Annotated in this window: 112 protein-coding genes, 6 pseudogenes and 2 CRISPR repeat arrays (2 of these 120 only partly in view); of the genes and pseudogenes, 80 read left to right on the top strand and 38 right to left on the bottom strand. The window is 50.4% G+C overall.

The window, feature by feature from the left end; all coding sequences use genetic code 11:
* The 3 genes and pseudogenes from relA to ACLJQD_RS02220 all read left to right on the top strand — a co-directional run.
* On the top strand, positions 1-1,686 hold the 3' portion of the coding sequence (gene relA, locus ACLJQD_RS02210) for a GTP diphosphokinase (protein WP_000226841.1). 549 nt of this gene lie to the left of the window's left edge; the window shows 1,686 of its 2,235 coding nt (coding positions 550-2,235); its start codon lies beyond the left edge, outside the window; its stop codon occupies positions 1,684-1,686.
* Between the two features lie 84 nt (positions 1,687-1,770).
* The gene (locus tag ACLJQD_RS02215; RefSeq protein WP_072103489.1) at positions 1,771-2,127 is read left to right on the top strand and encodes a type II toxin-antitoxin system ParD family antitoxin; all 357 of its coding nucleotides are present in this window, start codon (positions 1,771-1,773) and stop codon (positions 2,125-2,127) included.
* Positions 2,093-2,212, top strand: a pseudogene (locus ACLJQD_RS02220) (type II toxin-antitoxin system RelE/ParE family toxin); the annotation flags it as partial. The gene ACLJQD_RS02215 and the pseudogene ACLJQD_RS02220, both read left to right, overlap by 35 nt.
* A gap of 119 nt (positions 2,213-2,331) precedes the next feature.
* Here the strand turns inward: ACLJQD_RS02220 and ACLJQD_RS02225 are convergent.
* From ACLJQD_RS02225 to ACLJQD_RS02260, 8 genes are all read right to left on the bottom strand, one after another.
* Complete coding sequence (locus ACLJQD_RS02225) at positions 2,332-3,381, bottom strand: hypothetical protein (RefSeq protein WP_001804980.1); 1,050 nt, start codon at positions 3,379-3,381, stop codon at positions 2,332-2,334.
* A gap of 11 nt (positions 3,382-3,392) precedes the next feature.
* Positions 3,393-4,478, bottom strand: a complete 1,086-nt coding sequence (locus ACLJQD_RS02230; protein WP_001188943.1) for a hypothetical protein — start codon at positions 4,476-4,478, stop codon at positions 3,393-3,395.
* Positions 4,479-4,506: 28 nt separating this feature from the next.
* On the bottom strand, positions 4,507-5,043 hold the full coding sequence (locus tag ACLJQD_RS02235; RefSeq protein WP_017441119.1) for a fimbrial protein: 537 nt from the start codon (positions 5,041-5,043) through the stop codon (positions 4,507-4,509).
* Positions 5,040-5,510 carry a fimbrial protein gene (locus tag ACLJQD_RS02240; protein WP_000832396.1) on the bottom strand — a complete coding sequence of 157 codons (471 nt, stop codon included), beginning with the start codon at positions 5,508-5,510 and terminating at the stop codon, positions 5,040-5,042. Before ACLJQD_RS02240 ends, ACLJQD_RS02235 begins: the two co-directional genes overlap by 4 nt.
* Before the next feature lie 14 nt (positions 5,511-5,524).
* Positions 5,525-6,031 (bottom strand): fimbrial protein, encoded by a 507-nt coding sequence (locus ACLJQD_RS02245; RefSeq protein WP_017441120.1) that lies wholly within the window; start codon positions 6,029-6,031, stop codon positions 5,525-5,527.
* A gap of 19 nt (positions 6,032-6,050) precedes the next feature.
* The gene (locus tag ACLJQD_RS02250; protein WP_017441121.1) at positions 6,051-6,824 is read right to left on the bottom strand and encodes a fimbria/pilus periplasmic chaperone; all 774 of its coding nucleotides are present in this window, start codon (positions 6,822-6,824) and stop codon (positions 6,051-6,053) included.
* A gap of 12 nt (positions 6,825-6,836) precedes the next feature.
* Positions 6,837-9,533, bottom strand: a complete 2,697-nt coding sequence (locus ACLJQD_RS02255) for a fimbrial biogenesis outer membrane usher protein (protein ID WP_071527466.1) — start codon at positions 9,531-9,533, stop codon at positions 6,837-6,839.
* Positions 9,534-9,615: 82 nt separating this feature from the next.
* On the bottom strand, positions 9,616-10,203 hold the full coding sequence (locus tag ACLJQD_RS02260; protein WP_000842512.1) for a fimbrial protein: 588 nt from the start codon (positions 10,201-10,203) through the stop codon (positions 9,616-9,618).
* 606 nt (positions 10,204-10,809) lie between these two features.
* On the opposite strand from ACLJQD_RS02260, the gene mazG reads away from it, so the two are divergent.
* From mazG to ACLJQD_RS02285, 5 genes are all read left to right on the top strand, one after another.
* The gene (gene mazG / locus ACLJQD_RS02265; protein ID WP_000210451.1) at positions 10,810-11,610 is read left to right on the top strand and encodes a nucleoside triphosphate pyrophosphohydrolase; all 801 of its coding nucleotides are present in this window, start codon (positions 10,810-10,812) and stop codon (positions 11,608-11,610) included.
* Between the two features lie 227 nt (positions 11,611-11,837).
* Entirely contained in the window at positions 11,838-13,475 is a 1,638-nt protein-coding gene (pyrG, locus tag ACLJQD_RS02270; protein ID WP_000210863.1) for a glutamine hydrolyzing CTP synthase, read from the top strand.
* 82 nt (positions 13,476-13,557) lie between these two features.
* On the top strand, positions 13,558-14,856 hold the full coding sequence (eno, locus tag ACLJQD_RS02275; protein WP_000036734.1) for a phosphopyruvate hydratase: 1,299 nt from the start codon (positions 13,558-13,560) through the stop codon (positions 14,854-14,856).
* A 135-nt stretch (positions 14,857-14,991) separates the two neighbouring features.
* On the top strand, positions 14,992-15,663 hold the full coding sequence (gene queE / locus ACLJQD_RS02280; protein ID WP_001199961.1) for a 7-carboxy-7-deazaguanine synthase QueE: 672 nt from the start codon (positions 14,992-14,994) through the stop codon (positions 15,661-15,663).
* A gap of 296 nt (positions 15,664-15,959) precedes the next feature.
* Positions 15,960-17,209: a CRISPR direct-repeat array (repeat unit 29 nt; unit sequence GTGTTCCCCGCGCCAGCGGGGATAAACCG).
* 158 nt (positions 17,210-17,367) lie between these two features.
* On the top strand, positions 17,368-18,165 hold the full coding sequence (locus ACLJQD_RS02285; protein ID WP_001208007.1) for an MBL fold metallo-hydrolase: 798 nt from the start codon (positions 17,368-17,370) through the stop codon (positions 18,163-18,165).
* Positions 18,166-18,254: 89 nt separating this feature from the next.
* On the opposite strand, the gene queD is transcribed toward ACLJQD_RS02285, so the two are convergent.
* On the bottom strand, positions 18,255-18,617 hold the full coding sequence (gene queD, locus ACLJQD_RS02290; RefSeq protein WP_000108313.1) for a 6-carboxytetrahydropterin synthase QueD: 363 nt from the start codon (positions 18,615-18,617) through the stop codon (positions 18,255-18,257).
* A 435-nt stretch (positions 18,618-19,052) separates the two neighbouring features.
* Between queD and cysJ the strand changes: the two genes are divergently transcribed.
* The 3 genes from cysJ to cysH all read left to right on the top strand — a co-directional run bounded on the left by cysJ (position 19,053) and on the right by cysH (position 23,374).
* Positions 19,053-20,852 (top strand): NADPH-dependent assimilatory sulfite reductase flavoprotein subunit, encoded by a 1,800-nt coding sequence (gene cysJ, locus ACLJQD_RS02295; RefSeq protein WP_017441123.1) that lies wholly within the window; start codon positions 19,053-19,055, stop codon positions 20,850-20,852.
* Positions 20,852-22,564 (top strand): assimilatory sulfite reductase (NADPH) hemoprotein subunit, encoded by a 1,713-nt coding sequence (gene cysI / locus ACLJQD_RS02300; RefSeq protein WP_017441124.1) that lies wholly within the window; start codon positions 20,852-20,854, stop codon positions 22,562-22,564. Before cysJ ends, cysI begins: the two co-directional genes overlap by 1 nt.
* A 75-nt stretch (positions 22,565-22,639) precedes the next feature.
* Entirely contained in the window at positions 22,640-23,374 is a 735-nt protein-coding gene (gene cysH / locus ACLJQD_RS02305; protein WP_017441125.1) for a phosphoadenosine phosphosulfate reductase, read from the top strand.
* 212 nt (positions 23,375-23,586) lie between these two features.
* Here the strand turns inward: cysH and sopD are convergent, their stop codons facing one another.
* Positions 23,587-24,540, bottom strand: coding sequence for an SPI-1 type III secretion system effector SopD (gene sopD / locus ACLJQD_RS02310; RefSeq protein WP_017441126.1), 954 nt, complete (start codon positions 24,538-24,540; stop codon positions 23,587-23,589).
* Between the two features lie 444 nt (positions 24,541-24,984).
* Here sopD and cas3 point away from each other — a divergent pair.
* A pseudogene (gene cas3 / locus ACLJQD_RS02315) lies at positions 24,985-26,910 on the top strand (CRISPR-associated helicase Cas3'); the annotation flags it as partial.
* A gap of 122 nt (positions 26,911-27,032) precedes the next feature.
* Positions 27,033-27,732: a CRISPR direct-repeat array (repeat unit 29 nt; unit sequence GTGTTCCCCGCGCCAGCGGGGATAAACCG).
* A 14-nt stretch (positions 27,733-27,746) separates the two neighbouring features.
* Here the strand turns inward: cas3 and ACLJQD_RS02320 are convergent.
* Entirely contained in the window at positions 27,747-28,793 is a 1,047-nt protein-coding gene (locus tag ACLJQD_RS02320) for an aminopeptidase (RefSeq protein WP_017441127.1), read from the bottom strand.
* 250 nt (positions 28,794-29,043) lie between these two features.
* Here ACLJQD_RS02320 and cysD point away from each other — a divergent pair, with 250 nt between their 5' ends.
* The 10 genes from cysD (at position 29,044) to ACLJQD_RS02370 (ending at position 36,485) form a co-directional block, all read left to right on the top strand.
* Positions 29,044-29,952 carry a sulfate adenylyltransferase subunit CysD gene (gene cysD / locus ACLJQD_RS02325; RefSeq protein ID WP_000372384.1) on the top strand — a complete coding sequence of 303 codons (909 nt, stop codon included), beginning with the start codon at positions 29,044-29,046 and terminating at the stop codon, positions 29,950-29,952.
* Positions 29,953-29,961: 9 nt separating this feature from the next.
* Entirely contained in the window at positions 29,962-31,401 is a 1,440-nt protein-coding gene (cysN, locus tag ACLJQD_RS02330; RefSeq protein WP_017441128.1) for a sulfate adenylyltransferase subunit CysN, read from the top strand.
* Positions 31,388-31,993, top strand: a complete 606-nt coding sequence (gene cysC, locus ACLJQD_RS02335) for an adenylyl-sulfate kinase (protein WP_001173663.1) — start codon at positions 31,388-31,390, stop codon at positions 31,991-31,993. The genes cysN and cysC overlap by 14 nt, the downstream gene beginning before the upstream one ends.
* A 50-nt stretch (positions 31,994-32,043) precedes the next feature.
* Positions 32,044-32,367, top strand: a complete 324-nt coding sequence (locus ACLJQD_RS02340; RefSeq protein WP_001537530.1) for a DUF3561 family protein — start codon at positions 32,044-32,046, stop codon at positions 32,365-32,367.
* Positions 32,368-32,557: 190 nt separating this feature from the next.
* Positions 32,558-32,869: a cell division protein FtsB gene (gene ftsB, locus ACLJQD_RS02345; protein ID WP_000517480.1), complete on the top strand. Its 312-nt coding sequence runs from the start codon at positions 32,558-32,560 to the stop codon at positions 32,867-32,869.
* A gap of 18 nt (positions 32,870-32,887) precedes the next feature.
* On the top strand, positions 32,888-33,598 hold the full coding sequence (gene ispD / locus ACLJQD_RS02350) for a 2-C-methyl-D-erythritol 4-phosphate cytidylyltransferase (RefSeq protein WP_000741649.1): 711 nt from the start codon (positions 32,888-32,890) through the stop codon (positions 33,596-33,598).
* The gene (gene ispF / locus ACLJQD_RS02355; protein ID WP_001219244.1) at positions 33,598-34,077 is read left to right on the top strand and encodes a 2-C-methyl-D-erythritol 2,4-cyclodiphosphate synthase; all 480 of its coding nucleotides are present in this window, start codon (positions 33,598-33,600) and stop codon (positions 34,075-34,077) included. Before ispD ends, ispF begins: the two co-directional genes overlap by 1 nt.
* Complete coding sequence (truD, locus tag ACLJQD_RS02360; RefSeq protein WP_000134246.1) at positions 34,074-35,123, top strand: tRNA pseudouridine(13) synthase TruD; 1,050 nt, start codon at positions 34,074-34,076, stop codon at positions 35,121-35,123. Before ispF ends, truD begins: the two co-directional genes overlap by 4 nt.
* A complete protein-coding gene (gene surE, locus ACLJQD_RS02365) occupies positions 35,104-35,865 on the top strand; it encodes a 5'/3'-nucleotidase SurE (RefSeq protein ID WP_410967610.1) in 762 nt (253 codons plus the stop codon). Before truD ends, surE begins: the two co-directional genes overlap by 20 nt.
* Positions 35,859-36,485 (top strand): protein-L-isoaspartate(D-aspartate) O-methyltransferase, encoded by a 627-nt coding sequence (locus tag ACLJQD_RS02370; RefSeq protein WP_000253545.1) that lies wholly within the window; start codon positions 35,859-35,861, stop codon positions 36,483-36,485. Before surE ends, ACLJQD_RS02370 begins: the two co-directional genes overlap by 7 nt.
* A 138-nt stretch (positions 36,486-36,623) precedes the next feature.
* Here ACLJQD_RS02370 and ACLJQD_RS02375 read toward each other — a convergent pair whose 3' ends face one another.
* Positions 36,624-36,782: a peptidase gene (locus ACLJQD_RS02375; RefSeq protein WP_223148970.1), complete on the bottom strand. Its 159-nt coding sequence runs from the start codon at positions 36,780-36,782 to the stop codon at positions 36,624-36,626.
* On the opposite strand from ACLJQD_RS02375, the gene nlpD reads away from it, so the two are divergent.
* Positions 36,712-37,794 carry a murein hydrolase activator NlpD gene (gene nlpD, locus ACLJQD_RS02380; RefSeq protein ID WP_223149274.1) on the top strand — a complete coding sequence of 361 codons (1,083 nt, stop codon included), beginning with the start codon at positions 36,712-36,714 and terminating at the stop codon, positions 37,792-37,794. The genes ACLJQD_RS02375 and nlpD overlap by 71 nt on opposite strands.
* A gap of 62 nt (positions 37,795-37,856) precedes the next feature.
* Positions 37,857-38,849: an RNA polymerase sigma factor RpoS gene (gene rpoS / locus ACLJQD_RS02385; RefSeq protein WP_000081498.1), complete on the top strand. Its 993-nt coding sequence runs from the start codon at positions 37,857-37,859 to the stop codon at positions 38,847-38,849.
* A 44-nt stretch (positions 38,850-38,893) separates the two neighbouring features.
* Here rpoS and ACLJQD_RS02390 read toward each other — a convergent pair whose 3' ends face one another.
* The 3 genes from ACLJQD_RS02390 to ACLJQD_RS02400 are packed head-to-tail and all read right to left on the bottom strand — an operon-like array spanning position 38,894 to position 41,161.
* Positions 38,894-39,130: a non-oxidative hydroxyarylic acid decarboxylases subunit D gene (locus ACLJQD_RS02390; RefSeq protein WP_000562964.1), complete on the bottom strand. Its 237-nt coding sequence runs from the start codon at positions 39,128-39,130 to the stop codon at positions 38,894-38,896.
* A 10-nt stretch (positions 39,131-39,140) separates the two neighbouring features.
* Entirely contained in the window at positions 39,141-40,568 is a 1,428-nt protein-coding gene (locus ACLJQD_RS02395; RefSeq protein WP_017441129.1) for a non-oxidative hydroxyarylic acid decarboxylases subunit C, read from the bottom strand.
* Positions 40,568-41,161 (bottom strand): non-oxidative hydroxyarylic acid decarboxylases subunit B, encoded by a 594-nt coding sequence (locus ACLJQD_RS02400; protein ID WP_001237180.1) that lies wholly within the window; start codon positions 41,159-41,161, stop codon positions 40,568-40,570. Before ACLJQD_RS02400 ends, ACLJQD_RS02395 begins: the two co-directional genes overlap by 1 nt.
* Before the next feature lie 170 nt (positions 41,162-41,331).
* On the opposite strand from ACLJQD_RS02400, the gene ACLJQD_RS02405 reads away from it, so the two are divergent.
* Positions 41,332-41,736: a MarR family winged helix-turn-helix transcriptional regulator gene (locus ACLJQD_RS02405; protein ID WP_000423338.1), complete on the top strand. Its 405-nt coding sequence runs from the start codon at positions 41,332-41,334 to the stop codon at positions 41,734-41,736.
* Between the two features lie 18 nt (positions 41,737-41,754).
* Here the strand turns inward: ACLJQD_RS02405 and ygbI are convergent, their stop codons facing one another.
* Positions 41,755-42,519: a DNA-binding transcriptional repressor YgbI gene (ygbI, locus tag ACLJQD_RS02410; RefSeq protein WP_000613180.1), complete on the bottom strand. Its 765-nt coding sequence runs from the start codon at positions 42,517-42,519 to the stop codon at positions 41,755-41,757.
* Between the two features lie 196 nt (positions 42,520-42,715).
* Here ygbI and ltnD point away from each other — a divergent pair, with 196 nt between their 5' ends.
* Genes ltnD through ACLJQD_RS02440 form a run of 6 tightly spaced genes read left to right on the top strand, consistent with a single transcriptional unit; the run spans position 42,716 to position 48,794 of the window.
* Positions 42,716-43,639: an L-threonate dehydrogenase gene (gene ltnD / locus ACLJQD_RS02415; RefSeq protein WP_017441130.1), complete on the top strand. Its 924-nt coding sequence runs from the start codon at positions 42,716-42,718 to the stop codon at positions 43,637-43,639.
* Positions 43,633-44,895 (top strand): 3-oxo-tetronate kinase, encoded by a 1,263-nt coding sequence (gene otnK, locus ACLJQD_RS02420; RefSeq protein WP_000912488.1) that lies wholly within the window; start codon positions 43,633-43,635, stop codon positions 44,893-44,895. The genes ltnD and otnK overlap by 7 nt, the downstream gene beginning before the upstream one ends.
* The gene (locus tag ACLJQD_RS02425) at positions 44,892-45,530 is read left to right on the top strand and encodes an aldolase (protein WP_000209068.1); all 639 of its coding nucleotides are present in this window, start codon (positions 44,892-44,894) and stop codon (positions 45,528-45,530) included. The genes otnK and ACLJQD_RS02425 overlap by 4 nt, the downstream gene beginning before the upstream one ends.
* Positions 45,531-45,534: 4 nt before the next feature.
* On the top strand, positions 45,535-46,311 hold the full coding sequence (locus ACLJQD_RS02430) for an HPr family phosphocarrier protein (protein WP_001136901.1): 777 nt from the start codon (positions 45,535-45,537) through the stop codon (positions 46,309-46,311).
* A 39-nt stretch (positions 46,312-46,350) separates the two neighbouring features.
* Positions 46,351-47,301 (top strand): D-erythronate dehydrogenase, encoded by a 951-nt coding sequence (gene denD / locus ACLJQD_RS02435; protein WP_001165738.1) that lies wholly within the window; start codon positions 46,351-46,353, stop codon positions 47,299-47,301.
* Entirely contained in the window at positions 47,298-48,794 is a 1,497-nt protein-coding gene (locus ACLJQD_RS02440) for a GntP family permease (protein WP_000202725.1), read from the top strand. The genes denD and ACLJQD_RS02440 overlap by 4 nt, the downstream gene beginning before the upstream one ends.
* 41 nt (positions 48,795-48,835) lie before the next feature.
* Here the strand turns inward: ACLJQD_RS02440 and ACLJQD_RS02445 are convergent, their stop codons facing one another.
* Positions 48,836-49,768 (bottom strand): LysR family transcriptional regulator, encoded by a 933-nt coding sequence (locus ACLJQD_RS02445; protein WP_072103492.1) that lies wholly within the window; start codon positions 49,766-49,768, stop codon positions 48,836-48,838.
* 87 nt (positions 49,769-49,855) lie between these two features.
* Here ACLJQD_RS02445 and ACLJQD_RS02450 point away from each other — a divergent pair, with 87 nt between their 5' ends.
* Both ACLJQD_RS02450 and ACLJQD_RS02455 read left to right on the top strand, forming a co-directional pair.
* Positions 49,856-51,064 carry an MFS transporter gene (locus ACLJQD_RS02450; protein WP_017441132.1) on the top strand — a complete coding sequence of 403 codons (1,209 nt, stop codon included), beginning with the start codon at positions 49,856-49,858 and terminating at the stop codon, positions 51,062-51,064.
* Positions 51,061-51,441: a DUF4440 domain-containing protein gene (locus ACLJQD_RS02455; protein WP_017441133.1), complete on the top strand. Its 381-nt coding sequence runs from the start codon at positions 51,061-51,063 to the stop codon at positions 51,439-51,441. The genes ACLJQD_RS02450 and ACLJQD_RS02455 overlap by 4 nt, the downstream gene beginning before the upstream one ends.
* Before the next feature lie 55 nt (positions 51,442-51,496).
* Here the strand turns inward: ACLJQD_RS02455 and mutS are convergent, their stop codons facing one another.
* Positions 51,497-54,064, bottom strand: coding sequence for a DNA mismatch repair protein MutS (mutS, locus tag ACLJQD_RS02460; RefSeq protein ID WP_001005807.1), 2,568 nt, complete (start codon positions 54,062-54,064; stop codon positions 51,497-51,499).
* 158 nt (positions 54,065-54,222) lie between these two features.
* On the opposite strand from mutS, the pseudogene ACLJQD_RS02465 reads away from it, so the two are divergent.
* The 4 genes and pseudogenes from ACLJQD_RS02465 to ACLJQD_RS02480 form a co-directional block, all read left to right on the top strand.
* Positions 54,223-54,621 (top strand): annotated as a pseudogene (locus tag ACLJQD_RS02465) (cytoplasmic protein); the annotation flags it as partial.
* Positions 54,622-54,820: 199 nt separating this feature from the next.
* Positions 54,821-55,051: pseudogene (locus tag ACLJQD_RS02470) on the top strand (hypothetical protein); the annotation flags it as partial.
* 156 nt (positions 55,052-55,207) lie between these two features.
* Positions 55,208-55,876 carry a hypothetical protein gene (locus ACLJQD_RS02475; protein WP_000445914.1) on the top strand — a complete coding sequence of 223 codons (669 nt, stop codon included), beginning with the start codon at positions 55,208-55,210 and terminating at the stop codon, positions 55,874-55,876.
* Positions 55,877-55,902: 26 nt separating this feature from the next.
* Positions 55,903-56,397, top strand: coding sequence for a hypothetical protein (locus tag ACLJQD_RS02480; protein ID WP_000424947.1), 495 nt, complete (start codon positions 55,903-55,905; stop codon positions 56,395-56,397).
* A 170-nt stretch (positions 56,398-56,567) separates the two neighbouring features.
* On the opposite strand, the gene pphB is transcribed toward ACLJQD_RS02480, so the two are convergent.
* On the bottom strand, positions 56,568-57,224 hold the full coding sequence (gene pphB / locus ACLJQD_RS02485) for a protein-serine/threonine phosphatase (RefSeq protein ID WP_017441135.1): 657 nt from the start codon (positions 57,222-57,224) through the stop codon (positions 56,568-56,570).
* Between the two features lie 337 nt (positions 57,225-57,561).
* Here pphB and ACLJQD_RS02490 point away from each other — a divergent pair.
* Positions 57,562-57,777: pseudogene (locus ACLJQD_RS02490) on the top strand (IS5/IS1182 family transposase); the annotation flags it as partial.
* A 72-nt stretch (positions 57,778-57,849) separates the two neighbouring features.
* Here ACLJQD_RS02490 and ACLJQD_RS02495 read toward each other — a convergent pair.
* The 3 genes and pseudogenes from ACLJQD_RS02495 to ACLJQD_RS02505 form a co-directional block, all read right to left on the bottom strand.
* On the bottom strand, positions 57,850-58,377 hold the full coding sequence (locus ACLJQD_RS02495; RefSeq protein ID WP_017441137.1) for a GNAT family N-acetyltransferase: 528 nt from the start codon (positions 58,375-58,377) through the stop codon (positions 57,850-57,852).
* On the bottom strand, positions 58,374-58,664 hold the full coding sequence (locus ACLJQD_RS02500) for a DUF1778 domain-containing protein (protein WP_017441138.1): 291 nt from the start codon (positions 58,662-58,664) through the stop codon (positions 58,374-58,376). The genes ACLJQD_RS02495 and ACLJQD_RS02500 overlap by 4 nt, the downstream gene beginning before the upstream one ends.
* Positions 58,665-58,933: 269 nt before the next feature.
* A pseudogene (locus ACLJQD_RS02505) lies at positions 58,934-59,134 on the bottom strand (transposase); the annotation flags it as partial.
* A 240-nt stretch (positions 59,135-59,374) separates the two neighbouring features.
* Between ACLJQD_RS02505 and ACLJQD_RS02510 the strand changes: the two are divergent.
* Complete coding sequence (locus ACLJQD_RS02510) at positions 59,375-59,701, top strand: hypothetical protein (RefSeq protein ID WP_000393295.1); 327 nt, start codon at positions 59,375-59,377, stop codon at positions 59,699-59,701.
* Positions 59,702-59,973: 272 nt separating this feature from the next.
* Here ACLJQD_RS02510 and ACLJQD_RS02515 read toward each other — a convergent pair whose 3' ends face one another.
* From ACLJQD_RS02515 to invH, 3 genes are all read right to left on the bottom strand, one after another.
* Positions 59,974-60,321: a DUF1493 family protein gene (locus ACLJQD_RS02515; RefSeq protein ID WP_001555786.1), complete on the bottom strand. Its 348-nt coding sequence runs from the start codon at positions 60,319-60,321 to the stop codon at positions 59,974-59,976.
* Positions 60,306-60,755 carry an STM2901 family protein gene (locus tag ACLJQD_RS02520; protein ID WP_017441139.1) on the bottom strand — a complete coding sequence of 150 codons (450 nt, stop codon included), beginning with the start codon at positions 60,753-60,755 and terminating at the stop codon, positions 60,306-60,308. Before ACLJQD_RS02520 ends, ACLJQD_RS02515 begins: the two co-directional genes overlap by 16 nt.
* A gap of 431 nt (positions 60,756-61,186) precedes the next feature.
* On the bottom strand, positions 61,187-61,630 hold the full coding sequence (gene invH / locus ACLJQD_RS02525) for an SPI-1 type III secretion system invasion lipoprotein InvH (protein ID WP_017441140.1): 444 nt from the start codon (positions 61,628-61,630) through the stop codon (positions 61,187-61,189).
* Between the two features lie 455 nt (positions 61,631-62,085).
* On the opposite strand from invH, the gene invF reads away from it, so the two are divergent.
* From invF to sptP, 22 genes are all read left to right on the top strand, one after another.
* Positions 62,086-62,736: a type III secretion system transcriptional activator InvF gene (invF, locus tag ACLJQD_RS02530; RefSeq protein WP_001728903.1), complete on the top strand. Its 651-nt coding sequence runs from the start codon at positions 62,086-62,088 to the stop codon at positions 62,734-62,736.
* Positions 62,733-64,421, top strand: a complete 1,689-nt coding sequence (invG, locus tag ACLJQD_RS02535; protein ID WP_000848102.1) for a type III secretion system outer membrane ring protein InvG — start codon at positions 62,733-62,735, stop codon at positions 64,419-64,421. Before invF ends, invG begins: the two co-directional genes overlap by 4 nt.
* A complete protein-coding gene (gene invE, locus ACLJQD_RS02540) occupies positions 64,418-65,536 on the top strand; it encodes a type III secretion system gatekeeper InvE (protein ID WP_000612171.1) in 1,119 nt (372 codons plus the stop codon). Before invG ends, invE begins: the two co-directional genes overlap by 4 nt.
* A gap of 24 nt (positions 65,537-65,560) precedes the next feature.
* Complete coding sequence (invA, locus tag ACLJQD_RS02545) at positions 65,561-67,618, top strand: type III secretion system export apparatus protein InvA (protein ID WP_017441141.1); 2,058 nt, start codon at positions 65,561-65,563, stop codon at positions 67,616-67,618.
* A gap of 23 nt (positions 67,619-67,641) precedes the next feature.
* Positions 67,642-68,049 carry an SPI-1 type III secretion system chaperone SpaK gene (spaK, locus tag ACLJQD_RS02550; protein ID WP_001164066.1) on the top strand — a complete coding sequence of 136 codons (408 nt, stop codon included), beginning with the start codon at positions 67,642-67,644 and terminating at the stop codon, positions 68,047-68,049.
* Positions 68,046-69,341 (top strand): SctN family type III secretion system ATPase InvC, encoded by a 1,296-nt coding sequence (gene invC, locus ACLJQD_RS02555; RefSeq protein ID WP_000856766.1) that lies wholly within the window; start codon positions 68,046-68,048, stop codon positions 69,339-69,341. The genes spaK and invC overlap by 4 nt, the downstream gene beginning before the upstream one ends.
* Entirely contained in the window at positions 69,319-69,762 is a 444-nt protein-coding gene (gene spaM, locus ACLJQD_RS02560) for an SPI-1 type III secretion system protein SpaM (RefSeq protein WP_000555884.1), read from the top strand. The genes invC and spaM overlap by 23 nt, the downstream gene beginning before the upstream one ends.
* Positions 69,762-70,772, top strand: a complete 1,011-nt coding sequence (gene spaN / locus ACLJQD_RS02565; RefSeq protein ID WP_000503107.1) for an SPI-1 type III secretion system protein SpaN — start codon at positions 69,762-69,764, stop codon at positions 70,770-70,772. Before spaM ends, spaN begins: the two co-directional genes overlap by 1 nt.
* Positions 70,772-71,683 carry an SPI-1 type III secretion system protein SpaO gene (gene spaO, locus ACLJQD_RS02570; protein ID WP_000058726.1) on the top strand — a complete coding sequence of 304 codons (912 nt, stop codon included), beginning with the start codon at positions 70,772-70,774 and terminating at the stop codon, positions 71,681-71,683. Before spaN ends, spaO begins: the two co-directional genes overlap by 1 nt.
* Complete coding sequence (spaP, locus tag ACLJQD_RS02575) at positions 71,673-72,347, top strand: SPI-1 type III secretion system export apparatus protein SpaP (protein ID WP_000526016.1); 675 nt, start codon at positions 71,673-71,675, stop codon at positions 72,345-72,347. The genes spaO and spaP overlap by 11 nt, the downstream gene beginning before the upstream one ends.
* Positions 72,348-72,372: 25 nt before the next feature.
* Positions 72,373-72,633: an SPI-1 type III secretion system export apparatus protein SpaQ gene (spaQ, locus tag ACLJQD_RS02580; RefSeq protein WP_000342503.1), complete on the top strand. Its 261-nt coding sequence runs from the start codon at positions 72,373-72,375 to the stop codon at positions 72,631-72,633.
* Positions 72,634-72,636: 3 nt separating this feature from the next.
* Positions 72,637-73,428 carry an SPI-1 type III secretion system export apparatus protein SpaR gene (gene spaR / locus ACLJQD_RS02585; RefSeq protein ID WP_000498965.1) on the top strand — a complete coding sequence of 264 codons (792 nt, stop codon included), beginning with the start codon at positions 72,637-72,639 and terminating at the stop codon, positions 73,426-73,428.
* On the top strand, positions 73,415-74,485 hold the full coding sequence (gene spaS, locus ACLJQD_RS02590) for an SPI-1 type III secretion system export apparatus protein SpaS (protein ID WP_000097719.1): 1,071 nt from the start codon (positions 73,415-73,417) through the stop codon (positions 74,483-74,485). Before spaR ends, spaS begins: the two co-directional genes overlap by 14 nt.
* Before the next feature lie 137 nt (positions 74,486-74,622).
* Positions 74,623-75,120 carry a SycD/LcrH family type III secretion system chaperone SicA gene (gene sicA / locus ACLJQD_RS02595; protein WP_000386309.1) on the top strand — a complete coding sequence of 166 codons (498 nt, stop codon included), beginning with the start codon at positions 74,623-74,625 and terminating at the stop codon, positions 75,118-75,120.
* Positions 75,121-75,122: 2 nt separating this feature from the next.
* The gene (sipB, locus tag ACLJQD_RS02600) at positions 75,123-76,904 is read left to right on the top strand and encodes an SPI-1 type III secretion system needle tip complex protein SipB (RefSeq protein WP_000245782.1); all 1,782 of its coding nucleotides are present in this window, start codon (positions 75,123-75,125) and stop codon (positions 76,902-76,904) included.
* Between the two features lie 27 nt (positions 76,905-76,931).
* Positions 76,932-78,161, top strand: a complete 1,230-nt coding sequence (sipC, locus tag ACLJQD_RS02605) for an SPI-1 type III secretion system needle tip complex protein SipC (protein WP_001650492.1) — start codon at positions 76,932-76,934, stop codon at positions 78,159-78,161.
* Between the two features lie 70 nt (positions 78,162-78,231).
* Positions 78,232-79,263 carry an SPI-1 type III secretion system needle tip complex protein SipD gene (sipD, locus tag ACLJQD_RS02610; RefSeq protein ID WP_017441142.1) on the top strand — a complete coding sequence of 344 codons (1,032 nt, stop codon included), beginning with the start codon at positions 78,232-78,234 and terminating at the stop codon, positions 79,261-79,263.
* 18 nt (positions 79,264-79,281) lie between these two features.
* Positions 79,282-81,339, top strand: a complete 2,058-nt coding sequence (gene sipA, locus ACLJQD_RS02615; protein ID WP_017441143.1) for an SPI-1 type III secretion system effector SipA — start codon at positions 79,282-79,284, stop codon at positions 81,337-81,339.
* Between the two features lie 18 nt (positions 81,340-81,357).
* On the top strand, positions 81,358-81,606 hold the full coding sequence (locus ACLJQD_RS02620; RefSeq protein ID WP_017441144.1) for an acyl carrier protein: 249 nt from the start codon (positions 81,358-81,360) through the stop codon (positions 81,604-81,606).
* Between the two features lie 43 nt (positions 81,607-81,649).
* Positions 81,650-81,910 (top strand): hypothetical protein, encoded by a 261-nt coding sequence (locus tag ACLJQD_RS02625; RefSeq protein ID WP_072103491.1) that lies wholly within the window; start codon positions 81,650-81,652, stop codon positions 81,908-81,910.
* Positions 81,911-81,936: 26 nt separating this feature from the next.
* Positions 81,937-82,329: a chaperone SicP gene (gene sicP / locus ACLJQD_RS02630; RefSeq protein ID WP_001147851.1), complete on the top strand. Its 393-nt coding sequence runs from the start codon at positions 81,937-81,939 to the stop codon at positions 82,327-82,329.
* Positions 82,316-83,947, top strand: a complete 1,632-nt coding sequence (gene sptP / locus ACLJQD_RS02635; protein WP_017441146.1) for an SPI-1 type III secretion system effector GTPase-activating protein SptP — start codon at positions 82,316-82,318, stop codon at positions 83,945-83,947. Before sicP ends, sptP begins: the two co-directional genes overlap by 14 nt.
* Positions 83,948-84,000: 53 nt before the next feature.
* Here sptP and iagB read toward each other — a convergent pair whose 3' ends face one another.
* The 3 genes from iagB to hilD form a co-directional block, all read right to left on the bottom strand.
* Positions 84,001-84,483 carry an SPI-1 type III secretion system invasion protein IagB gene (gene iagB, locus ACLJQD_RS02640; protein WP_000558930.1) on the bottom strand — a complete coding sequence of 161 codons (483 nt, stop codon included), beginning with the start codon at positions 84,481-84,483 and terminating at the stop codon, positions 84,001-84,003.
* 17 nt (positions 84,484-84,500) lie between these two features.
* Positions 84,501-86,162 carry a transcriptional regulator HilA gene (gene hilA, locus ACLJQD_RS02645; protein ID WP_001120085.1) on the bottom strand — a complete coding sequence of 554 codons (1,662 nt, stop codon included), beginning with the start codon at positions 86,160-86,162 and terminating at the stop codon, positions 84,501-84,503.
* Positions 86,163-87,251: 1,089 nt separating this feature from the next.
* Entirely contained in the window at positions 87,252-88,181 is a 930-nt protein-coding gene (gene hilD / locus ACLJQD_RS02650) for a transcriptional regulator HilD (protein ID WP_000432699.1), read from the bottom strand.
* 315 nt (positions 88,182-88,496) lie between these two features.
* Between hilD and prgH the strand changes: the two genes are divergently transcribed.
* From prgH to avrA, 10 genes are all read left to right on the top strand, one after another.
* Positions 88,497-89,675, top strand: coding sequence for a type III secretion system inner membrane ring protein PrgH (prgH, locus tag ACLJQD_RS02655; protein WP_000450196.1), 1,179 nt, complete (start codon positions 88,497-88,499; stop codon positions 89,673-89,675).
* A gap of 24 nt (positions 89,676-89,699) precedes the next feature.
* Positions 89,700-89,942 (top strand): type III secretion system needle filament protein PrgI, encoded by a 243-nt coding sequence (gene prgI, locus ACLJQD_RS02660; protein WP_000235229.1) that lies wholly within the window; start codon positions 89,700-89,702, stop codon positions 89,940-89,942.
* Positions 89,943-89,960: 18 nt separating this feature from the next.
* A complete protein-coding gene (prgJ, locus tag ACLJQD_RS02665; RefSeq protein WP_000020431.1) occupies positions 89,961-90,266 on the top strand; it encodes a type III secretion system inner rod protein PrgJ in 306 nt (101 codons plus the stop codon).
* Positions 90,263-91,021, top strand: coding sequence for a type III secretion system inner membrane ring lipoprotein PrgK (gene prgK, locus ACLJQD_RS02670; protein ID WP_000621238.1), 759 nt, complete (start codon positions 90,263-90,265; stop codon positions 91,019-91,021). The genes prgJ and prgK overlap by 4 nt, the downstream gene beginning before the upstream one ends.
* Positions 90,993-91,592, top strand: a complete 600-nt coding sequence (gene orgA / locus ACLJQD_RS02675) for an oxygen-regulated invasion protein OrgA (protein WP_077907222.1) — start codon at positions 90,993-90,995, stop codon at positions 91,590-91,592. The genes prgK and orgA overlap by 29 nt, the downstream gene beginning before the upstream one ends.
* A complete protein-coding gene (gene orgB / locus ACLJQD_RS02680; RefSeq protein ID WP_000916655.1) occupies positions 91,549-92,220 on the top strand; it encodes a type III secretion system linker protein OrgB in 672 nt (223 codons plus the stop codon). Before orgA ends, orgB begins: the two co-directional genes overlap by 44 nt.
* Positions 92,221-92,235: 15 nt before the next feature.
* Complete coding sequence (locus tag ACLJQD_RS02685; RefSeq protein ID WP_000612177.1) at positions 92,236-92,688, top strand: type III secretion system effector protein OrgC; 453 nt, start codon at positions 92,236-92,238, stop codon at positions 92,686-92,688.
* Positions 92,689-93,033: 345 nt separating this feature from the next.
* On the top strand, positions 93,034-93,921 hold the full coding sequence (hilC, locus tag ACLJQD_RS02690; protein ID WP_000243998.1) for an invasion transcriptional regulator HilC: 888 nt from the start codon (positions 93,034-93,036) through the stop codon (positions 93,919-93,921).
* A gap of 384 nt (positions 93,922-94,305) precedes the next feature.
* Complete coding sequence (gene sprB / locus ACLJQD_RS02695) at positions 94,306-95,061, top strand: transcriptional regulator SprB (protein WP_017441148.1); 756 nt, start codon at positions 94,306-94,308, stop codon at positions 95,059-95,061.
* A 160-nt stretch (positions 95,062-95,221) separates the two neighbouring features.
* Positions 95,222-96,130: a type III secretion system YopJ family effector AvrA gene (gene avrA, locus ACLJQD_RS02700; protein ID WP_077907223.1), complete on the top strand. Its 909-nt coding sequence runs from the start codon at positions 95,222-95,224 to the stop codon at positions 96,128-96,130.
* A gap of 98 nt (positions 96,131-96,228) precedes the next feature.
* On the opposite strand, the gene sitD is transcribed toward avrA, so the two are convergent.
* Genes sitD through sitA form a run of 4 tightly spaced genes read right to left on the bottom strand, consistent with a single transcriptional unit; the run spans position 96,229 to position 99,660 of the window.
* Positions 96,229-97,077, bottom strand: a complete 849-nt coding sequence (gene sitD, locus ACLJQD_RS02705) for an iron/manganese ABC transporter permease subunit SitD (RefSeq protein ID WP_000480209.1) — start codon at positions 97,075-97,077, stop codon at positions 96,229-96,231.
* Positions 97,068-97,928 (bottom strand): iron/manganese ABC transporter permease subunit SitC, encoded by an 861-nt coding sequence (gene sitC, locus ACLJQD_RS02710; protein ID WP_001104336.1) that lies wholly within the window; start codon positions 97,926-97,928, stop codon positions 97,068-97,070. The genes sitD and sitC overlap by 10 nt, the downstream gene beginning before the upstream one ends.
* The gene (gene sitB / locus ACLJQD_RS02715) at positions 97,925-98,746 is read right to left on the bottom strand and encodes an iron/manganese ABC transporter ATP-binding protein SitB (RefSeq protein WP_000083153.1); all 822 of its coding nucleotides are present in this window, start codon (positions 98,744-98,746) and stop codon (positions 97,925-97,927) included. Before sitB ends, sitC begins: the two co-directional genes overlap by 4 nt.
* The gene (gene sitA, locus ACLJQD_RS02720; protein ID WP_000182930.1) at positions 98,743-99,660 is read right to left on the bottom strand and encodes an iron/manganese ABC transporter substrate-binding protein SitA; all 918 of its coding nucleotides are present in this window, start codon (positions 99,658-99,660) and stop codon (positions 98,743-98,745) included. The genes sitB and sitA overlap by 4 nt, the downstream gene beginning before the upstream one ends.
* 181 nt (positions 99,661-99,841) lie before the next feature.
* Between sitA and ACLJQD_RS02725 the strand changes: the two genes are divergently transcribed.
* Complete coding sequence (locus ACLJQD_RS02725) at positions 99,842-100,186, top strand: nitrous oxide-stimulated promoter family protein (RefSeq protein WP_001117944.1); 345 nt, start codon at positions 99,842-99,844, stop codon at positions 100,184-100,186.
* A 61-nt stretch (positions 100,187-100,247) separates the two neighbouring features.
* On the opposite strand, the gene flhA is transcribed toward ACLJQD_RS02725, so the two are convergent.
* From flhA to hypA, 6 genes are all read right to left on the bottom strand, one after another.
* Positions 100,248-102,326 (bottom strand): formate hydrogenlyase transcriptional activator FlhA, encoded by a 2,079-nt coding sequence (gene flhA, locus ACLJQD_RS02730; protein WP_001728891.1) that lies wholly within the window; start codon positions 102,324-102,326, stop codon positions 100,248-100,250.
* Positions 102,327-102,544: 218 nt separating this feature from the next.
* Positions 102,545-103,555, bottom strand: coding sequence for a hydrogenase expression/formation protein HypE (gene hypE / locus ACLJQD_RS02735; protein ID WP_017441150.1), 1,011 nt, complete (start codon positions 103,553-103,555; stop codon positions 102,545-102,547).
* Positions 103,552-104,673, bottom strand: a complete 1,122-nt coding sequence (gene hypD, locus ACLJQD_RS02740; RefSeq protein ID WP_001212962.1) for a hydrogenase formation protein HypD — start codon at positions 104,671-104,673, stop codon at positions 103,552-103,554. The genes hypE and hypD overlap by 4 nt, the downstream gene beginning before the upstream one ends.
* Positions 104,673-104,945, bottom strand: a complete 273-nt coding sequence (gene hypC, locus ACLJQD_RS02745) for a hydrogenase 3 maturation protein HypC (protein WP_000334871.1) — start codon at positions 104,943-104,945, stop codon at positions 104,673-104,675. The genes hypD and hypC overlap by 1 nt, the downstream gene beginning before the upstream one ends.
* A complete protein-coding gene (hypB, locus tag ACLJQD_RS02750; protein ID WP_000337640.1) occupies positions 104,936-105,808 on the bottom strand; it encodes a hydrogenase nickel incorporation protein HypB in 873 nt (290 codons plus the stop codon). Before hypB ends, hypC begins: the two co-directional genes overlap by 10 nt.
* A 68-nt stretch (positions 105,809-105,876) precedes the next feature.
* Positions 105,877-106,233, bottom strand: coding sequence for a hydrogenase maturation nickel metallochaperone HypA (gene hypA, locus ACLJQD_RS02755; RefSeq protein WP_000544461.1), 357 nt, complete (start codon positions 106,231-106,233; stop codon positions 105,877-105,879).
* A 209-nt stretch (positions 106,234-106,442) separates the two neighbouring features.
* Here hypA and hycA point away from each other — a divergent pair, with 209 nt between their 5' ends.
* The 8 genes from hycA to ACLJQD_RS02795 all read left to right on the top strand — a co-directional run.
* On the top strand, positions 106,443-106,904 hold the full coding sequence (hycA, locus tag ACLJQD_RS02760) for a formate hydrogenlyase regulator HycA (RefSeq protein ID WP_000158075.1): 462 nt from the start codon (positions 106,443-106,445) through the stop codon (positions 106,902-106,904).
* A 145-nt stretch (positions 106,905-107,049) separates the two neighbouring features.
* Complete coding sequence (hycB, locus tag ACLJQD_RS02765; protein WP_001079164.1) at positions 107,050-107,658, top strand: formate hydrogenlyase subunit HycB; 609 nt, start codon at positions 107,050-107,052, stop codon at positions 107,656-107,658.
* A complete protein-coding gene (gene hycC, locus ACLJQD_RS02770) occupies positions 107,658-109,484 on the top strand; it encodes a formate hydrogenlyase subunit 3 (RefSeq protein ID WP_000097041.1) in 1,827 nt (608 codons plus the stop codon). Before hycB ends, hycC begins: the two co-directional genes overlap by 1 nt.
* Before the next feature lie 2 nt (positions 109,485-109,486).
* Positions 109,487-110,410 (top strand): respiratory chain complex I subunit 1 family protein, encoded by a 924-nt coding sequence (locus ACLJQD_RS02775; protein ID WP_000110563.1) that lies wholly within the window; start codon positions 109,487-109,489, stop codon positions 110,408-110,410.
* 17 nt (positions 110,411-110,427) lie between these two features.
* Positions 110,428-112,137: a formate hydrogenlyase subunit HycE gene (hycE, locus tag ACLJQD_RS02780; protein WP_001288155.1), complete on the top strand. Its 1,710-nt coding sequence runs from the start codon at positions 110,428-110,430 to the stop codon at positions 112,135-112,137.
* Positions 112,138-112,146: 9 nt separating this feature from the next.
* Entirely contained in the window at positions 112,147-112,689 is a 543-nt protein-coding gene (hycF, locus tag ACLJQD_RS02785) for a formate hydrogenlyase subunit HycF (protein ID WP_000493773.1), read from the top strand.
* Entirely contained in the window at positions 112,689-113,456 is a 768-nt protein-coding gene (gene hycG, locus ACLJQD_RS02790; RefSeq protein WP_000067419.1) for a formate hydrogenlyase subunit HycG, read from the top strand. Before hycF ends, hycG begins: the two co-directional genes overlap by 1 nt.
* On the top strand, positions 113,453-113,632 hold the beginning of the coding sequence (locus tag ACLJQD_RS02795; RefSeq protein WP_000003725.1) for a formate hydrogenlyase maturation HycH family protein. The gene runs 231 nt beyond the window's last position; only the first 180 of its 411 coding nucleotides appear in the window; its start codon is at positions 113,453-113,455; the stop codon falls past the right edge of the window. Before hycG ends, ACLJQD_RS02795 begins: the two co-directional genes overlap by 4 nt.

The following is a 113,632-nucleotide window of genomic DNA, read 5'->3' on the forward strand; positions in this document are numbered from 1 at the left end:
CCGCTCGCTAATCGTCTGGGCATCGGGCAACTGAAGTGGGAACTGGAAGACTACTGTTTCCGCTACCTGCATCCGGCGGAATACAAACGCATCGCCAAACTGCTGCATGAGCGCCGTCTCGATCGCGAACATTACATCGAAGAGTTTGTTGGACATCTGCGCGCCGAAATGAAAAACGAAGGCGTGCAGGCGGAAGTCTACGGACGACCAAAACATATTTATAGCATCTGGCGCAAAATGCAGAAAAAGCATCTGGCGTTTGATGAACTCTTTGACGTGCGCGCCGTGCGTATTGTCGCTGAACGTCTGCAGGACTGCTACGCCGCGTTGGGGATAGTGCATACGCACTATCGCCACCTGCCGGATGAATTCGATGATTATGTCGCTAACCCGAAACCGAACGGTTACCAGTCTATCCACACCGTGGTTCTGGGGCCGGGCGGTAAAACCGTTGAGATCCAGATCCGTACCAAACAGATGCATGAAGACGCCGAACTGGGCGTGGCGGCACACTGGAAGTATAAAGAAGGCGCCGCGTCTGGCGGCGTGCGTTCCGGCCATGAAGACAGAATTGCGTGGCTGCGTAAGCTGATCGCCTGGCAGGAAGAGATGGCCGATTCCGGCGAAATGCTGGATGAAGTGCGCAGCCAGGTGTTTGACGATCGGGTCTACGTTTTTACGCCAAAAGGCGACGTGGTTGACTTGCCTGCCGGATCTACGCCGCTCGATTTTGCTTACCACATCCACAGCGATGTCGGGCACCGCTGCATCGGCGCGAAAATTGGTGGGCGTATTGTGCCATTCACCTATCAGTTGCAGATGGGCGATCAGGTTGAAATTATCACTCAGAAGCAGCCGAATCCCAGCCGCGACTGGCTGAATCCAAACCTGGGCTATGTGACGACCAGCCGCGGACGCTCGAAAATTCACGCCTGGTTCCGTAAACAGGACCGTGACAAAAATATCCTGGCTGGACGGCAGATCCTCGACGATGAGCTGGCGCATTTGGGGATTAGCCTGAAAGAGGCCGAGAAACATCTGCTGCCGCGCTACAACTTTAATGAGCTGGAAGAGTTGCTGGCGGCGATAGGCGGCGGCGATATCCGTCTTAATCAGATGGTGAATTTCCTGCAATCGCAGTTCAATAAGCCGAGTGCGGAGGAGCAGGATGCAGCGGCGCTGAAACAGCTTCAGCAAAAAACATACGCGCCGCAAAATCGTCGTAAAGACGACGGGCGCGTGGTGGTAGAAGGCGTGGGTAATTTGATGCACCACATTGCCCGCTGCTGCCAGCCGATTCCGGGGGATGAAATTGTCGGCTTCATTACTCAGGGGCGGGGGATTTCCGTGCACCGGGCCGACTGCGAACAGCTGGCGGAGCTGCGCTCACATGCGCCGGAGCGGATCGTAGAGGCGGTATGGGGCGAAAGCTACTCGGCGGGATATTCGCTGGTGGTGCGCGTCCAGGCCAACGATCGCAGCGGCTTGCTGCGCGATATCACCACCATTCTGGCTAACGAAAAAGTCAACGTGCTGGGCGTCGCCAGCCGCAGCGACATTAAACAGCAGATCGCCACCATTGATATGACCATCGAGATCTACAACCTGCAGGTGCTGGGCCGCGTGCTCGGTAAGCTGAACCAGGTGCCGGATGTGATTGATGCACGGCGACTGCACGGGGGGTAAACCCCAGACAGTAATAATGTAGCGGCTTTGCTACTCGTTCAGCAAAGCCGCATTAGCCAACCCCATAAGCATGAGATATGGGGTATGTTTTCGACGTACATTTCATTTCCGGTGTACTCTTATGTAAGATTTATACTTACAGTGGAGGCTGTTATGGCCAGAACAATGACCGTTGATCCTGGCGATGAACTGCGTGAGTTTATTGAATCGCTCATAGAATCAGGTGATTACAGAACACAAAGTGAAGTGATCAGAGAGTCTCTTCGTCTGCTGAAGGAAAAACAGGCCGAGTCACTACTTCAGGCGTTACGTGAACTTCTGGCTGAAGGTCTGAACAGCGGAGAGCCGCAGGCCTGGGAAAAGGATGCCTTTTTACGGAAGGTCAAAACAGGGATGATCAAACCCGATGAGAACGGTAAAATTAACGCCAAAGGCCAGTGAAGATCTGGAAAATATCTGGCATTACTGCTGGCAGCATTTTGGCGAAATACAGGCCGATCGATATATTAATCATCTATCAGATATTATTCGGGATGTAGGGAGATACTCGAGGGCTACGGCTTGATGTTTTATAAAGATATCTGGTAGCTATCTGCTTACCAGATATCTGGTATGGTTCCATGAAAATCGGTTTTGTTCAAATTTCTATTCGTATGGCAGTAATACGGTTACCGCACAATCGGTGTCAATGTTGACTCGTCCCCAGGTACCACGAAGTTCTACCATCTGTGAACGGGCACATTCAGTATTGTTTTGATCACAGGGAATAGCCTCAATCTGCATGTTTTTATCATCACATGCTATTGATACTGTTGCATTATCTATTATTTGTGCACAAATTGAATCTGATTCATAGACATCACAGGGCATATTTCCATGTCTTAAAAAAATATTTGCAATGAGCTCATTGGTTTTTGGTCCACTAAATTCTTTATTTATTGAGGTTACTTCTGAGTATTTATCAAAAGAAGCAGCTAAATTTTCAGGATCGATTGACGCGATAATTTGTACGCTGTCACTATCAAATGACATTTTATCATTAATGGTGGTAATGCTGGTCCCAAAATTGGCGTCAATAATCGAAATTTCCGTTTTTATATTATGGTCTGTAAAGCCGTAAGTAGTTATACTATAAGCGTCATAGGATACTTGATGTTTTTTGGTGTTGTAAGTTATTTCCCCATCAATATATTGCGATTGTGCGTAATCATATGAAGATGGTTCGATATGTAATTTTAAATCTTGTTTGATTATTTGTGCATCGTATAGTGGTGATATATTTAATTGTGCATCGATATTGCTGGTCCAGACACAATCAAGTGTGGAGTTATCATGTGATGTACAGCGGGCCCGGCGGGTTTCAGTCATATTGGGAAGTGTGAAAAAAGTGCTGCCAATGATCATTCTTATACTGGAATCCATTGTTATCGTTGATTCAATATCGACCCATAGTCCAGGACCGCACGTTACCTGACTTCCACGTAGCTTTCCACCGGTACATAACATCTCAATATTCTCTGGTAATAATGATGTTCTAACCCGTAGGTCACTATTTAAATTAGTTGTACCTGCCCCAGTGCCTGTCATATCATTCAATTCGGCCTTGATCTTAACGTATCCAGATCCAAATGTATTGTTGGCGAAGAACATAAATAGAATGAATGAAATTATGATTTTTTTGCTTATGGTCATCATTTTTCCTGTGTTTATTCGTAGGGTATCAAAACGGTAATTGCACAAGTTGTATCAATGCTGACTTTCCCCCAGGTACCATTTATCGTACCTACTTTGCCGTTCAGGCAATGTGTTGTGTCTGAAGCATTACAAGTGCTGCTAAAGGCAAGCTGCGCGTTCAGATCGTGACATACAAGAGCAACTGACGTCTTATTAAGACTGTAGTTACACAAGGATGTATCGTCGCATGGCGTATTGCCATGGTAGAGATATACAGCGGCTAGCTCGACATTATTTTTTGCGCCAGTCATGGCGACTTCTGTACTGTGCACTATCGTATTTTCAGAAAATGAAGCATCTACTATTTCTGGAGGAAAATAACGATGTAGGGTGGACGCTGGAGAGCCATTAAGTACAAGTGAACCGTTCCATATACCGAAATCACCCTCGGTATCTTCTGTCACTGTTACAGTCCATTTGAATTTCAGATTCTCAATGCCCGATGTTTCCGGTTCATAACTAGCGTAACTGCTTACCGATTCATCAATAATAATATGGCCGGAAAGGGATGAATATTGATTAGTGTCATTATTTCCTCCTCCGGGTATTACCGAAACTGTAAGATTTTGCTGGTTAATTGTTATTCCATTCTGTTTGGTAAGTAAGGTGAGGGGAAGTGAAAATGATTTATCCCATACACAAATTGCGCTGTTAGTTGCCTGATTACCCGTACAGTCAGCATGTGCCGTCGCTTTTACCGCTTCACCAGTAAAACTATAAGTGATACCGTTATCGACAGCGGTTGTATTGATGAAAGAAGTTGATGGATCAAATTCAAGGGTGGATTCAAGTCCATAGGGAATTGTACCTTGAGGAATACAACCACCCCCATCGCCTCCACCTGACTTAGTGCACGATGAAAGGATATGAATGTTTGTTGGTAATGGGGTATGGATGGTATCGAGTGTAGGATCGCCAGTCAGTGCACCAAGGCTATCAAACTGTGAAATAATTTGAGAATTATATTCTATATCCGTTCTTACTTCAGCGCATTGTAGCGCAATACACCAAAAACCAGATATTATTACCAGTATTAGCTGTAATAAAATTCGCTGCATTTCATATCCTTATAATTTTACCTATAGCTTACTGATATTCAAAGCTCACGGTAGCAGTACCCGAAAATTCCCCCGGCATAACATCTTCACCAGCGTATTTTTGCAGCCTGGCCTGCAAGTTGATGGTGGTAATCCCTTCCTTCAGCACAAAAGCTGTACCCTCTGTTGCATTGATACTCACTGGTTGCTGTGCAGCCGTTTCCACGCCAATCGCAAAACCACTGGCTTCCGACGAGGGCTCCAGCGCCAGCAGTCCGGGCAGGGTACTGTCTTCAACACCCTGAAAGGTCACCACCACGCCGTTGGCTAGCGCTGTTTTGCAATCCTGGAGGCTAAGTGTGAATGGAACAGGAGTCGTTTGCCCGCTGGCGTCGAAATTGTCACTGCCAATAGTATGAAAATCCACCGTCGCCATCGTGTCATTATCCACTACCAGGTTACAGGCGCCGGCAACCAGCTTACCGCTGTAGTGCACATTAGGCGTGGCGGCAGGTAACGTATTGCAAACCGCCCATAACATTACGCCTCCGATCAAATGCCCGGCAGTTTGAAAAATACGGTTCATTGGTAATCCACCTGTAACGTGGCAAAAGCCTCAAAATCGCCTTCGGCAGGCTCTTTACCGGGCTGTTTTACCGGCACGGCTTTTAGTGTGGGAAGCGATGACTCATCGATGGTTAGCGACGTGCCGGGAGGAAACACCGTGCCGTTCTGCTGAAGTTCAATGCCCAGCTCAGGGACATTGGTGGTTAAGGCATTTGCGGAGTAAGGCGTCGCCGTGCCCAGATAGCTCAACGTAAAAGTTAATGCGTCATCGCGAAAGCTGCTGTCGCAGGTAAGGGTCCACGGGATCTCGGTCAGGTAATTGACGCCGTCAATATTATCAATAATCACGCTACCAAAACTGACCTCCAGCGTTTCACCATTATTGATAGTACAGGCGGGCGGGTTTATCAGTTTGCCGTGAAAGGTCAAATTGTCGGCGCAGGCAAACTGGGTGATTAAAAGCGTCAGGATAAGCACCCTTTTCACTATGAATCTCTCCATCACTGGTAATCCACGACTAACGTCGCACTGGCGTTAAAATCGCCACCCGCTAACTGCGTGGTGGGCTCTTTAACCGGTACGGCTTCCAGCTCTGGCCCATTGTTGCCGCTCAGGGTGAAGTTCAGCCAATCCGTTATGCCAACCGGAACCAGTTGCTTATTGCCCGCCTGCTGAATACGGATGCCTAACCCCTGCACCGAAGTTTGCAGAACCTGCTCCCCGCTGATGGTGGTAGTGGTCCCCTGAATTTGTAGCTTTAGATAGTCGCTCGCTCTGCCATCGCAGTTCAGGCTGTAGCCCACAGGTTTCGTTTGAGAAGCATCGCCAACTTTGGTGGTCAGGACATCGCCAAACTCTACGGAAGCGCCGCCTACCGTACAGGGCGGTGGTTGAGTGACGACCAGATGTAGCTCCAGTTGCACGGTTTTTGTGCCGGCAGCCTCGGTGCCGGCAACGAATCCACCGCACAGCAGCACCAGCATTTTCCAGCGAGTCAACATCGTCATGGATCTCTTTCGCACAGGATTACTTATTCGCTTTCTTCTCAGCGTCACGGGTTTTTTCCTCATTGACCTTGCAGGTATTCCCTGAGCAGGTAAAAACCAGCAGGCGATGGCCGCCGTAATCATCGACGTAGCCCACCACCGGCGAGCTGCCGAGCGAGGCACCTTTGATGGGAGAGGTCATTTTTTCACGCGGGGCAATCAGCAGGTTTTTAAAGCCGGAGGCGGTTTCGTTCTCTTTGCTACCGGCATTGCTGATGACGAGGTAAAACGGTGTGGGGTTGTCGAAGATCACACCATCGCCCTGGTAGGTCAGCGTGAGCTTCGTCTGCCACGGGTGCGTCTTATCCACCTGCCGGGCGACGGCTACCGGGCGGTAGAAAAACTTAATACGCGTTTGCAGCGCCAGCTGGAGCGTATTAGGCTTATCGCTTTTCGGCGGAATTTCCCGCACGTTGAAATAAAACAGACTTTCCCGGTCCTGCGGTAGGCTAGCCGCGGCTGGTAACGGCTGGACTTTAACCTGCCCGTCGGATTTTGGCTCAATACGCTGCAGCGGCGGCAGGGCGGTAAAATAGCGGGTATCTTTGGCGAACTTATCGTCTTCCAGCCACGCCTGTGCGAGGTAGGGCAGAGTGGCGTTGCCGTTTTTCAGCGTGACGGTGATTGAATTTTCATTGCCGTTAAAAATAACGCGGGTACGATCCGGCACAATCGCGCTGTGCGATACCAGCGGCGCAGCCAGTAATACCGAAGCGATAAGCGCCTGGCGCTTAAAATGGTTGGTCTTGTTCATTACAGGTTCCCTTTATTCCATATCCTTGCGATTCACCGCATGGTTGTCAGCCAGCGGTATGGGCGGGGTTTGAGTGGTTGTCGCCACCGGCGCGGCCGGTTGGCCATCGGTTTGCGTATGTTCCTGGATTAGCGGTTGCGCAGGCAGCGGAGAACTTTTCTGCGGTGCGGTGGGGGGCTGACCTTCCAGCATTTTGCACGGCAGCAATAGCGCGTTGGCCAATAGCTCCGGTGTAAACGTGGGCGGGAGTGATGCTTCACACTGCGCCGCGCCATCCCAGAAGACTTTCAATGTTTCCCCGGCTTTTACGCCCGCCAGCCAGGCGTTGCCGTCATCGGCCACCAGGCCCAACTGCTGCTGGCGCTCGTTTTTCACTTCGGCGCCGAAAGGTGGGAAGTCGCCGTCTGCCAGCCGGAAAACCGCCATCATTTTCTCGCCGCTGACCACGTCAAAGTGACGGTAGCCGATGGCGCCTTCGGTGAGCGTGATCTGCACAACCGACTTAGTAGCTTCCGCCTTCTCCGGCAATTTGTTCAGATCGATACGCGCCAGGCTGCGCGAATAGCTTCCGACATCCGCAATCACGGCCTTGCCGAAAATGTTGGTTGAGGTTGGCGAGCCGCTACCGCTAACGGGGACGTCCGCAATACCGTCGGTATCAACCAGCAAACGTGTGCTGCCCGCTAAACTTCCCCGGTGTAGCGCGCCGCCCTGGGTGGTCAGCGTCATGCCGCCGCGCAGCGACATACCCAGCGAACGGTACGATCCTTCTTCATAATCCGCGCTCAGATCGATGTCCGTCAGCGCGCCCTGATGGCTGTAATAACCGTCTGCCTGTGCGCCTTGTTCATCCTGCCCGACGTGAAGCTGCCAGTTATCGCCGTTCTGGCTGTGGCCGGAATAGCCGAGCTGATTACGGTGTTGACTACCGTTAAACGTACCGTTGTAGCTGATGGAATCATTGCCCCAGGGAACAGACAGCGAGATATAGACACCATCATCTTTATCACCGTTATATTCGCTGCGATAGCTGTTCAGCGACGCACTGAGATTTTTTATCGACCCTAAGTCGAAGTACCAGGAAAGAGACAGGTTATAGTTACTCTGATCCGGGCTGTCCCAGAAGGTACTGCGTGAGTAGCTGAAATAGGCGCTCATGCCTTGTTCACGGAAGTTCTGGTTATAGGTGACCGTATAGCGTTCTTTTTCGTGACCGGCATTGAGATGATGGTAGGTTTTCGCATCCAGATAGTCGCTCATGCTCATAAAGTTCTTTTCTGAGAAGCGGTATCCGGCAAAGGTTAGTCGGCTGTCGATTTCATCAAAGTCACGGGAATAGCTGATGCGATATGAGTTACCCTGCAGCGTTTCGCCGTCAAACCCGTCGTCTTGCGGCATGTGGGCGATGGAGTGCGTAATGTCCACCGCCACCGCGCCCACCACGCCAAGATCCTTACCGCTTCCCAGCGCCACGGCCTGATAGTTGCTTTCTCCAATTGCGCCGCCATATAGCGACCAGCCGTTGGTGACCCCCCACGAAGCTTCCGCCGAGGCGAATGTGCCGGTAATGGGGTGATGATCCCAGTCCTGCGGGCGGCCCAGCGCCATCTTGTAGCGCACCATGCCGGGGCGCGTCAGGAAGGGAACCGATGCGGTGTTAACGTCAAACTCCTGGGTCTGACCGTTCTGCTCTTCCACGGTGACGTGCAACGTACCGGAAACGGACTGGTTGAGATCCTGAATACGGAACGGTCCTGCGGGCACCTGCGTTTCATACAGTACGCGCCCCTGCCAGGAGACTTTGACTTTTGCGTTAGAACGCGCAATGCCCACGATCTCCGGCGCATAGCCGCGCAGTTTCGGCGGCAGCATCTGATCGTCAGAAATGACGCTGGCACCGATATAGTTAAAGCTGTCGAAAACATCGGACTGGAGATAGCTTTCGCCCAGCGTAAGTTTGGCCCCGAGCGTCGGTAGTGCGCGATAGGCGTAGTAGCGGCTCCAGCTCTGATCGTGGAGGGTGGAAGTGTTCTCGTCATCGTCACGATGGTCGTAGCTGGCCTGCCAGTCGGCCCGCAGTCGCCATGCGCCCAGGTTCGCGCCTAACGTCCCGTTGCCGCTGATGCTTTGCTCTTCGCTGCCACTTTCTTGATCGTGGCGGAGCTGATTATTAATGTTGTAATCCAGAATGATGCCGGGAATACCATTATCCCAGCGGGCGGGCGGGTCCCAGTCGACATCGCTGTATTCCATATACGCCTGGGGTAAATTCACCAGCAGCGTGGAGTGCCCCAGGTCGGCCTGAAAATCCATGCCTTTCAGTGAATCTGGCGCCAGACATTGTCGTTCACCGTGCGTTATCCAGACGAGTTTTTCCGCGAGTTCCGGTTTTATACCCAATTGCGTAACTAATTCTGGTTCTGCGCAAACCTCGCTTCCTTGTGGATCATGTTCTGGTATAACCCAGTTAACAGGAAATTCCTGCGGCAGAGTCTGTCCGTTAATTTTAATTTGTAAGAGGTAGACGCCTGGCAGAATAAAACCCTTACGAGAAAACTGTGCAATGTTAACGTTATCGCGATTTTTTACATCGAGGAAATCGGTATTAAATTCGATGTCTTTGCCTGACGCGCTATAAGGGGAGACGCTTAGAAGCATTCCCACTCCGCACGCTATTGGGCAAAGAACACTTTTCCATGTGTTATTCATCAAATATATTCCGCAATAAAACTCAACAGGAATACCCTACCTAAAGCGGCAGGGTATTATCGTCGTGACTCTGTTAACTGAATTACAGGTAAGAGATAGTGACGTTGGCGGCGCTGCTGAATTCACCTGTGCCTACGGTGCCGGTTGCTGCGCCAACCAGCCAGGCGGTGAAATTCAGGCTTTGCTTCTCATCAAGAATGGTATCTCCGTCCAGGTCCGCAATGGCCTGTGTATAGGTATCGCCCAGTTTGATATTGTTTTTGCCAGCATCGCCGATTGCCAGGCTTACGTTGCTAATAGCGCCAGTGCCGTCAGTCTTCATCAGCGCGAGATTATCCGTGGCGCCTGTAGCCGCTGTGGTTCCACTACCTGTAGTGAATACCACATTCATATTTTTCTCGGTAGCCCAGGTACAACCCTCAAGATCGATATGAAAGGTACGGGCATTGTTGATGGTCGTTTTACCATTACTCAGCGTGCCATTACCGATACTTGAACCCATATTGACTGTTTGATCTTCCGTATCCAATGTGACGGAGCAGGGGGAGTCAACAATATTACCAAGGAAAGTGACCTTTGCTGTGTTGCTACCCGCGGCTTGAGCGCCGGAGACAATTCCCATAACTAAAGATGCAGTTACTGCCAGTTTACAAAAATGAGATGACTTCATCGTGTTATCCTTAATTAACGTGTTTTATGGCAGCATTTTGTACGCGTATACCAAGGGATATGCGGCATAGAGCCATGCTGCGGGCTTTGAGTAAAAAATAGGTCATAATAAAAATATTATATTTCTACATTTTTATGAGTATATTCTTATGAGCTGAATGATCGTACCTGCTCATAGAATATTATATGTAATACTTTCAATATATTTATTTCATGTATGTTCCAGAAAAAACAAAAAAGCGGTCTTTTTTGAATATTAAACTGGCGTGCATGCTACTCGTTTTTCCGTAAAAGTGAAATAATTTATTTTTTTTTGAAAGGGAAGGCTCTTTGGGTGGGGTGCTTATAGTGTTTGCATGATTTTTTTACTTAATTGATGTTATTTATAACGTCTGGTGCAAATATCTGTTTTTTTAATAAATTAGTTATATGATTATTATATTGTTGTGTATCGATTAATAATTTTAAAGTTATACGGGAAAGGTAGCATTCAACACCTGTTAACAATATATTTTATTATATAGGCGTTGTCGTAGTGTCTCTGTGCGTGAATGGTTAAGAATAATACGTTACAATTGTCGCTAGTATTTACAACCGATTAAAAACCATGACAACTAACCATCAAATTGACCGTCTTCTCACCCTCATGCAGCGCCTGCGCGACCCGGAAAACGGCTGTCCGTGGGATAAAGAGCAGACCTTCGCCAGCATCGCGCCTTATACGCTGGAAGAAACCTATGAAGTACTGGATGCGATTGCGCGTGAGGATTTTGACGATTTGCGCGGCGAACTGGGCGACCTGTTGTTCCAGGTGGTGTTTTACGCGCAGATGGCGCAGGAAGAAGGCCGCTTCGATTTTAATGATATCTGCGCTGCCATCAGCGACAAGCTGGAGCGCCGCCATCCGCATGTTTTTGGCGAGCTTTCCGCGGATAATAGCGAAGAAGCATTAGTTCGCTGGGAGCAAATCAAAACGGAAGAGCGCGCGCAAAAAGCGCAGCATTCCGCGCTGGACGATATTCCGCGCAGCTTACCGGCCTTGATGCGCGCGCAAAAAATCCAGAAACGTTGCTCAAACGTGGGCTTTGACTGGACGACGCTGGGACCGGTCGTCGATAAGGTCTATGAAGAGATCGATGAGGTCATGTTTGAGGCGCGGCAGGCGGTTGTTGATCAGGCTAAACTGGAAGAGGAAATGGGCGATTTGCTCTTTGCCACGGTCAACATGGCGCGTCATTTAGGTACGAAAGCGGAGCTCGCTTTGCAAAAAGCGAACGATAAATTTGAACGTCGTTTTCGCGAAGTTGAACGTATTGTCGCAGCCAGAGGCCTGGAAATGACCGGGGTGGACCTGGAAACAATGGAAGAAGTTTGGCAGGAAGTAAAACGCCAGGAAATTGATCTCTAAAGGTTTTAGGCGGTCAAGAGCGATTTGTGTGATTTTTTAAATAACAAGCGCTTGATTTACGTCAAAAACATTTACCTCAAAGGGGCTATTTTCTCCCTCCCTGTGTGAATGTCAGCCTGACGAAGAGGAGGAATAATGAAAGTTTGTGGCGTAGGTCATGTTCGGGTATACTGCTTTCCCGTCCTGGTTATTCCATCGTCTTTTAAACCTAACTTCTCAGGTTCCGCATGACAACGAACTATATTTTTGTGACCGGCGGGGTCGTATCCTCTCTGGGTAAAGGCATTGCCGCAGCCTCCCTCGCAGCCATTCTGGAAGCCCGTGGTCTCAACGTGACCATCATGAAACTGGATCCGTACATCAACGTCGATCCGGGTACTATGAGCCCAATCCAACACGGGGAAGTGTTCGTTACTGAAGACGGCGCTGAAACCGACCTGGACCTGGGGCACTACGAGCGTTTCATCCGCACCAAGATGTCTCGCCGCAACAACTTCACGACTGGCCGTATCTACTCCGACGTTTTGCGTAAAGAACGCCGTGGCGACTATCTGGGCGCAACCGTACAGGTCATCCCTCACATCACTAACGCGATTAAAGAGCGCGTGCTGGAAGGTGGCGAAGGCCACGATGTGGTACTGGTGGAAATCGGCGGTACCGTCGGTGATATCGAATCGCTGCCGTTTCTTGAGGCGATTCGTCAATTGGCGGTAGATATCGGTCGTGAACACGCGCTGTTTATGCACCTGACGCTGGTACCTTACCTGGCGGCTGCGGGCGAAGTGAAAACTAAACCGACTCAGCACTCCGTGAAAGAGCTGCTGTCTATCGGTATTCAGCCCGATATTCTGATTTGTCGTTCCGATCGCGCGGTTCCTGCCAACGAGCGTGCAAAAATTGCATTGTTCTGTAATGTGCCGGAAAAAGCCGTTATTTCAATGAAAGATGTCGATTCCATTTATAAAATTCCAGGCCTGTTGAAATCTCAGGGGCTTGATGATTATATTTGTAAACGATTCAGCTTGAACTGTCCGGAAGCTAACCTGTCTGAATGGGAACAGGTCATTTACGAAGAAGCGAACCCGGCAGGCGAAGTGACTATCGGCATGGTCGGCAAATATATTGAACTGCCGGATGCCTATAAGTCGGTGATCGAAGCGCTGAAACACGGTGGTCTGAAAAACCGCGTTACCGTCAACATCAAATTGATCGATTCGCAAGATGTTGAAACGCGCGGCGTCGAAATTCTGAAAGATTTGGACGCTATCCTGATCCCCGGCGGCTTCGGCTATCGTGGCGTTGAAGGTAAAATCGCCACTGCGCGCTATGCGCGTGAAAACAATATTCCTTATCTGGGCATTTGCCTGGGGATGCAGGTTGCGTTGATTGAGTTCGCTCGTAACGTGGCCGGCATGGACAACGCCAACTCAACGGAATTTGTGCCAGACTGTAAGTACCCGGTTGTGGCGTTAATTACCGAGTGGCGCGATGAAGACGGTAACGTTGAAGTCCGTAGCGAGAAAAGCGATCTGGGTGGCACCATGCGCCTGGGCGCGCAGCAGTGCCAGCTTAGCGATGACAGTCTGGTACGTCAGTTGTACGGCGCGTCGACGATTGTTGAACGTCATCGCCATCGTTACGAAGTCAACAATATGTTGTTGAAACAAATTGAAGCAGCGGGTCTGCGTGTCGCAGGCCGTTCCGGTGATGATCAGTTAGTCGAGATCATTGAGGTACCGAATCATCCGTGGTTCGTGGCCTGTCAGTTCCATCCGGAATTTACTTCCACGCCGCGTGATGGACATCCGTTGTTCGCCGGCTTTGTTAAAGCCGCCAACGAGCATCAGAAACGTCAGGCGAAGTAAAAAAGTTAGAACGGCGGTGCACCCTCAGCGGTGCACCGTTTGTCTGAAGTTTTAGTTTAACTAGTGACTTGAGGAAAACCTAATGTCCAAAATCGTTAAAGTCATCGGTCGTGAAATCATCGACTCCCGTGGTAACCCGACTGTTGAAGCTGAAGTACACCTGGAAGGTGGTTTCGTAGGTATGGCGGCGGCTCCGTCAGGTGCTTCTACTGGTTCCCGCGAAGCGCTGGAACTGCGCGATGGCGACAAATCCCGTTTCCTGGGTAAAGGCGTAACCAAAGCTGTTGGCGCGGTTAACGGCCCGATCGCTCAGGCTATTCTTGGCAAAGACGCTAAAGACCAGGCTGGCATCGACAAAATCATGATCGACCTGGACGGTACTGAAAACAAATCTAACTTCGGTGCAAACGCCATTCTGGCTGTCTCTCTGGCTAACGCCAAAGCTGCTGCTGCCGCTAAAGGTATGCCGCTGTACGAGCACATTGCTGAACTGAACGGCACTCCGGGCAAATACTCCATGCCGGTTCCGATGATGAACATCATCAACGGCGGCGAGCACGCTGACAACAACGTCGACATCCAGGAATTCATGATCCAGCCGGTTGGCGCGAAAACGGTTAAAGAAGCCATCCGTATGGGTTCTGAAGTTTTCCATCACTTGGCAAAAGTGCTGAAAGGCAAAGGCATGAACACCGCTGTGGGTGACGAAGGCGGCTATGCGCCGAACCTGGGCTCCAACGCGGAAGCGCTGGCTGTTATCGCTGAAGCGGTTAAAGCGGCTGGTTACGAGCTGGGTAAAGACATCACCCTGGCGATGGACTGCGCAGCATCTGAATTCTACAAAGACGGTAAATACGTTCTGGCTGGCGAAGGCAACAAAGCGTTCACCTCCGAAGAATTCACCCACTTCCTGGAAGAACTGACCAAACAGTACCCGATCGTTTCCATCGAAGATGGTCTGGACGAGTCTGACTGGGACGGTTTTGCATACCAGACCAAAGTACTGGGCGACAAAATCCAGCTGGTTGGTGACGACCTGTTCGTAACCAACACCAAAATCCTGAAAGAAGGCATCGAGAAAGGCATCGCTAACTCCATCCTGATCAAATTCAACCAGATCGGTTCTCTGACCGAAACTCTGGCTGCAATCAAGATGGCGAAAGACGCTGGCTACACTGCTGTCATCTCTCACCGTTCTGGTGAAACTGAAGACGCTACCATCGCTGACCTGGCTGTTGGTACCGCTGCAGGCCAGATCAAAACCGGTTCTATGAGCCGTTCTGACCGCGTTGCTAAATACAACCAGCTGATTCGTATCGAAGAAGCTCTGGGCGAAAAAGCACCGTACAACGGTCGTAAAGAGATCAAAGGCCAGGCGTAATCCTGCTTTTACCTCTTAACGTATAAACCCGCTTCGGCGGGTTTTTTTGTATCGGTTCAATAGCGCAGCCGCTGTGCATGACCGGGCAGACGAAATCTGCAATAATTAACGATTATCCCCTTAACAGAGAACGCTATGCAGTACCCGATTAACGAGATGTTCCAGACCCTACAAGGCGAGGGTTATTTTACCGGCGTCCCCGCTATTTTTATTCGTTTACAGGGATGTCCGGTCGGCTGTGCCTGGTGTGATACTAAGCATACCTGGGATAAACTGAGCGATCGGGAAGTGTCTCTGTTCAGCATTCTGGCAAAAACCAAAGAGAGCGACAAATGGGGTGCTGCGAGCAGTGAAGACTTGCTGGCGGTGATTAATCGTCAGGGCTATACCGCACGTCACGTTGTCATCACCGGTGGCGAACCCTGTATTCACGACCTCATGCCGCTCACCGATCTGCTTGAAAAGAGTGGTTTTAGTTGTCAGATTGAAACCAGCGGGACGCACGAAGTGCGCTGTACGCCTAACACCTGGGTCACGGTTTCACCAAAAGTGAATATGCGCGGGGGATATGACGTGCTTTCCCAGGCGCTGGAGCGCGCCAATGAAATCAAGCATCCCGTTGGGCGAGTTCGTGATATTGAGGCGCTGGATGAACTGTTAGCCACGTTGAGCGATGATAAACCGCGCGTGATTGCTTTGCAGCCCATTAGCCAGAAAGAAGACGCGACGCGTCTGTGTATTGAAACTTGTATTGCACGTAACTGGCGGCTGTCTATGCAAACGCATAAATATTTAAATATTGCCTGATGCTCTATCAATTTTACGGACGGCCTGCCGATGCCGTCTGTGACTTATCCATTACCTTGCATTGTTTATTTTCTCTATGTGAATTTCGATGAGTGTATAAAAGCGCGGATAAATTTTTCCATAGCGATGCATGGATCACACTATTTTGGTAAATTTAAAGAAAAAATCATTCTATGAACTTTTTTGCATCAAAATCAGCAAATTAGCTGTTCTTTAATAATTTAAATTGTTGCGATTATGTTGGTGGAATGTGGTGCTGATAAAAAGTAGTTTATAAACAATTATATCCGTTTAGTGTGTTCCCCGCGCCAGCGGGGATAAACCGCCTTCGTTATTTACGACATTAACATTAACCGTGTGTTCCCCGCGCCAGCGGGGATAAACCGCTTAATGCTTTTTCGTCCGCCCATAGAAATAAGTGTTCCCCGCGCCAGCGGAGATAAACCGGTATCAAAGGTCATCAGGTGTTCGCCTTTCAGCGTGTTCCCCGCGCCAGCGGGGATAAACCAGCAGATTGGTATCTGGTACGACGACTGCCGCCGTGTTCCCCGCGCCAGCGGGGATAAACCGACTGTTAAAATGCTTCAGGACGGTGAAGTAAAGTGTTCCCCGCGCCAGCGGGGATAAACCGTCCACTGTACCGCCGACAGGACTTTTTAACGTGTGTTCCCCGCGCCAGCGGGGATAAACCGCGCAGGCGCTGGACGCGCTGCACAGACAGTCCGTGTTCCCCGCGCCAGCGGGGATAAACCGGTGCGGTCGAGGTGGCGAGGTTGATAGCAGTAGTGTTCCCCGCGCCAGCGGGGATAAACCGCGAATATGTTGATCGGGATTCTGGCCGCACTGGTGTTCCCCGCGCCAGCGGGGATAAACCGCGTTTATCGCTCTGAGAGTGGCGCTCGTTACTGTGTTCCCCGCGCCAGCGGGGATAAACCGGCGCTGACCATGATTGCAGTCAGGGTCGGCATGTGTTCCCCGCGCCAGCGGGGATAAACCGGGGGAATGATGAAACGAATTAGTAAAAACAAAGTGTTCCCCGCGCCAGCGGGGATAAACCGAAATGGCATAGCCACCCCAGACAGTGGCTTCTGTGTTCCCCGCGCCAGCGGGGATAAACCGGACCGATCCGGGAACAACCGGAACAACGCGGGGTGTTCCCCGCGCCAGCGGGGATAAACCGCCAGTAACGCTGGCGTGATAATTTTGGTCGCCGTGTTCCCCGCGCCAGCGGGGATAAACCGCAATACGACTGGACTGGATTTGATTCATTAACGTGTTCCCCGCGCCAGCGGGGATAAACCGCAGAGCCTGGAGCTCTCGACTCCTGATTTTGGGTGTTCCCCGCGCCAGCGGGGATAAACCGGGGTAACGTCCTTTGCTGGTGTTTTTGTGTCTGTGTTCCCCGCGCCAGCGGGGATAAACCGAAACACCAACATTACGGCACGCAAGAGGTTATGTGTTCCCTGCGCCAGCGGGGATAAACCGGTTGGAGGGCGGTTCTGATGGCGAAACTTATCGTGTTCCCCGCGCCAGCGGGGATAAACCGTACCAACAATTCAGCGTTACGCCAACGGTAACGTGTTCCCCGCGCCAACAAGGATAGCCGTTGCATAATCATAATCTGTGTACCAGTAATGGCTGCTACAAACCTGTAAAGTAAAAAGGCCGCGTTTTCCCGGGGAGGCTTTTATACAGGAGAAGGCCATGGCGTTAAGGATCAGAGTATTGCTCGAAAATCATAAGGGAGCTGGAGCGGATAAATCGTTGAAGGCCCGGCCAGGGTTAAGCCTGTTGGTCGAGGATGAGTCTACGTCTATCTTGTTCGATACCGGCCCTGATGGCAGTTTTATGCAAAACGCGTTGGCGATGGGGATCGACCTGTCCGATGTGTCTGCTGTGGTGCTTTCGCATGGTCATTACGATCATTGCGGCGGCGTGCCGTGGCTTCCTGATAACAGTCGAATCATCTGCCATCCCGATATTGCGCGCGAACGTTATGCGGCAATGACTTTTCTCGGTATTACCCGGAAAATAAAAAAATTGTCGCGTGAGGTGGACTATTCACGCTACCGAATGATGTACACGCGTGACCCCCTGCCGATTGGCGAAAACTTTATCTGGTCAGGGGAAATACCAGTGGTCGCGCCTGAAGCCTACGGCATTTTTGGCGGCCACGATGCGGAGCCGGACTCTATTTTGGATGAGGGCGTACTGATTTACCAATCGACAAAAGGATTAGTCATCATTACGGGATGCGGGCATCGGGGGATCGCAAATATTGTCCGGCACTGTCAGAACATTACCGGTATAAAGCGGATTTACGCGCTTGTCGGCGGATTTCATCTCCGCTGCGCATCACCGTTCACGCTGTGGCGAGTCAGGCGCTTTCTGCAAGAACAAAAACCTGAAAAACTATGCGGTTGTCACTGTACAGGGGCCTGGGGGCGGTTGTGGCTACCGGAAATAACCGCACCTGCAACCGGTGATGTGCTGCGCTTTTAACACCGCGCGCTGGACAATGTTTTCACTGATGAAACGTCGTGTGGATGGGCTGGAATCAATCTGCCATCCAGCCCACGCGTTAATAAACCTTATTCGCCGCGATAGACGCAGCCGGCTGTACAGGTCTCTTTCACCATCACGGCGCTCAGTAGCGGCACGACGGGCTTAACCTGATCCCAAATCCATTTTGCCAGCACTTCGCTGGTGGGATTGGACAGCCCTGGAATATCATTCAGATAGTAGTGATCAAGACGATCGTAAGTAGGTTTAAACGCCGCTTTGAGATCCGCGAAATCCATAATCCAACCGGTATGCGGATCGACTTCACCGGTAATTTCGAGACGCACCATAAACGAGTGTCCGTGCAGGCGGCCGCACTTATGCCCTTCAGGCACGTGAGGCAGGCGGTGAGCGGCTTCAAAGGTGAAATCTTTATACAACGTGGTGGACATGATGAACTCTCAGGCAATAAAAAAACCGCCGTAGGGTACCGGAAAGCGCATTTTTTATCATTAACTAAAACCATTCTCCGCCTTGTGACGGGCAATTAATTTAAGAATTTCCAGAAAATTTAATAATTATCAATCAATTATAAAATCGATTTTGGCGTTAATAACGATAACTAAAACAGGTTAGTTCATTTGGTTATTTGTTATTTCCAACCCTTCTTTAATTGTTATTCCTCTCACCGTTACCCTTATCCTTAGTTTGGGATTTATCGCTTATACACTTCATCCTTCAAGCCGCATCTGTGTTGACTGCGTTTACTCGCCTCAGTCACGTATTTATGTACGCTCCTGGGACGCGATCAGCTTACAGTCTGGGCTACAGCGAACTTGAATGATTTTGTGTATAGATCCGCTTTGCTTACTGGAACATAACGACGCATGACGACACCGGCTCCACTGACTGGGTTGCTTCCGCTTAATCCGGAGCAACTGGCGCGCCTTCAGGCCGCGACAACCGACCTTACTCCCGAACAGCTTGCCTGGGTCTCCGGCTATTTTTGGGGCGTACTGAACCCGCGCTCAGGCGCTGTTGCCGTCACGCCTGCTCCTGAGGGGAAGATGCCGGGGGTTACGCTTATCTCCGCTTCGCAAACCGGCAATGCGCGTCGTGTGGCGGAAGCGCTGCGTGATGATCTGCTGGCGGCCAACCTTAATGTGACACTGGTGAACGCCGGCGACTACAAATTCAAACAGATTGCCAGTGAAAAACTGCTGGTGATAGTGACGTCCACCCAGGGAGAAGGCGAGCCGCCGGAAGAGGCCGTCGCGCTGCATAAATTCCTGTTCTCGAAAAAAGCACCGAAGCTGACCGATACCGCGTTTGCCGTATTTGGCCTTGGCGATACATCCTATGAATTCTTCTGCCAGTCCGGAAAAGATTTCGACAGCAAACTGGCGGAACTGGGCGGTGAACGTCTGCTCGACCGTGTCGATGCTGACGTTGAATATCAGGCAGCTGCCAGCGAATGGCGTGCCCGCGTGGTTGATGTTCTGAAGTCTCGCGCACCTGTCGCGGCACCTTCGCAATCCGTCGCTACTGGCGCGGTAAACTACATCCACACCAGCCCCTATACCAAAGACGCACCGCTGACCGCGACCCTCTCCGTGAATCAGAAAATCACCGGTCGCAACTCGGAAAAAGACGTTCGTCATATTGAGATTGATTTAGGCGACTCCGGTCTGCGTTACCAGCCGGGCGATGCGCTGGGCGTCTGGTATCAGAACGATCCGGCTCTGGTGAAGGAGCTGGTTGAGTTGCTGTGGCTGAAGGGCGATGAGCCGGTGACGGTTGACGGTAAAACCCTGCCGCTCGCCGAAGCGCTGGAGTGGCACTTCGAGCTGACGGTGAATACCGCCAACATTGTTGAGAACTACGCGACCCTGACGCGCAGTGAGTCGCTGTTGCCATTAGTGGGCGACAAAGCGCAGCTCCAGCACTACGCCGCGACCACGCCCATTGTTGATATGGTGCGTTTCTCTCCGGCGCAGCTGGATGCTCAGGCGCTAATCGACCTGCTGCGTCCGCTAACGCCGCGTCTGTACTCCATCGCCTCCGCACAGGCTGAAGTGGAGAGCGAAGTGCATATCACCGTTGGCGTGGTTCGTTATGACATTGAAGGCCGCGCCCGCGCCGGTGGCGCTTCCAGCTTCCTCGCCGACCGCGTGGAAGAAGAGGGCGAAGTTCGCGTCTTTATTGAGCATAACGATAACTTCCGCCTGCCAGCTAACCCGGAAACGCCGGTCATTATGATTGGCCCCGGTACCGGCATCGCGCCGTTCCGCGCCTTTATGCAACAGCGCGCGGCGGAAGGGGCGGAAGGTAAGAACTGGTTGTTCTTCGGTAACCCGCACTTTACCGAAGATTTCCTCTATCAGGTGGAGTGGCAGCGCTACGTGAAAGAGGGGGTGTTAAGCCGTATCGATCTCGCCTGGTCACGCGATCAAAAAGAAAAAATTTACGTACAAGACAAGCTGCGTGAACAGGGCGCCGAGCTGTGGCGCTGGATCAATGATGGCGCGCATATTTATGTCTGCGGCGACGCCAGGCGCATGGCCGCAGATGTCGAAAAAGCATTGCTGGAAGTGATCGCTGAATTCGGCGGTATGGACCTCGAATCGGCAGATGAATATTTAAGTGAGCTGCGCGTAGAGCGCCGTTATCAGCGAGATGTCTACTAATGAGCGAAAAACATCCAGGCCCACTGGTGGTCGAAGGTAAACTGTCCGATGCCGAGCGCATGAAGCTGGAAAGCAACTACCTGCGCGGTACCATTGCGGAAGATCTGAACGACGGTCTCACCGGCGGTTTTAAAGGCGACAACTTCCTGCTAATACGCTTTCATGGCATGTATCAGCAGGATGACCGCGATATTCGCGCCGAGCGTGCGGCGCAGAAGCTGGAGCCGCGTCATGCGATGCTGTTGCGCTGCCGCCTGCCGGGCGGGGTGATTACTACGACGCAATGGCAGGCGATCGATAAATTCGCGGCGGATAACACGATTTATGGCAGTATCCGTCTGACCAACCGCCAGACCTTCCAGTTTCACGGTATTCTGAAGAAGAACGTCAAGCCGGTGCACCAGATGCTGCATTCGGTCGGGCTGGACGCGCTGGCGACCGCCAACGACATGAACCGTAACGTGCTGTGCACCTCCAACCCGTACGAATCGCAGTTGCACGCGGAAGCCTACGAGTGGGCGAAGAAGATCTCTGAACATCTGCTGCCGCGTACCCGCGCCTATGCGGAGATCTGGCTCGATCAGGAGAAGGTCGCGACCACCGATGAAGAGCCGATCCTCGGTCAGACCTATCTGCCGCGTAAGTTCAAAACCACGGTGGTGATCCCGCCGCAAAATGATATCGATCTGCACGCCAACGACATGAACTTTGTGGCGATTGCCGAGAACGGCAAGCTGGTCGGCTTTAACCTGCTGGTGGGCGGCGGTCTGTCTATTGAGCATGGTAATAAGAAAACCTACGCTCGTACGGCCAGCGAGTTTGGCTATCTGCCGCTGGAGCACACCCTGGCGGTGGCCGAAGCGGTAGTGACGACGCAGCGCGACTGGGGTAACCGTACCGACAGGAAAAATGCCAAAACCAAATACACCCTTGAGCGCGTGGGACTGGAGACATTTAAAGCGGAAGTCGAGCGTCGCGCGGGGATCAAATTTGAGCCGATCCGCCCGTATGAGTTTACCGGTCGCGGCGATCGTATCGGTTGGGTGAAAGGGATCGACAACAACTGGCACCTGACGCTGTTTATCGAAAACGGTCGTATCCTGGATTATCCGGGGCGCCCGCTGAAAACCGGCCTGCTGGAGATCGCGAAGATTCATCAGGGCGAGTTCCGTATTACCGCTAACCAGAACCTGATTATTGCCAGCGTGCCGGAAAGTCAGAAAGCGAAGATCGAGACGCTGGCGCGCGATCATGGGCTGATGAATGCGGTGAGCGCGCAGCGTGAAAACTCAATGGCCTGTGTATCGTTCCCGACCTGCCCGCTGGCAATGGCGGAAGCCGAGCGTTTCCTGCCGTCGTTCACGGACAAAGTGGAAGCGATTCTGGAAAAACACGGCATTCCTGATGAGCATATCGTGATGCGCGTGACCGGCTGCCCGAACGGCTGTGGCCGCGCGATGCTGGCGGAAATTGGCTTAGTAGGGAAAGCGCCTGGTCGTTATAACCTGCATCTTGGCGGCAACCGCATCGGGAGTCGTATCCCACGGATGTATCAAGAAAATATCACCGAGCCGGATATTCTGGCCTCGCTGGATGAACTGATTGGGCGCTGGGCGAAAGAGCGTGAAGCGGGTGAAGGCTTCGGCGACTTTACGGTGCGTGCGGGCATCATTCGCCCGGTGCTCGATCCCGCGCGTGATTTCTGGGAATAACCTGAATTGCCGGATGGCGTCTGTGTAGGCCTGATAAGCGCAGCGCCATCAGGCAAGGCAAACAGTGAGGAACTTATGTCCCAACTCGATCTCAACGCATTGAATGAACTGCCAAAAGTCGATCGCGTACTGGCGTTGGCGGAAACCAACGCTCAACTGGAAACGCTGACTGCCGAAGAACGCGTGGCCTGGGCGCTGGAAAATCTGCCCGGCGAATACGTGCTTTCTTCAAGCTTTGGCATCCAGGCGGCGGTGAGCCTGCACCTGGTGAACCAGATTCGCCCGGATATCCCGGTGATCCTCACCGATACCGGCTATTTGTTCCCGGAAACCTATCAGTTTATTGATGAGTTAACGGACAAACTCAAACTCAACCTGAAAGTTTACCGCGCGGGCGAAAGTCCGGCCTGGCAGGAGGCGCGCTACGGCAAACTGTGGGAGCAGGGCGTAGAAGGTATTGAGAAATACAATGAGATCAACAAAGTCGAGCCGATGAACCGGGCGCTAAAAGAGCTGAAAGCGCAGACGTGGTTTGCGGGTCTGCGTCGCGAGCAGTCCGGTAGCCGCGCGTATTTACCCGTTCTCGCTATCCAGCGCGGCGTGTTTAAAGTGCTGCCGATTATCGACTGGGATAACCGCACGGTTTACCAGTATCTGCAAAAGCACGGTCTGAAATACCATCCGCTGTGGGATCAGGGCTATCTGTCGGTGGGCGATACGCACACCACCCGCAAATGGGAGCCGGGCATGGCGGAAGAAGAGACGCGGTTCTTCGGGCTGAAGCGCGAGTGCGGGCTGCACGAAGGGTAATTGTCCTTACGCGGTATGATTATACTTGCTGCTATGAAAAATCCGGCAGGCAGCCGGATTTTAAATTGGTTATATACCCAAAATAATTCGAGTTGCTTAAAGGCGGCAAGGGAGTGAGTCCCCAGGAGCATAGATAACTATGTGACTGGGGTGAACGAGCGTAGCCAACACATAAGCAACTTGAAGTATGAAGGGTATATTACTGACTATCTTTATACCAGTAATATATTACGACTGCACCCATCTTTACCAATGTGCAAAGAACGCTCATGCGTTAGATATAGCTTTTCAAGAATTACATCAATAAACATTTTTTTTGCATGATAGTCGTTATAATCCTGATTAAGTTTTTTTAAAAAACCAGAATTTGTTGGTTTAAACTCTGCAAACGGTGAATAGCTATGTAGTAAATAGGAGATGCACGGATGCATCATGCTAAAAGCGACTTCACCTTGTACCTCCTGATAACCTATTTTGCAAAACTGAGTTGTAGGCTCAAAGTTACCGGCATTAATACAGGCCAGCATCGATTTTTCATCTTCAGTAAGCGAGTCCTGCCATTCGACAAGCGGGTGGTCTGGAGCCTCTGCGGGACGCATCATCTCATAAACCGCCGCTTTGATTTGTGCATTGCCCGTCACTTCTTTTCGTAGTGTAGAAATCGACTCCTGAAGTAATTCCGGGTGCCAGGTCATCTTCGCACCAATCACCTCGCATATTTGTAAAAATAACTGTCTCTCCTCTCTACTCATAGATTCTATCACTGTATCATCTGATATATTGAGGATGTCCTTAATATTGCTTTGGCTGATCACCGTGTCGCCGACCATAAGTAAAAATTGTGTCTGAGAAGCGTCCATCTTGATAGTAAACAGATCCTGATGAGCCGGGCAGGCCAGATGTTGTAGCCGTTTGAAGGCGTAAATTTTATTTATATCCTCTACGTTAACTTCCATCTCTCCAGGTTCACCACGGCCCTGTCCGTGAATGATGGAGTGTAACACTTCCAGCGCATGGTCCTTTTTTTCCGCTCTAAAATGATCCTGGACTTTATCCCAGCCCCCCATATGGATTGCTTTTTCTTTATCTGCGCTTAACAGATGAGCAAGCCGACTTTCATTAAGCGTATAATTTTGATGATTACCGAAGCTTAAAGTGACTGGCATAATATTTTCCTTCAAATTTATATTATTCAATATTCGGAGTAAAATATATCGTTCAATTCTCTCTTTTTTATTAAACAGATAAAGTTTACTACAGGAGAGAATTTGAACGACATTATTAATACAGCACATTTATGGTTGGTAATCCTTTGTGGTGACGATAATTCAGACAAAAGGTAGATGATTCGCCGCAAATGGTCGTTTTTTTAAATTTTGGTTTATGCAGGGGGGCATTGGAAGAAGCCTCTTTGATCGCTTCTTCCAAAAGAAAAGAGCGGAAAAATTTATAATAATTATTCGTGGGGTAAATATTTCTGAAGAATATATAAAGTTGAGTGAGCATATTTAAATATAATCTCAGGAAGTGCAATTTTTGTGAGATATATCAACAAAAAAGACCATTAAAAAGGCGTAGAGTGCTTTTATTATCCACATGCTGGAGTTTACGTGTCGATATATCACTATTGGGGAAAGTCTCGACGAGGAGAAACTGACGGCGGTGATGATTACCATTTGCTTTGCTGGCATTCTTTAGATGTTGCGGCTGTGGGTTACTGGATGGTGATAAATAATATTTATTTTATTGACCACTATCTAAAAAAATTAGGCATCCAGGATAAGGAGCAGGCGGCGCAATTTTTTGCCTGGATTTTATGTTGGCATGATATTGGAAAATTTGCTCATTCCTTCCAGCAACTATACCGTCATGAGGCTTTAAATATCTTTAATGAGCCTACACGGCATTATGAAAAAATCGCGCATACCACGCTGGGATACGTGTTGTGGAACTCCTGGCTAAGTGAATGCCCTGAATTGTTTCCTCCTTCTTCGCTTTCAGTTCGTAAAAGTAAGCGCGTTATGGCGCTTTGGATGCCAGTCACTACAGGTCATCATGGACGCCCTCCAGAGGCAATCCAGGAGCTGGACCATTTTCGCCAGCAGGATAAAGATGCGGCAAGAGATTTTCTTCTGAGAATAAAAGCGCTCTTTCCTTTAATTACTTTGCCTGAAGCCTGGGATGAAGATGAGGGTATCGACCAATTTCAGCAACTTTCCTGGTTTATTTCCGCTGCGGTTGTACTGGCTGACTGGACTGGTTCTGCCAGCCGTTATTTTCCGCGTACTGCGGAAAAAATGCCTGTTGATATCTACTGGCAGCAAGCTCTCGCTAAAGCACAAACTGCCATTACGCTATTTCCCTCAGCGGCGAATGTGTCTGCCTTTACGGGCATAGAAACGCTTTTCCCTTTTATTCAGCATCCCACACCGTTACAACAAAAGGCGCTTGAGCTGGATATCAACGTGGATGGCGCCCAACTCTTTATTCTTGAAGATGTCACTGGAGCCGGAAAAACAGAGGCGGCGCTCATATTAGCTCATCGACTGATGGCGGCAGGTAAAGCGCAGGGACTCTATTTTGGACTGCCGACAATGGCGACAGCCAACGCGATGTTTGAACGTATGGCGAACACCTGGCTGGCGCTGTATCAGCCGGACTCCCGTCCCAGCCTGATTCTGGCGCATAGCGCGCGTCGCTTAATGGATCGTTTCAATCAGTCAATATGGTCGGTCACTCTTTCTGGTACGGAAGAACCCGATGAAGCGCAGCCTTATAGTCAGGGATGCTCCGCCTGGTTTGCCGACAGCAATAAAAAAGCGTTGTTGGCGGAGGTTGGCGTAGGCACGTTGGATCAGGCGATGATGGCGGTAATGCCATTTAAACATAACAACCTGCGGTTACTGGGTCTTAGCAACAAGATTTTACTGGCTGATGAGATCCATGCCTGTGATGCATGGATGTCCCGAATACTTGAAGGTTTGATCGAACGGCAGGCCAGTAATGGCAACGCCACTATTCTGTTATCTGCGACGCTATCGCAGCAGCAGCGAGATAAGCTGGTGGCGGCATTTTCCCGTGGGGTGAGGCGTAGTGTGCAGGCGCCGTTGCTAGGCCATGACGATTATCCCTGGCTGACTCAGGTCACACAAACAGAGCTGATTTCTCAGCGGGTTGATACACGCAAAGAGGTTGAGCGCAGCGTAGATATTGGCTGGCTACATAGTGAAGAGGCGTGTCTTGAACATATAGGTGAAGCAGTGGAAAAAGGAAACTGTATCGCCTGGATACGTAACTCCGTTGATGATGCGATTCGTATCTATCGCCAGCTTCAACTGAGTAAGGTCGTCGCCACGGAAAACCTTTTACTCTTCCATAGTCGCTTTGCTTTTCACGATCGTCAGCGGATTGAGTCGCAGACGCTGAATCTCTTTGGCAAACAGAGCGGCGCGCAACGTGCCGGTAAGGTCATTATCGCCACGCAGGTCATCGAACAAAGTCTGGATATTGACTGCGATGAGATGATCTCTGATTTAGCGCCGGTGGATTTATTAATTCAGCGGGCCGGTCGACTACAGCGTCATATTCGCGATCGTAACGGTCTGGTGAAAAAGAGTGGGCAGGATGAGCGAGAGACGCTAGTGCTGCGCATTCTTGCGTGTTCCCCGCGCCAGCGGGGATAAACCGCGGGTGATTTTAATGATGTGCTGACTACCGGCGTGTTCCCCGCGCCAGCGGGGATAAACCGGCGTTCTACAGTAAGGTTTACAGCCTGAGCAAGTGTTCCCCGCGCCAGCGGGGATAAACCGGTACGGAAATTTGTGTCAGATATTGCCGGGAAGTGTTCCCCGCGCCAGCGGGGATAAACCGTGCCCACAGTTCGTCGTGAATTGCGCAGGATAGTGTTCCCCGCGCCAGCGGGGATAAACCGGTTCTCAATAAATTTTCCCGGCTGCCGGATCTGTGTTCCCCGCGCCAGCGGGGATAAACCGATTGGGACCATTCCAATGGTCAGTTTCACGGAGTGTTCCCCGCGCCAGCGGGGATAAACCGAAACCAGAATTGCTGAAGTAAATTGCAAAAGAGTGTTCCCCGCGCCAGCGGGGATAAACCGATATCGAACGGGTTACGGCTGTCGGTGTAACTGTGTTCCCCGCGTCAGCGGGGATAAACCGATATTTTGGCAACTCGTCGTACATTATCGCCAGTGTTCCCCGCGCCAGCGGGGATAAACCGTCGCACAACGCCTGGATATCCGCCCATCGGCCGTGTTCCCCGCGCCAGCGGGGATAAACCGTCTTTGTGGTAAATATGGAATCGATTAACCCCGTGTTCCCCGCGCCAGCGGGGATAAACACGTTTCACCAGCATATCAGGACGTTTTTTCCGCCTTCGCCAGCTCTTTTACCAACGGCAGCATTATCCGCACTACATCGCGGCTACGGCGCTCAATCCGCCCTGGCAGCGCCTTGTCAATATGCTGTTGATTATCAAGCCGTACGTCGTGCCAGCTATTGCCGTTCGGGAAGGATGCATTTTTCACGCGTTGCTGGTATCCGTCTTTTTTACCCAGATTCCAGTTCGTCGCCTCAACAGAAAGCACCGATATTCCCGCTTTATCGAAAACCTCCGCATCATTACAGCAACCCGTTCCTTTGGGGTAGGATGGATTGCGTCCCGGATTGGTGTTGGCGGCGATACCATAACGGCGCGCAATCGCTAATGCCCGATCGCGGGTCAGTGTACGCACCGCTTCAGGCGTATTTTTCCCGCTATTAAAATAGAGCTTGTCGCCAACAATCAGGTTATCGAGATTAATCACCAGCAGCGTATTTTTCTTCTCAGCGTCACTCATTCGTTTGAGTAAATTTTCCGCGCCTAGCTTTCCCTCTTCTTCCCCGCTGGTGGCGATAAAACGAATCCCGTAATGGGTCGGTATATCTTTCAGACGCGCCGCCAGTTCCAGCATAACGCCTAATCCCGCGGCATTATCATCTATTCCCTGTAACGTTAAACCGCCCAGATTGGCATCGACATCAGCGTCGCTCTGCGGAGCGTACGTATCCAGATGCGCCATAATGATGATCTGTTGCGGCACGCGCCCTTCATGGGCGGCGATGACCGTACTGCCCGTCACGTTATGCCAGTTTTTGCGATTATCCTTCGTGGTATAAATAAATCGGCTATTAAACGTTCGAATATCGCTTTGGTATCCCATCTGGGTAAATTGTTGGCGTAAATAATCGGCAGACAACATCTCGGCGGGGGAGCCCGTCATTCTCCCGGGAAAAAAGGTGGCGATATGTCGTGCCTGAGTATTCGCTATTTCACCAGGCCCTGGTGATGCTGCTTGTGCAGGAAGGATAAAGCCTACGCCGAGCGCCAGAATGACGGCAAAGCGGCGCGTTGCGGAAAACATAATGAGTCCTTAAATACAGAACAAAATTTTACGTGGCTAGTATGAAACCGCGATCGTGTTAATACAATTTCATTTGCTCCTAAATGCTGGCAATCCGGTACGTTAAGCATTTTTTGATATTGGTTTTTGGGCCGCGTTATTCCTTTGAGGAACTACTCATTCCAATTCGTCATTTCATTCACTCTCCTGCGCTCCCTATAGTCGTGTAATCGAAATGTTTAGCAAAAAACGGTATTGCAAAGGAACGGTTATGGATCAAAAACGACTCACCCACCTGCGGCAACTGGAGGCGGAAAGTATCCACATTATCCGTGAAGTGGCAGCGGAATTCGCTAATCCGGTCATGCTGTACTCCATTGGTAAAGACTCCAGCGTCATGCTGCATCTGGCGCGTAAGGCGTTTTATCCGGGTACGTTGCCGTTCCCGCTATTGCACGTTGATACCGGTTGGAAATTCCGTGAGATGTACGCCTTTCGCGATCGTACCGCCAACGCATATGGCTGCGAGTTGCTGGTACATAAAAATCCGGAAGGCGTGGCGATGGGCATCAATCCGTTCGTTCACGGTAGCGCTAAACACACCGACATTATGAAAACCGAAGGGTTAAAGCAGGCGCTGAATAAGTACGGTTTTGATGCCGCGTTCGGCGGCGCACGGCGCGATGAGGAAAAATCCCGCGCGAAAGAACGTATTTACTCCTTTCGTGACCGTTTCCATCGCTGGGACCCGAAAAATCAGCGTCCAGAGTTGTGGCGTAACTATAACGGTCAGATTAATAAAGGCGAAAGTATACGCGTCTTCCCGCTCTCCAACTGGACAGAGCAGGATATCTGGCAATACATCTGGCTGGAAAACATCGACATCGTGCCGCTGTATTTGGCTGCTGAACGCCCGGTTCTGGAACGTGACGGCATGTTGATGATGGTGGATGACGATCGTATCGATCTCCAGCCTGGCGAAGTCATCAAAAAAAGGATGGTGCGCTTCCGTACACTTGGCTGTTGGCCGCTCACCGGGGCGGTGGAATCCCACGCGCAAACGCTGCCGGAAATTATCGAAGAGATGCTGGTTTCTACCACCAGCGAGCGCCAGGGGAGGATGATTGACCGCGATCAGGCGGGGTCGATGGAGCTTAAAAAACGTCAGGGGTATTTCTAAGGAGCCGCCATGAACACCATACTTGCACAACAAATCGCCAATGAAGGCGGCGTCGAAGCCTGGATGATTGCCCAACAACACAAAAGCCTGCTGCGTTTTTTAACCTGTGGCAGCGTTGATGACGGTAAAAGTACGTTGATAGGTCGTTTGCTGCACGATACCCTGCAAATTTATGAAGATCAGCTCTCTTCTCTGCATAATGACAGTAAACGTCATGGCACGCAGGGAGAAAAACTCGATCTGGCGCTGCTGGTAGATGGGCTACAGGCCGAGCGTGAGCAGGGCATTACTATTGACGTCGCGTACCGCTATTTCTCCACGGAAAAACGAAAATTTATTATCGCCGACACGCCGGGCCATGAACAATATACCCGGAATATGGCGACCGGAGCGTCCACCTGCGATCTGGCGATCCTACTGATCGACGCGCGTAAAGGCGTGCTGGATCAGACGCGTCGCCATAGCTTTATCTCCACTCTGTTGGGGATCAAACACCTGGTGGTGGCAATCAACAAAATGGATCTCGTTGACTACCGCGAAGAGACCTTCGCCCGTATTCGTGAAGATTATCTGACCTTTGCTGAACAGTTGCCGGGCGATCTGGATATTCGCTTTGTCCCGCTTTCGGCGCTGGAAGGGGATAATGTCGCCGCGCAGAGCGCGAATATGCGCTGGTACAGCGGTCCGACGCTGCTGGAAGTCCTGGAAACGGTAGACATACAGCGTGCGGTAGACCGTCAGCCGATGCGCTTTCCGGTACAATACGTCAATCGCCCGAATCTTGATTTTCGGGGGTATGCCGGCACTCTGGCGTCTGGTAGCGTCAAAGTCGGAGAGCGCATTAAAGTGCTGCCGTCTGGCGTGGAATCCAGCGTGGCGCGTATCGTCACTTTTGATGGCGATAAAGAAGAAGCCTGTGCGGGCGAAGCCATTACCCTGGTACTCAACGACGACATTGATATTAGCCGCGGCGATCTGCTGCTGGCGGCAAACGAGACGCTGGCACCTGCGCGGCACGCCGCGATCGATGTGGTATGGATGGCGGAACAGCCGCTGACGCCGGGCCAAAGCTACGACGTTAAACTTGCGGGTAAGAAAACCCGCGCGCGTATCGAGGCTATTCGCTATCAGATTGATATCAACAATCTGACTCAACGAGACGTCGAGAGCCTGCCGTTAAACGGTATTGGTCTGGTGGAGATGACATTCGATGAGCCGCTCGCGCTGGATATTTATCAGCAAAATCCGGTGACGGGCGGACTGATTTTTATCGACCGACTTTCTAACGTTACCGTGGGCGCTGGCATGGTGCGGGAACTGAACGAACGCGGAGCGACGCCGCCCGTGGAATACAGTGCGTTTGAGCTGGAGCTGAATGCGCTGGTACGCCGTCATTTTCCGCACTGGGACGCCCGCGATTTGCTGGGAGATAAACATGGCGCTGCATGATGAGAACGTGGTCTGGCACTCTCATCCCGTTACTGTCGCCGCCCGTGAACAGCTCCACGGCCACCGTGGCGTGGTGCTGTGGTTTACCGGACTCTCCGGTTCGGGAAAATCAACGGTGGCCGGCGCGCTGGAAGAGGCGTTACATCAGCGTGGCGTCAGTACCTACCTGTTGGACGGCGATAATGTGCGCCACGGTTTGTGCCGTGATTTAGGCTTTAGCGATGCCGATCGCCAGGAGAATATCCGGCGGGTAGGCGAAGTGGCCAGTCTGATGGCGGACGCCGGCCTGATTGTTTTGACGGCATTTATTTCTCCGCACCGCGCCGAGCGGCAACTGGTAAAAGAGCGCGTCGGCCACGATCGTTTTATCGAGATTTATGTCAATACGCCGCTGGCTATCTGTGAACAGCGCGATCCTAAGGGGTTGTATAAAAAAGCGCGCGCGGGCGAGTTGCGTAACTTTACCGGTATCGACGCCATTTACGAAGCGCCTGACTCGCCCCAGGTTCATCTTAATGGTGAACAATTAGTAACAAATTTGGTTTCCCAATTATTAGACCTGCTGAGACGGCGCGATATTATCAGATCCTGAGACACCACCGGGCTTGTATGCCCGGTATGGTCAAGGTTACAGGATTTAATATGCGTAATAGCCATAACATTACTTTCACAAGGTCAGACGCCTTCATGGTCGACGATGACGCCACCAGTGCATTTCCGGGGGCGGTGGTCGGCTTTGTGTCATGGCTGCTGGCGTTGGGGATCCCTTTTCTGCTTTATGGCCCTAACACGCTGTTTTTTTTCCTCTATACCTGGCCCTTTTTCCTCGCGTTAATGCCGGTATCAGTGATTATCGGCATTGCGTTGCATCTGCTGGTAAAGGGCAAAATACTTTTTAGCATTATGTTTACTCTACTGGCCGTAGGCGCGCTGTTCGGCGCGTTATTTATATGGCTATTAGGGTAGACGGGTTATCACTGCGCCTCCGGTCATAATTCAAACCGTAACCAACAATGAGATTATGTTCTCCTTACTCGGGTATACGTAACATCCGGCAAATGTGGTACATTTGCCGGCGTTGTCGCGGCAATCCCGTCCTGAATGTGGAGTCACAGAGGACGTTATGGGATGATGATGCCGTTTTTCAGGGGGCAGGATGGGTAAACTAACGCTGCTGTTGCTGGCTTTACTGGTCTGGCTACAGTACTCGCTGTGGTTCGGTAAGAACGGCATACATGACTATAGCCGCGTCAACGATGATGTGGTCGCGCAGCAGGCGACAAACGCCAAACTTAAAGCGCGTAACGATCAGCTTTTTGCCGAAATTGACGATCTCAATGGCGGCCAGGAAGCGATAGAGGAGCGCGCGCGCAACGAACTTAGCATGACCAAACCGGGCGAAACCTTCTATCGTCTGGTGCCTGACGCCTCAAAACGCGCGGCAACGGCGGGGCAAACTCATCGATAAACCATCCAGGGATTTAACATGGCAGCCACTTTATTGGACGTTTGCGCCGTGGTGCCGGCGGCCGGATTTGGCCGCCGAATGCAAACAGAATGTCCTAAGCAGTATCTCTCAATCGGTAATAAAACCATTCTGGAGCACTCAGTTCATGCGCTGCTGGCGCATCCTCGGGTGACACGCGTTGTTATTGCTATCAGCCCTGGCGATCATCGCTTTGCCCAACTTCCGCTGGCGAATCATCCGCAAATCACCGTTGTGGATGGCGGCAACGAACGCGCTGATTCCGTTTTGGCCGGGTTGCAGGCCGTTGCAAAGGCGCAGTGGGTGCTGGTGCACGACGCGGCAAGACCCTGTTTGCATCAGGATGACCTTGCGCGGTTGCTGGCTATCAGCGAAAACAGCCGGGTCGGCGGTATCCTCGCCAGTCCGGTGCGCGACACCATGAAACGCGGCGAACCGGGGAAAAACGCTATTGCCCATACCGTAGAGCGCGCCGATTTATGGCACGCGCTCACCCCGCAGTTTTTCCCCCGCGAACTCTTGCACGATTGTCTGACGCGTGCGCTGAATGAAGGCGCGACCATCACCGACGAAGCGTCAGCGCTGGAATATTGTGGTTTTCATCCGGCGCTGGTAGAAGGTCGCGCGGATAACATCAAGGTCACCCGTCCGGAAGATCTGGCGCTGGCGGAATTTTATCTGACCCGAACCATCCACCAGGAGAAAGCATAATGCGAATTGGACACGGTTTTGACGTACACGCGTTTGGCGGAGAAGGGCCGATTATTATTGGCGGCGTGCGTATCCCTTATGAAAAAGGGCTATTGGCGCATTCCGATGGCGATGTGGCGTTACATGCGCTGACCGATGCGCTGCTGGGCGCGGCGGCGCTTGGCGATATCGGCAAGCTCTTCCCGGATACCGATCCGGCATTTAAGGGAGCGGATAGCCGCGAACTACTGCGTGAAGCTTGGCGTCGTATTCAGGCGAAGGGGTACACCCTCGGCAACGTGGATGTCACCATTATTGCGCAGGCGCCGAAAATGCTGCCGCATATTCCGCAAATGCGCGTCTTTATCGCCGAAGATCTCGGCTGCCATATGGATGACGTTAACGTGAAAGCGACGACGACGGAAAAGCTCGGATTTACCGGACGCGGAGAAGGCATTGCCTGCGAAGCGGTCGCGTTGCTGATGAAGGCGGCGAAATGACAGAGTTTGACAATCTCACCTGGCTGCACGGAAAACCACAAGGTAGCGGATTGCTGAAAGCGAATCCGGAAGATTTTGTGGTGGTCGAAGATTTAGGCTTTACGCCGGATGGTGAAGGCGAGCACATTCTGCTGCGTATTTTGAAAAACGGTTGCAATACCCGTTTTGTCGCTGACGCGCTGGCGAAATTCCTGAAAATTCACGCTCGCGAAGTGAGCTTTGCCGGGCAAAAAGATAAACACGCCGTTACCGAGCAGTGGCTGTGCGCGCGCGTGCCGGGGAAAGAGATGCCCGATTTCAGCGCCTTTCAGCTGGAAGGTTGTAAAGTGCTGGAATACGCGCGTCACAAGCGTAAGCTGCGTTTAGGCGCGCTGAAAGGCAATGCCTTTACTCTGGTGTTGCGTGAAATAAGCGATCGCCGCGATGTCGAAACACGATTGCAGGCGATTCGCGATGGCGGCGTGCCGAACTATTTCGGCGCACAGCGATTCGGCATTGGCGGCAGCAACTTGCAGGGCGCGCTGCGCTGGGCGCAAAGTAACGCGCCGGTGCGCGATCGCAATAAACGTAGTTTTTGGTTGTCGGCGGCGCGTAGCGCGTTGTTTAATCAAATTGTTCACCAGCGGCTGAAGAAACCAGACTTTAATCAAGTTGTTGACGGCGATGCGCTACAATTAGCGGGGCGTGGAAGCTGGTTCGTCGCGACATCTGAAGAACTGCCTGAATTGCAGCGCCGGGTAGACGAAAAAGAGCTGATGATTACAGCATCGTTGCCGGGCAGCGGAGAGTGGGGAACACAGCGTGCGGCGCTGGCGTTTGAGCAAGATGCCATTGCCCAGGAAACGGTGTTGCAATCGCTGTTGCTGCGCGAAAAAGTAGAAGCGTCGCGCAGAGCGATGCTGCTTTATCCGCAACAATTAAGCTGGAACTGGTGGGATGACGTTACCGTCGAGTTACGTTTCTGGCTGCCCGCAGGCAGTTTTGCCACCAGCGTAGTAAGGGAACTGATCAACACAATGGGTGATTATGCGCATATTGCTGAGTAACGATGACGGGGTTCACGCGCCCGGTATACAAACGCTGGCGAAAGCGCTGCGTGAGTTTGCTGATGTACAGGTCGTAGCCCCGGATCGTAACCGCAGCGGCGCGTCTAATTCCCTCACGCTGGAATCTTCGCTTCGTACTTTTACCTTTGATAATGGCGATATCGCTGTACAGATGGGGACGCCGACCGATTGCGTCTATCTGGGCGTTAATGCCTTAATGCGTCCGCGTCCGGATATTGTCGTTTCCGGTATTAACGCGGGTCCGAATCTGGGCGATGATGTGATCTATTCCGGTACTGTCGCCGCGGCGATGGAAGGTCGTCATCTCGGCTTTCCGGCATTAGTGGTCTCCCTTAACGGCTATCAGCATTATGATACGGCTGCAGCCGTGACTTGCGCGCTTTTGCGAGGGTTAAGCCGGGAGCCGTTGCGTACCGGGCGTATTCTCAACGTGAATGTCCCGGATCTACCGTTAGCGCAGATTAAAGGCATTCGCGTGACTCGCTGTGGTAGCCGCCATCCAGCGGATAAAGTAATCCCGCAGGAAGATCCGCGCGGTAATACATTGTACTGGATTGGCCCGCCGGGCGATAAATACGATGCCGGGCCGGATACCGATTTCGCGGCGGTGGATGAAGGCTACGTCTCCGTCACGCCGTTGCATGTGGATTTAACCGCGCACAGCGCGCATGATGTGGTTTCAGACTGGTTAGACAGCGTGGGAGTTGGCACGCAATGGTAAGTGGACGTGTACAGGCTCTTCTTGAACAATTGCGCGCGCAGGGCATCAGAGATGAGCAGGTGCTTAATGCGCTTGCCGCAGTGCCGCGCGAGAAATTTATTGATGAAGCGTTTGAACATAAGGCCTGGGAAAATATCGCTTTGCCGATAGGCCAGGGTCAGACGATTTCGCAGCCCTATATGGTGGCGCGAATGACGGAACTGCTCGAACTGACGCCGCAATCCAGGGTGCTGGAAATTGGCACCGGTTCCGGCTATCAGACGGCGATTCTGGCGCATCTGGTGCATCACGTTTGCTCCGTTGAGCGGATTAAGGGGCTGCAATGGCAGGCGCGCCGCCGCCTGAAGCAGCTCGATTTACATAATGTTTCTACCCGTCATGGCGATGGCTGGCAAGGCTGGCAGGCGCGTGCGCCGTTTGACGCTATCATTGTGACGGCCGCGCCGCCGGAAATTCCTACCGCGCTCATGGCACAGTTGGATGAAGGCGGCATTCTTGTTCTGCCCGTGGGCGATGAGCAGCAGTTTTTGAAACGCGTGCGTCGCCGGGGCGGCGAATTTATTATCGATACCGTGGAGGCCGTTCGCTTCGTCCCGTTAGTCAAGGGAGAGCTGGCCTAGTTTGCCCTGCAAACACCCACTCTTACGCCTGATAAAGCCGAAACGAATACCTGGAGTTTTCCTGGTTATTCCCGGTGGGTTAAGCGTATCGTGAACACATTTTCCCGTGTTCACTTAATGCGTTGCACGGTTCTTACGTCACTGGTTGTTAACCAAATTTTTTCCTGGGGGATAAATGAGCGCGGGAAGCCCAAAATTCACCGTTAGTCGCATTGCGGCACTATCACTGGTTTCACTATGGCTGGCAGGTTGTACCAGTTCGTCAAACCCTCCGGCGCCGGTCACGTCTGTGGACAGTGGTTCGTCATCAAATACCAATTCCGGGATGTTGATCACACCGCCGCCAAAAATGGGCGCGACGACGCAACAAACGCCGCAACAAGCGCCGCAAATTCAACCCGTTCAGCGTCCTGTAACGCAGCCCATGCAAACTCAACCGGTCACGGAACAACCCGTGCAGATGGAAAATGGGCGAATTGTATACAATCGCCAGTATGGGAATATTCCGAAAGGTAGCTATACGGGTGGCAGTACTTACACCGTGAAAAAGGGTGATACGCTTTTTTACATCGCCTGGATTACCGGGAACGATTTCCGCGATCTGGCCCAGAGAAACAGTATTTCTGCCCCGTATAGCCTGAATGTAGGGCAAACTTTGCAAGTTGGTAACGCATCCGGTACGCCAATTACTGGCGGAAATGCGATCACCCAGGCGGATGCAGCACAGCAAGGAGTTGTGACCAGGTCTGCACAAAATTCCACCGTTGCAGTTGCGTCTCAACCAACAATTACGTATTCTGAGGGCTCAGGTGAACAAAGTGCTAACAAAATGTTGCCAAACAACAAGCCTGCTGGGACGGTTGTCACAGCGCCTGTAACGGCACCAACGGTAAGCACGACCGAACCAAATGCAAGCAGTACGTCAACCAGCGCGCCGATTTCCGCATGGCGCTGGCCGACGGATGGCAAAGTGATCGAAAACTTTGGCGCTTCCGAAGGGGGCAATAAAGGGATCGACATTGCAGGCAGTAAGGGACAGGCTATCGTCGCAACCGCTGATGGGCGCGTCGTATATGCCGGTAACGCACTGCGTGGTTACGGTAATCTTATTATCATCAAACATAACGATGATTACCTGAGTGCCTACGCCCATAATGATACGATGCTGGTCCGGGAACAACAGGAAGTTAAGGCGGGGCAAAAAATCGCTACTATGGGTAGCACCGGCACCAGCTCTACACGCTTGCATTTTGAAATTCGTTACAAGGGGAAATCCGTAAACCCGCTGCGTTATTTACCGCAGCGATAAAGCGGCGGAACCAGGCTTTGACTTGCTAGTTCCGTCAAGGGATCACGGGTAGGAGCCACCTTATGAGTCAGAATACGCTGAAAGTTCATGATTTAAATGAAGACGCGGAATTTGATGAGAACGGAGTAGAGGCTTTTGACGAAAAAGCCTTGAGTGAAGAGGAACCCAGTGATAACGACCTGGCTGAAGAAGAGCTGTTATCGCAAGGGGCCACACAGCGTGTGTTGGACGCGACTCAGCTTTACCTTGGTGAGATTGGGTATTCACCACTGTTAACAGCCGAAGAAGAAGTCTATTTTGCGCGTCGCGCACTGCGTGGAGATGTCGCTTCTCGCCGTCGCATGATTGAGAGTAACCTGCGTCTGGTGGTAAAAATTGCCCGCCGTTATGGCAATCGTGGACTGGCGTTGCTGGACCTGATTGAAGAGGGCAACCTGGGGCTTATCCGTGCAGTCGAGAAGTTTGACCCGGAACGCGGGTTCCGCTTCTCAACATACGCAACCTGGTGGATTCGCCAGACAATCGAACGGGCGATTATGAACCAAACCCGTACGATTCGCTTGCCGATTCACATTGTTAAAGAGCTGAACGTATACCTGCGCACCGCACGTGAGTTGTCGCATAAACTGGACCACGAACCGAGTGCGGAAGAAATTGCAGAGCAACTGGATAAACCGGTTGATGACGTCAGCCGTATGCTTCGTCTCAACGAGCGCATTACCTCGGTAGACACCCCGCTGGGCGGTGATTCCGAAAAAGCGTTGCTGGACATCCTGGCCGATGAAAAAGAGAACGGTCCGGAAGACACCACGCAAGATGACGATATGAAACAGAGCATCGTCAAATGGTTGTTCGAACTGAACGCCAAACAGCGTGAAGTGCTGGCGCGCCGTTTCGGTCTGCTGGGATATGAAGCTGCGACACTGGAAGATGTAGGCCGTGAAATCGGTCTTACGCGTGAACGTGTTCGTCAGATTCAGGTTGAAGGCCTGCGCCGTCTGCGCGAAATTCTGCAGACGCAGGGGCTGAATATCGAAGCGCTGTTCCGCGAGTAAGTACCCTTGTCAAAAAAAGGCCAGTCGACAGACTGGCCTTTTTTTTACCGTTTGTCTTCTGCCAGCAGCGGCGGGATACTCGGCACCATTGGCGCGTCATCAATATCTTTTTGCGTCATGCGAAACGCTTGTGGATAGTGTTCGCGGCTGGTACGGCGTAACGGTTCGGTATCGCGCCAGGTATACAGACAATGCTGACACTGATATACCGTCCAGACTCCTTTTACCGGCGAAGTCGCCATGAGTTCAATATGTGCATCGGCACAGCGTGGACAAATCATCGGTTACTCCTTATTTACGGTTGGCCAGCATGGCGGTCAGCTTTTCAGCCCAGGCTTTAGTTTCCGGTAAATCAACAACCGGCTGGCTATAGTGACCACGGTTATCTGGCGCAACCGGCGTGGTGGCGTCAATGATCAGCTTGTCGGTAATCCCCGCCGGGCTTGAGCCCGGATCCAGTTCCAGGACGGACATATTCGGTAACTGTACCAGATCGCCTGCCGGATTCACTTTCGACGACAACGCCCACATCACCTGTGGCAGATTGAATGGATCGACATCTTCATCGACCATGATCACCATCTTCACATATCCCAGACCGTGCGGCGTCGTCATCGCTCGCAGGCCCACCGCGCGGGCAAAGCCGCCGTAGCGTTTTTTGGTCGAGATGATGGCCAGCAGGCCGTGGGTGTACATGGCGTTTACCGCCTGCACTTCCGGAAATTCGGCTTTCAGCTGTTGATACAGTGGCACGCAGGTCGCCGGCCCCATCAGGTAGTCGATTTCTGTCCACGGCATACCTAAATAGAGCGATTCAAAAATGGGTCTGCTGCGGTAAGAGACCTTATCGATACGCACCACGGTCATGTTGCGACCACCGGAATAGTGGCCGGTAAATTCGCCGAACGGTCCTTCAATTTCACGTTTACGGCTTTCGATGACCCCTTCAAGAATGACTTCAGATCCCCACGGCACATCAAAACCGGTCAGCGGCGCGGTGGCGATAGGATAGGGGCTTTCACGCAGCGCGCCTGCCATTTCATACTCTGACTGATCGTATTTCAGCGGCGTTGCGCCCATCAGGGTAATGATCGGATCGTTACCCAGCGTGATCGCAATCGGCAGATCTTCCCCGCGCTCTTCGGCTTTGTGCAGGTGCAATGCGATATCATGCATCGGTACTGGTTGCAGACCCAGCTTACGCTTGCCTTTAACTTCCATACGGTAGATACCGACATTCTGCTTGCCGAAGTTATCGGGATCGAGCGGATCGCGTGATACCACACAGGCTTTATCCAGATAGAATCCGCCGTCGCCGTCGTTCAGACGAAACAGCGGCAGGATATCAAACAGGTTGATCGCGTCGCCGTCGACGGTATTTTCCGCCCAGCCCGGATTCGCCCGCCGTTCCGGCGCTACCGGAAAATTGTCCCAGCGGCGAATAAATTCATCGATCTGTTTTTTAACCGGCGTGTTAGGCGGCAAACCCAGTGAGATGGCATGGTTCTGCCAGGAACCGATGGTATTCATCGCCACGCGGGCGTCGGTAAAACCACGAATATTGTCAAACCACAGCGCGGGCGCGCCATCGCCGATTCGTCCCGTTGCGTTGGCAGCGGCTGCGAGATCCGGCTCCGCATTCACTTCCTCGCTGATTTTCAGCAGTTGTCCCTGCTGATCCAGCGCATGTAAAAAACTGCGCAAATCATCAAATGCCATTATCCATTCTCCTGTGAAAAATTTGCTGCCTGTCGCAGTCCTTGCCAGCGACGCGCGCGCGTATGCTCCAGACCAAACTGGTCGAGAACGCGCGCTACGATATGCTGGATAATATCGTCAACGGTTTGCGGCAGGTTGTAGAACGCGGGCATGGGCGGCACTATCGCCACCCCCATACGAGAAAGCGCAAGCATGTTTTCCAGATGAATCGTGCTGAGCGGCATTTCCCGCGGCACAAGCACCAGCTTGCGACCCTCTTTCAACACGACATCGGCAGCGCGTCCCACCAGCCCCTCGGCATAGCCGGCGCGAACCCCCGCCAGTGTTTTCATACTGCAGGGGATAATAATCATGCCGTCGGTACGAAATGAGCCGGAGGAAATGGTCGCCGCCTGATCGGCCGGGCTATGACAATAATCTGCCAGGGCGGCTACCTCAGCGGGCGTGTAGGGCGTCTCCAGTTCAATAGTGGTTTTCGCCCACTTCGACATCACCAGATGCGTCTCAACATCAGGTATCGCCCGCAATGCCTGGAGTAGCTCGACGCCAAGCGGCGCGCCGGTCGCACCGGTCATCCCCACAATCAATCTCATTTCTTACCTCAAATATCGTTCGTGTACGAACATTTTGATCAAAATACGCCCACACGGCCTTTGCGACAAGATCGCTCCCGACGCCTGCGCACGTTTAGCTAAAGCATTCGTCATTAAAAAACCGTGCATAAGTCGTTATGATAGAAAAAGTTAATTTATCCGGAGCGCTCATGGAGTTACGAAACACCGCGTTTCATCTGTTACGCCAACTTTTTCAGCAACATACCGCACGCTGGCAGCATGAACTACCGGAGCTCACCAAACCTCAATATGCGGTGATGCGCGTTATTGCTGAACATCCGGGTATTGAACAGGTCGATCTGACCGAAGCGGCGGTCAGCACTAAAGCGACGCTGGCGGAGATGTTAAGCCGGATGGAAAATCGTGGGCTGGTAAAGCGAGAAAACGATCCGCTGGATAAACGTCGGCGTTTTGTCTATCTCACCGTTCAGGGCCAAACGTTGCTCGCCGCCGCGATACCACTGGGGGATCGCGTTGACGATGAGTTTTTGGGGCGACTGAGCGCTGAAGAACGCGAACAGTTTACGCAACTGGTTCGCAAGATGATGACGTAAGCGGCTTGCGCCGCCTCGCTATTTTTTAGCCATCAGCAGTGAGATATCCACTTTAGCCAGCGCCCGAATTGCGCTTTCCGGCAGGCCGTCATCGGTGACGATTTGGTTGAATTCCGCCAGCGGTAACGCCAGCCATGTAGCGACCTGGCCGTATTTGGTCGCGTCGCACACCAGAATTTTTTGGCGGCTGGCGCTGGCGACGGCCCGTTTCACCGTGACTTTATCTTCTGCCGGCGTTGAAATACCGCGCACGCTCCAGGAAGAGGCGGAAATAAAGGCCTGGTCAATCATCAGCCCGCGCAAAAGCGTCGCCGCGGCTTCACCGACGCACGACCGGTTTTCCCGGCATACCGCCCCGCCAGTGTGAATAATTGTGCAACCGCTGTTGTCCATCAGGTAATCGGCGATAACGAAATCATTCGTCACCACCGTAAGTTTATTCATCGTAACCAGCTGCCTGGCAATCGCCAGCGTGGTAGTACCTGCATCAAGGTAGATACAGCTTTCTGGCTGTACCAGGCTGGCGGCCAGTTTGCCAATCGCCGCTTTCTGCGGCGTCGCCAGTTCGGTTTTGATCTGATGCGAGGGTTCGTGCGCCACGCGAGTCGATGATTGCACGCCGCCAGAGACCTGGATTACCGCGCCTTGCTGCTCCAGTTTTTGTAAATCACGGCGGATAGTCATGTGGGATACATGCATGCGCTCGGTCAGTTCAGCGATACTGACGATGCCTTTCTCCGCCACCATATCAAGAATGATTTGTCGACGCTCAGTAGGTATCAACGTCTGCTCCTTTCTTTAGTCCTGTCGCGATTTTACGCGATTTCTCGTCACAGCGTGTGAAGTTCTATGAGGATTGCCTTCACAAAAAATAACACATTTTGTTATTTTTTGTGAAACAACTCACCGCAATTGTTTACAAAAACGCCTATATTCACATAACAAAACATAATATCACGTAAATTAACATGGAGTGATAATGACAACAGGAACCGATTTTCATGTCGGCATTGTGGGGCTTGGCTCAATGGGAATGGGCGCTGCGCGTTCATGCCTGCGCGCCGGGCTTTCCACATGGGGGGCCGATCTTAACCCGCAAGCGTGCGCGAATCTTCTCGCTGAAGGGGCTTGTGGGGCTGCCGCCAGCGCCAGGGAGTTCGCCGGCGTCGTGGATGCGTTAGTCATTCTGGTCGTCAATGCCGCCCAGGTCAGACAGGTGTTATTCGGTGAGGATGGCGTCGCCCATCTGATGAAACCCGGAAGCGCGGTGATGGTTTCGTCTACGATCTCAAGCGCCGACGCGCAAGAGATCGCCGCGGCGTTGACGGCATTGAATCTTAACATGCTGGATGCGCCGGTTTCCGGCGGTGCAGTAAAAGCGGCGCAGGGCGAAATGACGGTGATGGCCTCCGGGAGCGAGGCGGCGTTTACCCGCCTGAAGCCTGTGCTGAACGCCGTTGCCAGCAACGTTTATCGCATCAGCGATACGCCGGGCGCAGGCTCAACCGTCAAAATCATTCATCAACTACTGGCTGGCGTGCATATTGCGGCGGCGGCCGAAGCGATGGCGCTGGCCGCGCGGGCCGGTATTCCTCTGGATGTGATGTATGACGTCGTGACCCATGCCGCCGGAAACTCCTGGATGTTCGAAAACCGTATGCAGCATGTCGTTGACGGCGACTATACCCCGCGTTCGGCCGTCGACATTTTTGTCAAAGATTTGGGGCTGGTTGCCGACACGGCGAAAGCGCTGCGCTTCCCCTTACCGCTGGCCTCTACGGCGTTAAATATGTTCACCAGCGCCAGTAACGCCGGTTATGGCAAAGAGGATGACAGCGCTGTGATCAAAATTTTCTCAGGGATTACTCTGCCTGGCGTCACGCCTGAGGAGCCGTCATGTTAAAAATTGGCGTCATTGCCGACGATTTTACCGGCGCGACCGACATCGCCAGTTTTCTGGTCGAAAACGGGATGCCGACAGTGCAGATCAATGATGTCCCAACCGGGACGCAACCGGAAGGGTGCGACGCGGTGGTTATCAGCCTGAAAACCCGCTCATGCCCGGCGCAAGAGGCGATAAAACAATCGCTGGCGGCGCTGGTATGGCTGAAAAAACAGGGCTGCCAGCAAGTCTATTTCAAATATTGCTCGACTTTCGATAGTACCGCCGAAGGCAATATCGGCCCGGTCACCGATGCGCTGATGGTGGCGCTGGATACCTCATTTACCGTGATTTCTCCCGCGCTGCCGGTTAACGGACGCACGGTTTATCAGGGCTATCTGTTTGTCATGAACCACTTGCTGGCGGAGTCCGGTATGCGCCACCACCCTATCAATCCGATGACCGACAGCTACCTGCCGCGTCTGATGGAAGCACAGGCGCAAGGGCGCTGCGGCGTTATTCCGGCTCAGACGCTTGATGAAGGCGTTGCCGCGACCCGTGCGGCGCTGTCGCGTTTACAGCAGGAAGGATATCGCTACGCGGTACTTGACGCGCTCAATGAGCGGCACCTGGAAATCCAGGGCGAGGTTTTGCGTGATGCCCCGCTGGTGACCGGCGGTTCCGGGCTGGCAATGGGGCTGGCGCGTCAGTGGGCGAAGCACGGCGTTTCTCAGGCCCGTTCCGCAGGCTATCCGCTGAGCGGTCGCGCGGTGGTGCTTTCCGGTTCCTGTTCGCAAATGACGAATCAGCAGGTGGCCTTCTATCGACAACATGCTCCCACACGCGACGTTGATGTGGCGCGCTGCCTGTCATCCGAGACGCGCGAGGCCTACGCTGAAGCGCTGGCGCAGTGGGTGCTCAGTCAGGACAGCGAACTGGCGCCAATGATTAGCGCCACCGCCTCCACGCAGGCGCTGGCCGCCATCCAGCAGCAATATGGCGCTACTGAAGCCAGCCATGCGGTAGAGGCGCTTTTTTCCCTGCTGGCCGCTCGCTTAGCGGAAGGCGGTATCACCCGGTTTATCGTGGCGGGCGGCGAAACTTCGGGCGTGGTGACGCAAAGCCTCGGTATTACCGGTTTTCACATCGGACCGTGCATTTCACCCGGCGTGCCGTGGGTCAACGCGCTCCATGCGCCAGTCTCGCTGGCGCTAAAGTCAGGCAATTTTGGCGATGAATCCTTTTTCATCCGCGCTCAAAGGGAGTTTCAGGTATGACGACACTGGCAAAAGAAGAGCACGCTTTGCGAGAAGAGATGGTCAGGATAGCCGCCTCGTTTTTCCAGCGCGGCTATGCTACCGGCTCGGCAGGCAACCTCTCGCTGTTACTGCCGGACGGCAATATTCTGGCGACGCCCACCGGTTCGTGTCTGGGTAATCTCGACCCGCAGCGGCTATCCAAAGTGGACCCGCAGGGCGAATGGCTCAGCGGCGATAAACCGTCTAAAGAGGTGCGTTTTCATCTGGCGTTGTATCGCAATAACCCTTGCTGCAAGGCCGTGGTTCATCTGCACAGCACCTGGTCAACGGCGCTTTCCTGTCTCGAAGGGCTGGACCCGCAAAATGTGATTCGCCCGTTTACCCCCTATGTGGTGATGCGGATGGGGGACATTCCGCTGGTTCCCTACTATCGCCCGGGGGATGACCGAATTGCCCGCGATTTGGCAGCGCTGGCGGCCCGGCATCAGGCCTTTTTACTGGCTAATCATGGGCCGGTCGTGTGCGGGGAGAATTTGCAGGAAGCCGCTAATAATACCGAGGAGCTGGAAGAGACGGCAAAGCTGATTTTTATCCTTGGCGAACGCCCGATTCGTTATTTAACCACCGAAGAAATTGCGCAGTTAAGGAGATAACCCGATGCCGCGTTTTGCCGCCAATTTGTCGATGATGTTTACCGAAGTGCCGTTTATCGAGCGTTTTGCCGCTGCTGCCGAAGCCGGTTTTCAGGCCGTTGAATTTCTGTTCCCCTACGGCTTTGCCGCCAGCGAGATTAAAGCCCAGCTATCGCGTCATGATCTGACGCTGGCGCTGTTTAATACTTCGGCGGGCGATACCGCGGCGGGCGAGTGGGGACGTGCCGCGCTACCGGGGCGCGAACACGACGCGCGCGCCGATATTGAACTGGCTCTGGAATACGCCCTGGCGCTGGAATGCGAGCAGGTTCACATCATGGCGGGCGTAGTGCCGGATGGCGCTGATGGCGCACGTTATCGCGCCACGTTTATCGATAATTTGCGTTATGCCGCCGACCGGTTTGCCGCCCACGATAAACGTATTTTGATCGAAGCGCTGAGTCCTGGCGTTAAACCCGGCTACCTCTTTTCCAGCCAATATCAGGCGCTGGGCATCGCAGAAGAGGTTGACCGCCCGAATGTGTTCATCCAGCTCGACACTTTCCATGCGCAAAAAGTGGATGGCAATTTGAGTCACCTGATTCGCGAGTACGCGGGCCGCTATGCCCATGTACAAATCGCCTCGCTACCGGACAGACATGAACCGGATGATGGCGAGATCAACTACCCGTGGCTGTTCCGGCTGTTCGATGACGTAGGTTATCGCGGCTGGATAGGCTGCGAATACCAACCACGGAATACCACTCAGGACGGGCTTGGCTGGTTTAACGCCTGGCGCTAACCCTGAACTACCCTACACAACAATAAAGAGGACATCCGGATGCAGATTATCATTACCGGCGGGGGCGGCTTTTTAGGCCAGAAACTCGCAAGCGCCTTATTAAACTCATCGCTGGCGTTTAACGAACTGCTTCTTGTTGATTTAAAAATGCCTGCACGGTTATCAGATTCCCCTCGTTTACGCTGCCTGGAAGCTGACTTAACCCAGCCGGGCGTGTTGGAGAGTGTGATTACCGCTAATACCTCTGTTGTTTATCATCTCGCTGCGATTGTCAGCAGTCATGCGGAAGACGATTTCGATCTGGGATGGAAAGTTAACCTGGATCTTACACGCCTGTTACTTGAGGCGTGTCGTCGACAACCGCAGAAAATTCGTTTTGTCTTCTCCAGCTCGCTTGCCGTTTATGGCGGTACGCTGCCGGAATGCGTCACCGATACCACCGCGCTCACGCCGCGCTCGTCTTATGGCGCGCAGAAAGCCGCCTGTGAACTGTTGGTCAACGATTATACCCGCAAAGGCTATGTGGATGGGCTGGCGCTGCGTTTGCCGACGATCTGTGTTCGCCCGGGTAAACCAAACCGCGCCGCTTCTTCTTTTGTCAGCGCGATTATTCGTGAACCGTTGCAGGGCGAGACGACCGTCTGCCCGGTGTCGGAAAGTTTGCGGCTGTGGATTTCCAGCCCGGCGACGGTGATCCATAACCTGTCGCTGGCCGCAACGTTACCCGCGCCTGGCGAGGCGAGCAGCATCAACTTACCCGGGATCAGCGTAACCGTGGGCGAGATGCTGGAAACGTTGCGTCAGGCGGGCGGCCAGGCGGCGCGCGATCGGGTTACGCATCAGCGCGACGAAGGCGTCGAGAAAATTGTCGCCTCCTGGCCGGGACGTATCGATAACCAGCGTGCGCTGGCGTTAGGTTTTGTCGCCGATAAACGCTTCGATGACATTATCGAACGCTTTCGACAAGATGATATGGAGGGGAGGTCATGACAAGTTTACCGACCCCAATTATCGGCCTGATCGTTGCCGTTTTCGTTCTGGTATGGCTGGTGTTACGCACCCGTGTTCATGCGCTGATCGCGATGCTGGCGGCGGCCTGTATTGCCGGTCTGTTGGGGGGAATGGGCATTGATAAAACGCTCTCTGTCATCACCAGCGGATTCGGTACGACGCTGGGCAGCATTGGCCTGGTGATTGGTCTCGGCGTAATGATGGGGCGCTTGCTGGAGGTTTCCGGCGCGGCGGAGCGTATCGCCTGGAGCTTTATCAAATGGCTGGGGAAACGCCGTGAAGAGTGGGCGCTGGCAATCACGGGTTATATTGTCAGCATCCCCATTTTCGTCGATTCCGCTTTTGTCATTCTTTATCCGGTGGCGAAAGCGCTGGCGAAAAGCGGTAAACGTTCGCTACTGACGCTGGGCGTCGCGCTGGCGGGCGGGCTGGTGGTCACTCACCATACGGTACCTCCGACGCCAGGCCCGCTGGGGGTAGCCGGGATTTTTAACGTCGACATCGGCGCAATGTTATTGACTGGGATGGCGCTGGCGGTGCCCTGTGTGATCGGCATTGTGTTCTATGCGCAGTGGCTGGATAAACGCTACCCTGATTTCGTGCCGCGTACGCTGAACGCCGATGAAGTCAATGCCGCGCTGGAGCAGTACAATAAAGAGAAAGAGCAAAAGGATCTGCCGAGCCTGACGCTCTCTCTGCTGCCTATTGTGGTGCCGATCGTGCTGATCTTCCTGAAGGCTATCTGTTCCACCCTCGCCACTGTAGAAGGATGGTCCGGCCTGGCGACGCATCCGGTGGTACAGGCAATCAACTTTGTGGGAAGTCCAGTGATCGCGTTGGCCATCAGCGTTCTGCTGGCGGTGTATACGCTGGTGCCGCGCATGGATAAACATACCACCGCAGAGCGTCTGGAAGAGGGCTTGCAAAGCGCCGGGATTATCTTACTGGTCACGGGCGCTGGCGGCGCGTTGGGCGCGATCCTGCGCGACAGCGGCGCGGGGCAACAGCTGGCGGAGCAGGTTGCCAACCTGCCGATCTCGCCGATCCTGATCCCGTTTATCGTGGCGACGCTGGTACGTCTGATTCAGGGATCGGGGACGGTGGCGATGATCACTGCCGCCTCGATTTCCGCGCCGATCCTGGCGCAGATCCCCGGCATCAATATGTTGCTTGCCGCTCAGGCCGCAACGATGGGGTCGCTGTTCTTCGGCTACTTCAACGATAGCCTGTTCTGGGTGGTTAACCGCATGATGGGCGTCTCTGATGTCAAACAGCAGATGGTGGTTTGGTCTGTACCGACGACCATTGCCTGGGCGATTGGCGGCACCGGCGTGGCGCTGATTAACCTGCTGTTCGGTTCCGGCGGCAGTTGGCTCGATCCGTTACTGCCGATTGTCGTTCTGGCGGCAATTATGCTGTGGGTGCGTTGGCAGGCGCAGGGGATCAAAGACAAGCTGGTAGTTAAGGATTAAGACGGTATTATCCGTCCGGGAGCGCAATGCTCCCGGACTGGCTACAATGATGGGGCGTGCTCCCCGCAATCCCATTGCGAACGTAAAAAATCAATAAATGCGCGTACTTTTGTCGATACATGGCGGGCGTCCGGGTAAACGGCATAAATGCCCTGACGGGGAAAATGATAGTCGGGTAACAGGTGAATTAACGTTCCCTCCTCCAGTGCGGTGTTGACTAACCATTGCGGCAGTAATGCGACGCCGCTTCCTGCGAGAGCGAAGGCCATCAGCGAGCGCGCGCTGTCGACAGAAATTTTGCCAGCTTTGCTTATCTCCAGGCGTGAGTGTTGGCCATGATTATTCGTTACTGTCCACCGTAGCGGCGTAGGTAATCGCTCATGAATAATCCATTCCGCCTGAGCCAACGACTCCAGCGACGACACGGGGTGGCGGGCGAGCCACTGCGGCGCGGCGACCGGCAGAATGGTAAAGCGGGATATCAGCGCGGCGCGATAGCGGGAGTCGGCCAGCGAGCCAAGCCGAATCGCCACATCAAAGCGCTCGGCAATTAAATCGGCATGATGTGATGAGGACATATGCCGAATACGGAGATCGGGATGGCGCTGACTAAACTGCGCCAGTACCGGAATGACCACCTGTTCGCCAAACTCGGGCGTAGTGGTAATACGTAACTCGCCGCCCAGCCCACTATGGCTGGCACGCACTTCATCCTGCAAATTTTTCGCTGCGTTGAGTAAATTCACGCCTTTTTGGTAAAAGAGGACGCCGGCGTCTGTGAGCGTCAGTCGTCGGGTGGAGCGTAGCAGTAACGTTACGCCAAGCTCTTTTTCAAGCTGCCGAATATTAAAACTCACTACTGCTTTTGTTTGGCCCGATGCGGCCGCCGCCGCCGTGAAGCTGCCGCTATCTACCACGGCGATAAACAGCGACATACGCTGCAAATTGAGCATGGCGAGCTCCTTTACTGTCAAAATTATTTTGACAGTATATCGTTGAAGCGCGGACTTATCTGGCTTTCTCCGGACGGCTACATTAGCGCCTCTGACGGAGGATGCATAATGACGTATCGCAGTAAAGTGGCAGTGGTTTACCTGCTCGGCTTCTTTCTTGATCTGATTAATCTATTTATTGCCAGCGTGGCTTTTCCTGCGATGTCCGTGGATCTGCATACGTCCATATCGGCGCTGGCATGGGTGAGTAACGGTTATATCGCAGGATTAACGCTGATCGTTCCGTTTAGCGCGTTTCTTTCGCGTTATCTCGGCGCACGACGGCTGATCATATTTTCGCTCATTCTGTTTAGCGTTGCCGCCGCTGCCGCAGGTTTTGCCGATTCCTTACACAGCCTTGTTTTCTGGCGTATTGTGCAGGGGGCGGGCGGTGGCTTATTGATCCCGGTTGGTCAGGCGTTAACCTGGCAACAGTTTAAACCGCATGAACGCGCTGGCGTGTCATCGGTTGTCATGATGGTGGCGCTACTGGCGCCGGCATGTTCGCCTGCGATTGGCGGGCTGCTGGTGGAAACGTGCGGCTGGCGCTGGATATTCTTTGCCACGCTGCCGGTGGCCGTTCTCACCTTATTGCTCGCTTATCGTTGGCTGAACACCGCTTCGACGACAATGGCGTCAGCAAGATTACTCCATCTGCCGTTGTTGACGGACAGGCTGCTGCGTTTTGCCATGATCGTCTATCTGTGTGTGCCGGGTATGTTCATTGGTATCAGCGTGGTCGGGATGTTTTATCTACAGAACGTCGCGCAGCTATCGCCTGCGGCGGCGGGGTCGCTGATGCTCCCCTGGTCGATCGCTTCATTTGTCGCCATTATGCTTACCGGACGTTACTTCAATCGGCTTGGGCCGCGTCCGCTGATTATCGTCGGCTGTCTTCTTCAGGCCGCAGGGATACTGCTTTTAACTAACGTTACGCCTGCGACATCGCACCGTGTACTGATGATGATATTCGCCTTAATGGGCGCTGGCGGCAGTTTGTGCAGCAGTACCGCGCAGAGTGGCGCTTTCCTGACTATTGCTCGCCGGGACATGCCTGACGCCAGCGCGCTATGGAATCTTAATCGTCAGCTCAGCTTTTTCCTTGGCGCGGCGCTGTTGACGCTGCTGTTAAACGCGCTCCAGCGCGTTATGTCGCTTGAGGTTGCTTATCGCTGGACCTTTATTGCTGCCGCCGGTATCACCCTGCTGCCCCTTATTTACGCTGTCTGTCTGAACAATAGACAAGCACTTCTGTGCCTGAAAAAGGAAAGACCATGAATCCATATAAAGATGAAATTATTCATGCCCATGCGGCGATTGAGAACTGGCTTAGTAAGGGGGGGGGTAGCCTGGAGGCGTTGATAGCGCGTTTTGCTGTTGATTTTACGATGATAACGCCAGGCGGTGTTTGTCTGGATTATCCGGCGCTCGGCGCTTTTTTCCAGGCGCAGCGCGCGTGTCGCCCGGGGCTGGTTATCGTGGTTGAGCACATTGACCTTGTGGCGGAGTGGCCGGAAGGTGCCGCGCTGCGTTATCGTGAGCGCCAGCAACTGCCGGGCCAGGCTGAGATGGTACGCTGGTCGACGGTCATTTTAAAAAGGGAAAGAGGACGGATAGTCTGGCGTCATTTACATGAAACGACAGCCACAGCCTGAAAAGCCTGTTCCGGCGCGCAGACCCGATAGCGTGGCGCTATCGGGCCCGACACGTTTACACCAGACTTTTCAGCCGATAGATCCACTCCAGCGCCTGGCGTGGCGTCAGGGAGTCCGGATCGAGATTCTCCAGCGCTTCAACGGCGGGCGATGTCTCCTCCGGGGCGGCAAGCAACGACATTTGCGTGCCGTCCACCTGCGTTGCCGCCGCATTGGGCGAGATGCTTTCCAGCTCGCGGAGTTTCTGGCGCGCGCGTTTGATGACTTCTTTAGGGACGCCCGCAAGCGCCGCGACCGCCAGGCCATAGCTCTTACTTGCCGCGCCGTCCTGCACGCTGTGCATAAACGCGATAGTATCGCCGTGTTCCAGCGCATCCAGGTGGACGTTCGCCACGCCTTCCATTTTCTCCGGTAATTGGGTCAGCTCGAAGTAGTGGGTAGCGAACAGCGTTAACGCTTTAATCTTATTCGCGAGATTCTCCGCGCAGGCCCAGGCCAACGACAGCCCGTCATACGTGGAGGTACCGCGCCCGATTTCATCCATCAATACCAGACTGTTTTCCGTGGCATTATGCAGAATGTTCGCGGTTTCGGTCATCTCCACCATAAAGGTCGAACGCCCGGAAGCCAGGTCGTCCGCTGCGCCGACGCGGGTAAAAATACGGTCGATGGGGCCGATTTCCACGTTTTGCGCCGGAACGTAACTGCCGATATAGGCCAGCAGGGCGATCAATGCCGTTTGTCGCATATAGGTACTTTTACCGCCCATATTGGGGCCGGTAATGATCAACATCCGGCGCTGCGGCGACAGATTGAGCGGGTTAGCGATAAACGGCTCATTCAGTACCTGTTCAACTACCGGGTGGCGACCTTCGGTAATACGGATACCGGGTTTATCGGTAAATGTCGGGCAGGTGTAATTCAGCGTCCAGGCGCGTTCGGCCAGGTTAACCAGCACATCCAGCTCCGCCAGCGCGTTGGCGCTCTGCTGTAAATCGGCCAGATGCGGCAACAGCAGATCAAACAATTCGTCATATAGCTGTTTTTCCAGCGCCAGCGCTTTGCCTTTCGAGGTCAGAACTTTATCTTCGTACTCTTTTAGCTCAGGAATAATGTAGCGTTCGGCATTTTTCAGCGTCTGGCGACGCACATAATTGATGGGCGCCAGATGGCTTTGACCACGGCTAATCTGAATGTAATAACCATGTACCGCGTTATAGCCGACTTTCAGCGTATCCAGCCCGGTACGCTCGCGTTCGCGAATTTCCAGACGATCGAGATAATCGGTGGCGCCGTCCGCCAGCGCGCGCCATTCGTCCAGCTCTTCATGGTAGCCGGGCGCAATAACGCCGCCGTCGCGGACCAGTACCGGCGGCGCGTCAATAATGGCGCGTTCCAGGAGGTCGCGCAGTTCGGCGAAATCGCCCATTTTTTTACGCAACGCCTGTACCGGCGCGCTGTCAACGGTTTCAAGCTGAGCGTGCAATTCCGGCAGTTGCTGAAAGGCGTGACGCATTCGGGCGAGATCGCGCGGACGCGCGGTGCGCAGCGCCAGACGCGCAAGGATACGCTCCAAATCGCCGACCTGACGCAGCACCGGTTGCAGTTCGCTGACGGTGTCCTGCAAGGCGCCGATGGTCTGCTGGCGTTCACGTAATATGTCGGTATTTCGTACCGGCATATGCAGCCAGCGTTTAAGCATTCGGCTACCCATTGGCGTCACGGTACAGTCAAGCACCGCGGCGAGGGTATTTTCGACACCACCGGCCAGGTTCTGGGTAATTTCCAGATTGCGGCGGGTTGCGGCATCCATAATGATGCTGTCCTGCTGGCGTTCCATCGTAATGGAACGAATATGCGGCAGGGAGGTGCGCTGGGTATCTTTTACGTACTGTAACAGGCAGCCTGCCGCACATAATCCACGCGAGGCATTTTCGACGCCGAAACCGACCAGATCCCGCGTACCGAATTGCAGATTTAACTGCTGGCGGGCGGTATCAATCTCAAACTCCCACAACGGGCGACGGCGCAGACCCCGGCGTCCCTCTATTAACGCCATTTCAGCAAAATCTTCGGCATACAACAGTTCGGCGGGATTGGTGCGCTGCAGCTCTGCGGCCATCGTTTCACGGTCGGCGGGTTCGCTCAGACGAAAGCGCCCGGAGCTGATATCCAGCGTGGCGTAACCGTAGCCTTTACCATCCTGCCAGATAGCCGCCAGCAGGTTATCCTGACGCTCCTGTAACAGGGCTTCATCGCTGATGGTGCCAGGCGTAACGATACGCACGACCTTACGTTCAACGGGACCTTTGCTGGTGGCCGGATCGCCAATCTGTTCGCAAATAGCGACGGATTCGCCCTGATTGACCAGTTTCGCGAGGTAGTTTTCTACGGCGTGGTGCGGGATACCCGCCATAGGGATAGGTTCGCCAGCCGATGCGCCGCGTTTGGTCAGCGAAATATCGAGCAACTGCGACGCACGCTTTGCGTCGTCATAAAACAGCTCGTAAAAGTCTCCCATACGATAAAAGAGCAGGATCTCCGGATGCTGGGCTTTCAGCTTGAGATACTGCTGCATCATGGGGGTGTGGTTGGAGAAGTCCTTATCAAATGACTCATTCATATTGATTTTACTCGTTTTTTTATTCTTTCAAGTGCTCATGTGGCCCCGGGTAAAACCCTTATAAACTCACATAAACCCATAAATTTGTAGCTCACCTGTAGCCTAAAATGTGACAGGTTACATTCTCATCATTCCTGGACTACAACAGGGGTGATACTTTGAAAACAACTCTCAGCCAGCCTTTCATTATCAACAAGTTAAGTATCAATGTTAAGCCTGCACTCAGTCGCTCTGGAAAAATCGTTTTCGAAGCTAACCCAGCTCAAAAACTCTACACTGTTTTCGATGACCACAGAGAAGCTCCTGCTGGTTTCGGGGTAAAAGCCAGTTTGACGAAAAAAACCTACGTAATCCAGCGAAGAGTAGCCTCGTCAGATCGTAATGTCAGTGAGGGTAGGAAGCCAAGTTCTGTCTTGAAAGTAAAAGTTGGAAATGTGTTCGATTTTCCAAATATTGACGAAACAAGGCAAGCTGCCAGGCAATTAGTTCAGACCATGCTCGCAACAAAGAGAAATCCCAACAAAATTAAGAGGGAAACGGATGCTTCCGAACTCAAAATGAGACTGTAATTAAAATTGTGTAATTGCCTGATTTTGATATGTTCGATTCAACATTAAAAGCTGGTTGCTTTATGGACGAAAAACAGTTGCAGGCTCTGGCTAATGCACTGGCCAAAATCTCAAAATACCTGAAGATCTCAGCCCGTTCGATCGTCTGCTGAAGAAAAACCAGACCCGCATTTCCGGCATAGATAATCAACATGCTATTAAAAAGCGTACGGTGTTTCCGACGGACGAGTCAGTGAAAAAGGTCGTGTGACTGGCAATTCAGGCCGACATCCGAAAATGGACAATGTCGCTAAGGGACTGGCTCATGACAACGAGTCGCTTTATTATCACGCTCGGGTTCGGTAGCCGCCTGGACGTTCACTTCCGAGAAAGGCATTTACACCGAATGGTGTATAGGCTCGTGGTTGGTCTTCGGTGAGAGGCAGGATGTCTCTCATTAATCTCCGGGAGCGTACAATAGTTGCTCCGGCAGCCTGAAGGATGAAGTGTATATAACCTAAAACATAACGGATATAGCTTCCTTACTCAACCTGACGTAATACGCCGACAGTAAAATCAGGGATACCATACCATCATGGAAAGTCGTCAATACACCCGGCATCTTTCGCTTTCGGAGCTGAAATGGTTTGCTATCGGGATCGGTTTTTTTATTCTCAGCATAGCAACAGCCACCGTGAATTATCGGCTTTCCGGTATATCGCTACTGGTGGGCCTGTTGTTTATCATCTGGAAATTCAGCGTCACAGTTCTGTTTCTGTTTACGCCGCGCAGGATGACGTTAACCGAAACCGCGTTGCAGGCCGGGCATCGGGTTATCCATTACGATGCGCTTGAGTCAATGCGTCTGCTCCACCAATCCGACAAACTCATCTTGCGCCACAGTGGCGGCAAGAAGTACGTCATCTACCTTGATTTCTGGAACGATGGCAACGGAATTTACGACCGACTGGCTGCTGAACTTGTCCGGCGACACGGTTCTGCGCTGGGGGCGCGCCTCGCCGCCGATGGACGTCTTAAATTCGGCAAAGTGACCGCGCTGGCGGATCGGCTTGAACACAAAAACCGGGCGGTACCGTATGCGCAGATCGCCAGTATTCGCACCCAGCGCGAGGAGGGTGCTGGCAGTTCAATGAGCTATCTGATGATTAGCACCGCTACGGGCCGGATCTGCAAAATCGACCGCTCCACTATCGTCAATGAGCCGCTGCTGCTCAACTTTCTTTCCCAGCGTTTACCCGCCTGACGACATTTTTATACAAGGATGAATCAATGGAACTGTACGTATCAAAAACCAGCCAGCAAAACATGCCTGTGGAGTTCAATATCTATTATTCCAGATCTAAAACGTTGGTTGGTATTGTGTTCTGGATTTGTATGATGGGAGTTTTTATTGCGCTGGCGGTGAGTATGGCCACCGATCCCGAGGAGCCCAAAACTGGCGGTGCTGTCTTTATGGGACTTATTTGTTGCGGCAGTCTGTTATTTATTGTGCGCCTGGCTCGCTCATTTTTAAGCGCGGCAAAGCCGGCAGTTACCATCAGTCGTGAAGGTATTCGCTTCTGTAATGGCAAATTCGCGGCCTGGACAAATATCGCCGAAAACACCTGGCATTCACAGAGCATTAACTTCATCCCGGCCGCCGCCGGTATTAAGATTGTGTTGCATGAAGGCAAGCCGATCCATTTCGCCACCACGGTTATTGCGCTTTCTTCCGATAGGTATCTTGAGATGTGCGATCTTTACTCGTCTCAGGCGATCGGGTAACTACCTGCGTCGGATTACGGCTTCGTTTTTTTGGCCTGCGATCTTAATGCTGAAATGGGCAGAAAAACGCGAAATTTAGACGCTATTACGAATGGGCAATGGTACTTATTGAAGGCTATATCATTGCCCATAATGCAGGGAGGGTTGATATTATATAATTCTATTCCAGATTACTTTATTTTAAAAAAAGACAGATTGCCTGAACAGAAAGAACCGGTGTCAATGTAGATTTGATTGGCGAATGTTGTTGTGTAGTCAACAATCATATGGCCGAAGATAAAAGTATCCGCACCGCGTATTGGATGGATATTCCCCTGTAACGAACCAAGCAGACGATCGCGTGACCATAGAACGCCATCAATATCAACTTGCTTTCCATAATCGTAGCTGTCATCTGGATAATCGGCATGGGCAATCACGTACTTCTTTGAGGACGTTTCAACCTCTATGATGTGAGGACGCTGCTTAAAAGTTAGTAATAGGTCAGTGGCTTCTTGCCTGTCTTTTTCAGTGACCGAGTCGTACCAGTAACCACCGTTTACATACCAGAAATTGCCATCCTGTGTTTCAAAAGCGTCAAGCGCCATAGCTTCATGATTACCCACTACAGAAATAAACCATGGGGTATTTAACAGTCTCAGTGTTTCAAGGTTTTCTTTTCCTCGATCAATGTTATCTCCAGTGGAGATCAAGAGATCGGTATCAGGAGAGAAATGTAATTGAGCCAGTCTGGTTAACAATAAGGAGTAACATCCATGAATATCACCAACGACCCAAATGTGGCGATAGAGATCGCTGTTGATGTCAGCATAACGGATTAATTCCATGATGTTCCTATAGCACAATTTTGGAGGCTGGTATTATAACAAAGAAGTAGGGTAATATTAATTTTTATTGTTTAAAATACACCGTTATTAAAATAGCCTACAAGCTAGAAATGAACAGAGAATATATATTTTATGAATCGGTTAATTAAAGTAGACGATGTGCTTGAAAGATGCACGATTTCTCGCGCAACACTTTCCTGATTAATTGCAAAGGCATACTTTCCCGCTCAACGGAAGCTCTATCCCGAAGGGGCTTTGTTGAATAAAGAGATTGGCGGATCTGATCATTACTGTCGTTTCAGCATCGGGTTCCCATGGCAAAGCAAAAGTTTAAAATCAACATCTGAGCGGCAGCAATGAGGTCTGGAAAAATAAAGTGGGCTATCACCGTCGTTCAGTAGCGGAAACGGTCATGTTCCGTATCAAAACCTTGCTGGGCGGCCATCTGAGCCTGCGGAACTATGACGCGCAGGTGGGTGAAGCGATGGCGATGGCCAAAGCGCTGAACCGGATGACGTTGTTGGCAATGCCGACCAGCGTCAGGCTCGTATAACGAGTGCTCCGGTGGGAGTCCTGTATCCTTATCGTTGGCCGATTCTGAATTATTCAACAAAGCCTCATGTTGTCATAACCTACCAGATGCAGATAAAGCAGCATAAAGCGTTTTAAGCGACAGCAACAAGGAAAGGGGTTGATCGTTTAATGGTACTGCGCCAAATCCTTTGTACCAGTCGCAGACCTGTTTATTTTTGGCATCAATAAGCAGGGCTACGCCACCGACCTGCAAAGCCGCCTGTATGCAACGCTTTCCGGCAGATAACAAAAGTTGTGCTCCCAGCCCTTGCCCCTGCATAGATTTGTCTACGGCTAAACGACCCAGACGAAACACTGGCACATCGTATCTCCCTAATCCTTTGCTGATTGCGCCGGGAACCTGTGCATATATCAGTGATGCAGGACTGACTGAGTAAAAGCCGTGGATACGTGTAACATCCGAATTATCAAGCGCAACATAGGTTTTCGTTGTCCCTTTCTCATGATTTTGTCGTGCATGGCGTTGCAGGAATTGGTTCAGATCGGCATCCCCACAATCAAAATTCATTCGATTGTGGGTTTTTCCTATCGCGGCCTCATGCCAGTCTGTAAACATCATTTCTTCATGTCCGGCCGGGCGAAAGCAGCGGCAAGAAGCTTTTCATTCGGCGCTGGCGGGTTATCTAAAATTTCCATGATCATTTGAGTATCGCGCTCCGTCAGATATACCCGTTCGGCGGCATCAACAATCTTCTGTGCGACAGGTAGTATGTTACTGACCACAAAATCCGTCAGGTTGGTTTGCTGGATTGCCGCAGCGCGGACTATCAACTTTTTGGCATCCGTCGATACACGTAACGACAGCCTTTCGTTAGATTCTATAGCTATCTGAGGCATGGTTTTCATCCTCCTGTTTATGAACAATATGTACAATTATAATACATATCTGTACGCTTTCAAGGCGTACAGATGAGGCTGATATAGTCCAGGCATGGCAAGAAGGTCGCTCACTGTCTTTAAACAGGGGATTAACTTCGGTTTATCGCGATTGCATTATTTTAATCTCACTGATTACGTATCATCAGGGAGTTTGCTAAATATATCCATGATTCTCTTTTTTGCCGTAACTGGTTGATTGATCCTACCCGCGTAGTATGGACACAACCCTAAGCGGCGGACATCTCCTGCTCACGTTCAGAAGAAGAAAGCTGAGTTTGCTGTTTGCTTCGCCAGCTGTAGAGCTGTGATTTATACAGGTTAAGCTCGCGGGTGGCAGCGGCCACCCCAATGCGTTCCGCCAGTTTCAGGGCTTCCTGGCGAAATTCAGGCGTGTGCTACTTGCGTGGCTTTTTGGTGGTTGATGCTGGTTTTGTCATGTGAGTCACCTCTTGCTTGAGCGTTTACTCACTTAGTTGCGTGTCCACTATTGCTGAGTAAGATCAGATGGTTAAAAATCAACAAAGGCCCAACGGCGTGCATTAGGCCCTGGTGATGAAGGTGGCATACGGGAGGATGTATATCCTACACTTTCATCCGGATGATGTAACAAAAATACAGATATCGGTAATGAAAGGATCATCACCGTTTAATAGAGGCCCATATATTGAGGTTCCATAATGGAAGAAGTTAACGCTGAATTCACAATCGTTGTTGAGTCTGATCTGGATAAATATGAGTTAATTGATTTTTTATCCCAAGGGATTCCAGACATAATAAAAGTGAATTCATTATATTTAAGATACGAAAATACAATGATTACAATAGAAAGAAATTATGACTGTAATCCTAAGTTGATAAATGAGAATGATGGGTGGCTGTATTATAAATATGAATTAACGGTATTTTCCATGGAGAATACCTCGTATGAATATCAGTATGAATTAGCGAATAAAATTATGAATGCTCTACGTGAGGCGGGATATCTGGCAGAATCAATTTGGTAATATACCGGTACCTATGTAACAGCATCGTCGCCACCATACATGCAGGCTAAAAAAGAGTGAATAGTCAAGCACTTCAGAAATATCTACTCGCGATATACCACCAGAACAAAATGGTCAATTTAAAACGGATGGCGTCAAAGTTACTAGTGGTCGAAAAGTAGATACAACAAATTATTTTAATTCGAAAAGCATATGAAATTTACTACTTTTAATTTTAACCGATTAACAAAATTCATAGTAATTAACTCCTGATTAATTCGGCATATTTTTCATTAATCATAAAGCCATTTCCCAGCTTTCGCTGACTCAGAAAACATTCTGATTGTTAAAGGCGTACGAGTTCGTTCTACATCTTCCCGTTTTAATTTAAACCATCGTGTAAGCAGTGGAGTATTCTCCCAGGGAAAATAACACGACCATTTAACTTGTGATAAATCTACATTAAATTTTTTTTCAAATTTATCCAAAGCTTCATGCAGGTCATCGCCTGGAGCTTCAAATAAATCAGAATCAAGTTCTAAAGGGATTTCTTTCCAATTGCTGTCTAAATATCCGGGAATCTCTTCACGGAAGAGTGCTAACACCTCTTGCTGAATTGTGTCCATCAAAAGGATGTCCATTGTATACGATCTTTAGGGCGTGCTATTAGGTTGTATTTTGCCTGAGTTCTCCTTGATACCTGGTAAATTGAATTCACAAGACCAACCCAACCTAACCATGGAACATATCGTGCTATGACTGCGGCAAGATTATTTGTTTTTCGCATTCTTATACCAACGGGTGTAGGAACTCTAATACCAAAAGGAGTTCGTGCATTTCGTAAAAGCATTCTCCCATACCTGGAGATAACACTTGTCCCTTTGATTGCCTCTCCCGGTTTCGTTCTGGTTTTTAACCACGGTTGCCCGGCGAGGATAGCAGCACCTGACTCAATGCTAATCCCAAGTTCATCACAAAATTGCTCAAGGAAAATTACATCAAATAGTTCACCTGCTGGCAGGTTCGATTGTCCGTGGTAGAAGTAGGTTCCGTTTAGTTCTTCTGTCGTATCCATTCAATCACCTTATAGACTGTTTGCCATTCATTCCAGACATCGGGACGTTTCTGCCGCTATACTAGCCTGGTCGTCAATACGCTGTCACAGGTAAAAAGAACGTTATTCGCGAAAAGTGGATGGGGTATCGTAAGAATGCCAACATGTGGGGCAAGAGGAGGATGTCAGTTTACCGCGATATACGAGACGATAGATTGTCAGTATAAGTTTCGGCTATTTTCCCGAGTTTGGGAGGCAGTTCTTTATCGCAAATAAAAAAAGCAGCAGCGAGGTGCTGCTGTATCAAAAAGCAGATTGATAAATGCAACGTAAGAGACAAATGGCCAACCGTAAAAGTGACCATAGCTATAATAATTATATTGATATTAAGTGGCAATGCAAAATATAGTCTTAATTATATCATGATGAGTTCAGCCAAAGGTGATATGGCCTTATAAGGCTTGCAGTCTTTCATGGGCAGCAAGTAGCGTTTGATATATGCTTAAATTCTTACTTCCGGGTTCAAGCAGAACTTTTTTAAATTCGGTCATGAGTTGTTCTTCATCTTCTTTCGAACGCATGTATTGTGGATGCTCCTGGAAGAAGGTGAGCGCCTGTTCTTTGGTTTGTTTATATTTTTCACAAAAAACGCTTGAGCTGATTGCGCTATTTTTTGATGCGGAATTATCAGCGTTCTGGTTTGATAATGATTTATTCTTCGCAAGGTCTGACGGCACATACGGAAGAGACTGACACTCATCAATACTATTTGCGTTGGCCAGTTGCTTTTTCTGAGCGCCAGGTTGCTGTACCGGTTTGCTCACGGAGGAAGGGAGGGGCACCTGGGCACAGCCGATCAGTAAAAAGACAGGAAGACAGCTATAAAATTTTTTCATATTAACTCCAACTACAGAAGAATGAGGCGCAATGTTTTTACACAACCGTCAGAACGTTATCTGACAATAGTGATAAGGGGCGAATGCGTTTCAGGAATGCTAGCAAAAAAAACTCCTGATATAAATAATTAATTCTCCATCCCGATGATAATATCTGAATTTTTGCTGCTGCAGAATAATAAGCCAGAATTTATATACTATGAGCTGATTTTCTATTTTAAATCAGCGAGCGCTGTGCAAGTTGGCTAATTTAATTAGCGGGTGGCATCAGTTTCATAATGATTGCATCAGGATTTTGCCACCCGCTCCCGGTATTGTTTACATATTAAAATGATTTTTAACTGGTGCTGACAACTATGCTAAATACGCAGGAAGTACTTAAAGAAGGAGAGAAGCGGAAAATCCGCAGCCCGGAAGCATGGTTTATACAGACGTGTTCCGCGCAAAAGCTGCATATGTCATTTTCTGAAGGCCGACACAATGAAAACTGCCTGATTCAGGAAGGCGCGCTGCTTTTTTGCGAGCAGGCCGTTGTCGCACCAGTATCAGGAGACCTGGTTTTTCGACCGTTAAAAATTGAAGTACTCAGCAAATTACTGGCATTTATCGATGGCGCAGGATTAGTGGACACGACATATGCTGAATCCGATAAATGGGTTTTGCTGAGTCCTGAGTTTCGCGCTATTTGGCAAGATCGTAAACGCTGCGAGTACTGGTTTTTGCAGCAAATTATTACGCCTTCTCCGGCCTTCAATAAGGTACTGGCGCTGTTACGAAAAAGCGAGAGTTACTGGTTGGTTGGCTATTTACTCGCTCAGTCAACCAGCGGCAACACGATGAGAATGCTGGGAGAAGACTATGGCGTTTCTTATACCCATTTTCGTCGTTTGTGCAGCAGAGCGTTGGGCGGAAAAGCGAAGAGTGAATTACGAAACTGGCGTATGGCGCAATCGCTGCTGAATAGTGTAGAAGGCCACGAGAACATCACCCAATTAGCCGTTAATCATGGTTACTCATCGCCTTCACATTTTTCTAGTGAGATCAAAGAGCTGATCGGCGTTTCGCCGCGGAAATTATCAAATATTATTCAATTGGCAGACAAATGAAGACACATATTCTTTTGGCCAGAGTGCTGGCATGTGCCGCGCTTGTTCTGGTTGCACCTGGTTATTCTAGTGAAAAAATACCTGTAACGGGAAGTGGGTTTGTTGCGAAAGACGATAGCCTGCGGACATTTTTCGATGCCATGGCGCTACAGCTAAAGGAGCCTGTCATTGTTAGCAAAATGGCGGCACGAAAAAAAATTACGGGCAACTTTGAGTTTCACGATCCTAACGCATTACTGGAGAAGCTTTCCCTACAACTGGGGCTGATTTGGTATTTCGATGGGCAGGCTATCTATATTTATGACGCCAGTGAAATGCGCAATGCCGTGGTTTCTTTACGCAACGTCTCACTCAATGAGTTCAACAATTTTCTAAAACGCTCAGGTTTATATAACAAAAATTACCCGCTACGTGGCGATAACCGTAAAGGAACATTCTATGTTTCAGGGCCACCCGTCTATGTTGATATGGTGGTCAACGCTGCCACCATGATGGACAAGCAAAACGATGGTATTGAGCTGGGACGCCAGAAAATAGGGGTGATGCGTCTGAACAATACCTTCGTGGGCGATCGTACCTATAATCTGCGCGATCAGAAAATGGTTATTCCCGGTATTGCTACGGCCATTGAAAGGTTATTGCAGGGAGAAGAGCAACCCTTAGGTAATATTGTCAGTAGCGAACCCCCGGCGATGCCAGCATTTTCAGCGAATGGAGAAAAAGGTAAAGCAGCAAATTATGCCGGTGGCATGAGTCTGCAGGAAGCTTTAAAGCAAAATGCCGCGGCGGGCAATATTAAAATCGTGGCCTATCCGGATACCAACAGTTTGTTAGTAAAGGGAACGGCTGAGCAGGTGCATTTTATCGAAATGCTGGTTAAAGCGCTGGATGTCGCCAAACGTCACGTAGAATTATCCCTGTGGATTGTCGATCTTAATAAAAGCGATCTGGAGCGTTTGGGCACTTCATGGAGCGGCAGCATTACTATTGGGGATAAACTTGGCGTGTCATTAAACCAGTCTTCAATAAGTACCCTCGATGGAAGTCGATTCATCGCCGCGGTAAATGCGTTAGAAGAGAAGAAACAGGCGACGGTGGTTTCGCGCCCGGTATTACTGACTCAGGAAAATGTTCCCGCTATTTTTGATAACAACAGAACGTTTTACACCAAGCTGATTGGGGAACGTAATGTGGCGCTTGAGCATGTAACATACGGAACAATGATCCGAGTGCTGCCCCGTTTTTCCGCAGATGGTCAGATAGAAATGTCGCTGGACATTGAAGATGGCAACGATAAGACACCGCAATCTGATACTACCACCTCCGTAGATGCGTTACCCGAAGTCGGGCGAACGTTAATTAGCACTATTGCGAGAGTGCCGCACGGAAAAAGTTTGCTGGTCGGGGGTTATACACGGGATGCAAATACCGATACTGTCCAAAGTATTCCGTTTTTAGGCAAATTACCGCTTATTGGTAGCCTGTTCCGTTATTCCAGTAAGAATAAAAGTAATGTTGTTCGTGTGTTCATGATTGAACCAAAAGAAATTGTCGACCCGTTAACGCCGGATGCCAGCGAATCGGTAAACAATATTCTGAAGCAAAGCGGTGCCTGGAGTGGGGACGATAAGTTACAGAAATGGGTTCGTGTTTATCTGGATAGAGGTCAGGAGGTAATTAAATGATTCCTGGCTCAACCTCCGGTATTTCATTTTCCAGAATATTGTCCCGGCAGACATCTCATCAGGATGCGACCCAGCATACTGATGCGCAACAGGCGGAAATACAACAGGCCGCAGAGGATTCGTCTCCAGGGGCGGAAGTACAAAAATTTGTCCAGTCGACGGACGAAATGTCAGCGGCGCTGGCGCAATTTCGTAACCGTCGCGATTATGAAAAAAAATCCAGTAATTTATCTAACAGTTTTGAACGCGTGCTGGAGGATGAGGCTTTACCGAAGGCGAAGCAAATATTAAAGCTAATTAGCGTACATGGCGGCGCGTTAGAAGATTTTTTACGTCAGGCGCGTAGCTTATTTCCTGACCCCAGTGATTTAGTCCTTGTGTTACGTGAATTGCTTCGTCGTAAAGATCTGGAAGAGATCGTGCGGAAAAAGCTGGAGTCGTTACTTAAGCACGTTGAAGAGCAAACCGATCCGAAGACCCTCAAGGCAGGGATTAATTGTGCGTTGAAGGCCCGGCTTTTTGGGAAAACATTATCGTTAAAACCAGGCTTATTGCGCGCCAGCTATCGGCAATTTATCCAGAGTGAATCACATGAAGTGGAGATTTACTCTGACTGGATAGCCAGTTATGGCTATCAACGTCGACTGGTGGTACTGGATTTTATTGAGGGTTCGCTATTAACCGATATTGACGCGAATGACGCCAGCTGTTCGCGTCTGGAGTTTGGCCAGCTTTTACGACGCCTGACGCAACTCAAAATGTTGCGCTCCGCTGACCTACTGTTTGTGAGTACGTTGTTATCGTATTCGTTTACCAAAGCGTTTAATGCGGAGGAGTCGTCGTGGTTACTACTGATGCTTTCGCTATTGCAACAGCCACATGAAGTGGATTCGCTGTTAGCCGATATTATAGGCTTGAATGCGTTATTGCTTAGTCATAAAGAACATGCATCCTTTTTGCAGATATTTTATCAAGTATGTAAAGCCATACCCTCTTCACTCTTTTATGAAGAATATTGGCAGGAAGAATTGTTAATGGCGTTACGTAGTATGACCGATATTGCCTACAAGCATGAAATGGCAGAACAGCGTCGTACTATTGAAAAGCTGTCTTAATTTAATATTAACAGGATACCTATAGTGCTGCTTTCTCTACTTAACAGTGCTCGTTTACGACCTGAATTACTGATTCTGGTACTAATGGTGATGATCATTTCTATGTTCGTCATTCCATTACCTACCTATCTGGTTGATTTCCTGATCGCACTGAATATCGTACTGGCGATATTGGTGTTTATGGGGTCGTTCTACATTGACAGAATCCTCAGTTTTTCAACGTTTCCTGCGGTACTGTTAATTACCACGCTCTTTCGTCTGGCATTATCGATCAGTACCAGCCGTCTTATCTTGATTGAAGCCGATGCCGGTGAAATTATCGCCACGTTCGGGCAATTCGTTATTGGCGATAGCCTGGCGGTGGGTTTTGTTGTCTTCTCTATTGTCACCGTGGTCCAGTTTATCGTTATTACCAAAGGTTCAGAACGCGTCGCGGAAGTCGCGGCCCGATTTTCTCTGGATGGTATGCCCGGTAAACAGATGAGTATTGATGCCGATTTGAAGGCCGGTATTATTGATGCGGATGCTGCGCGCGAACGGCGAAGCGTACTGGAAAGGGAAAGCCAGCTTTACGGTTCCTTTGACGGTGCGATGAAGTTTATCAAAGGTGACGCTATTGCCGGCATCATTATTATCTTTGTGAACTTTATTGGCGGTATTTCGGTGGGGATGACCCGCCATGGTATGGATTTGTCCTCCGCTCTGTCTACTTATACCATGCTGACCATTGGTGATGGTCTTGTCGCCCAGATCCCCGCATTGTTGATTGCGATTAGTGCCGGTTTTATCGTGACTCGCGTAAATGGCGATAGCGATAATATGGGGCGGAATATCATGACGCAGCTGTTGAACAACCCATTTGTATTGGTTGTTACGGCTATTTTGACCATTTCAATGGGAACTCTGCCGGGATTCCCGCTGCCGGTTTTTGTTATTTTATCGGTGGTTTTAAGCGTACTCTTCTATTTTAAATTCCGTGAAGCAAAACGTAGCGCCGCCAAACCTAAAACCAGCAAAGGCGAGCAGCCGCTCAGTATTGAGGAAAAAGAAGGGTCGTCGTTAGGACTGATTGGCGATCTCGATAAAGTCTCTACAGAGACTGTACCGTTGATATTACTTGTGCCGAAGAGCCGGCGTGAAGATCTGGAAAAAGCTCAACTTGCGGAGCGTCTACGTAGTCAGTTCTTTATTGATTATGGCGTGCGCCTGCCGGAAGTATTGTTACGCGATGGCGAGGGCCTGGACGATAACAGCATCGTATTGTTGATTAATGAGATCCGTGTTGAACAATTTACGGTCTATTTTGATTTGATGCGAGTGGTAAATTATTCCGATGAAGTCGTGTCCTTTGGTATTAATCCAACAATCCATCAGCAAGGTAGCAGTCAGTATTTCTGGGTAACGCATGAAGAGGGGGAGAAACTCCGGGAGCTTGGCTATGTGTTGCGGAACGCGCTTGATGAGCTTTACCACTGTCTGGCGGTGACGCTGGCGCGCAACGTCAATGAATATTTCGGTATTCAGGAAACAAAACATATGCTGGACCAACTGGAAGCGAAATTTCCTGATTTACTTAAAGAAGTGCTCAGACATGCCACGGTACAACGTATATCTGAAGTTTTGCAGCGTTTGTTAAGCGAACGTGTTTCCGTGCGTAATATGAAATTAATTATGGAAGCGCTCGCATTGTGGGCGCCAAGAGAAAAAGATGTCATTAACCTTGTGGAGCATATTCGTGGAGCAATGGCGCGTTATATTTGTCATAAATTCGCCAATGGCGGCGAATTACGAGCAGTAATGATATCTGCTGAAGTTGAGGATGTTATTCGCAAAGGGATCCGTCAGACCTCTGGCAGTACCTTCCTCAGCCTTGACCCGGAAGCCTCCGCTAATTTGATGGATCTCATTACACTTAAGTTGGATGATTTATTGATTGCACATAAAGATCTTGTCCTCCTTACGTCTGTCGATGTCCGTCGATTTATTAAGAAAATGATTGAAGGTCGTTTTCCGGATCTGGAGGTTTTATCTTTCGGTGAGATAGCAGATAGCAAGTCAGTGAATGTTATAAAAACAATATAAGGGCTTAATTAAGGAAAAGATCTATGCAACATTTGGATATCGCTGAATTAGTTCGTTCCGCACTGGAAGTAAGTGGTTGCGATCCTTCACTCATCGGAGGAATAGATAGCCATTCAACAATTGTTCTGGATTTATTTGCATTGCCAAGTATCTGTATCAGCGTCAAGGACGATGATGTATGGATCTGGGCGCAATTGGGTGCTGACAGCATGGTGGTATTACAACAGCGGGCTTATGAAATCTTAATGACCATAATGGAAGGATGCCATTTTGCCCGCGGCGGGCAATTACTACTGGGGGAGCAGAATGGGGAGCTAACGCTTAAAGCCTTAGTGCATCCGGATTTTTTATCTGACGGTGAAAAGTTCTCTACTGCCTTGAATGGGTTTTACAACTATCTGGAAGTTTTTAGTCGGTCGCTAATGAGATGAAAACACCTCGTTTACTGCAATATCTGGCCTACCCACAAAAAATAACCGGCCCAATTATTGAGGCGGAATTGCGCGATGTGGCCATTGGCGAACTGTGTGAAATACGCCGTGGCTGGCACCAAAAACAGGTTGTTGCACGTGCGCAGGTGGTTGGCTTACAGCGGGAACGCACCGTGCTGAGCCTTATCGGCAATGCCCAGGGGCTGAGCCGCGATGTCGTGCTTTATCCCACTGGACGTGCGTTATCGGCGTGGGTGGGATACTCAGTATTAGGCGCGGTGTTGGATCCGACAGGGAAAATCGTTGAGCGTTTTACCCCTGAAGTGGCGCCGATTAGCGAAGAACGCGTTATTGATGTCGCACCGCCGTCTTACGCTTCGCGCGTTGGCGTCCGTGAACCGCTGATTACCGGTGTGCGCGCGATTGACGGGTTATTGACCTGTGGCGTAGGCCAGCGAATGGGCATTTTTGCCTCCGCAGGATGCGGTAAGACCATGCTGATGCATATGCTGATCGAGCAAACGGAGGCGGATGTCTTTGTTATTGGTCTTATCGGTGAACGAGGCCGCGAGGTCACTGAATTCGTGGATATGTTGCGCGCTTCGCATAAGAAAGAAAAATGCGTGCTGGTTTTTGCCACTTCCGATTTCCCCTCGGTCGATCGCTGCAATGCGGCGCAACTGGCGACAACCGTAGCGGAATATTTTCGCGACCAGGGAAAACGGGTCGTGCTTTTTATCGATTCCATGACCCGTTATGCGCGTGCTTTGCGAGACGTGGCACTGGCGTCGGGAGAGCGTCCGGCTCGTCGAGGTTATCCCGCCTCCGTATTCGATAATTTGCCCCGCTTGCTGGAACGCCCCGGGGCGACCAGCGAGGGAAGCATTACTGCCTTTTATACGGTACTGCTGGAAAGCGAGGAAGAGGCGGACCCGATGGCGGATGAAATTCGCTCTATCCTTGACGGTCACCTGTATCTGAGCAGAAAGCTGGCCGGGCAGGGACATTACCCGGCAATCGATGTACTGAAAAGCGTAAGCCGCGTTTTTGGACAAGTCACGACGCCGACACATGCTGAACAGGCATCTGCCGTGCGTAAATTAATGACGCGTCTGGAAGAGCTCCAGCTTTTCATTGATTTGGGAGAATATCGTCCTGGCGAAAATATCGATAACGATCGGGCGATGCAGATGCGGGATAGCCTGAAAGCCTGGTTATGCCAGCCGGTAGCGCAGTATTCATCCTTTGATGACACGTTGAGCGGTATGAATGCATTCGCTGACCAGAATTAAAGTATTGCAGCGGCGCTGTACGGTATTTCATTCACAGTGTGAGTCGATATTACTTCGCTATCAGGATGAGGACCGCGGGCTGCAGGCCGAGGAGGAGGCGATCCTTGAACAAATAGCGGGTCTGAAATTGTTATTAGATACGCTGCGTGCAGAAAACAGACAGCTCAGTCGTGAGGAAATTTATACGTTATTACGTAAGCAGTCTATTGTTCGCCGGCAGATAAAAGATTTAGAACTCCAGATTATACAAATTCAGGAAAAACGGAGCGAGCTGGAAAAGAAAAGGGAAGAGTTTCAGAAAAAAAGTAAATATTGGTTGCGCAAAGAAGGGAACTATCAACGCTGGATAATCCGTCAGAAAAGACACTATATCCAGCGAGAGATACAGCAGGAAGAGGCCGAGTCAGAGGAGATAATTTAATGGGCGATGTGTCAGCTGTCAGTTCATCCGGGAACATTTTACTGCCGCAGCAGGATGAGGTTGGCGGTTTATCAGAAGCATTAAAAAAAGCGGTGGAAAAACATAAGACAGAATATTCCGGTGATAAAAAAGATCGCGACTATGGCGATGCTTTCGTAATGCATAAAGAAACGGCTTTACCGGTATTACTGGCGGCATGGCGACATGGCGCGCCAGCGAAATCAGAACATCACAATGGCAACGTTTCTGGTCTGCATCATAACGGAAAAGGCGAACTCAGGATTGCTGAAAAACTGTTGAAAGTCACTGCTGAAAAATCTGTCGGTTTGATTTCTGCGGAGGCCAAAGTAGATAAATCCGCAGCGTTGCTATCGTCTAAAAATAGGCCGTTAGAAAGCGTAAGCGGTAAAAAATTATCTGCTGATTTAAAAGCTGTGGAATCCGTTAGTGAAGTAACCGATAACGCCACGGGAATCTCTGACGATAATATCAAGGCATTGCCTGGGGATAATAAAGCCATCGCGGGCGAAGGCGTTCGTAAAGAGGGCGCGCCGCTGGCGCGGGATGTCGCACCTGCCCGAATGGCCGCAGCCAATACTGGTAAGCCTGACGATAAAGATCATAAAAAGGTTAAAGATGTTTCTCAGCTTCCGCTGCAACCAACCACTATCGCCGATCTTAGCCAATTAACCGGCGGCGATGAAAAAATGCCTTTAGCGGCGCAATCAAAGCCGATGATGACTATTTTTCCCACTGCCGATGGCGTGAAAGGAGAGGATAGCTCGCTGACTTACCGTTTTCAGCGCTGGGGAAATGACTATTCCGTCAATATTCAGGCGCGGCAAGCAGGGGAGTTTTCGTTAATACCGTCAAATACGCAGGTTGAACATCGTTTGCATGATCAATGGCAAAACGGTAATCCCCAGCGCTGGCACCTGACGCGAGACGATCAACAAAATCCGCAGCAGCAACAGCACAGACAGCAATCTGGCGAGGAGGATGACGCCTGATGTCATTGCGTGTGAGACAGATTGATCGTCGCGAATGGCTATTGGCGCAAACCGCGACAGAATGCCAGCGCCATGGCCAGGAAGCTACGCTGGAATATCCGACGCGACAGGGAATGTGGGTTCGGTTGAGCGATGCAGAAAAACGGTGGTCGGCCTGGATTAAACCTGGGGACTGGCTTGAGCATGTCTCTCCCGCTCTGGCGGGGGCGGCGGTTTCTGCTGGCGCTGAGCATCTGGTCGTTCCCTGGCTTGCTGCAACAGAGCGACCGTTTGAGTTGCCCGTGCCGCATTTGTCCTGTCGGCGTTTATGCGTAGAGAACCCCGTGCCGGGAAGCGCGCTGCCGGAAGGGAAATTGTTGCACATTATGAGCGATCGGGGCGGCCTGTGGTTTGAGCATCTTCCTGAACTGCCTGCAGTCGGGGGCGGCAGGCCGAAAATGCTGCGTTGGCCGTTGCGCTTTGTAATCGGTAGCAGTGATACGCAGCGTTCGTTGCTGGGCCGAATCGGGATCGGAGATGTACTCCTGATTCGTACTTCCCGTGCGGAAGTTTATTGCTACGCGAAAAAGTTAGGTCATTTCAACCGTGTTGAAGGGGGAATTATTGTGGAAACGTTAGATATTCAACATATCGAAGAAGAAAATAATACAACTGAAACTGCAGAAACTCTGCCAGGCTTGAACCAATTGCCCGTCAAACTGGAATTTGTTTTGTATCGTAAGAACGTTACCCTCGCCGAACTCGAAGCCATGGGGCAGCAACAGCTATTATCACTGCCGACCAATGCTGAACTTAACGTTGAAATTATGGCGAATGGTGTTTTGCTGGGTAATGGCGAACTGGTACAGATGAATGACACCTTAGGCGTTGAGATCCATGAATGGCTGAGCGAGTCTGGTAATGGGGAATGATATCTCATTAATTGCCTTACTGGCATTTTCCACCCTGTTGCCATTTATTATTGCGTCAGGAACCTGTTTCGTTAAATTTTCTATTGTATTTGTCATGGTGCGTAACGCCCTGGGATTGCAGCAGATACCTTCAAATATGACGCTTAACGGCGTCGCATTGCTGCTTTCTATGTTTGTTATGTGGCCCATAATGCATGATGCCTACGTCTATTTTGAGGACGAAGATGTCACCTTTAATGATATTTCGTCATTAAGTAAACACGTTGATGAAGGTCTGGATGGTTATCGCGATTATCTGATCAAATATTCAGATCGCGAGTTAGTTCAGTTTTTTGAAAACGCGCAACTGAAGCGTCAGTATGGAGAAGAGACCGAGACGGTAAAGCGTGACAAAGATGAAATTGAAAAACCTTCAATATTTGCGTTGTTACCTGCTTATGCGCTGAGCGAAATAAAAAGCGCGTTTAAAATTGGTTTTTATCTTTATTTACCTTTTGTCGTCGTCGACCTGGTGGTATCCAGCGTGCTACTGGCGCTGGGGATGATGATGATGAGTCCGGTGACGATATCTACACCTATTAAGCTGGTGCTTTTTGTCGCGCTTGATGGCTGGACCTTACTGTCTAAGGGATTGATATTACAGTATATGGACATTGCAACATGACATCATTACGAGACGGGATAGTTAAATGGATGATTTAGTGTTTGCAGGTAATAAGGCGCTCTATCTTGTTTTGATCCTGTCAGGGTGGCCGACGATTGTCGCAACGATTATCGGCCTCCTGGTAGGGTTATTCCAGACGGTAACGCAATTACAGGAACAGACGCTGCCTTTTGGCATTAAATTACTTGGCGTGTGTTTGTGCTTGTTTTTACTGTCTGGCTGGTATGGCGAAGTTTTACTCTCTTACGGGCGTCAGGTGATATTCCTGGCGTTGGCTAAGGGGTAAAAAATGTTTTACGCGTTGTACTTTGAAATTCATCACCTGGTTGCGTCTGCGGCGCTAGGGTTTGCTCGCGTGGCGCCGATTTTTTTCTTCCTGCCGTTTTTGAATAGCGGGGTATTAAGCGGCGCGCCGAGAAACGCCATTATCATCCTGGTGGCATTGGGAGTATGGCCGCATGCATTGAACGAGGCGCCGCCGTTTTTATCGGTGGCGATGATCCCGTTAGTTCTGCAAGAAGCGGCGGTAGGCGTCATGCTGGGCTGTCTGCTGTCATGGCCTTTTTGGGTTATGCATGCGCTGGGTTGTATTATCGATAACCAGCGAGGGGCAACGCTAAGTAGCAGTATCGATCCGGCAAACGGTATTGATACCTCGGAAATGGCTAATTTCCTGAATATGTTTGCCGCTGTCGTTTATTTACAAAACGGCGGTCTGGTCACGATGGTTGACGTGTTAAATAAAAGCTATCAGCTATGCGATCCGATGAACGAGTGCACGCCTTCATTACCGCCGCTATTAACGTTTATTAATCAGGTGGCTCAAAACGCCTTGGTTCTGGCCAGTCCGGTGGTATTAGTGCTGTTGCTGTCAGAAGTATTCCTGGGTTTATTGTCGCGCTTTGCTCCGCAAATGAACGCTTTTGCGATTTCACTGACGGTAAAAAGCGGTATTGCCGTTTTAATTATGCTGCTTTATTTCTCTCCGGTACTACCGGACAATGTACTGCGACTCTCTTTCCAGGCCACAGGATTAAGCAGTTGGTTTTACGAGCGAGGGGCGACGCATGTCCTCGAATAAAACAGAAAAACCGACTAAAAAACGGCTGGAAGACTCCGCTAAAAAAGGCCAGTCATTTAAAAGTAAAGATCTCATTATCGCCTGCCTGACGCTGGGAGGAATTGCCTATCTGGTGTCGTATGGCTCATTTAATGAGTTTATGGGGATAATTAAGATCATTATTGCGGATAATTTTGATCAGAGCATGGCTGACTACAGTTTGGCCGTTTTTGGGATAGGGTTAAAATATCTGATTCCATTTATGCTGCTCTGCTTAGTGTGTTCCGCATTACCGGCGTTATTACAGGCCGGTTTTGTGCTGGCGACAGAAGCATTAAAGCCTAATTTATCGGCGTTAAACCCGGTAGAAGGGGCAAAAAAACTTTTTAGTATGCGCACGGTTAAAGATACGGTCAAAACCCTACTGTATCTCTCATCCTTTGTGGTGGCCGCCATCATTTGCTGGAAGAAATATAAGGTTGAAATCTTTTCTCAGCTAAATGGCAATATTGTAGGTATTGCCGTCATTTGGCGTGAACTTCTCCTCGCATTGGTATTAACTTGCCTTGCTTGCGCATTGATTGTCTTATTATTGGATGCTATTGCGGAATATTTCCTGACCATGAAAGATATGAAAATGGATAAGGAAGAAGTGAAGCGTGAAATGAAGGAGCAGGAAGGGAACCCAGAGGTTAAATCTAAAAGACGTGAAGTTCATATGGAAATTCTGTCTGAACAGGTGAAATCCGATATTGAAAACTCACGCCTGATTGTTGCCAACCCCACGCATATTACGATCGGGATTTATTTTAAACCCGAACTGATGCCGATTCCGATGATCTCGGTGTATGAAACGAATCAGCGCGCACTGGCCGTCCGCGCCTATGCGGAGAAGGTTGGCGTACCTGTGATCGTCGATATCAAACTGGCGCGCAGTCTTTTCAAAACCCATCGCCGTTATGATCTGGTGAGTCTGGAAGAAATTGATGAAGTTTTACGTCTTCTGGTTTGGCTGGAAGAGGTAGAAAACGCGGGCAAAGACGTTATTCAGCCACAAGAAAACGAGGTACGGCATTGAGCCGCGTAAAGCAGTAGCGATGTATTCATTGGGCGTTTTTTGAATGTTCACTAACCACCGTCGGGGTTTAATAACTGCATCAGATAAACGCAGTCGTTAAGTTCTACAAAGTCGGTGACAGATAACAGGAGTAAGTAATGGATTATCAAAATAATGTCAGCGAAGAACGTGTTGCGGAAATGATTTGGGATGCCGTTAGTGAAGGCGCCACGCTAAAAGACGTTCATGGGATCCCTCAAGATATGATGGACGGTTTATATGCTCATGCTTATGAGTTTTATAACCAGGGACGACTGGATGAAGCTGAGACATTCTTTCGTTTCTTATGCATTTATGATTTTTACAATCCCGATTACACCATGGGACTGGCGGCGGTATGCCAACTGAAAAAACAATTTCAGAAAGCATGTGACCTTTATGCAGTAGCGTTTACGTTACTTAAAAATGATTATCGCCCCGTTTTTTTTACCGGGCAGTGTCAATTATTAATGCGTAAGGCGGCAAAAGCCAGACAGTGTTTTGAACTTGTCAATGAACGTACTGAAGATGAGTCTCTGCGGGCAAAAGCGTTGGTCTATCTGGAGGCGCTAAAAACGGCGGAGACAGAGCAGCACAGTGAACAAGAAAAGGAATAATTATGGTAAATGACGCAAGTAGCATTAGCCGTAGCGGATATACCCAAAATCCGCGCCTCGCTGAGGCGGCTTTTGAGGGCGTTCGTAAGAACACGGACTTTTTAAAAGCGGCGGATAAAGCTTTTAAAGATGTGGTGGCAACGAAAGCGGGCGACCTTAAAGCCGGAACAAAGTCCGGCGAGAGCGCTATTAATACGGTGGGTCTAAAGCCGCCTACGGACGCCGCCCGGGAAAAACTCTCCAGCGAAGGGCAATTGACGTTACTGCTTGGCAAGTTAATGACGCTACTGGGTGATGTTTCGCTGTCTCAACTGGAGTCTCGTCTGGCGGTATGGCAGGCGATGATTGAGTCACAAAAAGAGATGGGGATTCAGGTATCGAAAGAATTCCAGACGGCTCTGGGAGAGGCTCAGGAGGCGACGGATCTCTATGAAGCCAGCATCAAAAAGACGGATACCGCCAAGAGTGTTTATGACGCTGCGGCCAAAAAACTGACGCAGGCGCAAAATAAATTGCAATCGCTGGACCCGGCTGACCCCGGCTATGCACAAGCTGAAGCCGCGGTAGAACAGGCCGGAAAAGAAGCGACAGAGGCGAAAGAGGCATTAGATAAGGCCACGGATGCGACGGTTAAAGCAGGCACAGATGCCAAAGCGAAAGCCGAGAAAGCGGATAACATTCTGACCAAATTCCAGGGAACGGCTAATGCCGCCTCTCAGAATCAGGTTTCCCAGGGTGAGCAGGATAATCTGTCAAATGTCGCCCGCCTCACTATGCTCATGGCCATGTTTATTGAGATTGTGGGCAAAAATACGGAAGAAAGCCTGCAAAACGATCTTGCGCTTTTCAACGCCTTGCAGGAAGGGCGTCAGGCGGAGATGGAAAAGAAATCGGCTGAATTTCAGGAAGAGACGCGCAAAGCCGAGGAAACGAACCGCATTATGGGATGTATCGGGAAAGTCCTCGGCGCGCTGCTAACCATTGTCAGCGTTGTGGCCGCTGTTTTTACCGGTGGGGCGAGTCTGGCGCTGGCTGCGGTGGGACTTGCGGTAATGGTTGCCGATGAAATTGTGAAGGCGGCGACGGGGGTGTCGTTTATTCAGCAGGCGCTAAACCCGATTATGGAGCATGTGCTGAAGCCGTTAATGGAGCTGATTGGCAAGGCGATTACCAAAGCGCTGGAAGGATTAGGCGTCGATAAGAAAACGGCAGAGATGGCCGGCAGCATTGTTGGTGCGATTGTCGCCGCTATTGCGATGGTCGCGGTCATTGTGGTGGTCGCAGTTGTCGGGAAAGGCGCGGCGGCGAAACTGGGTAACGCGCTGAGCAAAATGATGGGCGAAACGATTAAGAAGTTGGTGCCTAACGTGCTGAAACAGTTGGCGCAAAACGGCAGCAAACTCTTTACCCAGGGGATGCAACGTATTACTAGCGGTCTGGGTAATGTGGGTAGCAAGATGGGCCTGCAAACGAATGCCTTAAGTAAAGAGCTGGTAGGTAATACCCTAAATAAAGTGGCGTTGGGCATGGAAGTCACGAATACCGCAGCCCAGTCAGCCGGTGGTGTTGCCGAGGGCGTATTTATTAAAAATGCCAGCGAGGCGCTTGCTGATTTTATGCTCGCCCGTTTTGCCATGGATCAGATTCAGCAGTGGCTTAAACAATCCGTAGAAATATTTGGTGAAAACCAGAAGGTAACGGCGGAACTGCAAAAAGCCATGTCTTCTGCGGTACAGCAAAATGCGGATGCTTCGCGTTTTATTCTGCGCCAGAGTCGCGCATAAAAACTGCCAAAATAAAGGGAGAAAAATATGTTAATTAGTAATGTGGGAGTAAATTCCGCCGCTTATTTAAATAATCATTCTGTTGAGAATAGTTCACAGACAGCTTCGCAATCCGTTAGCGCTAAAGATATTCTGAATAGTATTGGTATTAGCAGCAGTAAAGTCAGTGACCTGGGGTTGAGTCCTACACTGAGCGCGCCTGCGCCAGGGGTATTAACGCAAACCCCCGGAACGATCACGTCCTTTTTAAAAGCCAGTATTCAAAATACCGACATGAATCAGGATTTGAATGCCCTGGCAAATAATGTCACGACTAAAGCGAATGAGGTTGTGCAAACCCAGTTACGCGAGCAGCAGGCAGAAGTCGGAAAGTTTTTTGATATTAGCGGAATGTCTTCCAGTGCCGTTGCGCTGTTGGCTGCCGCGAATACGTTAATGCTGACGTTGAACCAGGCTGATAGCAAACTGTCTGGTAAGTTGTCATTAGTCAGCTTTGATGCAGCTAAAACAACGGCAAGCTCCATGATGCGCGAAGGGATGAATGCGTTGTCCGGTAGTATTTCCCAGAGCGCGCTTCAGTTGGGGATTACTGGCGTGGGCGCCAAACTGGAATATAAGGGGCTGCAGAATGAAAGAGGCGCGCTTAAACATAATGCCGCGAAGATCGATAAACTGACCACTGAAAGCCACAGTATTAAAAACGTGCTGAACGGGCAGAATAGCGTCAAACTCGGTGCTGAAGGCGTCGATTCTCTGAAATCGTTAAATATGAAGAAAACCGGTACCGATGCGACGAAAAATCTTAATGATGCGACGCTTAAATCTAATGCCGGAACCAGCGCCACGGAAAGTCTGGGTATTAAAGACAGTAATAAACAAATCTCCCCTGAACATCAGGCTATTCTGTCGAAACGTCTTGAGTCTGTCGAATCCGATATTCGTCTTGAGCAGAATACCATGGATATGACCCGAATCGATGCGCGCAAGATGCAGATGACGGGCGATCTGATTATGAAAAACTCAGTTACGGTCGGTGGTATTGCAGGGGCGTCCGGGCAGTACGCCGCTACTCAGGAACGTTCCGAGCAGCAAATTAGCCAGGTGAATAACCGTGTTGCCAGCACCGCATCGGACGAAGCCCGTGAAAGTTCACGTAAATCGACCAGCCTGATTCAGGAAATGCTGAAAACAATGGAGAGCATTAACCAGTCGAAAGCATCCGCACTCGCTGCTATCGCAGGCAATATTCGCGCTTAATCTGAAAGGTCATCTATACGCCATCAGGGGTGTGATTTAATCGCGCTCCTGATGGCGAACTGGGGATATTATGCTTAATATTCAAAATTATTCCGCTTCTCCTCATCCGGGGATCGTTGCCGAACGGTCGCAGACTCCCTCGGCGAGCGAGCATGTCGAGGCTGCCGTGGTACCGTCTACCACAGAACATCGCGGCACAGATATCATTTCATTATCGCAGGCGGCTACTAAAATCCAGCAGGCACAGCAGACGCTGCAGTCAACGCTACCGATTTCTGAAGAGAATAATGACGAGCGCACGCTGGCGCGCCAACAGTTGACCAGCAGCCTGAATGCGCTGGCGAAGTCTGGCGTGTCATTATCCGCAGAACAAAATGAGAACCTGCGGAGCGCGTTTTCTGCGCCGACGTCGGCCTTATTTAGCGCTTCACCTATGGCGCAGCCGAGAACAACCATTTCTGATGCTGAGATTTGGGATATGGTTTCCCAAAATATATCGGCGATAGGTGACAGCTATCTGGGCGTTTATGAAAATGTTGTCGCAGTCTATACCGATTTTTATCAGGCCTTCAGTGACATTCTGTCCAAAATGGGAGGCTGGTTATTACCAGGTAAGGACGGTAATACCGTTAAGCTAGATGTTACCTCACTCAAAAATGATTTAAACAGTTTAGTCAATAAATATAATCAAATAAACAGTAATACCGTTTTATTCCCAGCGCAGTCAGGCAGCGGCGTTAAAGTAGCTACTGAAGCGGAAGCGAGACAGTGGCTCAGTGAATTGAATTTGCCGAATAGCTGCCTGAAATCTTATGGATCCGGTTATGTCGTCACCGTTGATCTGACGCCATTACAAAAAATGGTTCAGGATATTGATGGTTTAGGCGCGCCGGGAAAAGATTCAAAACTCGAAATGGATAACGCCAAATATCAAGCCTGGCAGTCGGGTTTTAAAGCGCAGGAAGAAAATCTGAAAACCACATTACAGACGCTGACGCAAAAATATAGCAATGCCAATTCATTATACGACAACCTGGTAAAAGTGCTGAGCAGTACGATAAGTAGCAGCCTGGAAACCGCCAAAAGCTTCCTGCAAGGATAACAGAAGAGGATATTAATAATGGTTACAAGTGTAAGGACTCAGCCCCCCGTCATAATGCCAGGTATGCAGACCGAGATCAAAACGCAGGCCACGAATCTTGCGGCGAATCTTTCCGCAGTCAGAGAAAGTGCCACAACGACGCTGTCAGGGGAAATTAGAGGCCCGCAACTGGAAGATTTTCCCGCGCTGATCAAACAGGCGAGTCTGGATGCGTTGTTTAAATGCGGGAAAGACGCTGAGGCGTTAAAAGAAGTTTTTACCAATTCAAATAATGTCGCCGGTAAGAAAGCGATAATGGAGTTTGCCGGGCTCTTTCGTTCAGCGCTCAACGCCACCAGTGATTCTCCTGCGGCGAAGACGCTACTGATGAAGGTGGGGGCAGAGTATACCGCGCAAATCATAAAAGATGGCCTGAAAGAAAAGTCAGCTTTTGGGCCATGGCTGCCAGAAACAAAGAAAGCGGAAGCGAAGCTGGAAAACCTGGAAAAGCAGCTGTTAGATATCATCAAAAATAACACTGGCGGTGAATTAAGTAAATTATCGACGAATCTTGTTATGCAGGAGGTGATGCCCTATATTGCCAGCTGCATTGAACATAACTTTGGCTGTACGTTGGATCCGTTAACCCGCAGCAGTCTTACGCAGCTTGTTGACAAAGCGGCGGCGAAGGCGGTTGAGGCGCTTGATATGTGCCACCAAAAATTAACGCAAGAGCAGGGTACCAGCGTAGGACGGGAAGCCCGGCACCTTGAAACGCAAACGTTGATACCCCTGCTGCTACGTAATGTTTTTGCACAAATTCCTGCAGATAAACTGCCTGACCCTAAAATTCCGGAACCTGCGGCTGGACCAGTACCTGATGGTGGGAAAAAAGCAGAACCTACGGGTATTAATATCAATATTAATATTGATAGCAGTAGCCATAGCGTGGATAACAGTAAGCATATTAACAATAGCCGAAGCCATGTCGATAATAGCCAGCGCCATATCGATAATAGCAACCATGATAATAGCCGGAAGACGATTGATAATAGCCGAACATTTATTGATAACAGCCAACGCCATGGCGAGTCACACCATTCGACTAACAGCAGTAACGTAAGTCATAGTCATTCGCGTGTGGATTCGACTACGCATCAAACGGAGACGGCACACAGCGCCAGCACAGGGGCAATTGACCATGGCATCGCGGGTAAAATTGACGTCACGGCTCATGCGACGGCAGAGGCTGTGACCAATTCTTCATCCGAAAGTAAAGATGGAAAGGTGGTCACGTCAGAAAAGGGCACTACGGGTGAAACACCCTCTTTTGATGAAGTTGATGGCGTAACCAGCAAGAACATTATCGGCAAGCCTGTACAGGCCACGGTGCACGGCGTTGATGATAATAAACAGCAAAGCCAGACGGCAGAGATTGTGAATGTGAAGCCGCTTGCCAGTCAACTGGCTGGCGTCGAGAATGTTAAAATCGATACCTTACAATCAGACTCGACGGTAATTACAGGTAATAAAGCCGGTACGACCGATAATGATAATAGCCAGACAGATAAGACTGGCCCATTTTCTGGTTTGAAGTTTAAGCAAAATAGTTTCCTCTCAACAGTACCGAGCGTTACGAATATGCATTCAATGCATTTCGACGCCCGTGAGACGTTTTTGGGGGTGATACGTAAAGCCCTGGAGCCGGATGCCTCTACACCGTTTCCTGTACGCAGAGCGTTTGACGGCTTGCGTGCGGAAATATTACCCAATGACACGATAAAGAGTGCAGCGTTGAAAGCGCAATGTAGCGATATTGACAAGCACCCAGAATTGAAAGCGAAAATGGAGACGCTTAAAGAGGTCATTACTCATCATCCACAAAAAGAAAAACTGGCTGAGATTGCACAGCAGTTTGCCAGAGAGGCGGGGCTGACCAGGCTAAAAGGGGAAACTGACTATGTGTTAAGTAATGTGCTGGACGGCCTTATCGGAGACGGCAGCTGGCGAGCTGGCCCGGCTTACGAGTCATACCTGAATAAACCTGGCGTGGATCGGGTTATTACTACCGTTGATGGCTTGCACATGCAGCGTTAATTAACCGGGAAAGATGCGATGAATATGGATATTGAAGCAAGAGTCAAAAAAGTGATCACCTCCTGTATTGCCGTTGATGTTGATAGTATCAATGGTCAGACCCAGCTGGTTGAGGATCTTTACGCTGACTCATTGGATTTAATTGATATTGTATTTGGTCTTAGTGAGGAGTTTGACATTAGTTGTAATGAAAACGATCTTCCTGATATGACGACCTTTGCGGATATATGTCGTGTTGTTAAAAAAAGTCTTGAGTCCAGGGTGTAGTATTTTTCTCTCGCTCGACAACAATTGAACAAGATTAATTGTTATGAAAATCATCACACATATAGTACCCGGTTCAGGTATGGCTGCAATATATGATGATATTGCTGACAGTTCGCGTTTTGTTATTAAAGGCAAGTTACGTCATGTTGAAAATGATCCGAAGGAGCTGCTGATATGTGTTCCGATGCGTAGTGAATGGCTATTCTACTGGATTAAAGGAGAGAAATATTGCGCCCGGCGATGGGCGCGAAAATGCATCAAAACATCATGTAACCAGATTAAATTTGAAGAAGCAATCTTATAAAAGATATAATTCAAGAGGAAAGTAAATTGCAAGCACACCAGGATATTATCGCTAATATTGGTGAGAAATTGGGTTTACCGCTCACTTTTGACGACAACAATCAGTGCTTATTACTACTCGATAGCGATATTTTTACGTCTATTGAAGCTAAAGATGATATCTGGTTATTGAACGGTATGATTATACCGTTATCGCCTGTTTGTGGCGATTCTATCTGGCGGCAGATTATGGTGATTAATGGTGAACTGGCTGCGAATAATGAAGGTACGTTAGCGTATATTGATGCTGCAGAGACGTTGTTGTTTATACATGCAATTACCGATCTGACAAATACTTACCATATTATATCGCAGCTTGAGTCATTTGTGAATCAGCAGGAAGCGCTCAAAAACATACTGCAGGAATATGCTAAAGTATGAGGAGAGAAAATTGAATAATTTAACGTTGTCTTCGTTTTCAAAAGTTGGTGTGTCGAATGATGCCCGACTTTATATTGCTAAGGAAAATACTGATAAGGCATATGTTGCGCCTGAAAAATTTTCGTCAAAAGTATTAACCTGGCTTGGAAAAATGCCGTTATTTAAAAACACTGAAGTGGTGCAAAAACATACGGAAAATATCAGAGTACAGGACCAAAAGATTTTACAGACATTTCTCCATGCACTAACGGAAAAATATGGGGAAACAGCGGTTAATGACGCACTGTTAATGTCCCGTATAAATATGAACAAACCCCTTACCCAACGTTTAGCAGTGCAGATCACGGAGTGTGTAAAAGCTGCTGACGAAGGGTTTATAAACCTTATTAATAGTAAGGATAATGTTGGTGTCAGGAATGCCGCTTTAGTCATAAAAGGCGGCGATACAAAAGTGGCAGAAAAAAATAACGATGTTGGAGCAGAAAGTAAGCAACCTTTACTCGATATCGCGCTAAAGGGACTTAAAAGAACATTACCGCAACTGGAACAAATGGATGGAAATAGCCTGCGAGAAAACTTCCAGGAGATGGCTTCAGGTAACGGCCCGCTGCGTTCATTAATGACGAATTTACAGAATTTAAATAAAATTCCAGAGGCTAAACAACTTAATGATTATGTTACAACGTTAACAAATATTCAGATAGGAGCAGACAGGTTCTCACAATGGGGAACCTGTGGGGGAGTGGTTGAGAGGTGGATTGATAAAGCCTCTACCCATGAATTAACCCAGGCTGTAAAAAAAATTCACTTTATTGCTAAAGAACTGAAAAACGTTACAGCTGAACTTGAGAAAATAAAAGCCGGCGCGCCAATGCCACAGACGATGAGCGGACCGACACTGGGCCTGGCACGGTTTGCGGTCAGCAGCATTCCAATTAATCAGCAAACCCAGGTGAAACTGAGCGATGGAATGCCTGTGCCAGTGAATACGTTAACTTTTGACGGTAAGCCTGTGGCATTAGCCGGTTCGTACCCAAAAAATACGCCGGATGCGCTGGAAGCGCATATGAAAATGCTTCTTGAAAAAGAATGTTCGTGCCTGGTGGTGTTAACGTCGGAAGATCAGATGCAGGCAAAACAATTACCACCCTATTTCAGAGGGAGCTACACCTTTGGCGAGGTGCATACCAACAGCCAAAAAGTGAGCTCAGCCAGTCAGGGAGGTGCGGTAGACCAATACAATATGCAACTGTCCTGCGGAGAAAAGCAGTATACAATCCCGGTATTACATGTCAAAAATTGGCCAGATCACCAGCCGTTACCGTCTACTAATCAGTTAGAATACCTGGCGGATATTGTGAAAAATAGTAACCAAAATGGCGCGCCGGGGCGTAGTTCATCAGATAAGCATTTACCGATGATTCATTGTCTGGGCGGAGTGGGAAGAACCGGAACGATGGCGGCGGCCCTTGTACTTAAGGATAATCCTCATAGTAATCTGGAGCAGGTACGTGCAGATTTCCGGGATTCACGGAACAATAGAATGCTGGAAGACGCCTCACAGTTTGTACAACTAAAAGCAATGCAAGCCCAGTTGCTTATGACGACGGCAAGCTGATAAAAATATAGCTTACTTTTAGAACTATCTGAAAGTAAGCTATTTCTGTATAATTATTTGTTTACCGCGATAGAAAGTCTTTTGTTTTTCTCTTCTGCTGACATCCCTTTTAATTTTCTGTAATTCTCCCAAATTTTTTTAGCATAACGTTTCCTTATATCCGATCGTTTCGGTGACGTCCCCGCATTATAAGCGCCAACGGCCTCCCAGCTATAACCGTAGATTTTCATCATATCTGATAAAATGGAGGCGCCAACAATGACAGAAATGCAGGGGTCCTGTAACAACTGTTTTTCACTAATCCCCATTTTTTTCAGCCTTTTCATATGGAAGCTGTTAATTTGCATCAGGCCAAGATCGGTTGAACCATCTCGGTTATGACCAATGGCGCCAGGTTTCATCGCCGATTCCTGCTGGGCGATAGCGTAAAGTAGTTCGGATTCAATATTGAACATTTTTTCAGCCTGAAGCCAGCAATCAGCCCATGCTGTATTTATGCTAAGCAACCAGATTACGATGATAAAAAAATAATGCATATCTCCTCTCTCAGATTTTACCGTAATTTAATCAAGCGGGGATCCTGTTTCCATCTTTTGAACCAAATATTGTCTTCGTTTTTAAATTTATTCCACATTTTCTCGGCAATAGCTTCGCCGTGGGCAACCAGCACTAACGGTAATAATCCCGGATTATTATCAATACGCTGTTCGCTTTCCAGAAACTCTCTTATCGTCGGTAAGGCACGCTCACTATTCTGACAGTATTCAGCATAAAGAAGATTAACAGCAATAAGCCCTGTTATTTCCTGCGTGGATATTTCTTTAGTTAATTTTCGTGCCAGTTCATGTTTACCTTTAAGCGAAAGAAACATAACCTGCATACTTAATAATATTGGATTATCCTGCAAATGTTGTGAGCGTAATTCATCGCCTAAACGTATAGCATCATCAATACCGGTATGATAATAGGTAATCCACAGCTTAGTGATCCCTGCGGCTGCGCGCGTTGGATCCAATTTTAAACACTCGTTAATCGTTTGTAAGGCCTCCTCCAACTGACCAGCCATGAAAAGATTCCAGCCATAATAATATTTAATATCTGCAGAGATGGGCGAAAGTAAGTTAGCTTGTTTGAATAGCAAACTCCCGACGATGTATTCTGAATGAATCGTATTAATTAGCCCCAGTAATCCTAAAGCTTGTGGATTATTGTGGTCCAGCTCTGTCGCCTTAATCGCATGTTCTTTAGCTTTGATCATGGCGTTTTGTTTATCAAAAATCCCCATTTGCGCCATGCTGAGGTAGCATTCTGCCAGCGCACAGTAAGGCGCAATGCTGTTTGGCGACATGTTAACGCATTGAGTCAGCAATTTAAGCGCTTGCTGTAAGCTATAGGGGGTGTATTGATTTAACTCATGCTTACCGCGTAAGTAGACCATGGTACTGTCAATCGAATTTAGCTCGCTAATCTGCTTTGTGTCCCAGCGAAGTCCGGGAATACATCTGAGCAAAAGATTCGCAATTTTGTTTTGCAAGAGAGAAGCGGGTTGGTGTTCTATCAACTTAATGCTTTCCTGGTGCAGCAGGTGATAACCTTTAACCCGAACTATCTCGATCTGTACAATATTATCATTGCCATCGGGTATCATCTGCCCGGAGATATAATAATCGGGGCGTAATTGATCCATGAGCTCGAGAATATCCTTAACACTACGGCAGTTCTTCGTAATGGTCACCGGCAGCACGCTCAGGCCAAAGGGCGCATACTGCGATAATCCCTTCACGATAGAGTAATGCAGACTCTCGGATTGAACCTGATCCTGCATCTGAAAAGGAAGTATCGCCAATGTATGAGTCGTAGGTTGCGGCGCTGGCGGAGACACCACTACGACCGGACGATTAAACCGATAGCCCTGTCCGTACAGTGTTTCAATGTAACGATGCTCTTTATCTTCCGACAGAATACGTCGTAAGGCATAAATACAGCGGGTAAGAGATTCTTCGTTAACTTCCGCGTCGCCCCATACCTGGTCCAGTAAGGTGTTTTTACTCACAATCTCGCCGGCGGCTTCGAGCAGGATGACCAGAACGGCATATTCTTTTGGCGGAATATTGACTTTCTTTTCTGAGCGTAGCAGGGAGCCGTCCATGTTGAGTATGAAATCATCAAAGACGAATTTTTTATTCGATACAGGAACAGGATTAAAATGTGGCATGATAATAGTGTATTCTCTTACAGGGTGAAAAGTTATAATAGCTAATACAAGTCGTTAGGATAGAGTCTACTGTTTCAGTAATTCTGCTGTTAGTACTAACGGTCAGGTTGAGCTTTTATTATGAGCTTAATGTCATATTGTACGGGCTCGGGTTTATATGTTTTTAACATTTGATTATTTAGCTTATGCCTGTGCTTTAAATAACTGACATGTTGGTAATAATATTGTTATAACTAACCGTGATTATCGAATGGACGCTGTCGTATATCCTGGAGCAGAGAGTCAGCGCCGGGCATCTAAATATTTACATATTTAACTTGGCCTCATTGCAATAGAGATTAGTTTTGTAGCTATCTTACTGCATTTTTTGGGGGTGTAAATGCTGCTTATTATATCTTCATGGTTAATGGTCTGATAATTACACCATCAGAACCATTTTTCTCGAAGATTTCCACTAAATGACCATTCGTTGGAAGTTTAAGAGTGTAATTTGTCTTAGGTGTCAAAATATAAATGAAAGACTGTTTTTAATGGTGCTCTTATTTTTATATTTTTTTGCAAAATAATGATATCGTCTTTTCTTTACTCCTTTCAGCTATAGCGTCAAAAAGGCAGGGGGGTTATGAGCAGTATCATCCTCAGGCTGGCCCCCAGGCATTATATCGATATCAGGATGAAGAGAAGAGGTATACCTGGCAGAAAGCTAACAAGCGTGACTGTTTCGGTGTAGACCGTTCAGGCAAATAGTTCTCAGAGGGAACGGATGATGTATAAATATGAATAAAATGCCGGCCTTAATCCACAGGGTTAAAGCCGGAAGGAGATAGTGTCATCTGGACGAATTCTTACGCTGTGAATAAGGCAATATCGGTTTACCAGTCATCATAGCGATGACAAGTTCACAAAAATCGTGTTATATAATCAGCCTTACTTTAAATTACCAGAGATATCAGTATAAGCTGTCTTCCGGACAGAACAATGATATTAAATAGCCTCCCATCCTGATATAGCGTGTTAATGCGCAGTCTGAATTTTAAATTATTACAATTTTAATAAAAATATTTACTTGAGTGACAGATACAAAAAATGTTAATGGTTCGCCATTTTTATGAATGTCGATGGCGTAGTTTTAAAATATTTTTTGAAACATTGAATGAAGTAGGACGTGCTGTCATAACCACATTTTAATGCTACAGCATTAACATTATGGTTGCCTATGCGTAAAAGTTTTGCTGCCTGATTCATTCTTGCCGATAAGTAGATGTCGCTAAAGCTGGTACCTTCTTCTGCAAGTTTCCGTTTGAGCGTTGACGTACTCATAAATATATGATCGGCAACATCCGTAAGCTTCCACTGTCTACTGGGTGACGAAGATATAATGTTGTAAACGCGCTCCTTTAACGTTATCTGAGCCGAGCTAAGGATGATCTCATAACTCTCCGGGAGTCGGAGAAAAGCAGTAAGCAGGAACAGCAGAAAATAAGGAATTAACTCTTCATTTTCAATACAACTCTTGTTGTTACAGTTACTGCAACCTTTGCTTGTATCCTTCGTACAGGAGAACGCCGTTTTCAGATGTTCAAATACCTCTCTTCTGGCAGGAAAGTCAGGCGTATAGAAGATTTTCTGCGCTTTCTCTGTGGGTACCGCCATTTTTGTTTGCTGCTCGTTTGGGATAAGTGCATAGAGAGCGCCAAGTCGTTGCGTCGGTATCTCGAGTATATCGAAATCCATGTGGCCATTGACCTCTTCAAGCGTCACGTTAACTACCTGCTCTTTTTTGAGCACCAACATCCCAGGTTCGTCACAGTAAATCGTATCGTGATTATTGCTAATCGTCAGTTTACCGCTCCGAAAGCAAACTAAAGTGAAACTGCTTACATAAAGATTTTTGATGGTAACCTGCTGAGTCTGACTTTTAATTTGCTGCCGGGTATTTGTCAAAAGTGATTTTAATTTCTGTAAGTTATCTGCGGCAGGACGCTGATGACTATTACTTACAAAGGTTACATTTTCCATATTATCCCTTTGTTGATGTTATTTTAATGTTCCTTACTGGTATCCTACTGAAAAAATCTGAGTTGTAAATGCTCTTTATTAGCGTGTGTTGGCAATGGTCTGATTGTTACACCAAAAGAACCCAAATTTGGGTAATTTATCTACAGTAGTTTAAGCCCCAATGGGGATGATGGTTCTTTTAATATGTGTTGAGACGCATTATACAGAATAAATTGATTTTATTTCTCACTTTTCATTCTATTTTCATCAGGAATCCCTGTGTCCTGTGCGGTAATCTGCTGCTATCGAGAACGACAGACATCGCTAACAGTATATATGGAAACATCAAAAGAGAAGACGATAACAAGCCCAGGGCCATACATAGTTCGATTACTTAACAGCTCACTGAACGGCTGTGAGTTTCCATTGCTGACAGGCCGAACACTCTTTGTGGTAGGTCAGAGTGATGCGCTCACTGCTTCAGGCCAACTCCCTGATATACCTGCCGATAGCTTTTTTATCCCGCTGGACCATGGCGGAGTAAATTTTGAAATCCAGGTGGATACGGATGCGACCGAAATTATACTCCATGAGCTGAAAGAAGGAAATTCTGAATCTCGTTCGGTGCAATTAAATACGCCAATACAGGTCGGTGAATTGCTTATCCTGATTCGCCCGGAAAGCGAGCCGTGGGTGCCCGAGCAGCCAGAGAAGTTAGAAACGTCTGCAAAAAAGAACGAGCCGCGTTTTAAAAACGGAATTGTAGCCGCACTGGCCGGGTTTTTTATATTGGGAATTGGGACGGTGGGGACGTTATGGATACTTAACTCGCCGCAGCGGCAGGCCGCAGAGCTCGATTCGTTATTGGGGCAGGAGAAAGAGCGCTTTCAGGTGTTGCCAGGACGGGACAAAATGCTCTATGTCGCTGCGCAAAATGAAAGAGATACGCTGTGGGCTCGCCAGGTTTTAGCGAGGGGCGATTATGATAAAAATGCGCGAGTGATTAACGAAAACGAAGAAAATAAGCGTATCTCTACCTGGCTGGATACCTATTATCCGCAGCTGGCTTATTATCGGCTTCATTTCGATGAGCCGCGTAAACCCGTTTTCTGGCTAAGCCGCCAGCGAAACACGATGAGCAAGAAAGAGCTCGAGGTGTTAAGTCAAAAGCTGAGAGCGCTAATGCCTTACGCGGATTCGGTTAACATCACGTTGATGGACGATGTTACCGCCGCAGGCCAGGCGGAAGCGGGGCTAAAACAGCAGGCGTTACCTTATTCCCGCAGGAATCATAAGGGGGGCGTAACGTTTGTTATTCAGGGGGCGCTTGATGATGTAGAAATACTCAGAGCCCGTCAATTTGTCGATAGCTATTACCGCACATGGGGAGGACGCTATGTGCAGTTTGCGATCGAATTAAAAGATGACTGGCTCAAGGGGCGCTCATTTCAGTACGGGGCGGAAGGTTATATCAAAATGAGCCCAGGCCATTGGTATTTCCCAAGCCCACTTTAATTTAACGCAAATAAGGAAGTCATTATGGCAACACCTTGGTCAGGCTATCTGGATGACGTCTCAGCAAAATTTGATACGGGCGTTCAGGATCTACAAACGCAGGTAACAGATGCGCTGGATAAATTAGCAGCAAAACCCTCCGATCCGGCGCTACTGGCGGCGTATCAGAGTAAGCTCTCGGAATATAACTTGTACCGTAACGCGCAATCGAACACGGTAAAAGTCTTTAAGGATATTGATGCTGCCATTATTCAGAACTTCCGTTAATCAGTTATAAGGTGGATTATGTCGATTGCAACTATTGTCCCTGAGAATGCCGTTATAGGGCAGGCGGTCAATATCAGGTCTATGGAAACGGACATTGTCTCGCTGGATGACCGGCTACTCCAGGCTTTTTCTGGTTCGGCGATTGCCACGGCTGTGGATAAACAGACGATTACCAACAGGATTGAGGACCCTAATCTGGTGACGGATCCTAAAGAGCTGGCTATTTCGCAAGAGATGATTTCAGATTATAACCTGTATGTTTCTATGGTAAGTACCCTTACTCGTAAAGGAGTCGGGGCTGTTGAAACGCTATTACGCTCATGATTCGTCGATATCTATATACCTTTCTGCTGGTAATGACCCTTGCCGGCTGTAAGGATAAGGATCTTTTAAAAGGACTGGACCAGGAACAGGCTAATGAGGTCATTGCCGTTCTGCAAATGCACAATATAGAGGCGAATAAAATTGATAGCGGAAAATTGGGCTATAGCATTACTGTTGCTGAGCCTGATTTTACCGCTGCGGTGTACTGGATTAAAACTTATCAGCTTCCTCCCCGGCCACGGGTGGAAATAGCGCAGATGTTCCCGGCGGATTCGCTGGTATCGTCTCCGCGAGCTGAAAAGGCCAGGTTATATTCGGCTATTGAACAGCGACTGGAACAGTCATTACAGACGATGGAGGGCGTGCTCTCCGCCAGGGTCCATATTAGTTATGATATTGATGCTGGTGAAAATGGCCGTCCGCCAAAACCTGTTCATCTGTCGGCATTAGCCGTATATGAACGAGGTTCGCCGCTTGCGCATCAGATCAGCGATATCAAGCGTTTCTTAAAGAATAGTTTTGCCGATGTGGATTATGACAACATTTCTGTTGTGTTGTCAGAACGTTCTGATGCCCAATTACAGGCTCCCGGCACACCAGTAAAACGTAATTCTTTTGCAACCAGTTGGATTGTGTTGATTATTTTGTTATCCGTGATGTCAGCAGGCTTTGGCGTCTGGTATTACAAAAACCATTATGCCCGCAATAAGAAAGGCATAACGGCTGATGATAAGGCGAAATCGTCAAATGAATAGGCAGCCATTACCCATTATCTGGCAAAGAATCATTTTTGATCCGTTATCGTATATCCATCCTCAGCGGTTGCAGATAGCGCCGGAAATGATTGTCAGACCCGCCGCCAGGGCGGCGGCAAATGAGTTAATACTGGCGGCATGGCGGCTTAAGAACGGAGAAAAGGAGTGTATTCAAAACTCACTGACGCAGCTGTGGCTGCGTCAGTGGCGCCGACTGCCGCAAGTAGCGTATTTACTCGGTTGCCATAAACTGAGAGCCGATCTGGCAAGGCAGGGAGCCTTGCTTGGCCTGCCGGATTGGGCGCAAGCATTTTTGGCAATGCATCAGGGAACAAGTTTATCTGTCTGCAATAAGGCGCCGAATCACCAGTTTTTACTTAGCGTCGGGTATGCACAGTTAAATGCCCTGAATGAATTTTTACCTGAATCTTTAGCACAGCGTTTTCCTTTGCTTTTTCCTCCATTTATTGAGGAGGCATCGAAGCAGGATGCTGTAGAAATGTCAATTTTGCTACTGGCCTTACAATATGCTCAAAAATATCCCAATTCCGTCCCCGCTTTCGCCTGTTGAGGGGATACTGATAAAGCGTAAAACGCTGGAACGTTATTTCTCTATTGAAAGATTAGAACAGCAGGCGCATCAACGGGCTAAGCGTATTTTGCGAGAGGCGGAAGAAGAGGCAAAGACCTTGCGGATGTACGCCTATCAGGAAGGTTACGAGCAGGGAATGATAGACGCGTTACAGCAGGTCGCCGCTTATCTTACTGATAATCAGACAATGGCCTGGAAGTGGATGGAAAAAATACAGATTTATGCCCGCGAGTTATTTTCAGCTGCGGTCGACCATCCCGAAACGCTTTTAACCGTCCTGGATGAGTGGCTAAGGGATTTCGATAAGCCTGAGGGGCAACTTTTTTTAACACTACCAGTTAACGCGAAAAAAGATCACCAAAAACTGATGGTGTTGCTTATGGAGAACTGGCCAGGCACTTTTAATCTTAAATATCATCAGGAACAGCGCTTTATCATGAGTTGCGGCGATCAGATCGCAGAATTTTCACCTGAACAATTTGTTGAAACGGCAGTAGGCGTCATTAAGCATCATCTTGATGAACTTCCACAAGACTGCCGGACAATTTCTGATAACGCCATTAACGCACTTATTGATGAATGGAAGACAAAAACGCAAGCATTGTAAAATGGAGGTTATAAGGTGATACCGGGTACGATTCCGACTTCTTATTTGGTCCCGACAGCGGATACTGAAGCGACGGGTGTGGTTTCGTTGAGTGCCAGGGCCGCTATGCTGAATAATGTGGATAGCGCGCCTTTAAGCAATGGCGGCGACGTTGATCTTTATGATGCATTCTACCAACGACTTTTGGCGCTTCCTGAGTCAGCCTCTTCTGAAACGCTTAAAGATAGCATTTATCAGGAGATGAATGCCTTCAAAGATCCTAAAAGTGGTGATTCGGCTTTTGTTTCTTTTGAGCAGCAAACGGCTATGCTACAAAACATGTTAGCAAAAGTTGAACCGGGCACTCATTTATATGAGGCTTTAAACGGGGTATTAGTTGGTACAATGAATGCGCAGTCACAAATGACCTCCTGGATGCAGGAGATTATTTTATCGGGCGGGGAAAACAAAGAGGCAATTGACTGGTGAACCCCCCATTGCTGGCGATTTGTGATAAGGTATGGTGTATATATTAGCAAATAATGCAGAAAATGCACCATGCCAGTGTATCTATCTTATTGATGTATATGGATTATTAAGGTGTCTATCAGGCGTTTTATTCTGAAATGATTATATTAATATTGTAAGCTTCCATTACAAAATTGTGCATAAAGTTTGTAAGAGTATCTTTTTGTGACGAAATGAACGCGCGTTGGAATGTAATTATTGGCTATAATAATAAAAAAATCGGATTTAAATCATCTCTGTGAGTTTTAATTATTTGTTTATAAGAATATAACGATTTTGAGTTCCTTATAGCACACAGGATAAAATATGGTATTGCCTTCAATGAATAAATCAGTTGAGGCCATTAGCAATAATCACCTTCAACAGCCGAACAAATTTCCATTAATAAATGGATTAGCTGACGTAAGAGACTATTATGTCGCAAACTGCTTATTATTTAAACTTAATAAAGGCAGTTTGCGAATTGAAAACGAATTTGGGGAGTTCATCGAACAATCTGCGCCGTGTTTATTTTTATTGGAAAAAGATCAAACAATCACTCTTAGTATGAGCGAAATAGAAGGGCATATTGATTTTTCTTCACTGGAAGTTTCCTATGACTTAATGCAAAAATTCTACAAAGTTTTTTACAGTACAAGAAACTATAATGATCGAGAGCTATCATTAAAAACGAAACCAAAGTATTTTTTTCATGCGGACTTGTTGCCAGGGATGAGTGATACTTTTGACTCTATTTTGCATGGTGTGGCATGTCCACGGGTTTGTAGTAACGTGAGTATTGATGATCATGATTATTCATATTTCTCATTGATGTATCTTATATCGGCATTTGTACGTAAGCCCGGTGGGTTTGACTTCCTTGAGCGAGCAATAAAAATTACGACAAAAGAGAAAGTTTATAACATTATTATCAGCGATCTCACCCGCAAATGGTCACAGGCTGAGGTGGCAGGAAAGCTGTTTATGAGCGTATCAAGTCTGAAGCGAAAACTGGCCGCTGAAGAGGTGAGTTTTAGCAAAATATACCTGGATGCTCGTATGAATCAGGCTATAAAATTATTACGTATGGGGGCTGGAAATATTTCACAAGTCGCGACGATGTGTGGCTATGATACGCCTTCTTATTTTATCGCTATTTTTAAACGGCATTTTAAGATTACACCGCTTAGCTTTATGCGTACGATGAACCATTGATTTGTGAAATTATTTTAAACGTTACTATCTGTTTGCGTTACAGATACCAAATATTTTTTTAATCGTAGTGTATATTTCAGTATCGCTACACCAGTGATATATAGTTAATGAAAGGGAATCGAAAGCGTTCATTGTCAGACATACATGGCCGCCAGGCGCCGGGCAATGGTTGTACTCTAAGAGATTACAGTAAAGTAAAACAGCAAATTTAATCATTATCAGATTTGTAAAAGGAATTCATTTCGGTAACGACATTGCGCATGTAATAACGTATCTGGTCTTATTACCTTTGTAGTAAGAAGGCGTTATCTACTTGCGCAGTAGTCGCCCAGGAAGAAAAATCATTACCGAAGCTGTGGTCAGTTTTCAAAAAAGGATAAATAAATGAGAAATGTAATTATATACGGTATTAACTGGACTAATTGTTATGCCCTTCAGTCTATTTTTAAGCAAAAATATCCGGAAAAGTGCGTTAAAACGTGTAACTCATTAACCGCACTTTTGCATTCTCTATCCGATATGCCGGACGCCGGGCTGATTTTAGCTTTGAACCCGCATGAGCATGTTTATCTTTTTCATGCGTTGCAAACGCGGTTGCAGAACCGTAAAGTTTTGGTAGTGGCAGATCGCTTGTATTATATCGATCGCTGTGTGCTGCAATATTTTGGCGTTATGGATTATGTTTTAAAAGACGAACTATCCTGCGCTATCCGCTCGGATCGAGAGAAGCTACGTCTTCCGGAAGCCTGGCTGCGTTTCTGCCACAGGCCACAAAAGAAAACCGTGGCTGCTACGTATGCTTTTAATGCCGGCGAGACGCCGGAAGAGGTATTGTTTAATATCAATCAATACGCCTGGTGGAATCTACCTCCCGGCGTCACTCAGGCGAAATATGCGCTGCTGATATTATTATCCTCCGGACATCCGGCAATTGAACTGGCGAAAAAATTTGGTCTGGGAACAAAAACCGTCAGTATTTATCGTAAGAAGGTTATGTATCGTTTGGGGATGGACTCTTCACCGCTATCGCTGTTCCGGGGGCTGAAACTAGACGCGCATTTACAGCGCACTGCTTTTGCACATAACCCTGGTGTACCTGACGATAATTGCGCGTTACCGATTGCGGTAGGAATGAATTAAACTATTTTTTATCATTTATGACCATGTGTTGAGCTTTTATTATAAAAAAGATTTTTTGAGTAGTAATTCGTATATATAATCATCCGGAGGTGGTTGGTAGCCTGGCTCAATCATTGAGGCATATTTTTGCAGGCAATATATTGAATCTGAAAAGTTAAAGATGATATTTTCGGTGCAGGAGCTATCATGTGAAGGGAAAAGTATGCTAAGTCCTACGACTCGTAATATGGGGGCGAGTTTATCGCCTCAGCCTGACGTCAGCGGGGAGCTAAACACCGAAGCATTGACCTGTATTGTTGAGCGTCTGGAAAGTGAAATTATAGATGGCAGCTGGATTCATATCAGTTACGAGGAAACCGATCTCGAAATGATGCCTTTTCTTGTTGCACAGGCCAATAAGAAGTATCCAGAGTTAAATCTTAAATTTGTTATGTCAGTCCATGAGCTTGTTTCCTCTATAAAGGAGACCAGAATGGAAGGCGTTGAATCTGCCCGATTTCTCGTAAATATGGGAAGTTCAGGTATCCATATTTCAGTCGTCGATTTTAGAGTTATGGACGGAAAGACATCGGTGATTTTGTTCGAACCAGCAGCGTGTAGCGCTTTTGGACCTGCTTTACTGGCGTTGAGGACCAAAGCAGCTCTTGAACGTGAACAACTGCCTGATTGTTATTTTGCTATGGTCGAGCTGGACATTCAACGAAGCTCTTCTGAATGCGGTATTTTTAGCCTGGCGCTCGCCAAAAAACTTCATCTTGAATTTATGAACTTAGTAAAAATTCATGAAGATAATATTTGTGAACGTCTGTGTGGTGAGGAACCTTTTCTCCCGTCTGATAAAGCAGACCGTTATCTGCCGGTGAGTTTTTACAAACATACTCAAGGCGTACAACGATTAAATGAATATGTGCAGGCCAATCCGGCGGCGGGAAGCAGTATAGTAAACAAAAAGAATGAAACGCTTTATGAGCGATTCGATAACAATGCCGTTATGCTAAACGATAAAAAACTCTCTATATCCGCTCATAAAAAAAGGATAGCTGAATATAAGTCTTTACTTAAACCGTAATGAAATTATAAGGTTGCCTGCCAGAGAAAATACTTCCAGCGCCATAAGACTACTCTATATTATGACCGTATGTTTCCTGAATAGCAGGCAAAAAAGTGTTAACCTTGCGCCTCTGGTACGATTTCATTACGCCTGTCACGCCATGTTGCGTAAATAAATACCGCAATAAACACGATGGCAAATAATACCACGATGGTCGGCGCTGGCGCGCTATCAAGATAAAAAGACAGATAGACGCCCGCAAAAGCGGTAATAACTGACAGACTCACCGCTAATCCCAGCGCGCGCGCAAAGCGTCGCGTCAGCAAAATGGCAATTGCGCCGGGGGCGATAAGTAGTGAGATCGACAGAATAATGCCCACCGATTTCAGCGTGGCGACGATAGTCAGCGCAATCATACATAGCAGGCCATAATGCAGTAGCGTGGTATTCAGCCCGCTGGCTTTCGCCTGGTGCGGGTCAAAAGCGTGTAGCAGGAGATCTTTCCATTTCAGCCCTATGATTAACGCAATACCCAGTGCAATAACCGACGTTTGTACGATATCCCCCAGCGATACGCCCAGCATATCCCCAAACAGGATGTGATCCAGATGCACTTCCGATTGAATAGAAACATAGAGCACCAGACCTGCGCCAAACATCCCGGAAAAGACGATGCCCATCACCGTATCACGCTTGATGCGGCTGTTATCGTCCAGATAACCAGTCGCGATAGCGCAAAATAATCCGGCAATGAAAGCGCCAATCGCCAGGGGGATCCCCACAATATATGCCAGCACGACCCCGGGGAATACCGCATGACTCATTGCGTCGCCCATTAACGCCCAGCCTTTTAACACTAAAAACACGGACAGCAAGGCGCAGGGAATCGCTACAATGACCGAAACCATAAGGGCGTTCACCATAAAATCAAACTGAAAGGGTTCCAGTAACGTTGTTAAGAACATGTCGGCTCCTTCTGCAGGCGGGCGCGTCGACGGTTGGCTAACAGACCGTGTTTCGGGGCGAAAATAAAGGCCGTGATGAACAGTAAGGTTTGCATGACGACAATAATTCCGCCAGTGGCGCCATCCAGCCAGTAGCTAAGCCATGCGCCCAGAAAACTGGTCAGGCTGCCAATCACGACGGCAATCATGAGCAGACGTGGAAAACGGTCGGTGAGTAACCAGGCCGTCGCGCCCGGCGTGACGACGAGACAGATCACCAGGAACGCCCCAACGGTTTGCAGGGCCGCCACGGTGGAGACGGACAATAGAGTGAAAAACAACAGCTTTAGTCGACCCGGATTAAGCCCGATAGAACGCGCATGGGTTTCATCGAAAAAGACGACCATCAGATCTTTCCACTTTAACAGCAGAATCGTCAGCGAGACTGCGCCGATAATCGCCAGTTGCGCAATATCCGCTGGCGCGATCGCCAGCACGTTGCCGAGAATAATCGTCTGGATATTCACCGACATCGGATTGAGCGACACCATAAAAAGGCCGACGCCAAAAAAAGAGGAGAAGATAAGCCCGATAATCGCGTCTTCTTTCAGGCGTGAGCGTTGGTTAAGAAAGAGCATACTGCCTGCCGCCAGTCCGCCGGAAAGAAACGCGCCGAGCGAGAAGGGCAGCCCTAACATCCAGGCGCCAGCGACGCCAGGCACAATAGAGTGAGATAGCGCATCGCCAATGAGCGACCAGCCTTTGAGCATCAAATAGCAGGAGAGAAACGCGCACAGACCGCCCACCATCGCGGAGACCCACATCGCGTTGAGCATATACTGGTAGCCAAACGGCTCAACAAGCCAGTTCATGACGATTTTCCTCCGCTGGCCACGCGCCGGGAAATAAAGGGGCGCTCGTCATCGGTGATGATGTGCTCTTCACCTCCGCTTAACGCGATATGACGTAGAACGCCGCTAAACGCCTGTTCCAGATTCGCGGCGGTAAACGTGGTTTCGGTAGGGCCGCTGGCCAGTACGGTTCCTTTAATCATTACCGTATAGTCGCAAAACTCGGTGACGGAGCCGAGATTATGCGTTGAGACCAGCATCGTGCGGCCTTCATCGCGCAGTTCCCGCAGTAGATCGATGATTCGCGCTTCGGTTTTTACATCCACGCCGGTAAAAGGTTCATCCAACAGGATTACCTGTCCATCCTGAGCGATGGCCCTGGCAAGAAACACACGTTTTTTCTGCCCGCCGGACAGCTCGCCAATCTGCCTGTGACGATATTCTTGCATATCCACCCGCGCCAGCGCGGCGTCAACACAGGCGTGATCATGCGCTGTGGGACGGCGTAGCCAGCCCATATGGCCGTAGCGTCCCATCATCACCACATCTTCTACCAGCACCGGAAATGACCAGTCCACTTCTTCCGATTGCGGAACATAAGCAATGAGGTTTTTTTTCAGCGCCTTGTTGACTGACTGTTGCAGGATAGTGATATCGCCCTGCGCAAGATGCACAAAGCCCATTAACGCTTTAAATAACGTAGACTTACCGGAGCCATTTACGCCTACCAGCGCGGCGATTGAACCGCCAGGCACCTGAAAAGTGGCGTCCCGTAGGGCGGTATGACCGTTGCGATACGTCACCGTGACTTGATCAACGGTAATCGCAGATTGACTCATTGTTGACTCCTCAGTCCGTCGTTAATGCCGTTGACGATGGTTTCGGTCGTGACGCGCAGCAGATCCAGATAGGTTGGCACAGGGCCGTCAGCGGCGCTCAGAGAATCGACATACAGCACGCCGCCATAATGCGCGCCGGATTCACGCGCGACCTGACGGGCCGGTTTATCGGAAACCGTACTCTCGCTAAAGATGGCGGGAATATGGTGCTTTTTAATGGTATCAATCACTTTACGCACCTGTTTTGGCGTCCCCTGTTGATCGGCGTTAATTGGCCAGAGATAAAGCTCTTTCATGTCGTTATCGCGCGCCAGGTAAGAGAACGCGCCTTCACTGGTGACCAGCCAGCGCTGATCGGCGGGAATTTTTTCCAGCTCGGCACGCAACGGATCGGCCATCTGGCGAATTTTCGCTTTATAGCGTTCGGCGTTTTGCTTATAGATCTGCGCATTATCCGGATCGTACTTCACCAGGGCGTCGCGAATGTTATCGACATAAATCAGCGCGTTTTCTGCCGACATCCAGGCGTGCGGGTTCGGTTTACCGTTATACGGGCCTTCGGTAATGCCCATCGGTTTGACGCCGGTGGAGACGACGACTTCCGGTACGCCGGAAAGGTGCTGATAAAAGCGGGCGAACCATCGCTCCAGGTTCAGACCATTCGCGAGGATAAGCTGTGCCCCCTGCGCTCGTTTAATATCGCCGGGCGTTGGCTGATACTCATGGATTTCAGCGCCGGGCTTGGTAATTGAGCTGACTTCCGCTGCGTCGCCCGCCACGTTTTTCGCCATGTCGGCAATAACGGTAAACGTGGTGATGACTTTAAATTTCTCTTTTGCATAGGCTGGCGATAGCGCGAGTATCGCGACAATACCGGCAATCAGGAGTGTTTTCAGACGATGTAGATTCGTCATAGTATCCCTCGCAACAATGTGGTTAATTAATCATCGAATATAGCCTTTGCTATGTTATATAGCACAAGGCATGAATAAATGAAAATAATTCTTATTTGCGAAATGGCGACGATATGCAGTGATAGTGCTAAAGAGGGATAAGGTGTAAAATAAATACACCTTAATGTTCGGAGAGAGCACGATGCCTGGTAAACGTATCGCTCGTGAAAAACTGACGATCAAAAAAATGATCGCGCTGTATGAAAGCCAGTGCCCACAGGCGTCAGCGGTGCAGGGGCATTACGAGGCGCTGTTCGCCTACGCGCAAAAACGTCTTGATAAATGCGTATTTGGCGAGGAAAAACCCGCCTGTAAGCAGTGCCCGGTGCACTGCTATCAGCCGGCTAAACGCGAGGAGATGAAGCAGATTATGCGTTGGGCAGGTCCGCGAATGCTTTGGCGGCATCCTGTCCTGACCGTGCGGCACCTTATCGACGATAAGCGCCCCGTTCCGGAATTGCCGGAAAAATATCAGCGCAAGAAGTGAAGGGGAAGCGCCAGGCCTACGGCGCGCATCATCTCCAGGCCGGATCAGATCCGGCAACCCGTTACGCTAACGCGTCTTTATCAATACCCAATCGCTTCATACGCGACAGCAGGGTGGTTCGTTTAAGCCCCAGACGCTGCGCCGCGCCTTTTGGTCCAGCCACTACGCCATTGGTCTCTTTCAGCACGCGTATAATAAGCTGATATTCATCTTCGCCTTCTTTGGCGCTTTCAGTCGCAACAGGCGAGGTATCGGGCGTTACGGCGGTAATATCCGGCAGCGACAGTTGTAGCACATTGCCGCGCGTCAGCAGCACGGCGCGCTCGACGACATTCTCCAGCTCGCGAACGTTCCCCGGCCATTCCATGCTGCTGAGCGTGCGCAGCGTTTCGGCGGGAATGCTGTCGATATTACGCCCCATTCGGCGGGCGATTTTGAAAGTGAACGCTTTGACCAGCAGTGGAATATCTTCCGGACGTTCGCGTAACGGAGGAAGCTGGATCGGAAATACATTCAGCCGATAGTAGAGATCGTTACGGAATTCGCGATCGGCGACCATTTTTTTCAGATCGCGGTTAGTCGCGGCGATCAGCCGCACGTCGGTCTGGATCAGTTTATTGCTGCCGAGACGTTCAAACTCTTGCTCCTGAAGGACACGCAGCAGCTTAGGCTGTAGCTCCAGCGGCATGTCGCCCACTTCATCCAGAAACAGCGAGCTTTTATCCGCCAGCTCGAAACGGCCAATCCGCTGCGCGCTGGCGCCGGTAAACGCGCCGCGCTCATGACCAAACAAATCGCTTTCCAGCAGCCCCGCCGGCATCGCGGCGCAGTTCATCTTTACCATCCTGCGCCCGCTACGTCCGCTCAGGTTGTGAATGGCGCGGGCAATCAACTCCTTACCGGTTCCCGTTTCGCCCAGAATCAGTACGGTACTGTCGCTCTGCGCCACCATCTCAACCTGCTTTAGCACGTTGTACATCGCTTCGCTGCGTCCGATGATCTCGCCAAACTCGCTGTCGACGTTATTAAGCTGCTCCGTGAGCGCCAGATTTTCGTCGACCAGGCGTTCCTTCAGACGGTGGATTTCCTGATAGGCCAGCGCATTATCCACGGCAATGGCTACCCGTTCGGCAATCTGACGCAGCAGCTTGAGGTTGGCGGTGGTAAACACTTTTTCTTCGCACTGGGCCAGTTTGAGCACGCCAAGCATCGTCTTGCCGGACATCAACGGCAGCAGGCAAAGCGTCTGGATCTGATTGCCCCAGGTATCGAACAGCATGCGTTCGTAGGGGGCAAGCGGATCGCGTTCGTTGAGGTTGATAAGCAGCATCTCTTTACTTTTAAAGACGCGCTCCGTGAGCGTGCCGGCTTCGTCGACTTCGCTCTGTTCGTGCGCCGGATGATGCTCATCAAGGTAGTGGGTGGAGTAGATATTCAGCTTATTTTTGCGATGACTGCGCAACACGATGCTGATCGCGTCGATATTGAAATAGTGGTGGATCTCTTTTGCGACTTCGCTTACCAGCTCATCAATATCCAGACGCGACAGGACGGCGTTGGTGATCGCAACCAGAATACGGAAGTTATCGCGTTCGCGGCACAACAGATCATAATCGACGTTATTGTTTACCCGGTTTTGTATTTGCTCGGCGACCACGCCGACAATTTGGGTAAACGTATGCAGACGGTCATATTCCTTTTCACTCCAGGGGCGATCTTCCTGACGGATGAATTCGCAGCCGCCGAAAATACGGCCCTCCGCGGCTAAAGGAAGCAGACAGTAATGACCAAATTCAGGGTAGAGGCCGCTCGCGGCAAGCTGCGGCCAGGTTTCGGTAAACTCATGGAAATTACAGTGCAATGCATCGGGGCGAGAAAGGATGCGACGTACCGGGCCGTGCGCCAGTACGGTTTCATCTTCATATTCAACAGGACGGCCATTTTCTCGCGTCGCATAATATTGTGCGCGTTGCGACTGCGCCTGCCATAGCACAATGCCGGCGCTGTCGGCGAGCGCTGAACGCTTTACCAGATGCGAAAGCGCTTCACTGAGCGACGCCAAATCGGGCTGCTGCAATAAGGTACGAGTGATATCGAACAAGCCTTGCTGTCCAAGATCGCTCATGGGTGTATACGACATGTTGCTTTTCCAGGAAAATACCGCAAAACGGTGCGAAAACGGTAAATGAATTATAGGTATAAGTCGTAAGTTATTGCCGGATGGCTGACCGCAAACTCGCTGGTCACACACTCCGTAGGCCTGATAAGCAAAGCGCCATCAGGCGTTAATGCAGCGTTAATGCCGGATGTCGACGCAAATGCGTCTTATCCGGCCTACAGTATGCTGCCAACAGGCTGCTAGCATATACGAGGTAATGGTTCGGCGTGTGGCAAATCAAGGGTTCGCTTCACGCCATAGAGTCCGGCTAAGCGAACGCCTTTGCGTTCCACGACTTCGCCAATCAGCTCTGCATCACGTCCCAGCGGATGCGCGCGTAATGCCGCCAACGCCCGATCTGCGGCCTGCCGTTCAACGGCAATCACCAGTTTTCCTTCGTTGGCAAAGTTCAGGGCATCCAGCCCCAACAGCTCGCAGACGCCGCGCACGGCAGGTTTGAGCGGCAGTGCGGATTCGGACAATTCAATACCGTAACCGCAGGACGCCGCAAACTCATGGGCGACCGCATTCACGCCGCCGCGCGTGGCGTCACGCAATGCCTTCACTCCGTCAATATGACGCAGCGTCTGAATTAGCGGCGTTAATACTGCGCAGTCGCTCGCCAGCTCGCCATCCAGTCCCAGTTGCTCACGCAGGTTGAGGATAGTGGCGCCGTGATCGCCAAGCGTACCGCTGACTAACAGCACATCGCCAACGCTCAGCGTTTGCGCGCCCCAGCGAATATCGGCGGGAATCGCCCCCATGCCGGCAGTGTTGATAAATAATTTGTCCGCCGCGCCGCGCTGCACAACTTTGGTGTCGCCGGTTACAATGGCGATACCCGCTTCCCGCGCGGTCGCCGCCATGCTATTGACCACGCTTTTTAACGTCTCCATCGGCAGCCCTTCTTCAAGGATAAAGCCGCAGGAGAGATAGCGGGGGATCGCGCCGCTCACCGCTACGTCGTTCGCCGTACCGCAAATCGCCAGTTTGCCGATATTGCCGCCGGGGAAAAAGAGCGGATCGATCACATAGCTATCGGTAGAAAACGCCAGACGGTCGCCCTCCGCCGTCAGTTGCGCCAGCTCCAGACGCGCCTGATCTTCTTGTTCCGCCAGCCACGGGTTGGCAAAGGCCTCCATAAACAGGCTATTAATCAACTGTTGCATAGCCTGGCCGCCGCTGCCGTGGGCGAGTTGTATATTGTTCAAACTTCACACTCCTGCTGACGATACTGATACCAGGCGGCGCATGCGCCTTCGGAAGAGACCATCAGCGCGCCGAACGCGGTCTCTGGATTACATGTTTTACCAAATAGCGGGCACTGATGCGGCTTGCATCTGCCGGTCAGCACTTCGCCGCAGCGGGCGCGCGGATCGTCATAGACCTGCTGTGGCGCTGGGCGGAAATGCGCTTCGGCGTCAAAGCGCTGATACTCTGGCGTCAGGTGGACGCCGGAGGATTCAATCACGCCCAGACCGCGCCACTCGCTATCGCCATTAACGCAGAACACATCGGCGATAGCCTGCTGCGCCAGCATGTTTCCGGCATCCGGCACCACGCGACGGTATTGGTTTTCAACCTGGCTTAGGGCCGCTATTTTCTGCTCAACCAGCATGACCACGCCTTGCAGTAGATCAAGCGGTTCGAATCCAGCCACCACCAGCGGGCGATTAAAATCGGCGGCGATAAACTGGTACGCCTCGGTGCCGATGACCATGCTGACGTGGCCTGGCGCAAGAAAGGCGTCAATGCCGTTGTCCGGCTGCTCCAGTAGGCTACGCAGCGTCGGGATCAGCGTAATGTGCTGGCAGAAAAAGTAGAAGTTTCGCACGTCACGCTGTTTTGCCTGCTGCAGCGTGATGGCGGTGGTCGGCATGGTGGTTTCAAAGCCCAGCCCGAAAAATACCACTTTGCGGGTCGGGTTATCCTGCGCCAGCTTCAGCGCGTCCATCGGAGAATAAACAATACGGACATCCGCGCCGCGCGCTTTAGCCTGCAACAGAGAACCCTGTTTCCCCGGCACGCGCATGGCATCGCCAAAGGTGCAGAAAATCACCTCCGGATGGCTGGCGATTTCCACGCAACTGTCGATACGTCCCATCGGCAGCACGCAGACCGGACAACCGGGGCCGTGAATAAACTCCACGTTTTCGGGCAGTAACTGATCGAGACCAAATTTAAAAATTGCGTGGGTATGACCCCCGCAGACTTCCATAATGCGCAACGGACGTTCGGCAGTGTAAGGAAGAAGGGCGGCGCGTTCACGCAGGTGTTCAATGAGCTGCATCACCTGTTCCGGCGCACGGTACTCGTCAACAAAACGCATTATCTCTCCTCACCATACAGCAGTGCGCCGACGTCCGGCTCAACATCAAACATATTTTGTAGCGCGTCGAGCGTGTCGCGCGCTTCCGCTTCGTTAATGACGCTCATGGCGAATCCGACATGAACCAGCACCCACTGACCCAGACGCGGCTGACCGTTTTCATCACAACTGCCGACTAATGTGAGATCGACGTCGCGCTGAATGCCGCAGACGTCAACTTTTGCCTGATTGCCGTCAATGGCGCGGATTTGACCCGGCACGCCTATGCACATCGCTGCGCCTCCAGCCAGGCCAGCCACTGATCCATGCCTTCGCCGCTGGTGGCGGAAATCAGGATAATTTCAATCTCCGGGTTCACTTCACGCGCGCTGGCGATGCACTTCTCAACGTCAAAATTGAGGTAGGGCAGCAGATCGACTTTATTGAGCAGCATGAGCGACGCAGCGGCAAACATATGAGGATATTTCAGCGGCTTATCTTCACCTTCGGTCACGGAAAGCACTGCGACTTTATGCTTTTCGCCCAGATCGAAGCTGGCCGGGCAGACAAGATTACCGACGTTTTCGATAAACAGAATACCGCGGTCATCCAGCGGCAGGCGCGGCGCGGCGTCGGCGATCATTTGCGCGTCAAGATGGCAGCCTTTACCGGTGTTGACCTGAATGGCGGGCGTGCCGGTAGCGCGGATGCGGGCGGCGTCGTTCACTGTCTGCTGGTCGCCTTCAATCACCGCGCACGGTACACGGTCTTTCAATTTCATCAGCGTTTCGGTCAGCAGGGTGGTTTTACCGGACCCGGGGCTGGACACCAGGTTGAGCACCAGTTGCTGGCGGGCGGCGAAACGGGCGCGGTTGCGCTCAGCCAGACGATTATTTTTGTCCAGCACGTCGATTTCAACCTCCAGCATCCGCCGCTGACTCATACCAGGCGCGTGGGTTCCGGCTTCGCCGTGGCCGTAATGCAGATCGCCTTCTGCGGTCTGACTTGGGGCAAAGTCAGGCGTTTTAATGCCGGTAATATTCAGCGCCGGGCGAGCCGCTGGGGCAAAGGGCGCGCTACGAAACGCTGAGTGCGGATTATGTTCATCGCCTTCTATATAAAGGTTGCCTTCAGCGCAACCGCAAGTCGTACACATCGCTTACTCCTGATCTTTTTCTTGTTACAGGCTTTCTGCCGGATGGCGACGCGAGCGTCTATCCGGCATTAATCTTCAGTTTCATCAATCTCTATGCGCCGAATTTGTAAGCCGTCATCGGCCACAATTCGCAGCGTATCGCTATGACATTGCGGACAACGACGTACACGGTGGGTTAACAACGTGACATATTGTTGACAATGCTCACACCAGCATTCGGCTTCCTGTTCTTCGAGGTGCAGTTTACAACCTTCTGCTATCGTGCCGCGGCATACCAGATCAAAACAAAAGGAAAGAGCGCTGGTTTCCACGCAAGAAAATGCGCCAATTTTGATCCAGACGGCTGTCACACGTTTTGCACCGTATGCTGAAGCCTGTTGTTCAATCAATTCCAGTGCCCGTTGGCAGAGGGTGATTTCGTGCATATCGCCTCCCGTAGTGGTTGCCCCTGTAAAGCAATATTTATGCCAATATTTTTATCCCCTGGCAGGTTAATGTCGACGATGACGAAATGACATGTCGTCACCGCGTCGAAACGGCAGTAACTGCGCTCGTCTGCTATTAAAAACAATAAGTTAAAAATTGGCATGGAAAATGCTTAACGCAGGCATCTCTGTTAAACGGGTAACCTGACATGACTATTTGGGAAATAAGCGAAAAGGCCGATTACATCGCGCAACGGCATCGTCGCCTACAGGACCAGTGGCATATTTACTGCAACTCGCTGGTTCAGGGGATCACCCTCTCGAAAGCGCGCCTGCATCACGCAATGAGCTGCGCGCCGGAAAGGGATCTTTGCTTTGTCCTGTTTGAGCACTTTCGTATTTACGTCGCGTTGGCGGATGGTTTTAACAGCCACACCATTGAGTACTACGTTGAAACCAAAGATGGCGAAGATAAGCAATTGATTGCACAGGCGCAGCTCGATATCGACGGCAAGGTTGATGAACGGGTTAACAACCGCGATCGCGAGCAGGTGCTGGAGCACTATCTGGAAAAAATCGCCAGCGTTTACGACAGCCTCTATACCGCTGTAGAAACCAACTCGCCGGTTAATTTGCGTCAATTGGTAAAGGGAAACAGCCCGGCGGTATAAGCCTGAGGCGTTGCCCGCTTTGATTCGCGATGTGGCGTTGCGCCATGTCATGAATGTTTTGGGGATGGGCGTGTCGATAAGTGTCGAAAATGACATTTCAACGGCATGTTTTCGTCAAAAATGACAATCACCTGAGGAATGCCTGGTGAATCGTTTTGTAATTGCTGACTCCACTCTCTGTATCGGCTGCCACACCTGTGAGGCCGCCTGTTCAGAGACGCATCGCCAGCATGGCCTGCAGTCAATGCCGCGCCTGAAAGTGATGCTGAATGAAAAAGAATCTGCGCCGCAGCTTTGTCACCACTGTGAAGATGCGCCATGCGCCACGGTATGCCCGGTTAACGCGATTAATCGCGTTGACGGCGCTGTCCAGCTTAATGAAAGCCTGTGCGTGAGCTGCAAACTGTGCGGTATTGCCTGTCCGTTTGGCGCTATTGAGTTTTCCGGCAGCCGTCCGCTGCATATTCCAGCGAACGCCAATACGCCGAAAGCGCCACCCGCGCCGCCAGCGCCTGCACGCGTCAGTACGTTGCTCGACTGGGTGCCGGGCGTACGCGCTATCGCGGTGAAATGCGACCTGTGCAGCTTTGACGAGCAAGGCCCGGCCTGTGTGCGGATGTGCCCGACTAAAGCGCTACACCTGGTGGAGAACACGGATATCGCCCGCGCCAGCAAACGTAAACGTGAGCTGACGTTTAATACCGATTTTGGCGATCTCACCTTGTTTCAGCAGGCTCAGAGTGGGGATGCATAATGAGTTCACTTTCACTGATTACTAGCGGCGTCGCGTGGTTTGCCGCCGCCGCCGTTCTGGCGTTTCTGTTTTCGTTTCATAAAGCGCTGAGCGGCTGGATTGCCGGTATCGGCGGCGCGGTCGGCAGCCTGTGTACGGCTGGCGCGGGGTTCACCGCACTGACCAGCGCCGTTACGGTGAGCGGCGTGATGCCGTTTACCGGTCACATGCTGCAAATTACGCCGCTGAATGCTATCTGGCTGATTACGCTGGGGCTGTGCGGTCTGTTCGTCAGCCTGTTCAATATCGACTGGCATCGCCATCCACAGGTAAAAGCCAACGGACTGTTGATCAACCTGCTGATGGCGGCAGCCGTCTGCGCCGTGGTCGCCAGTAATCTGGGGACGATGGTGGTGATGGCGGAAATCATGGCGCTCTGCGCCGTGTTCCTCACCGGCGGTAGCAAAGAGGGCAAACTGTGGTTTGCGCTGGGCCGTCTCGGTACGCTGCTGCTGGCAATCGCCTGCTGGCTGGTGTGGCAGCGCTACGGCACGCTGGATCTGGGGCTGCTGGATCAACGCGCTCAGCAACTGCCGCTGGGCTCCGATATCTGGCTGCTCGGCGTGATCGGTTTTGGTCTGCTGGCCGGGATTATCCCGCTACACGGTTGGGTGCCGCAGGCGCACGCCAACGCCAGCGCTCCCGCCGCCGCGCTGTTCTCGACCGTGGTGATGAAAATCGGGCTGCTGGGCATTCTCACGCTATCTCTGCTTGGCGGCAATGCGCCGCTGTGGTGGGGCGTGGCGCTGTTGGTGCTTGGGATGATCACCGCCTTTGTCGGTGGTTTGTACGCGCTGATGGAGCATAACATTCAGCGCCTGCTGGCCTATCACACGCTGGAAAATATCGGCATCATTTTGCTCGGTCTGGGCGCAGGCGTTACCGGGATTGCTCTCAATCAGCCGGTACTGATCGCGCTGGGTCTGACCGGCGGGCTCTATCACCTGCTGAACCATAGCCTGTTCAAAAGCGTGCTGTTTCTGGGCGCGGGCAGCATCTGGTTCCGTACCGGTCATCGCGATATCGAAAAACTGGGCGGTATTGGTAAACGGATGCCGGTTATTTCTATCGCCATGCTGGTCGGTCTGATGGCGATGGCGGCGCTGCCGCCGCTGAACGGCTTTGCCGGCGAGTGGGTGATTTACCAGTCCTTCTTCAAACTGGGCAACAGCGGCGCATTTGTTGGTCGTCTGTTAGGACCGCTGCTGGCGGTTGGCCTGGCGATTACCGGCGCGCTGGCGGTGATGTGTATGGCGAAAGTGTATGGCGTGACGTTCCTTGGCGCGCCGCGCACGAAGGAAGCTGAAAATGCCAGCTGCGCGCCGATCCTGATGGGCGTCAGCGTGGTGGCATTGGCGATTTGCTGTGTACTGGGCGGGGTTGCCGCGCCGTGGCTGCTGCCGATGATTTCCACTGCGGTACCGTTGCCGCTGGAAACCGCGCACACCACCGTATCGCAGCCGATGATCACGCTGCTGTTGGTCGCCTGTCCGCTACTGCCGTTCATCATTATGGCGATGTTCAAAGGCAACCGTCTGCCGTCGCGTTCTCGCGGCGCGGCCTGGGTGTGCGGCTACGACCATGAGCAGTCGATGGTGATTACCGCGCACGGTTTCGCCATGCCGGTGAAAGAGGCCTTTGCCCCGGTACTCAAACTGCGTAAATGGCTTAACCCGGTATCGCTGGTACCGGGCTGGCAGAACGCGGCGGCCGCGGTGCTGTTCCGTCGTCTGGCGCTGATTGAGCTGGCGGTGCTGGTGGTGATTGTGGTTTCACGAGGAGCCTGAAAATGAGTGTGTTTTATCCGTTAATTCAGGCGCTGGTGCTATTTGCCGTTGCGCCATTGCTGTCCGGTATTACTCGCGTGGCGCGCGCCCGTCTACACAATCGCCGAGGGCCGGGCGTGTTGCAGGAGTACCGCGACATTATCAAACTGCTCGGTCGTCAGAGTATTGCGCCCGCTGATTCCGGCTGGGTTTTTCGCCTGACGCCGTTTGTGATGGTCGGCGTGATGCTGACTATCGCCACCGCGCTGCCGGTCGTCACCGTTGGATCTCCGTTGCCGCAACTGGGTGATTTAATCACCCTGATTTACCTGTTCGCGATTGCGCGCTTCTTCTTCTCTATTGCAGGCCTGGATACCGGCAGTCCGTTCACCGCGATCGGCGCCAGCCGTGAAGCGATGCTCGGCGTGCTGGTGGAGCCGATTCTGCTGCTGGGTCTGTGGGTCGCCGCGCAGGTGGCGGGTTCAACTCATATCAGCAATATCGCCGACACCATTTATCACTGGCCTGTCGCGCGCAGTATTCCGCTGATTCTGGCGCTGTGCGCCTGCGCCTTCGCCACCTTTATCGAAATGGGCAAGCTGCCGTTCGACCTGGCGGAAGCGGAGCAGGAGTTGCAGGAAGGGCCGTTGACCGAATACAGCGGTAGCGGCTTTGCGGTGCTGAAATGGGGCATCAGCCTGAAACAACTGGTGGTGCTGCAAATGTTTGTCGGCGTGTTTCTGCCGTGGGGACAAATGGAAACCTTCAGCGCAGGCGGACTGTTGCTGGCGCTGGTGATTGCCGTCGTCAAGCTGATTGTCGGCGTACTGGTGATCGCCCTGTTTGAAAACAGCATGGCGCGACTGCGTTTTTGCGCCACTTCACGCGTGACCTGGGCCGGTTTTGGGTTTGCGTTTTTAGCCTTCGTCTCCTTGCTGGCGGCGTGATTTAAGAGAGTTTGAGCATGTCTGAAGAAAAATTAGGTCAACAATACCTTGCGGCGCTGCACCAGGCGTTTCCGGGCGTCGTGCTGGACGAAGCCTGGCAGACCAAAGATCAGCTGACTATTACGGTGAAAGTAAACTATCTGCCGGAAGTGGTGGAGTTTCTTTACTACCAGCAGGGTGGGTGGCTGTCGGTGCTGTTCGGTAATGACGAACGCCAGTTGTGCGGCCACTATGCCGTTTATTACGTGCTGTCGATGGAGCAGGGCACGAAGTGCTGGATTACCGTCCGCGTTGAAGTGGATGCCAATAAGCTGGAATTCCCATCCGTTACGCCGCGCGTACCGGCTGCCGTGTGGGGTGAGCGCGAAGTACGCGACATGTACGGTTTAATCCCGGTCGGTCTGCCGGACGAGCGCCGTCTGGTGCTGCCGGACGACTGGCCGGATGAACTCTATCCGCTGCGTAAAGACAGCATGGATTATCGTCAGCGCCCGGCGCCGACCACCGATGCGGAAACCTACGAGTTCATTAACGAGCTGGGTGACAAGAAAAATAACGTGGTGCCGATTGGCCCGCTGCATGTTACTTCCGATGAACCGGGCCACTTCCGTCTGTTCGTCGATGGCGAAAACATTATCGACGCCGACTACCGCCTGTTCTACGTCCACCGTGGTATGGAAAAACTGGCGGAAACCCGCATGGGTTATAACGAAGTCACCTTCCTGTCGGATCGCGTGTGTGGTATCTGCGGCTTCGCCCACAGCACTGCCTACACCACTTCCGTGGAAAACGCGATGGGCATTCAGGTGCCGGAGCGTGCGCAGATGATCCGCGCCATTCTGCTGGAAGTGGAACGCCTGCACTCGCACCTGCTGAACCTAGGCCTCGCCTGCCACTTTACCGGCTTTGACTCCGGCTTTATGCAGTTCTTCCGCGTGCGTGAAACCTCCATGAAGATGGCGGAGATCCTTACCGGGGCGCGCAAAACTTACGGTCTGAACCTGATCGGCGGGATTCGCCGCGATCTGCTCAAAGAGGACATGATCCAGACCCGTCAACTGGCGCAGCAGATGCGTCGTGACGTGCAGGAGCTGGTGGACATGCTGCTGAGCACGCCGAATATGGAACAGCGTACCGTGGGTATCGGCCGTCTGGACCCGGAAATTGCCCGCGACTTCAGTAATGTCGGCCCGATGGTGCGCGCCAGCGGCCACGCCCGCGACACCCGCGCCGACCACCCGTTTGTCGGCTACGGTCTACTGCCGATGGAAGTACATAGCGAGCAGGGCTGCGATGTGATTTCTCGTCTGAAAGTCCGTATCAACGAAGTTTACACCTCGCTGAATATGATCGATTTCGGTCTGGATAATCTGCCGGGCGGCCCGCTGATGGTGGAAGGCTTTACCTATATTCCGCACCGTTTTGCGCTCGGCTTTGCTGAAGCGCCGCGTGGCGATGATATCCACTGGAGCATGACCGGCGACAACCAGAAGCTGTACCGCTGGCGCTGTCGTGCGGCGACCTACGCCAACTGGCCGACGCTGCGCTATATGCTGCGCGGCAACACCGTCTCCGATGCGCCGCTGATTATCGGCAGCCTCGACCCTTGCTACTCCTGTACCGACCGGATGACCGTGGTCGATGTGCGTAAGAAGAAGAGCAAAGTCGTGCCGTACAAAGAACTTGAGCGCTACAGCATTGAGCGTAAAAACTCGCCGCTGAAATAAGGAATCGCCATGTTTACCTTTATCAAAAAAGTTATCAAAACCGGCACGGCGACCTCGTCTTATCCGCTGGAGCCGATTGCGGTTGATAAAAACTTCCGCGGCAAGCCGGAACATAATCCGCAGCAGTGCATCGGCTGCGCCGCCTGCGTTAATGCCTGCCCGTCGAACGCGCTGACGGTGGAAACCTTACTTGCGACCAATGAGCTGGCGTGGCAATTCAATCTTGGCCGCTGCATCTTCTGCGGCCGCTGCGAAGAGGTGTGCCCGACGGCGGCGATCAAACTGTCGCAAGAGTACGAACTGGCAGTGTGGAAGAAAGAAGATTTCCTGCAACAGTCCCGCTTTGCGCTGTGCAACTGCCGCGTGTGCAATCGTCCTTTCGCCGTACAGAAAGAGATTGACTACGCCATTGCGCTGCTTGCGCACAACGGCGACAGCCGCGCGGAAAACCATCGCGAAAGCTTTGAGACCTGCCCGGACTGTAAGCGTCAGAAATGCCTGGTGCCGTCCGACCGTATTGAACTGACTCGCCATATGAAAGAGGTCAGCTAATGAGCAATTTATTAGGCCCGCGTGACGCCAACGGCATTCCGGTACCGATGACGGTGGATGAATCCATCGCCAGCATGAAGGCGTCTCTACTGAAAAATATTAAGCGTTCGGCATACGTTTACCGCGTGGATTGCGGCGGCTGTAACGGCTGTGAAATCGAAATCTTTGCGACGCTTTCGCCGCTGTTTGATGCCGAGCGTTTCGGCATCAAAGTGGTACCGTCGCCGCGTCATGCCGATATTCTGCTGTTTACCGGCGCGGTGACCCGCGCCATGCGCTCTCCGGCACTGCGCGCCTGGCAGTCGGCGCCGGACCCAAAAATCTGTATCTCTTACGGCGCCTGCGGCAACAGCGGCGGTATTTTCCACGATCTGTACTGCGTGTGGGGCGGTACCGACAAAATCGTCCCGGTGGATGTGTATATTCCAGGCTGCCCGCCAACGCCTGCCGCCACGCTGTATGGCTTTGCGATGGCGCTTGGCCTGCTGGAGCAGAAAATCCACGCCCGCGCGCCGGGTGAGCTGGACGATCAGCCCGCAGAGATCCTGCATCCGGATATGGTGCAGCCGCTGCGCGTGAAGGTGGATCGCGCGGCGCGCCGGCTGGCGGGTTATCGCTATGGTCGTCAGATCGCCGATGATTACCTGACACAGTTGGGGCAGGGCGAGCAGCAAGTGGCGCGTTGGCTGGAAGCGGAAAACGATCCGCGTTTAACCGAAATTGTCACCCATCTCAATCATGTTGTTGAAGAGGCGCGTATCCGATGAGCGAACAGGTGGTGTTCAGTCAACTGAGCCGTAAGTTTATTGATGAGAACGATGCGACGCCTGCCGAGGCGCAGCAGGTTGTCTATTACAGCCTGGCGATTGGTCACCACCTGGGGGTTATCGATTGCCTGGAGGCCGCGCTCACCTGCCCATGGGATGAGTATCTGGCGTGGATC

Source organism: Salmonella sp. SAL04214 (assembly GCF_046550615.1).
Lineage (GTDB): Bacteria > Pseudomonadota > Gammaproteobacteria > Enterobacterales > Enterobacteriaceae > Salmonella > Salmonella enterica.

Excerpts from the sequence above, each read along its gene's own strand:
- ACLJQD_RS02255 (WP_071527466.1), bottom strand. The coding sequence starts at position 9,533 with ATGAATAACACATGGAAAAGTGTTCTTTGCCCAATAGCGTGCGGAGTG.
- cysH (WP_017441125.1), top strand. The coding sequence starts at position 22,640 with ATGTCCCAACTCGATCTCAACGCATTGAATGAACTGCCAAAAGTCGAT.
- sprB (WP_017441148.1), top strand. The coding sequence starts at position 94,306 with ATGAGAAATGTAATTATATACGGTATTAACTGGACTAATTGTTATGCC.
- ispF (WP_001219244.1), top strand. The coding sequence starts at position 33,598 with ATGCGAATTGGACACGGTTTTGACGTACACGCGTTTGGCGGAGAAGGG.
- ACLJQD_RS02520 (WP_017441139.1), bottom strand. The coding sequence starts at position 60,755 with ATGGATACGACAGAAGAACTAAACGGAACCTACTTCTACCACGGACAA.
- ACLJQD_RS02430 (WP_001136901.1), top strand. The coding sequence starts at position 45,535 with ATGCCGCGTTTTGCCGCCAATTTGTCGATGATGTTTACCGAAGTGCCG.
- ACLJQD_RS02440 (WP_000202725.1), top strand. The coding sequence starts at position 47,298 with ATGACAAGTTTACCGACCCCAATTATCGGCCTGATCGTTGCCGTTTTC.
- queD (WP_000108313.1), bottom strand. The coding sequence starts at position 18,617 with ATGTCCACCACGTTGTATAAAGATTTCACCTTTGAAGCCGCTCACCGC.
- ACLJQD_RS02625 (WP_072103491.1), top strand. The coding sequence starts at position 81,650 with ATGAAAATCATCACACATATAGTACCCGGTTCAGGTATGGCTGCAATA.
- ACLJQD_RS02285 (WP_001208007.1), top strand. The coding sequence starts at position 17,368 with ATGGCGTTAAGGATCAGAGTATTGCTCGAAAATCATAAGGGAGCTGGA.
- sicA (WP_000386309.1), top strand. The coding sequence starts at position 74,623 with ATGGATTATCAAAATAATGTCAGCGAAGAACGTGTTGCGGAAATGATT.
- mazG (WP_000210451.1), top strand. The coding sequence starts at position 10,810 with ATGACAACTAACCATCAAATTGACCGTCTTCTCACCCTCATGCAGCGC.
- sitD (WP_000480209.1), bottom strand. The coding sequence starts at position 97,077 with ATGTTCTTAACAACGTTACTGGAACCCTTTCAGTTTGATTTTATGGTG.
- hilA (WP_001120085.1), bottom strand. The coding sequence starts at position 86,162 with ATGCCACATTTTAATCCTGTTCCTGTATCGAATAAAAAATTCGTCTTT.
- ftsB (WP_000517480.1), top strand. The coding sequence starts at position 32,558 with ATGGGTAAACTAACGCTGCTGTTGCTGGCTTTACTGGTCTGGCTACAG.
- ACLJQD_RS02225 (WP_001804980.1), bottom strand. The coding sequence starts at position 3,381 with ATGATGACCATAAGCAAAAAAATCATAATTTCATTCATTCTATTTATG.
- ACLJQD_RS02620 (WP_017441144.1), top strand. The coding sequence starts at position 81,358 with ATGAATATGGATATTGAAGCAAGAGTCAAAAAAGTGATCACCTCCTGT.
- sipC (WP_001650492.1), top strand. The coding sequence starts at position 76,932 with ATGTTAATTAGTAATGTGGGAGTAAATTCCGCCGCTTATTTAAATAAT.
- flhA (WP_001728891.1), bottom strand. The coding sequence starts at position 102,326 with ATGTCGTATACACCCATGAGCGATCTTGGACAGCAAGGCTTGTTCGAT.
- ACLJQD_RS02215 (WP_072103489.1), top strand. The coding sequence starts at position 1,771 with ATGTTTTCGACGTACATTTCATTTCCGGTGTACTCTTATGTAAGATTT.
- prgH (WP_000450196.1), top strand. The coding sequence starts at position 88,497 with ATGGAAACATCAAAAGAGAAGACGATAACAAGCCCAGGGCCATACATA.
- ACLJQD_RS02495 (WP_017441137.1), bottom strand. The coding sequence starts at position 58,377 with ATGATGTTTACAGACTGGCATGAGGCCGCGATAGGAAAAACCCACAAT.
- mutS (WP_001005807.1), bottom strand. The coding sequence starts at position 54,064 with ATGAATGAGTCATTTGATAAGGACTTCTCCAACCACACCCCCATGATG.
- sitB (WP_000083153.1), bottom strand. The coding sequence starts at position 98,746 with ATGAGTCAATCTGCGATTACCGTTGATCAAGTCACGGTGACGTATCGC.
- spaO (WP_000058726.1), top strand. The coding sequence starts at position 70,772 with ATGTCATTGCGTGTGAGACAGATTGATCGTCGCGAATGGCTATTGGCG.
- ACLJQD_RS02340 (WP_001537530.1), top strand. The coding sequence starts at position 32,044 with ATGCGTAATAGCCATAACATTACTTTCACAAGGTCAGACGCCTTCATG.
- ACLJQD_RS02245 (WP_017441120.1), bottom strand. The coding sequence starts at position 6,031 with ATGACGATGTTGACTCGCTGGAAAATGCTGGTGCTGCTGTGCGGTGGA.
- invG (WP_000848102.1), top strand. The coding sequence starts at position 62,733 with ATGAAGACACATATTCTTTTGGCCAGAGTGCTGGCATGTGCCGCGCTT.
- ACLJQD_RS02400 (WP_001237180.1), bottom strand. The coding sequence starts at position 41,161 with ATGAGATTGATTGTGGGGATGACCGGTGCGACCGGCGCGCCGCTTGGC.
- truD (WP_000134246.1), top strand. The coding sequence starts at position 34,074 with ATGACAGAGTTTGACAATCTCACCTGGCTGCACGGAAAACCACAAGGT.
- ACLJQD_RS02405 (WP_000423338.1), top strand. The coding sequence starts at position 41,332 with ATGGAGTTACGAAACACCGCGTTTCATCTGTTACGCCAACTTTTTCAG.
- cysN (WP_017441128.1), top strand. The coding sequence starts at position 29,962 with ATGAACACCATACTTGCACAACAAATCGCCAATGAAGGCGGCGTCGAA.
- ACLJQD_RS02775 (WP_000110563.1), top strand. The coding sequence starts at position 109,487 with ATGAGTGTGTTTTATCCGTTAATTCAGGCGCTGGTGCTATTTGCCGTT.
- orgB (WP_000916655.1), top strand. The coding sequence starts at position 91,549 with ATGCTCAAAAATATCCCAATTCCGTCCCCGCTTTCGCCTGTTGAGGGG.
- hypA (WP_000544461.1), bottom strand. The coding sequence starts at position 106,233 with ATGCACGAAATCACCCTCTGCCAACGGGCACTGGAATTGATTGAACAA.
- ispD (WP_000741649.1), top strand. The coding sequence starts at position 32,888 with ATGGCAGCCACTTTATTGGACGTTTGCGCCGTGGTGCCGGCGGCCGGA.
- sipD (WP_017441142.1), top strand. The coding sequence starts at position 78,232 with ATGCTTAATATTCAAAATTATTCCGCTTCTCCTCATCCGGGGATCGTT.
- ACLJQD_RS02425 (WP_000209068.1), top strand. The coding sequence starts at position 44,892 with ATGACGACACTGGCAAAAGAAGAGCACGCTTTGCGAGAAGAGATGGTC.
- prgJ (WP_000020431.1), top strand. The coding sequence starts at position 89,961 with ATGTCGATTGCAACTATTGTCCCTGAGAATGCCGTTATAGGGCAGGCG.
- invF (WP_001728903.1), top strand. The coding sequence starts at position 62,086 with ATGTCATTTTCTGAAGGCCGACACAATGAAAACTGCCTGATTCAGGAA.
- ACLJQD_RS02455 (WP_017441133.1), top strand. The coding sequence starts at position 51,061 with ATGAATCCATATAAAGATGAAATTATTCATGCCCATGCGGCGATTGAG.
- sptP (WP_017441146.1), top strand. The coding sequence starts at position 82,316 with ATGCTAAAGTATGAGGAGAGAAAATTGAATAATTTAACGTTGTCTTCG.
- sipA (WP_017441143.1), top strand. The coding sequence starts at position 79,282 with ATGGTTACAAGTGTAAGGACTCAGCCCCCCGTCATAATGCCAGGTATG.
- spaS (WP_000097719.1), top strand. The coding sequence starts at position 73,415 with ATGTCCTCGAATAAAACAGAAAAACCGACTAAAAAACGGCTGGAAGAC.
- prgI (WP_000235229.1), top strand. The coding sequence starts at position 89,700 with ATGGCAACACCTTGGTCAGGCTATCTGGATGACGTCTCAGCAAAATTT.
- hycE (WP_001288155.1), top strand. The coding sequence starts at position 110,428 with ATGTCTGAAGAAAAATTAGGTCAACAATACCTTGCGGCGCTGCACCAG.
- hycG (WP_000067419.1), top strand. The coding sequence starts at position 112,689 with ATGAGCAATTTATTAGGCCCGCGTGACGCCAACGGCATTCCGGTACCG.
- ACLJQD_RS02260 (WP_000842512.1), bottom strand. The coding sequence starts at position 10,203 with ATGAAGTCATCTCATTTTTGTAAACTGGCAGTAACTGCATCTTTAGTT.
- ACLJQD_RS02475 (WP_000445914.1), top strand. The coding sequence starts at position 55,208 with ATGGAAAGTCGTCAATACACCCGGCATCTTTCGCTTTCGGAGCTGAAA.
- ACLJQD_RS02390 (WP_000562964.1), bottom strand. The coding sequence starts at position 39,130 with ATGATTTGTCCACGCTGTGCCGATGCACATATTGAACTCATGGCGACT.
- ACLJQD_RS02395 (WP_017441129.1), bottom strand. The coding sequence starts at position 40,568 with ATGGCATTTGATGATTTGCGCAGTTTTTTACATGCGCTGGATCAGCAG.
- cysC (WP_001173663.1), top strand. The coding sequence starts at position 31,388 with ATGGCGCTGCATGATGAGAACGTGGTCTGGCACTCTCATCCCGTTACT.
- pyrG (WP_000210863.1), top strand. The coding sequence starts at position 11,838 with ATGACAACGAACTATATTTTTGTGACCGGCGGGGTCGTATCCTCTCTG.
- ACLJQD_RS02480 (WP_000424947.1), top strand. The coding sequence starts at position 55,903 with ATGGAACTGTACGTATCAAAAACCAGCCAGCAAAACATGCCTGTGGAG.
- hycF (WP_000493773.1), top strand. The coding sequence starts at position 112,147 with ATGTTTACCTTTATCAAAAAAGTTATCAAAACCGGCACGGCGACCTCG.
- rpoS (WP_000081498.1), top strand. The coding sequence starts at position 37,857 with ATGAGTCAGAATACGCTGAAAGTTCATGATTTAAATGAAGACGCGGAA.
- invH (WP_017441140.1), bottom strand. The coding sequence starts at position 61,630 with ATGAAAAAATTTTATAGCTGTCTTCCTGTCTTTTTACTGATCGGCTGT.
- prgK (WP_000621238.1), top strand. The coding sequence starts at position 90,263 with ATGATTCGTCGATATCTATATACCTTTCTGCTGGTAATGACCCTTGCC.
- hycC (WP_000097041.1), top strand. The coding sequence starts at position 107,658 with ATGAGTTCACTTTCACTGATTACTAGCGGCGTCGCGTGGTTTGCCGCC.
- ACLJQD_RS02450 (WP_017441132.1), top strand. The coding sequence starts at position 49,856 with ATGACGTATCGCAGTAAAGTGGCAGTGGTTTACCTGCTCGGCTTCTTT.
- spaK (WP_001164066.1), top strand. The coding sequence starts at position 67,642 with ATGCAACATTTGGATATCGCTGAATTAGTTCGTTCCGCACTGGAAGTA.
- ACLJQD_RS02370 (WP_000253545.1), top strand. The coding sequence starts at position 35,859 with ATGGTAAGTGGACGTGTACAGGCTCTTCTTGAACAATTGCGCGCGCAG.
- hilD (WP_000432699.1), bottom strand. The coding sequence starts at position 88,181 with ATGGAAAATGTAACCTTTGTAAGTAATAGTCATCAGCGTCCTGCCGCA.
- otnK (WP_000912488.1), top strand. The coding sequence starts at position 43,633 with ATGTTAAAAATTGGCGTCATTGCCGACGATTTTACCGGCGCGACCGAC.
- hypD (WP_001212962.1), bottom strand. The coding sequence starts at position 104,673 with ATGCGTTTTGTTGACGAGTACCGTGCGCCGGAACAGGTGATGCAGCTC.
- queE (WP_001199961.1), top strand. The coding sequence starts at position 14,992 with ATGCAGTACCCGATTAACGAGATGTTCCAGACCCTACAAGGCGAGGGT.
- hypB (WP_000337640.1), bottom strand. The coding sequence starts at position 105,808 with ATGTGTACGACTTGCGGTTGCGCTGAAGGCAACCTTTATATAGAAGGC.
- spaR (WP_000498965.1), top strand. The coding sequence starts at position 72,637 with ATGTTTTACGCGTTGTACTTTGAAATTCATCACCTGGTTGCGTCTGCG.
- hycA (WP_000158075.1), top strand. The coding sequence starts at position 106,443 with ATGACTATTTGGGAAATAAGCGAAAAGGCCGATTACATCGCGCAACGG.
- eno (WP_000036734.1), top strand. The coding sequence starts at position 13,558 with ATGTCCAAAATCGTTAAAGTCATCGGTCGTGAAATCATCGACTCCCGT.
- iagB (WP_000558930.1), bottom strand. The coding sequence starts at position 84,483 with ATGCATTATTTTTTTATCATCGTAATCTGGTTGCTTAGCATAAATACA.
- ACLJQD_RS02515 (WP_001555786.1), bottom strand. The coding sequence starts at position 60,321 with ATGGACATCCTTTTGATGGACACAATTCAGCAAGAGGTGTTAGCACTC.
- cysI (WP_017441124.1), top strand. The coding sequence starts at position 20,852 with ATGAGCGAAAAACATCCAGGCCCACTGGTGGTCGAAGGTAAACTGTCC.
- spaQ (WP_000342503.1), top strand. The coding sequence starts at position 72,373 with ATGGATGATTTAGTGTTTGCAGGTAATAAGGCGCTCTATCTTGTTTTG.
- invE (WP_000612171.1), top strand. The coding sequence starts at position 64,418 with ATGATTCCTGGCTCAACCTCCGGTATTTCATTTTCCAGAATATTGTCC.
- orgA (WP_077907222.1), top strand. The coding sequence starts at position 90,993 with ATGATAAGGCGAAATCGTCAAATGAATAGGCAGCCATTACCCATTATC.
- sitA (WP_000182930.1), bottom strand. The coding sequence starts at position 99,660 with ATGACGAATCTACATCGTCTGAAAACACTCCTGATTGCCGGTATTGTC.
- ACLJQD_RS02250 (WP_017441121.1), bottom strand. The coding sequence starts at position 6,824 with ATGAACAAGACCAACCATTTTAAGCGCCAGGCGCTTATCGCTTCGGTA.
- ACLJQD_RS02510 (WP_000393295.1), top strand. The coding sequence starts at position 59,375 with ATGGAAGAAGTTAACGCTGAATTCACAATCGTTGTTGAGTCTGATCTG.
- spaN (WP_000503107.1), top strand. The coding sequence starts at position 69,762 with ATGGGCGATGTGTCAGCTGTCAGTTCATCCGGGAACATTTTACTGCCG.
- ACLJQD_RS02320 (WP_017441127.1), bottom strand. The coding sequence starts at position 28,793 with ATGTTTTCCGCAACGCGCCGCTTTGCCGTCATTCTGGCGCTCGGCGTA.
- spaP (WP_000526016.1), top strand. The coding sequence starts at position 71,673 with ATGGGGAATGATATCTCATTAATTGCCTTACTGGCATTTTCCACCCTG.
- ACLJQD_RS02235 (WP_017441119.1), bottom strand. The coding sequence starts at position 5,043 with ATGAACCGTATTTTTCAAACTGCCGGGCATTTGATCGGAGGCGTAATG.
- ACLJQD_RS02725 (WP_001117944.1), top strand. The coding sequence starts at position 99,842 with ATGCCTGGTAAACGTATCGCTCGTGAAAAACTGACGATCAAAAAAATG.
- spaM (WP_000555884.1), top strand. The coding sequence starts at position 69,319 with ATGCATTCGCTGACCAGAATTAAAGTATTGCAGCGGCGCTGTACGGTA.
- cysJ (WP_017441123.1), top strand. The coding sequence starts at position 19,053 with ATGACGACACCGGCTCCACTGACTGGGTTGCTTCCGCTTAATCCGGAG.
- cysD (WP_000372384.1), top strand. The coding sequence starts at position 29,044 with ATGGATCAAAAACGACTCACCCACCTGCGGCAACTGGAGGCGGAAAGT.
- pphB (WP_017441135.1), bottom strand. The coding sequence starts at position 57,224 with ATGGAATTAATCCGTTATGCTGACATCAACAGCGATCTCTATCGCCAC.
- ACLJQD_RS02500 (WP_017441138.1), bottom strand. The coding sequence starts at position 58,664 with ATGAAAACCATGCCTCAGATAGCTATAGAATCTAACGAAAGGCTGTCG.
- sitC (WP_001104336.1), bottom strand. The coding sequence starts at position 97,928 with ATGAACTGGCTTGTTGAGCCGTTTGGCTACCAGTATATGCTCAACGCG.
- ACLJQD_RS02230 (WP_001188943.1), bottom strand. The coding sequence starts at position 4,478 with ATGCAGCGAATTTTATTACAGCTAATACTGGTAATAATATCTGGTTTT.
- invC (WP_000856766.1), top strand. The coding sequence starts at position 68,046 with ATGAAAACACCTCGTTTACTGCAATATCTGGCCTACCCACAAAAAATA.
- surE (WP_410967610.1), top strand. The coding sequence starts at position 35,104 with ATGCGCATATTGCTGAGTAACGATGACGGGGTTCACGCGCCCGGTATA.
- denD (WP_001165738.1), top strand. The coding sequence starts at position 46,351 with ATGCAGATTATCATTACCGGCGGGGGCGGCTTTTTAGGCCAGAAACTC.
- sopD (WP_017441126.1), bottom strand. The coding sequence starts at position 24,540 with ATGCCAGTCACTTTAAGCTTCGGTAATCATCAAAATTATACGCTTAAT.
- avrA (WP_077907223.1), top strand. The coding sequence starts at position 95,222 with ATGATATTTTCGGTGCAGGAGCTATCATGTGAAGGGAAAAGTATGCTA.
- hypC (WP_000334871.1), bottom strand. The coding sequence starts at position 104,945 with ATGTGCATAGGCGTGCCGGGTCAAATCCGCGCCATTGACGGCAATCAG.
- sipB (WP_000245782.1), top strand. The coding sequence starts at position 75,123 with ATGGTAAATGACGCAAGTAGCATTAGCCGTAGCGGATATACCCAAAAT.
- hilC (WP_000243998.1), top strand. The coding sequence starts at position 93,034 with ATGGTATTGCCTTCAATGAATAAATCAGTTGAGGCCATTAGCAATAAT.
- ltnD (WP_017441130.1), top strand. The coding sequence starts at position 42,716 with ATGACAACAGGAACCGATTTTCATGTCGGCATTGTGGGGCTTGGCTCA.